The following is a 111,318-nucleotide window of genomic DNA, read 5'->3' as shown; positions in this document are numbered from 1 at the left end:
TGCGGGCATAGAGATCCAGATAGCCGCGCGCCGCTTTTTGGATGGGAAATCTCGTCGCGGCCGATTCGCGGCATTGCTGAGGCGTAAGGTCGGCGACGGCCTCGAAAGCGGCCGCAAATTCTTCATCGGTCTCAAAGAAGCGCCCGCTGTCGGCATCGACCGTCTCGGGCAATGCGCCTCGCGTCGTCGTCAGCACCGGAGTGCCGCACAACATGGCTTCGACCGGTGCGTTGCCGAACGGCTCCTCCCAGGCGATGGGGTTGAGGAAGGCTCGCGCTTCGCCGAGAAGGCGAAGCTTCGGCTCGCCGTCAACGATTCCGTGGAAACGGTATCGCCTGCCAAGGCTCTTGAAAAACAACCCTTCGCGGCGGGTCTGACTTCGGCCCAGCAGTTTCCAACGCGAGCCACCGGCGATATCGAGACCGAAATCGAATTTTTTGGCGAGATCGACGGCGCGGTTGAGGCCTTTGCTTGATCGTGCAATGCCGGCGAGAAATAGCAGGCGGTCGCCCTTTGCAGCCGACAAACGATAGGCGTCCACCGGAAAGCCATTGTAGACGAATGTCTCGCGCCCATGCTGGCGGGCATGATTGGCGCTGATAAAGCTCCAGTTCGCAACTGGCATGGGCTGGTCCGGCATAAAGCCGCGCTGCGTATTCAGCGTTGGAAATGGCACCTCGACGGGCCAACTATGGGTGTGGACGATTTGCGTGTCCCGCGGAATGGCTGCCCGGCATTCGGCATCGGTCGAAGCGTGCCGGACTTCGAAGAGCGGGTGGCTGGAGCCAGGGCCAGCGATCACCACGACTTCGTGTCCGAGACGAACCATCTCCGTGGCCAGCCATTCGACCTGACGCTGAATCCCACCGTAACCTCGGCAGGGTATTACGCCCTTCAAAACGAGCGTCACCCGCATTGACCTTGCCTCACAATGCTCTCAAAGACGGCCCAGTTGCGTCACGGGCTGGGCATTGTCAAGGTCGCGCCAGAAACGCAAAAAGCCGCGGCGGCCTCGATCGGGTTACGGAATCGTTAATCAGCGCTTGCTACTATACCGGATGACCAAGAATCTCGGCAATGCACCCAGGACCATCTCCAGGCAACAGCCAAAGACCTCCGCTCTTGGTGGGCTGACGCCCGCCCTGTTTCCCCTTGTGGTCGTCGCGCTCGGATACATGATCGGTCGGCAATTCTTCGGCTTCTAGGGCGACTCGTCTAGGCGCGCACGGTAAAGGCTCGCGCCACGCGGGGGACGCCGTCAATGTCCACCCAACCTCCAAAACCAACCGGCGGCACCGTACGCCGCTACCCACTGCCCCGCACGTAAGCAAATTTTGTGCAATCACGGGAACGTGATATTCACTGATCACCAGACAAGGGGGCGCTGATGAGGTGTCTGGTGATCAATCTTGATCGTTCTCGCGATCGGCTGGCGCATGTCGCGTCCGAGTTCGGCCGGATCGGAGTACCATTTGAGCGTGTCTCCGCCATCGATTGCCCCGATTGCTGCTCTGTCGCCAAAAGCCCGCTAAGCGCTGCTGAGGTTTGCTGTTTCCTGAGCCACCGCTCGTGTTGGGAGATCGTTGCGAACGGCGCGGATCAATATGGCGCGGTTTTCGAGGACGACGTCGTTTTCGGCGCGGGCGCCGGCTCGCTGCTTGCTTCCGATCGATGGGTGCCGCGCGATGCCGATGTGATCAAGCTGGAAACGCATTTTGCCAAAGTGAGGGTCGGACGCAAGGAAGTCGCTCTCGATGATGGGTTTTCGCTTGCCAGACTTTATGGCCTGCACGCGGGCGCCGCAGGCTATGTCATCTCCAGATCGGCAGCGCAAAGATTGCTGCGCAGGACCATGCATCTGAGAGGAGAGGTCGACTTCGTTCTTTTTCACCCAGGATTCATGACCTGCTCGCTCAACCGAATCTATCAGATCATGCCGGCGCTTTGCGCACAGCACCATTTTGTTTCGGGACGAGAGCGCTTTCCAAGCCTCGTGCGACGGCCCGGGAGGCGGCCAAAACCGTTTCTCGATCGAATTGTCGGAGAAGCGGTGCGAACCTTCGCCTATCTTCGAAACCAGAGCCTGACCGGAACAAAGAAGATCGAGGCCGTCGCGTTCTCAGGCTCTGAGGTCGACGGCAAACCCGCCCACGGCGCGTTCATCTATGGGCAGCCCGAGCACGGCCACCTCAACAAGGCGGCCGGCATACCGATCGCGCGGAAGAATAGTTCGACCGCCAGATAAGCAGACGATAGCGGCTGCGTTACGAAACAGCCTTTTCGCGGACCGGAAGCTTCCAGCCCGGCCTGACAAAGTGGCAGGTATAGCCGTTGGGGTATTTCTCGAGATAGTCCTGATGCTCTGGCTCCGCCTCCCAGAAATCGCCCACCGGCGCAAGCTCGGTGATGACCTTGCCCGGCCACAGTCCAGAGGCATCGACATCGGCGATGGTGTCTTCGGCGACGCGCTTCTGCTCGTCGCTGGTGTAGAAGATCGCAGAGCGATAGCTCATTCCGACATCGTTGCCCTGGCGGTTCCTGGTGGTCGGATCGTGGATCTGGAAAAAGGATTCGAGCAATGTGCGAAAGCTAATCCTGGCCGGATCGAAAACGATCTCGATGGCTTCGGCATGGCTGCCGTGGTTGCGATACGTGGCGTTGGGCACATCGCCACCGCTATAGCCGACGCGGGTAGAGATCACGCCGGGATAGCGCCGGATCAAATCCTGCATGCCCCAGAAACAGCCGCCGGCAAGGACTGCACGTTCGGTGGACGTCGCCATATCATACCTCCATTGGATTGCTCCTTAGGTAGGCATTGTCGCTGGCTTCTTCCAGCATCTCAAGTGCATCACTCGTTGCCGGCCGAGCCGAACCGCCGCACGATGACCTCGAAGACGATGTCGGAAATCCACATGGCCGAGACGCCGATCAAAAAGGCGGCGGCGAGCGTCGTAGTGTCGTCGGCCGGATCGGGGATAGGCATGCCGGTTGCCCTGAACCAGGCGACGGCAGGCAGCGTCAGATACGCAGCCGCCAGCGCCCCGCAGATCGGCGAGGCAATCATCTCGCGCAGCTTGTAGCGATGGCGCGACAGTGCTCGCAGCACGCCGCCAGCTAGCCCGGCGGCGACGACCGGCCCCTTGATGCCGAGCATGTCGAAGAGGTCGTGCATCGGCTAAGGCCTCCATCCGCAGAGCTTTTGTCCCTTGCGGTTGTGCGCCAAGAGCGCTCTCGCCTCGGCGTCCGACAGGACGTCGACGGCTTCGGCCGACAGGCGCAGCGGGCTCGAAATCGCGCAGAAGCCGCCCGAAGCAGTCGTGCACCCGGCAAGCGCCACAAGCAGCGCAAGCATCAGTCCCTTGCCCATGATTTCAGCTCCTTTCGAACAGCGTCCGCCGGCAGTGCGCCGACGTCGTTCTGCACCTGCTCAGCGACCGCGCGCGCCGCGGCCTCAGCGGCCGCCAGTTTGCCGCGCTCGGCCCAGGCGCCGGCCAGCCGCTGGTGAGCGCCCCAGCAAAGGGCGGCGATGGCCGATGCCAGGAAGCCCAGCAGCACTTTGTTGCCAAGCAGGACGGCGAGGAGCGCGCTCACAGCAGCCACCCGGCGACAAGCCCGGCGGCAAAGCCGATAGCATAGGGTTGCGCGGCTTCGAGATAGGCGATGATCAGTTGTTGAAACCCTTCCATGTCAGTGCTCCCAGCCGGATTTGCGGGCCAGCCAGTGCCAGGTCTCGGTGACCGAGGCGATGGCGAGACCGGCGGCGATCTCCAGACCAGCTTGAGTGTCGGGGTCGGAAGAAAATGCCGCCGCGTCGTCGGCGCCGAGCAGGCCACGCGCGACCAGAACACCGGCGCCGTAACGCAAGCCGATGCGGATGAAGACGGCGATCATGTCGAACTCCTTGCGAAAATCGATTTCAGGATTTGAAGCAGCGCACGCCAGAACGGCAGGCGTTCGACGGGGCTGACGCGCCCGCCGGTAGACACCGGCGGCATCGCACTGCCGGGCTTCGGCGAGAGCGCTGATGGCTGGGTCGGGGAGCCCGGCAAAGGTGCCGGAGCGGGCTGTAGTGCCGACATCAACAGCGCCTGGGAACGGACAGACCGGATGCGATCGCTCCAACCCTTGCCGAAAACCGGCCAGGTCGGCAGCCGCCGCAGGAATGCCAGGCGGGCATCGCAAAGATCGTCGATGACTGCGCCCGGTGGCCTGGCGCCGACAGCTTTGAGCGTGGCCGGGCCGATCCTGCCGTCCTGTGCGGTGCCAACTGCCGCCTGCAGATATTTAGCCGCCCTGCCCGGCCCACTGTTCACGGCGAAGTCGAAGACGGCATAGTCGACACCGCCGGGAAGCTCGGCGCCCGCAGCGGCATCCCAATAGAAGCGGCGATAGACCGTCGCCACCTGAGCATCCGTGATATGGCGAAGGTCGTCCTTCGTCGCATCCGCCTTCACGTAGCGGCGGAAATTGGCCAGCGTCACGCCCTTCATGGTAGCGCCGCCCGGATCGGCCGGATTGTCGGACCAGCCGCCTTCCGATTTGAGGACGAGCGCAAGCGCCCGCGCGAAGTTGCGGTTCATTTTGCCTCTTTTGGGGTTGTGGGTTAGGGGGCGAGGATTACCGCCGGATCGATCCCGAGCGCTCGGACCAAGTTCACAGCATCAGGATCGTCGCTGTAGAGAGAGGGATGGTCCGGAGCGAACCAGCGGGCGAAATAGATCGGGTTGCCGGTGAACATGCCATAGGCCTGCGGCGTCTTGCCGCCGTCGATGATGCGCTTGCACTACGAATTTCAGCACAATGCGGCGGACTGCCGGGGCAGCACTCCAAGCCTAGCCATCCCATATTTGACGCGCATCTTCTGGGGCTTCAGGCACTTCGATGCCATTTTCAGGAAGCTCGAGGTCTTCACCATCAAAGCCGCCGAGATAGGCGCCATTGCCATCAACGAAGTATTTTGTCATGGTGTCGCCTCAAAATTGGAAAGGGCTTTTAGATGTGGCTTTTGTACCGGTATCAGTCCCTGCAAATTGGACTGGCGGCACTTGTCGCGATCGTGTCCCGCGGCGTGGTGTAGCTGGCGGCATTAGTCGCCGTGCTCTCCGGCATGGGGCCGGGCTGATCAGCGCGCCACGGCTGGCAAGGCTGATCAGGGGATCATCGCTCATCTGGCTGATCGTTTCCAGAGTCATATATCTGGCCCGCTGCACTGCCCATTCATCGTTCTGTTCGAGCAGGATTGCGCCGACGAGGCGCACGATCGCATCGTCGTTCGGTAAGATACCGACGACCTCGGTGCGCCGCTTGATCTCGCCGTTGAGAGTTTCGATCGGATTCGTCGAGTGGAGCTTGGCGCGATGTTCCTTGGGGAAGGTCATGTAGGCCAGCACGTCGGGCTCGGCGTCGTCCATGATTGTCGCCAGCTTCGGCACCTTCGGCCGGATCTGGTCGGCGACGGCGCGCCATTGTACGGACGCGGCCTCGGGCGTTTCCTGGGCGAAAGCGGTGGGGATGAAGGCTGAGACGACCCTGCGGCCGCTCTTGACGGCATGGGCCAGCACGTTCCTCATGAAGTGGACGCGGCACCTCTGTCATGTGCGCGCACAGCACCTTGGTGACGGCCGCCTTGAGGCCTTCGTGAGCATCGGAGACGACGAGATTGACGCCGCGCATGCCGCGACGTGTCAGCTTGCGCAGGAACTCTGTCCAGATCGGCTCGGCCTCCGAGGTGCCAATCTCCATGCCCAGTACCTCGCGCCGGCCGTCCGCGTTGACGCCGACGGCGATGATAACGGCGACCGAGACGATCCGCCCACCGCGGCGGACCTTCAGGTAAGTGGCGTCGATCCACAGGTATGGCCAATCGCCCTCGATCGGCCGATCGAGGAAGGCCTTCACCTCCCCGTCGATCTCCTCGCACAGCCGCGAGACTTGGCTCTTGGATATGCCGCTCATACCCATGGCCTTGACCAGGTCGTCAACCGACCGGGTCGAGATGCCTTGCACATAAGCTTCCTGGATGACGGCGGTTAGCGCCTTCTCGGCCATGCGGCGCGGTTCGAGGAAACCTGGGAAGTAGCTACCCTTCCTGAGCTTCGGGATGCGCAGCTCGACCGTGCCGGCCCGCGTATCCCAGTCCCGGTCGCGGTAGCCATTGCGCTGGGCGAGCCGCAGCGGGTTCTTCTCGCCATAGCTGGCGCCGGTGGCCGCGCCCACCTCCATTTGCATCAGTCGCTCGGCGGCAAAGCCGATCATCTCCCGCAGCAGATCGGCATCCGGGGACTTCTCCAACAACCAAACCCTACCGGAAAGCGCCGATGACCACCCACACGCCGCTCGCTCGCTACAGCGCTACTAACGGCGCGCTCGTGAGCGACTTCGCTACCGCCGAGCTACACCACCTGATGGGACACGACCCTTGTCGCTCTTGGCGCCTATGTTGCGGTGCCGGATGGCTGCTATCGACAGGCGGCTTCTTTTTGGCTGTTTGCCCGTATCGGTAAGCGTAGACATATACATTTCGCGGTATACGGGGTCGCCTTACGAGAAATACTGCGCTCAGCAGGATCTGCTGCAGGCCAGGAGAGAAGCCGCTAATAATTAGGCCCACGCTCTCACGACGAGCCTCCAGCTACTGTTGGTAATTGTGGTGCCTGCGCCGGTGCCTTTGGCGGTGATATCAACAGCGGTGGACGAAAACCGCACATTGATGTTGGTGGCGTCCGGGACCAGCGATAGACCTTTGTTGCCTGTACCGCCGCCCGGATTAGCCAGTACTTCGTCTCCAATGGAATACCCGGCATCTGCCGTAGTGCATTGCAGCACGGCAAAGTAGTTTTTTGGCTTGACGCCGAGTCCATGCGCTAGCGTCAGTGATCCGGCATTCGTGATGGTCTGTTGCGGGCTTTCATAACACTTCTGAAGCAACGCCGCGGACGACTGGACATAGCGTGCATCCTGTTCGGCCTGCGACCATTGCAGCTTGATCCATCCTCCCCAGGCACCGCCAGCCTGCCTGCGCCGCCATAGCTTTTGGTCTGCCGCCGTAGTGTCGTTGACGAAATCATGCACCGTCTGCGTCCGGTAGCCAGTGCTTCCGTGCGCTTCCACAAACCCCAGGAACCAGTTTACGCCGTCTGGCGCATTAGCCGCCGCCGAGGCCACATACCAGCCATTGTCCAGGGCGTTGTTCCAATCGGTGATCGTCTGCGCGACGACACCAAGGTTGGGTCGGCTATCAAGTTTCAGATCAAACCCAGCCTTGACGAACCCCGTTGTAGCCAATTGCGTGGTATTCGTTCCAGGCGCTGCGGTCGGCCCCGTTGGCGTTCCGGTAAATGTCGGGCTGGCCTTCGGCGCCAGGCTGGACACCGCGATCCCACTATCCTTCCCCACCTTGCCCGTCGTGCCCGCGAAAGTGACAATATTGTCGGTTGCCGAAGACGCAGGCCCCAAAAAATCTCCTACTCCCGTCCCGTCGGCGCCTCTGTCGCCGGCCCGGTCGAACATCAGCCAGATGCCGTTGGCCGTCGTCGGCAAAGTGCCGGCGCCACTGACATAGGCGAGCGTCAGCTTGCGGTAGCGGGTCGCGGCCATCAGATCGTCGCGCAGTTTGACCACCTGGCCGTCCTTGCGGTGGTAGAGGCGGAATTCCTCGAACCAGGACAGCAGCGTCGAGAACACCTTGAAGCGGCCGGATTGCATGCGGTCGAGCATTTCCATCAGCCCGGCCTCGACAGAGACCGAGCCGTCGGCGAAGCGGGCGTGGCTCGAAAGCATGTTCAGCCCGTGCGCGGCATATTGTCTGGCAAGCGCGGTGCCCGCGCCTTCCAGCGTCTCGCGGCGGCCGTCGCGCGGCCATGCCCATGGCAGCCATTCGCCCCAAGGCTTCAGCGCCAGCACCTGCATGGCCGGCGTCTGCTGCGAGGCTCGGGCCGCCTTGGAGATATAGACGACGTCGGCCTCCGTATCCCAGGCAAGCTCGACCGCGGCCGACGGATGGTCCCAGCCGAAATTGAGCGCGCCGATCCGCGGCCAGTAGCGCGGCAGCCGGAACGGCTCGCAGGCGATCAGCTCTTCGGGAAGCGGAAAGATGCGGCCGGAGCCCAGCACCGGAATGCCCTTGGCCCTCGCTTCGCGCTCATGTTCGGGATAGGCGGCGATGATCGCGGCACGCTCGTCCGGCGAATAGTGTTCGACGTCGTCTATGGTCATGAAGGTGACGTGACGGGTCATGGGGCCTGCCGGATTGATTCGGGATGCCGTGATATGGCTTTGTTCGCGCACGATATTTTTGGGCCGGAGCGCGGCGGGTCTTCCCTTCTCCCCTTGTGGGAGAAGGTGTCGCCGAAGGTGACGGATGAGGGGTGTTCCAGGGAACGCCGACGCCTCACTCCGCTGGAACACCCCTCATCCGTCTCGGCGCTATCGCGCCGATCCACCTTCTCCCACAAGGGGGGAAGGAAGAGCGCGCACCTCACCCGTCAAAAACCGCAGCACCACATCGCTCATGCCAAGCAGCGGCGTGAACGTCACGATGGTGATGCCGCCCGTCGCGTTGGTGCGGGTCAGGCCTTCGGAATAGATATCGAGCGGCGGCTCCTCGTCGAACCAGACGCCGTGCAGGGTTTCGCCCTGCCACTTTTCGCGGCCCTTCTCATAGCTCTTGAACGAAAGCACCGATTCATCGGCCTGCACGTCGCCGCCGCCGCCCCAGCGCACCACGATGCTGTCGAGCGCGCCCGGGGCGCCGCGGCCCATGGTCGTGTGCAAAATGGCGTTGGCCGGGATCATGCCGGTGCCCCATGCCGCCTGCTGCTGCGGCGGGCCGACCAGCACGCGCTGCGGGTTGTCGCGCGTGCCCTCGCCCGTCACGCCGGCAGCCCATAGCCTGACGGGGGTGTCGAAGGTCTTGCCCTGCCACCACGCGGGGTAGCGGCCGGTGAGATGCATGGCCCATTCGGCGCCGCCGGCCCTGGTCTTGCCGAGCTGGTTGCCGGCCATGAACAGACGTTCCCGGTTCTGCGCGCCGGCGGCGTGAAACTCCGCCTGCCTGGGATAAGGCCGGTAGGCGGCAAGCTGGTTAGTCCTGCGCCTGCGGTCCAGCTCCTGCAGCAGCGCCAGATAGTGACGGCGCGCCTTCAGGCTGGTCGCCAAACGGCCCGAGGACGGCTTCGAGGCCGCGGATGCGGCGGCGGATCTCGTCATCGCTCAGGGCTTCCAGGTCAGATGAAACATGCAAATCCTTGGCCAGATCCTTGGGCAGCACCGATTGCACGATCTTCAGATACTGGTCGGGCTTGTCGGCCCGGACCGCGGCAATGACGCCGGCGCCATGGGCGCGGAAGTCGGCGCGCACCGCGTCGAGGAAATCATCGCCAAGCGTCTTCTTCGTCCGCTTCGGCTTGGCAGCGGCGGCAGTCGCCTTGCGGCCAGGACGAGAACGCGGCGCCGTCCGGTCAGCCATGATCCGAGATCCCTGCGGGCTCGGCGGTCGCTGCCTGCTTCGCCTGCTTTGCCGGCCTTGCCCGCTTGATCTTGCCGGACTTGATCTTGCCGGACTTGCGCCGAGCCGATTTTGCCCTTGACCGTTTTGGAGGGGCCTTGCGGGCCGCATCAGCGGCCGGCGCGTGGCGTTTTCCGGCGGGCGCGGCTTTCAGGGTTGCCCTGGCAAGGGCGATCGCCCGGCCGTCGTGCGTGCCGCGCGGAAAACCGAAGCCGCCGACTGCATCGACAGGGCCACCGCGAACCATGCCGATCAGCACGCCCGGCACGACCGGCTCGACGCGGCCGATGCGCGCTTGCGAGGCGGTGCCCTCGAACACGCCAATGGCGCTGACGACCTCGCGGCCGTCATCGTCGGTGATGATGGTGGCATAGCGGTTGGACAAGGGAGGCCTCGCGGATAAGGCAGAATGAACCGAAGATAGCGTTCCCCCCTCTGTCCTGCCGGACATCTCCCCCTCTAGGGGGGAGATTGGCAGCTCCAGGTCGCGACCAATATGCAGCGCTGACGATTGGCGAAAGCAAAGCGGCAGTCCGATCTCCCCCCGTGTGGGGGTTGAGGAGTGGTCCGCGCAGCGGACGGAAAGCCAATTGCTTGGCTTTCCGAACGACGAACGTCCGGCAGGCCAGAGGGGGGTGCTGTCCCGCCGACATCCGATATCCGCACGTTGTGGGCATCAGGAAAACAAAACCCGCCTTGTGGGCGGGTCGCTGGCGCAAATCAGCACCATGGGTAAATAATAGCAAAGCTGCCCTCACCCGTCAATACAAAAAAGGAAATAATTCCTAATTCGGTCAAAGCCGCGTCTTGGCGCGGCCGCGCATTGCGCAAGGGCAGCATCGATGGGATGCTGCGTCTCGTCGGAGAGCGCAATGAGCAATGTGACCAGTCACTATGGCAGCGGCGGCATCGTCGAGCGCATCCTGTCGGCTGTGCCGGACGCCAGGGCCGGCAGCCTCGCAGCCAAACAACTCTATCCGTTCGATCAGCTTCATGGCCGCGAGCTGATCGCCACGCAGGAGCATGCCGCGCGTCTTGCGCCCTCCGCTGGCGATCGGGTTCTGGACATCGGCAGCGGCATTGGCGGCCCGGCCCGGTTCCTTGCCGAGACCTATGGGTGCAGCGTCGACGGCGTCGACCTGACGCAGGCGTTCGTCGAGGCATCCCGCCGATTGACCGAGCTCTGCGGCCTAAGTGACAAAGTCCGTTTTCATGAGGCCGATGCGACAAGGCTGCCTTTTGCGGACGACACATTCGACGCGGCGATCTGCTTCTATGTCGGCATGAATATCGCCGACAAGGCGGCGGTCATCGGGCAAGCTTGGCGCGTACTGAAGCCGAAGGCCAGGCTTGTCTGGACCGAGGCGGTGCTGGCGGACGGCGAGCCTCACTATCCCTTGCCTTGGGCGGTGTCGCCTGTGGCCAGCCATCTCGTCGACCGCGAAACCCTGAAGGCCCTGTTTGCTTCAGCCGGATTCCGGGTCGACGATGTCATCGACGAAACCGGCGATCATGTCGAGCTGGCGTTGAAACGGGCAAATTCCGGCATCGTGCCCTCGCCGGCCCAGCAGCAGGCCAATGAGATCGTGCTCGGCGCCGAGTTCGTGCATCGGCGAAAAAACTACATAAGCAGCCTGAGCGAGGGAAAACTCGCGTCACTGGCCGTTATTGTTTCCAAGCCGGCATGAAACAAAAACCCGCCTCGGCGGCGGGTTGCTGGCGCAAATCAGCACCATGAACAAATCATAGCATAGCTGCCCTCACCGGTCAAGATATGTCAGGAAAGAATTCCTACATCGACATCGATCGGAGACTCGGCGATGCTAGCGCTACCACATCCGGCGTCAAGTCATATGCATATGTTCTAAAGTGCCATGCCGTCGGCGGATGTTGTCTGATAATTTGCCCTTTGGCATCAAGGGGGCAAAAGAAGCCATGTCTGAGGACAAAATCCGAAATATAAATCTGACCGCCGACATCGTCGCGGCATTCGTGCGCAACAATTCTGTGCCGCCGGATAGCCTGCCGGCGTTGATCGAGAGCGTCAATGCAGCGCTCGCGGCCGTGGACAATCCCGTCGCTCCCCCGCAACCTGCGCCTGAGCCCGCGGTCAACCGCAAGCGCTCGGTGACTCCGAATTTCATTTACTGCCTCGAGGATGGCAAGAAGTTCAGGTCGCTGCGGCGCCATCTCGGCTCCGCCCATGGCATGACGCCGGAAGCCTATCGCGCCAAATGGGACCTGCCCGGTGACTATCCGATGACGGCGCCCAGCTACGCCGCCAAACGATCGGAGCTGGCAAAGGAGTTCGGGCTCGGCATCAGGACACCCGAGGCCCCGGCCGCCAAGGCACCGGCCAAGAGCAAGACCAAGGCGTAAACGCACGCCCCCTCCGTGCCGTACGCCTGCTGGAGGACGATCGTGGTGGCCGGAGAGCCCAATGACGTTCGCGTGGAACGTGTCGACCGCCGCCAATGGGCGGTGCTGGTTGCCGAGAATGGCACGGTGACCCAGCATCTGTTCATGGCCCAGGAAGCGGCCGAGGAGTTTGCCGACGGCGAGCGGACAAGGCTCGGCCTTCCCGCCAGGCCGCCGGCGGCGGATCCGCTGGCCTGAACAGTCCTTCAACCGGCTGCAGGATACAAGACGCAGCCTTCGACAGGCCGTCTAGCGACTGGTCATTAGCTGGCTCTTATGGAATCATTCCACTCCAACTCGGGGGAGAGCGGGATGGACAAACCAGCCATGGCATCCGTGTTCAGGATGCGGCAAGCGCCAGCCACTGTTTCGGGCGTTCGCAGCGTCGGCCAAGGCCAGGCCGATCCGGTCATCGGCAGAAGGCCGCTCGGCGAGGCGATCCGCTTCGTCATCGACGCCCATCCCCATTACGACATCAGCGGCGTTTCGATCGCCTATGGCGACGGCTCGGCCCCGCGCCTCGGCAGCCGGGAGGTCAAGGCGCTGTGGGCCGAATATGGCCGCCGCTGGATGGAAGAGTAGCGCAGGCCATCGGCCGACGCCTATCGCTTGCATCCCCGTCCGGATCGTAACAGCGGCTCATGCGTTGAGCGTGAGCCAAATGGGAGCAACAGCAATGAACGTCGCCAATCTGCAACTCGAAGGCCTGCTGATGGCCGTCGCTTCGATCAATCAGGTGCTGGTGCGCAAGGGCCTGCTCACGGTCGAGGATATCGACATCGCGCTGCGCAAGGCCGAGGCCATCGAAACCGGCGAGGAGCGGTCCGACGGCATGTCGGAGTCCAACCGCGACGCCGTCAACTTTCCGATCAGACTGCTGGAACTGGCCAATCAATGCCAGCCGGAGGCGGACATGCCGTCCTTCTCGAAACTGGCCCGCATGGTCGGCCAGATGAAGGAACCCTACAACGACCAGATGTGAGGCGGTCTGCCGACGCGGGGCCTCACCCTCGGCCAAGTTTCGAGGCAAGCACGCTGCCCGGTCCATGCACGGCGGCAAACAGCAGGCCGGCGGCGAACGGGAAATGGGACATGAAGGCGCCGAACTCGGCCTGGTTGCCGGCCCAGTGCGACGGACCGTGGAAGGCAAAGCCTAGGAAGACCACGTAGACGGCGGCGACCACGCCGGCCGGCGTGAAGAACGCTCCGGTCAGCAAGGCGATCACCAGCAGCGTTTCGAGGATCGCGGCGCACCAGGCCAGAAACAGCGGGAACGGGAAGCCGGCGGCGGCGATGTAGCCGGCGGTCATGTTCATATCCATGAACTTGAACGCTGCCCCCATCGCGAACATGGCGGCCAGGGTCAGGCGGGCGATGAGAATGGCCGCGGTCTGCCACGGCGATTGAACGGCTTCCATGATGTTCTCCAAAGGTTTGCAACGGGTTCGTCCCAAGGACGGGCGCCACGCCTCCGATCCTACACCAGCCCGCGAAATTCTTTCCCGGCAAAGCCGGACCTCGCAAAAGGAGGCGCTTGCAATCCTCTTGCCGCGCGTGGCCGCTCAGAGCTTCGCCATCAGTTCCCGCCCCAGCCGCTTCGGCGGCTCGGCCCGAAGCACCACATTGGTCGTCACCGCGCCGTAGCGGCCGATGGCGTCGACGATGCTTTCGAGGTCGGGCGGCGACGGGACGACCACCTTGACCAGAAAACAATCCTCGCCGGTCACCCGCAGCACCTCAACCACTTCCGGCATGGCCGCGAATTTCTTCAGGCAGGTCTGGATGTGCTCATGCGTGGTGCGCAGGCGGATCATGGCCATGGTGCCGAGACCAAGGGCGGTGGGATCGATCGCGGCCCGGTAGCCGGCGATGATGCCGCGCTCCTCCAGCCGCTTCACCCGCTCCGACGTCGCGGGCTGGGACAGGCCGACGCGGCGGCCGAGTTCGGAAATGCCGATGCGGCCGTCCTCCTGCATGATCTCGATGATCGCCATGTCGGTCGGGTCGAGCCGTGGCCGGTAATCGCCGTTTGCCATGAACACCTTCAATCCATCGGAATTCTTCGTCGCTTTCCGATGATCTCTCATTCCGCGAACAAGGAGAAGCCCTAGGATTGGGACATCATCTGCGGCGAAGAAACAGGATTTTCCATGACCGACTTCATCATTCTGCCGGGCAGCGGCGGATCGGGCGAGGCCCACTGGCAGACACGCTGGCAACAGGCCGACCCCGCGATGCGCCGCTTCAGCCCGGCAAGCTGGGAGCTGCCGGATTTCGACGACTGGGTGGCGGCGCTGGACGTCGCGGTGTCACAGGCACAGACCCCGCCGGTGCTCGTCGCCCACAGTCTCAGCTGCCTGCTGGTCGCGCATTGGCAGGCGGTGTCGAGCCGTCGGATCGGCGGGGCGTTTCTGGTTGCGGTTCCCGACCCGGCCTCGCCGGTCTATCCCGCTTACGGAATTCCCTTCGCCGATACGCCGCGCGGGCCGCTTCGCTTCCCCTCGCTGATCGTGGCCAGCACCGACGATCCCTATGATCCGAACGGCTATGCCGGTGAGAAAGCCACACAATGGGGCAGCGAACTGCACATCGCCGGGCCGCTTGGTCACATCAACAGCAATAGCGGGCTGGGCGACTGGCCGGCGGGAATGGAGCTGCTGACGGCCTTCGTGAGAGACAGACAGGCCGACCACGCAATCGCACCGTAGGCGCCCGAAGCGTGCGCGCGGGCTTGCCCCGACTTGTCCCGCCAGCTATCTCTCGGGAGGGGCGTTTGTGAGGGAGCCTGCGAATGGTGTCCGTCCGATATCTGGTCCGCGATGTCGATCTGTCCATCGCGTTTTATACGAGCTATCTGGGCTTCGCGCTGAAGCAGCAATTCGGTCCGGCGATGGCCATCCTGACGCGCGGCGACCTCTCGCTCTGGCTCGCCGGTCCCTTGGCGTCGGCAGCCAGGCCGATGCCGGACGGCCGGACACCCGAGCCGGGCGGATGGAACCGCTTCGTGCTCGAGGTCGAGCAATTGCCGTCAATCGTGACTAAGATGGTCGAGGCCGGCGTGCGGTTCCGCAACCAGATCGTCGAAGGTCCGGGCGGGCGACAGATTCTTTGTGAAGACCCGTCCGGCAACGTGATCGAGCTGTTCGAGCCCAGCTAGACTTCGGCCGTCGCCTCGGATTCGGCGCCGGGCTTTGCCTGGCCTTCCCACTGCCGCTCCGCCTCTGCTTTACGCTTCGGACAATCCTCGTAGTCATGCTCTCGCGAACCGCAATAGGAGCAGCATTTTGCCGGCGTGTCGGTTCGAAGCATTGTGGCCATGCACAAGAATGCACGAAAATTCATCCGGTTGCAGCAGCGTCCGCGACGTCGCTGCTGGGATGCGTGACCGCCAGCCTGGCACCGCCCTCAATAGCCGCCGCCGAGGATCGGCAGAATCTCGGCGGCAGACATTGCGCGCGGCGCGTATTCGTCCGGCCTATATCAAAGTTAAATGCGGATGCTGGGCGTGAGGTGGTAGGTGATCGCGATGGGGGGACTCTCAACGCGCTCGAGGTGTCCCATGGACGTTCGAAATCTGATTGCCAAATTGTCAGCCGCGGTATTGCACCGCCGCGCCGCGTCTTCGCCGATACTGTTCAGGCCGATCCGCAACTCGCTCGCCGACATCCCGTTGAAGCCGGCGCCGCGGCCGCCTTATCGTCCGCATCGGCCGATCTGGCCGGCAAGCAACATGTAGCTCGCCGGGCTGCAACCAGTTTGTGATTTCCTCGTTTATGGCGATCCCGTTTTCAAGGAGGCAAGTGATGAGATCGATCCGGGCGAGGCGCGAATGGTTTGGATGGTGAGCGCATGAGCCGTTTTCTGCCCCTGACGATCAGATTCGTGGACGGCAGCGCGATGACGGTGTCGTCGATCGCCGACGCCAGGAGGGCGCTAGGCGGAACATGGAAGAACAAGCAGACGGCGGCCTACAAGGCGGCCGACAGGCTGGTGGATGACGCGTTGAACGGCATTTGCCGCCCGGACATCGCCTTTGCCGCTTTCCAGAATGCCGCCGCCCAACAGGGCTTGCTGAAGCCGGCGAAGCCAAGTGCCGCCCTTGCCATGCTCGACGAATTGGCGTCGCTGGATGGGCATCGTTGAAAGACCGGCTGACGGATTGCCTGCGATGTCATGGCGAACGCCGGATAGCCTATCTCGGCTCGCGGTTCATGCTGAGATAAGTCGGGTCGAACTCGGCGATTTCCACCAGCTGCTGCCAGTCCAGAATGGTCACCATGTAATTTGCCCAGCCGATCACACCGATCTTGCGCAGCGCGCCGATGACCCGGTTCATGTGGACGACCGAAAGCCCAAGCACATCGGCCAGTTCCGCCTGCGACAGGGGAAGCCGGAAACTCATGCCGTTGGTCTGCTTGACGACCTGGAGCCGCACGAACAGCTCGCACACAAGATGCGCCAGATGCGAAGTCTTGGACCGCCGGCCCATGGCCACGATCCATTCCCGATGGATGGCGCCATCGACGAGCGTGTCCAGCCAAAGCAAGCGGCTGAGATGAGGCGCCTGTTCGGTGATCGTCCTTAGCCGACTGTGGTCGGCGGCGATCACCCGGCATGGCGACAAAGCTATAATGCCATGGTCCATTGTCTTGAGCAGGAAGGCGTGCAAATCGACAAAATCGCCTGGCACCTGCAACGAGGTGAACTGGCGGCCGCCATCCTCCAGCACCTTGTAGCGCGCCGCCAGACCCTCGATGATGAGCGTGCTGTAGCCTGGCCTCGATCCCTCTGAAACGATGTCCTGACCGGTGGCAAAATCCATCTCGATGGTCATGGCGGCGGCCAGCAGCCCCTTTTCCTGCTCGGACAAAGCGTCATGCTGGCCAAGGTTGAGATAAAGCGGTTCTAGCATCGAGGATCCAGTTCGAGATTTCGTGGACATTCGTGGCCTAGCCAAACGCCGGAGATCGGGTGCGGTTGCAATCGGCCGGCACGGCGACGGCTCCTGGCAGGAAATCTGCTCAGGGCACAGTCGCATGGAACCATGGGTGCGGGTTGGGATTTAATCCATGTCGCTCAAAAATGGCCCCGATTTTGAGACAACGACATGCATAAAAACACAGACCTGAAGCGCGTCGCCTGCGTCCTTCAACCGCGATGCGCCTTAGCGTTCTCACGCAGGGATCCTTGCACACATGGAACGGTTCTACTTCGACTTGTACAACGCCGAGACCCAGATTGATGAAGAGGGGCAGCTTTTTCCCAGCCGGGAGCGTGCGGGAGCCGAAGCGCTGCGCATATTGCACGATGTGGCGCGCGACGAGATACCGGAGGGCGACCACCGGCGGATCACCGTCAAGATGCTGAACGAGAACAGGGAGCAGATATTCGAAGCGTCGCTGACCATGGCGTCGCTGTGGAGTTGAACTCGTCGACCCTGTCGAGGACTGTATGGAACCTCTTGCCCTCCCCTCTGTTTCCTAAGGAGGGGCCAGCGGCAGAAGCTGCACGGCTGATTGACTGGAGGCATCTATGTCCTTGCAAAAGCTTCATCCCGAGCAGGTCGACGACACACGCAGGCTTGCCTATTCGACCTTTGCCCCGGCGCTGATCGGTTCGCTCACCAAGCGTCTGGCGCGGTGTCAGGGCGTCAAGGAACTGGGCGCCCTGGAAAAGTCGCTCATCCGCCTGATCGAAGACTCTGATGTCGATGGGCCGCAAGCCGAGGCGATGAAAGAGTTCGCCATCGAGCTGGTGGTGTCGACGATATCGGAAGCCCGCGCTCACCCCGACACCAAGAGCGATGTCGAAGCCGTTGGCGAGCGCCGCGCCGAAGGCCGCTCCGAGAACCCGCAGACGCTCGAGGAGCAGTTGCAATCAGGCCTCGAAGACAGTTTTCCGGCCAGCGATCCGCCCGCCGTCCTCTCGACCGCCATTTCCGGCGGCTCGAAGGACCTTGTCGGCACCGACGAGGTGTTGCGCCGCAAGAAGGAGGCGGCGCAGCGAAAGCAGGAGAAGGCCGACGCCGGTTAGCCGGACAAGTCGCGCCAGCTCGGGCGATGAGAAGCCGTCAGCCGAAGCGCTTTTCCGGTGACTGTCCGCTGGATGGTGACTGTTCGCCGGCCCGCGCGACGATCGCCTCGAGCGGCTCCGGCCGGTGCAGCAGAAAACCCTGGCCATAGGCCACGCCCATGCCGCGCAGAATGTCGAGCGCTTCCTGCTGCTCGATCTTTTCGGCCACCACCGCGCAGCCGAGACTTTTGGCGATGCCCGCTATGGCCGAGACGATCTCGCGGTCGAAACGGCTTTCCGCGATATTCTCGATGAACGAGCCGTCGATCTTGATCTGATCGACCGGAAAGCGCCGCAAATATTCGAACGAGCTCATGCCGGCGCCGAAATCGTCGAGGCTGACACGGCATTGCCGCTCGCGCGCCTTGCGCACGAACTGCTCGGCGGCGTCGAAATTGGTGACGGCCGCGGTCTCGGTGATCTCGAAGCCGATGCCGGAATGCGGCGCCCCGGTCTCGGCGATGACGGCGTCGACGAAATCCCATAGCAGCGGATCGCTCAGCGTCTGCGCCGACAGGTTGAAGCCGAGCATGATGGCGCCTGACCGCATCGCCGCGCCATGCTGCGAAAGCGCTGTCCTGATGATCCAGCGGTCCAGCCGCGAGGCAATGCCGAAGCGCTCGGCGACCGGAATGAATTCGTTGGGCGGGATCAGCTTGCCATTGCGCCCGGCAAGCCGCGCCAGCACCTCGACGTGGCGGCTCTCCTGCCAGGGCTGGCCGAGCAGATGGATTTCCTGGCCGAACAGTTTCAGCCGCCCGTCATCCATGGCGTCGACCGTGTCGGCGGCGACACGCGCCGCGTTGAGGCCGCCGGAGCCCGACGCCGCATCGGCCGAAAACACCGCGAAGCGATTGCGCCCGGCCGCCTTGGCGGCATAGCAGGCGTCGTCGGCGCAGGCCAACGCATCGGCAACTGTGGTGGTGGTGTCCTCGACGAAGGCGATGCCGATGCTGGCCGCGAGTTTTCGCGAGGTCGCCGGCAGTCCGAGGTCGGCGTCACGGACCGCCGCAAGAATCGCGCCGGCCAGCGCCTCGGCCTTGGCCGATTGGCAATTGGGCACCAGCAGCGCGAACTCGTCGCCGCCGAGGCGCGCGGCACGCGCCGATGCCGGCAGGCAACCCAGAATACCGGCGGCGACACCCCTCAGCGCCAGGTCGCCGGCGGCGTGGCCGGCAAAGTCGTTGAGCGCCTTGAAGTAGTCGAGATCGACATAGAACACCGCCAGCGGCAAAGCCCGCTCGGTGGCGATATGCACGGCCAGCAGCCGGTCGAAGGCGGCACGGTTCAACAGGCCGGTCAGCGCATCGTGGTGAGCGGCGTAGGCGAGTTCCCGCTCGCGCTTCTTGTCCTCGGTGATGTCGCGCACGGTGCCGAGAATCTGGCCCGCCGTCTCGGGCGCCGCGATGAAGCGCACCAGCGATTCGACATGGCGGATTTCGCCGTCGCGCCTGACGATGCGGTATTGCGCGGCGACGACGCCGTCGGTCGAAAGCGGCGCCAGATGGGCGCGCTCTGCGGCATCCTTGTCGTCGGGATGCAGATAGGAATGCCAAAGGTCGGCAGCCACCTCGTCGGTGTCGGCGACCAGGCCGAATATCTCCCTGGTGCGGGCGTCCCAATAGCTCTTGTTGGCGTCGATGTCGTGATGCCAGATGCCGGTGCCGCTGGCCGCCAGCGCCAGGCGAAAGCGCACATTGACCCGCTCGAGTTCGGCTTCCGCCTCTTTCTGCCGGCTGATGTCGGTCTGCACGCCCATCAGCCTGACCGGCTTGCCCGTCTCGTCACGCTCGACAATGCCGCCGCGGTCCAGCACCCAGATCCAGTGGCCGTCCTTGTGCTTGAGGCGCAGCTCGGTCTCGATCGAGGCGGTCAGGCCGGAAATGTGCCGCTCGCCGCTGGCCAGCGCCCGCTGGCGGTCGTCGGGATGCGTCAGCTTCAGCCAGAGGTCGTCGCTGTTGGCAAGCTCGCCATCCTCATAACCCAGCATGTGCGACCAGGTTGGCGAATAGAAACAGTCGCCGCTCAAAATATCCCAGTCCCATACGCCGAGATGAGCGCGTTCGAGCGCAAGCGCCCAGAATTCGCCGTTGCGTATTTTCTCTTCAGCCATGCCCTGGTTTCGCTCACTCCGTCGCCGCCACTATGCACGCAAGCAGAGAAGAAAGCGTTACCGGGTGCGCCGCGCCCACAGTGCGGACAAGGCCTGCAATCGTGCCGGACCATGCCGTAAGGCGTCATCATGCCATTGGGGCTCGTCATGCCATTGGCGCCCTGATTGGAACCGCCCTGCCCGGGCCTGGCTCGACGATCCTTATCGCGCGGCGGCGCGCATTGTCCTCAAGCAGGCCGCGCAGTTCCTCACGGCCGCGCGCGATGCGCGACATCAGGGTGCCGGCCGGCACGCCGAGCATCTCGGCGGCCTCGGCATAGGAGAAGCCCTCGATGGCGACCATGGTCAGCGCGGCACGGCGGTCCGGGCTGATCGCCTGCAGCGCGGTGATGATCTCGCGCGCGGCTACGTTCTCCAGCTGGTCGGCGGGAGAGGCCTGCACCTCGCCGGCCTCCAGCGGCAGCATCGAGGCCTCGCCTCGCCGGTTCACCTTGCGCATCTGGTCGATGAACAGATGATGCATGGTCGTGAACAGCCATTTTCGCGGGCTCTCTCCCGTCTGCCAGTTGTCCAGCCGCAGCAGCGCCCGCTCCAGGCAGTCCTGGACGAGATCGTCGGCGGAATCGCGGTCGCGCAGCAGCGAGCGCGCATAGCGGCGCAGGCGCGGGATTTCGTCGAGAATTGCTCTCTGCTTTTCGTCCATGACCTTTTGTCTTCGTTTCGGCATGCCGTTGCCGCAAAACCGCTGCGCCCCCGGGTGAGGACAGCTTTGGCTGATCTGAAAAATTCCTCTGTTCATGCCTGTCGTCGGCTCCAAAAACGCTGGCCACTTTTGGGCGACAGGCATGACGCGCTAGCGCGGCGTGGCGTCGATGGCGACCCGGTCGGGATAGAAGGCGCCGTGGGCGCGAATCTCGGCCATCTCGTCGAAGGGCTGCTCATAGGCCCACATCGCATCGTTGCCGGTTTCACCCGCCGGCAGCACGTTCCAGTAGCTGGCGTCACCCTTGTAGGGGCACAGCGTCGACCGCTCCGTCTTCTTGAGCTTGCGGAAGTCGATGTCCTCGAACGGGATGTAGAAGGAGAAGGGATGGGGCGGCTCGGTCACCATTTTGGCTTTTGCCGAGGAAGCGATGATGTTGCCGCTTGCAAACACGACGACACGCCCGTTGAAGGGCTCGACGGTGATCACCTTGCCGGGATTGCGCCTGAAGCCGGGTGACGGGTTCGCATGCTGATCCATGACTGCTCTCCTTGTCCGCTGGTGGTTCGATGCCGGTCGACGGCGTCAGCTCTCACTGGTCACTGATGGGCGGCGACAGCCGTCACGCGCGACAGCTTCTGGCGCTTTTCGAGCTTTGGCTTTTCATAGGTCTTCTTCATCGTTCTTCCTTTTCTGACGTCTGGCAGCCGGTCCGCGCGGCTACCGGCCGTACGATCATGGCTCCAAGGGACAACAGGCGCATCTCCCGTCCGGCCGATGCGCCGCCGAAGAAATCGGGGTCAGCGTGGCAAGAATGATTCGCATCGCCGCGATCCGACGGCGGTGGATTTATCTCAGCCGGGACGGCCATGCTTGGGCCGGGCGGAACACGGTTTTGGCGAATGCGGCCCTGTCAGCATGATCGCAAGGCTTGGACAGGCTGGAACAGCCACCCGCGCGGCTATATGGCGATGGCTGCTTGGCGCCGGTGCACGCCGCGAAATATCGATAATAAAGGACGGCAGGTGAGACTCTACAAAATCAAGATGATTTGCCAGATATTTTCGCCTTTTCCGCACGAGAACTAAAATAAATTATCGACAGACGAACTTTCACTTTGGAAAAATGTCCATTTTATCTCTGTTAACCAAATATTAACCAAAATTATCCGATACATACCGAAGTTATTCGCTGTCGCAATCCGAATCTAAGTTGTAATAATAATTGCACAGTTCGCTTGTGACATTACTGTACCGTTGATGTCTTGCGAAGCATGCAGCGGAGGAGCTGTAGGGGTGAAATCCGGGTCAAGACCGTTTTGCGAAGAACGATCTGCCCCGACGGAGGGCCATCGCATGAGATTGCTAAAATACGCGCTGCTGCTGGGTGGGTCGCTGCTTGCAACCCTTCCCGCGACCTCCACCGTCTTGACCACCAACTTTAACGTGAAGATCACGATCACAAACGAATGCAAGATCCTGACGGCTAGCGATCTTATTTTCGGTTCGCACGGTATCATTGATACCAATGTGGACCAGACCAGCACCATTGGCGTGCAATGCACCGCCGGACAGACCTACGTCGTGGGTCTGGGTCTCGGAAATGGCGCGGGCACAACCGTCGGGAGTCGCAAGATGACCGGGCCGGGCGCAGCGGTGGTCAACTATAGTCTTTACCAGGATGGCGGCCATGCGCAGGTCTGGGGCATCACATCCGGCACCGACACGCAAGCGGGAACCGGCAATGGCAGCGTCCAGAGCCTCACGGTCTACGGGCGCGTTCCGATCCAGCCGACACCGGTGGCGGGCGACTATGCGGACATCGTTCAGGTCACCCTAACCTACTGATTATCGGCACCAATTACGAGGAAGACCATGCGATCCATGCTTTCATGCATTGGCGCCACGGCTCTTTTATTGCTCTGCGCCGGGACGTCACACGCTGCCTCGCTGAGAGTAGCGCCGACAGGCCTCGAACTGATCGCTCCCGACAGCGCGGCGGTTCTCAACCTCGCCAACGATGACGCCAAGCGGCCGATCAATGTGCAGATCCGGGTCTTCGCATGGAGCCAGGCCGGCGGCATCGAAACGCTGACGCCGACCACGGACGTGGTCGCCAGCCCACCATCGACCAAACTCGGACCCAATGCCCAATACGTGGTTCGCGTCGTGCGCGTGTCGAAGGCGCCGGTGCGGGCCGAGGAAAGCTACCGCGTCATCGTCGACGAACTGCCGGACCCCTCACGCAAGAAGGCCGGTACGGTCGCGCTCGCGCTTCGCTATTCGGTGCCGGTGTTTTTCCGCAATGCCGATGCAGCGGCGCCGGCAGTTGCGTGGAGCATTTCGCGCAAGGGCGGCGGCCTTGTGCTGACCGCCAGCAACAGCGGCGAAAGTCGCCTCCGCCTGTCCAACCTATCCCTGACCCAGAACGGCAAGAAGCTTGGCAGCCGAAACGGACTCGTCGGTTATGTCCTGGGCGGCGCCACCATGCAGTGGCCGATCGGCAGCAGCAAATCACTGTCCGCGGGCTCGGTGCTTTTGAAGGCACAGAGCGATCTTGGACCTTTCGATGCCAAAGTTGCCGTCAAGGGCCGCTAGCACCGCGATTGTCGTCGCGCTCGCGACTTTCACACCTTGCCCGGCAGTGAACTCGCAAGAGCTGCCGGCCGTGACGAACCCTGAAGAGCCTGAATCCGTTTTGCCAGCCGGCCGCAGCCTCTATCTGGAGGTGTTCATCAACGACGCCTCGACGAAACTGATCGGCAATTTCACCGAAATGCCGGGCGGCGGCCTGGCGGCGACTCCGGAAGAGCTGAAAGGGGTCGGCCTGAAGCCGCCGGAGGGCGTAGCCGACGCCGGCGGCCTGGTCAGGCTCGACCAGCTGGCGGACGTGTCGTTTCAGGTCGACGAGGCCACGCAGCGCCTCTATGTCACGGCGGCCGATGACAGCCGAGAGGCGCGCATCGTCGATCTCGGCTTACGCTTGCAGGAGGACCGGCCGGCGCCGCAGTCGGGCTTGGGCGCGGTTCTCAACTATTCGCTGTTTGCCAGCTCCAACTCATTGTTCGACAAGGACGTCGAGCTGTTCCAGGGCGTTTCCGGCGGTTTCGATGCGCGCGTGTTCAGCCCCTACGGGACGCTCAGCCAATCCTTCATCGCCGGCTATTCCGACGGCAGGCTGGGTGGCTTCACCCGGCTCAATACGACCTGGAGCTATTCCGACCCCGACCGGCTGATGACCTACCGAGCCGGCGACTTCATCTCCGGCGGATTGTCGTGGACGCGTCCGGTCTATCTCGGCGGTATCCAGGCGCAACGCAACTTCCACCTGCGATCGGACCTGGTGACGCTGCCCCTGCCCTCCTTCGCCGGCACCGCGGCGGTGCCGTCGACGCTGGAGGTCTATACGCAGAACGTGCGCACCTATTCCGGCGACATCCAGCCCGGGCCGTTCCAGGTCACCAACCTGCCGGTGTTCACCGGCGCCGGACAGGCGCAGGTGGTGTTGCGCGACAGCCTCGGCCGCGAGACCACGGCCACCTTGCCATTCTATGCCTCCAGCATGCTGCTGCGCCAGGGACTGCTCGACTTTTCCGTGGAGGCAGGGATGGCGCGGCGCAATTTCGGCATCTCCTCCGACGATTACGACGGCCGCGTCATGGGGGTCGCCACGGCGCGTTACGGCGTGACCGACCGGCTGACATTGGAAGCCCATGCCGAGGGCGGCGCCGACCTGATCAATGGCGGCATAGGCGCTGCCTTCCCGCTCGGGGCATATGGCGCGGCTTCGCTGGCAGTCGCCGGCAGCCATCATGACGGGCGCACCGGTTCGCTGGTCGATGCCAGGGCCGAGTTCGGTTATGACGGCTGGGCGGTCAATGCCCGCATGCAGCGGGCGTTCGGCGGCTATGATGACATCGCTTCGGTGACGGCACAGCCGGTCATACTCGATCCAGATGATTTCACCCGTTTCAGCGCCGGTGTGCCGCGGGCGGTCGACCAGGTGACGCTCAGCGTGCCGATGCCGATCGATTTCTCCAGCCTCAACTTCTCCTATACCCACCTCAAGGATGCCGAAGGCGAGACCAGCCAGATCGTCGGCCTCTCCTATAGTCAGGCGATCTTCAAGCGCAGCACGCTCTATGCCACGGCCTTCGCCGATCTCGACGACGGCGACAGTTATGGCATCTTTGCGGGGATTTCGATCCCGTTCAATGACGACGTCATGGCGTCGACGGGTGTCGAGCATGGGCCTGACGGCCTCAATATCGTGGCCGACCTCGCCAAATCGGAGCGGGCCGAGGACGGCAGCATCGGCTGGCGGCTGCGCACCTCGGAGGGCGAGGTCCCCAATCGTTCGGCAGCGGTCAGCTACCGCGCGCCGTTTGCGCGTTTCGAGGCCGGCGCCCAGCAATTCGACAAGGACTTTCGCGTGACCGGACAGATGGACGGCGCCATTGCGGTCGCAGGCGGCGGTGTGTTCGCCACCAACCGCATCGACGATGCCTTTGCCGTCGTCGATGTCGGCACGCCGGACGTCGAGGTCCTGCATCAGAACCGGCCGGTGGGGAAGACCGACAGCAAAGGCCGCATCCTGGTCACCGGGCTGAATTCCTATGAGCCCAACACGGTGTCGATAGACCCGAAGAACCTGCCCGTCGACGCCGATATTCCGACCACCAAGGAGACTGTCGTTCCGGCCGACCGCAACGGCGTCGTGCTGAAGTTCGGCGTGTCGGAGGCGGCGCAGGCCGCGCTGGTGACGCTGGTCGACCCGAGCGGCACGCCGCTCGAAGCCGGGCTTGCCGGCCGCGTCGACGGCGGCACGGAAGATTTCGTCGTCGGCTATGATGGGCAGGCCTACATCAAGGGCCTCGGCAAGCAGAATGCGGTGGTGGTCGGTCTGGCGGACGGCAGCTCGTGCCGAGCGGATTTCCCGTTCGAAGCGGTGCGAGGCCGGCAAGTGACGATCAAGGATGTGGTGTGCCAATGAAAATCCCAGGCCAAATGATGCGCGCTGCAGTCGTTATAATCCTCGTACTGCTGCCGTCGCTGGCCCGGGCGCAGAGCTGCACCGGTACCGTCACCGACATGAATTTCGGTCTCATCGACACGCTGTCGGCCACCGCAGCCACCGCGACGGCGACACTCAACATGAATTGCACCGGCGGCGTGGTGCGCATCCTGTTCTGTCCGCATATCGGCGCCGGCAGTGGGGGTGCTACCTCGGCGGCAGCCAGGCAGATGGCGAGCGGCGCCAACAGCCTTAACTACCAGCTCTATTCAGACCCCGGAATGAGCGTCGTGTGGGGTTCCTATACCTGGGCCTATGCATCGCGCCCGCCGCCGCAGGTGCTGGTGCCCATTCTCATCGGCAATGCATCCGGCAGCGCCACGATCTACGCTCGGGTGACCGGCGGCCAGTCAGCGGTTCCGCCGGGCACCTATCAGTCGATATTTTCGGGCATCCACGTCGAGTTTCGCTACCAGAACGACCTGCTCGGCAACAGCTGCAACACCGGCTTCGGTCTGACGGCGCCCGATCCGACCTTCACCATCAACGCGACGGTTGCGGCCAATTGCCTGGTCACCACCCAGAACATCGATTTCGGCTCCAAGGGCGTGCTCACCGCCAATGCCGACGCCACCGGCCAGGTCTCGGTCACCTGCACGCCGTCGACCGCCTATACGGTGTCGCTGAATGGCGGCACGACAGGCGGCACGCCGACCAACCGAAAGATGTCAAAGGGGGCTGAGCGGGTGACCTACGGCCTCTACAAGGACGCCGCGCGCTCGCAGCCCTGGGGTGACGCCGGAACGCCGGGAAGCACGGTGGCCGGCACCGGAACCGGTACGGCCCAGGCGCTCACCGTCTATGGCCGCGTGCCGCCGCAGACGACGCCCTCGGCCGGCGTCTACACCGACACGGTGGTGGTGACCATCACCTATTGATCGCGGCCCGCCTCGCCGTTGGCCGGCGCCAGCCAGCGCGCGTAAATCTCGCCGACGATGCCGCGGCGAAAGACCAGCACGCAGATCATGAAGATCAGGCCGGTGGCGATGGTCACCGGGAAGCCGGAGGTGGCGAGCGTGTTTTCCAGCCCGACGACGAGGCCGGCGCCGACGACAGGACCGACCATGGTGCCGATGCCGCCGAGCAGCGTCATCAGGATCACCTCGCCCGACATCTGCCAGGTGACGTCGGTCAGCGTCGCGAACTGGAAGACGATCGCCTTGGTCGCGCCGGCAAGCCCGGCAAGGGCTGCCGACATGACGAAGGCGACGAGCTTGTAGCGGCCGACCGAATAGCCCAGCGAGATGGCGCGGTTCTCGTTCTCGCGGATCGAACGCAGGATCATGCCGAACGGCGAGTTGACGATGCGCCAGACGGCGAAGACGCCGATGAGGAAGACGGCAAGCACGACGAAATACATGTTGAGCGTGACGTTGAGATCGACGATGCCGAACAGATGCCCGCGCGGCACGCCCTGTATGCCGTCCTCGCCTTCGGTGAACGGCGCCTGGACACAGAAGAAATAAAACATCTGCGCCAGCGCCAGCGTGATCATCGAGAAATAGATGCCTTGCCGGCGGATGGCGAGGAAGCCCATGACCAGGCCGAGCACGGCCGCTCCGGCGGTGCCGAGCAGGATGCCGGCCTCGGGCGGCCAGCCCCATGCCTTGACGGCGTAGGCGCAGAAATAGGCGGCGGCGCCGTAGAAGGTGGCGTGGCCGAACGACAACAGCCCGGTGTAGCCGAGCAGCAGGTTGAAGGCGCAGGCAAACAGCGCGAAGCACAGCATCTTCATCAGGAAGATCGGATAGACGAAGAAGGGCGCGGCTATCAGCGCCAGTATGGCCAATGCCAGCAATACCCGCTCCAGCCGCACGGAGGCGGCGGTGCGCTGTTGGTGAAGGGTTGCCTCGCTCATCTCAGGCGTCCCTTCCGAACAGGCCGGCGGGGCGCAGGAGCAGCACGACCGCCATGATGACGAAGACGACGAGGTTCGACGCCTCGGGATAGAACACCTTGGTCAGGCCCTCGGCGAGGCCGAGCATATAGCCGGTGACGATGGCCCCGAGGATCGAACCCATGCCGCCGACCACGACGACGGCAAAGACGACGATGATGATATCGGAGCCCATCAGCGGACTGACCTGGTAGACGGGCGCGGCGAGAATACCGGCAAGGCCGGCGAGCGCCGCGCCGAGCCCATAGGTGAGCGTCAGCAGCAGCGGCACGTTGACGCCGAAGGCCTGCACCAGCTCCGGATTCTCGGTCGCGGCGCGCAGATAGGAGCCGAGCCTGGTCTTTTCGATCAGGAGCCAGGTGCCGATGCAGATAATGAGCGAGGCCACCACCACCCAGCCGCGATAGTTGGGCAGGAACATGAAGCCGAGATTGGTGCCGCCGGCAAGCTGCGCCGGAACGGCATATGGGTTGCCTGACACACCGTAGTAGAAACGGAACACGCCTTCGATGACCAGCGCCAGTCCGAAGGTGAACAGCAGCCCGTAGAGCGGATCCAGGCGGTAGAGCCGCGACAGCGCCACGCGCTCGACCGCCATGCCGAAGACGCCGACGATGAGCGGCACCAGGAGCAGCGCCGGCCAGTAGCCGATGCCGAGATGGACGAGCAGCAGGTAACCGATGAAGGCGCCGAGCATATAGAGTGCGCCATGGGCGAAATTGATGATCCGCAGCAGGCCGAAGATGACGGCCAGGCCGAGGCTCAGCATGGCGTAGAAGGAGCCGTTGATCAGCCCGACCAGCATCTGGCCGAGCAAGGCCTGGACGGGGATGCCGAAGATCATGGTCATGGCGTCACCGATGGTGTTGCAAGGGGGATGCGTCTGTGCGGCACGTACCCCCACCCGGACCTTCGGTCCGACCTCCCCACAAGGGGGAGGTAGGGCGGTGGCCCTCCACCCTCCCCCTTATGGGGAGGGTCGCTGCGCAGCAGCGGGGTGGGGGTACTGCCGTGGGCTGTCGTCATCATACCCCCAACACCTCGTGCAGCTGTTGCGTGTGAGCGGCAAGCTCGCTTACGGCAAAACCCTCCACCACCTTGCCGTGCTCCATCAGGTAGAAGCGGTCGGCGATGCGGGCGGCGAAGCGGAAATTCTGCTCGACGAGCAGGATGGTCATGCCGCGCTTTTTCAAGGTCGCCAGCAGTTCGCCGATGCGCTGGACGATGACCGGCGCCAGGCCCTCGGTCGGCTCGTCGAGCAGCAGCATCTGCACGCCCGTCCGCAGGATGCGGGCGATGGCCAGCATCTGCTGTTCGCCGCCGGAGAGTTTGGTGCCGGGGCTGTTGCGGCGCTCCTTGAGGTTGGGAAAGAGATCGAAGATCTCGTCGACGCTCATGCCGCCCTTGGCCACCACCGGCGGCAGGATCAGGTTCTCGTCGACGGTGAGCGTGGCGAAGATGCCGCGTTCCTCCGGCACGAAGCCGATGCCGCGATGGGCAACACGATGCAGCGGCAGGCGCATCAGGTCGCTGCCATCGAAGGCGACGCTGCCGCTGCGCTTGCGAACCAGCCCCATGATGGCGCGCAGCGTTGTGGTCTTGCCGACGCCGTTGCGGCCGAGCAGCGTCACGGTCTCACCGCGAAAAACGTCGAGGTTGACGCCATGCAGCGCATGGCCCTCGCCATACCAGGCATGGAGATCGCGCACGGCAAGCAGCGGCTCACTCATGCTCGGTCCCCCTGCTCGGTCCCCATGTAGGCGACCCTGACGCGCTCATCGTTGCTCACCGTCGCGTAGTCGCCGGCGGCGAGCACCTGGCCGCGCTGCATGACGGTGATCCAGTCGCAGAGGTCGGCGACGACGGTGAGATTGTGCTCGACCATCAGCACGGCGCGGTCCGTTGCCAGCGAGCGGATGATGCCGGAAATGACGCCGACATCCTCGTGCCCCATGCCGGCCATCGGCTCGTCGAGCAGCAGCACTTTCGGGTCGAGCGCCAGCGTGGTGGCGATCTCGAGCACGCGCTTTCGGCCATAGGAGAGATCGCCGGCCGGACGATGCGCGACATCGTCGAGACCGACGACGGCAAGCAGTTCGCGCGCCCGTGGAGTCAGTTGGTCAAGCGCGGCCAGCGAGCGCCAGAACTGGAAGCCGAGCCCGCTCGGCCGCTGCAAGGCGACGCGGACATTGTCGAGCACGCTCAGATGCGGAAAGATCGCCGATATCTGGAACGAGCGGACGAGACCCATGCGCGCCACCCTGGCCGGCGCGGTGCGGGTGATGTCGTTGCCCAACAGTTCGATCCTGCCGCTGCTCGGCTGCAGGAACTTGGTCAAGAGGTTGAAGATCGTCGTCTTGCCGGCGCCGTTCGGCCCGATCAGTGCATGGATCTGGCCGTGATGGACGTCGAGGTCGACATTGTTGACGGCGACGAAACCGGCAAAATCGCGCCGCAGGCCGCGGGCGGAGAGCACCACCCGCGGCTTGATTTCGGCACCGTCCGGCTGGACGGCCACGGCTTGCGCCAGCGTCACTTGGTGACGAGCGGGCAGCCGCTGTCTTCAGCCTTGATGAAGGCCTTGTCGCCCGGAATGGTCGCAAGGTAGGTGTAGTAGTCCCAGTCCTTCTTCGACTCCTCGGGCTTTTTGACCTGATAGAGATACATGTCGTGCACCATCGAGCCGTCGGCCTGTACCTTGCCGTTGGCGTTGATGATGTCGTCGACGGGCATTTCATGGAGTTGCTTGGCGACCGCCTCGGTCTCGTCGGTGCCGGCCTTGTCGATGGCCTTGAGATATTGCAGCACCGCCGAATAGGTGCCGGCCTGGATCATGTTGGGCATGCGGTTGGTGCGCTTGAAGAAGCGCCCGGCGAAGTCGCGGCTCTTGTCGTCGCGGTCCCAGTAAAACCCTTCGGTGAGCACCACGCCCTGCGCCGCCTGCAGTCCGAGGCCGTGCACCTCGGCAAGCGTGAACAGAAGTGCTGCCAGCCGCTGGCCGCCGGCGACGATGCCGAACTCGGCCGCCTGCTTGATGGTATTGGAGGTGTCGAGGCCGGCATTGGCAAGGCCGATAACCTTGGCGCCGGAGGACTGCGCCTGCAGCAGGAAGGAGGAATAATCCGTCGATCCCAAGGGGTAACGCACCTCGCCCAGCACTTTGCCGCCGCTTGCCTCAACAACCTTTGAGGTCTGCTCCTTCAGCGAATAGCCGAAGGCATAGTCGACGGTGATGAAATACCAGCTGTCGCCGCCCTGCTGCACAAGCGCGCCGCCGGTGCCGACCGCCTGCGAGTGGGTATCGTAAGCCCAGTGGAAACCGTAGGGCGAGCATTGCTTGCCGGTCAGGTCGGCCGATGCCGCTCCGGTAACGATGTCGATCTTCTTCTTTTCCTTGGACAACCCCTGGACGGCGAGCGCCACCGAGGATGTCGTCAGTTCCATGATCGCGTCGACCTGCTCGGTGTCGTACCACTGGCGCGCAATGTTGGAGGCAATGTCGGGCTTGTTCTGGTGATCGGCGTTGACGATCTCGATTGGCGCGCCCTGCACCTTGCCGCCAAAATCCTCGACCGCCATCCTGGCGGCCTCGACCGACCATTTGCCGCCGAAATCGGCATAGACGCCCGACTGGTCGTTGAGGATGCCGATCTTGACCTTGCCGTCGGAAATTTCGCCGGCCGCCGCCGGCATCGCAGTCGCCGCAAGCAGCGCGGCTGAGACGAGATAGGATGCTTTCACAGGTGGTTCCTCCCTTGTGGCCGACGCTGGAAAACGCGGCGGCCTTGCAATGGTTCAACAGCTCCGTCCGGTTCTCGCTGAAATCCGGGCCAGCGCCCGCCACTTCTCCTCTTGGCAACCCCTCCGCCCTGGGTGCGCCGGGAACCGTAGCATCACATTTCGCGAGGCGAGAATGCTATTTTCGTAGCATGGCGTGCTAGCGCGGCCGCTACCAGTCGGGCTCAATTGGAGAGTCTTCGGAAAAGCCGCTCGGGCCAGGCAGAGAGAGCGTTGCGGCCGCAGCGTCCAGCAGTGCCCCCGGAAGCCCTTTGAGATGCTCGCTGTCCAGCGGAAGCGCAAGATAGCCCGTGGCAATGCGTGCAGCCGCTTCCGCCTGTTCACGATCTCTCATTGCCTTGACCGCAGACCGATCAGGCCGCGTGGCCAGCCAAGCCTTGTGCAGAGCGAACATTCGAGGGTCGACCGTCGGCATGCTTACGGGATAGCCACGCTCATCGATCGCCACAGCCTCCACCTTTGGAGCGTTGATGAGCCATTGCAGCCCCTCCATGGGTGCGCTGTCGAGATCGTCGGCAAGCTGTGTAATCGAGGTAGTGGCGTTGTCCTTGAGGACATGTCTTGCCTGCGGACGGATCAGGTCGACCAGATAGCCATCACGGTTCGCTGCCCTCAAGGCCCGGGGCTGGAGCGGCTTGAAGGACCTGTCCACTTTACGCAACACGCCTATCAGGCCGGACTGGCTTACCCTCTCGCCGGTCACGAAGCTGATGCGGCGTCGGGAATCGAAGAGCAGGTCGATGTCGCCGGTTGCCGTGAGACCGCTGGTGATCTGGACGCCCGCCAGAGCCTCGTAAGCGAACAGCGCATTCGTGCCGACGACCAGCAACTGCTTGCCCAGCAGGTCTGTTTCGGCGCACCGCCGCAATATCCGTGCGGCGATGGCCGGTACCCTGCCCAACCCCATTGCCACATTGACTTTCGCCAGGCCGTTCAGGCGATCGGCCAGACCTGCCAGCAGATCCTTGTTCTGCACCCTGCCCTCGGAAAACGCAGCGAACGCCTTCTCCGTCTGGCTGCTTTTTGGCCCGAGTGAATTCTCGACCTGCCGGATCTTCCGCAGCAGGTATTCAGCACCGTTGCGCTCAACCCAGCGCATGCTGCCTGCAAAGCGCCTTTGGCGCTGGTCATCAGCATGCTGCCAGGCCTCGTAGACCTGTTGCGTATCTATGAGTTGGCGCCGCTGCTCGCCGGTCAACTCTCTCAGCATCGGTTTCCACTCTTAAGTCAGGATCAAGTCAACATAGTGGAAAACTCTTAATTAACAATATGTTGTTATGTTTTTTCCACTATCGCAGCTATCACCAGAACGACGAGTGGAAAATACCGTAAAAACAATAGGTTATTTCCGAGCAAGGGAGGCCAGAACCTCACAAGCGGGTTTTTAGCTGCGCGCACCATGGCAGCCGCTTGCCGTCGCCTCACCGCTTCTGCGGATAGATCGTCTCGCCGCGCTTCAGCATCGCGACGAAAGCCTCGATCTTCTTCTTGCGCCCCGCCTCCGTCTTCATGTTGTGGGTGCGGAAGGCGAGCGCGAAGCGGTTTTGGGCGGAAAGCTTCGCCAGCATCTCTTTTGCCGCGGGTTCGGCATCGATGGCGGCCCGGAGATCGTCGGGAATTTTCATGGCTGAGGCATAGGCGCGGTCCCAGCGGCCGTCGGCCTTGGCCGCCTCGACCTGTTTCAGCCCGTGTTCAGTCATGCGGCCCTCCTCGACCAGGCGGGCGACATTGTCGATGTTAATCTTGCTCCAGATGCTCTTCTTGCCGCGCGGCGTGTAGCGCTGCAGAAAGCTCTTGTCGTCGAGCGGCTTGCGTATGGCGTCGATCCAGCCGAAGCACAGCGCCACGTCGATGGCCTGCTTCGGCGTGATCGAGGCGAGGCCCGAGCCGACCTTGTGGACCTTGATCCAGACCTCGCTCTCGCCGGCATGATTTTCGCGCAGCCAGGCGTAAAAACTGTCGGGATCGGGGAATTCATGAACCTTGTCGGGATCGACCTTGAACGGCGCCATCATCACCTCGTTGTTGCCGGGCCGGCTGTATCGGCTGTCGATGCCAGTTTCCGTCAGCGGCGTCGATACCCCCTAGCCTATTGCGAGCCGGCTTGCGCCCAAGCCGGCGCTCATGGCAGTTTCCCGGCTGGTCGTGCCGGGCAAGGCAGACTGCAATTCGGGGGAAATGCCATGCGATCGATGTTACTCGGCCTCATCATTCTTCTGCCGGCCTCTGCGCTCGCCGAACCCATCGAAACCCAGAAGATCATCACCGCGCTGACCGGCGACTTCAATGGCGACGGCGCCGCCGATCTGGCGATGATCGTCGAGAGCGAGCCCGAAGACGATACCATGGACATGCATTTCTTCCTGAGGGACAAAAAGTACAATTTTCTGAAACCCGCCGGCGTCGTGCATGAGCAGGTCTACGGCGAATGGAACGACTACGACCAGCCGCATTATGAGGGCTCCGGCATCGAACCGGAGTTGACCTTGCTGCCCAACGGCTCGATCAAGATCTATCTGCCGGGGCTGATCGGCCCCGGCGAGCGGACCGACATGACGCTGACCATCGCCTGGCGCAACGAGGCCTTCGTCGTCGCCGGCGTTGCCTATGACCATTACAAATACCAGTCCGTTGTCGTCTACAGCAGCTGCGACTACGACGTGCTGACCGGCAAGGGCAAAAGTATGCAGACGCAGGATGATGACAGCAAGGTGAACAGTATCGTGTCTGTCGAAGGCCAGGTCGTGCCCTTCGCGGAGTGGGACACGGGGACGCCTTTTAGGGTATGCGGGGATTGAGGGGGCAGCCAATCTCCCCCCTCGTGGGGGAGATGGCCGGCAGGGGGGCCGCTGTCCCGCCAACGCACCGGCCAGTGTCAGCCACGTTTATCCCGCGATTCTTGTCAGAAAACAGATCGAGAGGCCGCGATCCTTCGCGCCCCCCTCTGCCCTGCCGGGCATCTCCCCCACTTGGGGGGAGATTGGCCTTCACTGCAGATGCGGTTTCTTCAAAAAGCTGTTTCGGTCGGCGGATTTCACTCGCAGCCAAGTCTCACGACCGTCACGCACGACCCTGAGAGGAATCTCCGAACCCGCCGGATTCTGCCATAGCTTGCGGTAGAAATCGGCGAGACCGTCGACCTCGCCATCGCGCACGTCGGAGATGATGTCGCCCTGGCGCAGGCCGGCCTTGGCGGCGGGGCCGCCTTCGGCGACGCTCATCACCACGACCGCACCGTTCGACTCGGCCGAGAAGGCGCCGAGCCATGGGCGCGGCGGCTTCGCCACCTGGCCGCGCGTCAGCAGATCGTCGAGGATCGGGGTCAGAAGGTTGATCGGCACGACCATGTTGATGTCGGCGACCTCGCCGTTGCGGCTCATCTGCAAAAGCAGCGAACCGATGCCGAGCAGGCTGCCATCCTGGCCGATGAGTGCCGCGCCGCCCCAGGACGGGTGCGCCGGGGCAATGAAGATCGCCTCGTCAAGCAGATATTCCCAATAGCCGGCGAATTCCTGCTTGGTGACGATGTGTGCCTTGACCGAGCGGCCGGTTCCGTCGGCAAACACCACGGGGTCGCCGATCTTGGCCTTCGAGGCGTCGCCCAGCGCCACCGCCGGCAGGCCGAGCGGCGCCAGCGCCTGCACCAGTCCGAAGCCTGTCTCCTGGTCATAGGCCAGCGCATGTGCCGGCACGACGCGGCCGTCCTGGTCGGTCAGCCAGACCTCCTCGGCCTCGGTGATGAGATAGCCTATGGTGAGCACCAGCCCGTCGCCGCGGATGACGACGCCGCTGCCTTCCCGGCGCGTGCCCAGGGCATTGGCCGTGAAGGCATCGTCGGGAACCATGGCGCGCACGCCAACGACGGAGCGCAAGAGCGGGGAAACGGGATCGATCGGCATGCTTTCATCCTGGCAGATATGCGTGGGCAGTATCCTCTATAGGTATGCCGCGCTGCACAGGGCGCAAGGGCTTAGGCAACAAGGCAATCATTTCAGAGGCTGGCGCTGCTCCTCGTCCGCCTGCCGGCACCTTCTCCCCCGTATAGCGACGGGGAGAAGGGAGATGGCCGCAACATCGGCGCTCTTGGCAACGCTGGCAATTGGGGAAATCAGTAGGCGACAGCGTCCTTCTCCCCGTCACTATACGGGGAGAAGTGCCCGGCAGGGCGATGAGGGGCGGCGCCGACATCGATAATAGTTCAACACAAGTTGAACCTTTCTGAATTGCACCTATGTGTTCCCGTATCTAGGTTCCGCCGACTTTTCCGCCATCAGTCTCGCGCCGTCGCGCAAGTCGTTTTCGCCCCGCAAACCCAAGGAATTTCCCGCATGACCGAATACACCCCGCCGAAAGTCTGGAGCTGGAAGAAAGCCAATGGCGGCACGTTCGCCAGCATCAACCGGCCTATTGCCGGTCCGACGCATGACAAGGTGCTGCCGGTCGGCAAGCATCCGCTGCAGCTCTATTCGCTGGCGACGCCGAATGGGGTCAAAGTGACTGTCATGCTGGAGGAGCTTCTGGCGCTCGGCCACAAGGGCGCCGAATACGACGCCTGGCTGATCCGCATCAACGATGGCGACCAGTTCGGCTCGGGCTTTGTCGAGGTCAACCCCAACTCCAAGATCCCGGCGCTGCTCGACCGCAGCGGCAAGACGCCTGTCCGCGTCTTCGAGTCCGGCTCGATCCTGCTTTATCTCGCGGAAAAGTTCGGCGAGTTCCTGCCGACCGAACAGCCGGCGCGCGCGGAAACCTTGTCCTGGCTGTTCTGGCAGATGGGTTCGGCGCCCTATCTCGGCGGCGGCTTCGGCCATTTCTACGCCTATGCGCCCGAAAAAATCGAATACGCCATCGACCGCTTCGCCATGGAGACCAAGCGCCAGCTCGACGTGCTCGACCGGCGGCTGGCCGAGACCGAATATCTCGGCGGCGCCTTCTATTCGATCGCCGACATGGCGGTATGGCCCTGGTATGGCGGCCTTGCGCTCGGCCGCATGTACAATGATTCCGCCGAGTTCCTGTCGGTGCAGGACTACGAGCACGTACAACGCTGGGCCAAGGCGATCGACGCCCGCCCGACCGTGCAACGCGGCCGCATGGTCAACCGCGCCTTCGGCGACCCCGCCATGCAACTGCACGAGCGCCACGACGCCAGCGATTTCGATACGAAGACGCAGGATAAATTGGTTGTGGCGGAGTGACTTTTTTACCCTCCCCCTTGTGGGGAGGGTCGATCCGCAAAGCGGATCGGGGTGGGGGTCGGCGCCAAGCACCCCCACCCGACCTTCGGTCGACCTCCCCACAAGGGGGAGGTAGGGCGCCTAGCCCTTCATCAATTTCGCCAGCCTCGGCACGCCTTCACCCACGGCGCGTTCATCAGCCAGCGTAAAGCTCATCCGCATCGTGTTGCGTCCCGAACCGTCGGCATAAAATGCGTTGCCCGGCACGAAGGCGACGCGGGCTTCCTTGACCGAGCGGGCGAGCAGCGCGGTGGCATCCGAACCCTCAGGCAATGTCAGCCAGACGAACATGCCGCCTTCCGGTCGGCTCCAGCTGACGCCATCCGGCATTTCCGCTTCGAGTGCCGCAAGCAAGCCGTCGCGGCGCTGGCGATAGGCGCCGATCAGCTTTTCCACCTGGCCGTCATACACGGCCTCGGAGACGCGGTGCATGACCAGCTGGTTGATCGACGGGCTGTGCAGGTCCGACGCCTGCTTCATCAGCACCAGCCGCTCGACGACGCGGCGCGGCGCGCAGACCCAGCCGACGCGCATGCCCGGTGACAGGATTTTCGAGAACGAGCCGCAATAGAGCGTGCGGGCGTTTTCGATGCCGCCTGAGCGTTCGCAGTCGAGCGCCAGCATCGGCGGCTGGCCCTCGCCGTCATAGCGCAGCGCGCGATACGCGGCGTCCTCGATGACGGCAATGTCGAGCTCGTCGGCGAGGTCAAGCACCGCCTCGCGCTGCTGGCGGTTCAGCGTCTCGCCGGTCGGGTTGGCGAAATCGGGCACCAGATAGGCGAATTTCACCTTGCCGCCTGCAGCAGCGGCCTGGTAGGCGGCAGGCGTCATGTTGCCGCCGTCCGGCGTCAGCCGGTCGTAGCGCGGTTCGTAGGCGTTGAAGGCCTGCAGCGCGCCGAGATAGGTCGGCCATGTTACCAGTGCTGTGTCGCCGGGCGACAGGAAAAGCTTGCCGAGATAATCCAGCGCCTGCTGCGAGCCGGAGGTGATGAAGATGTTGTGCTCGTCGCAGGCAATGCCGAGCTTGCCCATCTGGCCGGCCAGCCATTTTCTGAGCGGCAGATAGCCTTCGGAGACCTGATACTGAAGTGCTGCGCTCGCCTCCGCACCGCCCAGCACCGAGGCATAGGCATCGGCGATCGCCTGGGCCGGAAACAAGGCCGGATCGGGGATGCCGCCGGCAAAGGAGATGATATCGGGCTGGTCGAGCAGTTTGAGCAGCTCGCGGATTTCCGACGCCTTCATGCGCGAGGCGCGCGACGCCAACAGGTCCATCAAACTCACGAGCCCACCTCCCGGGATACGGCATCTGGTCCAGCATGACCGTTCCGGCCCATGCGATTTAGGTCAATCTGACTGACCTATTATCAGGCTCCCTCACCCGCGGGAATAGCCAGACCCTCATTCCGCGTGGCCCAGACGAAAAAGCAAACACATTTCTGCTCTGGACAGGGAAAATTGTTGCGCGCCGAGGGGCGCGGATGCAACCTCATTCCGAGCGGACCGGCATAAAAAGAAAAGCGGTCTCAACAAGGGGGGTTAAAATGACGCTTGAGCTCATCGGGGCCGGATTCGGCCGCACCGGCACATGGTCGACCTTTGCCGCGCTGAACAGGCTGGGCCTTCCCAGCTACCACATGCAGGAAGTCATCCTCAACAAGGCCAACAAGGGCCATCTCGACTTCTGGCGCAAGGTGGCCAACAGCCCGCCCGGCAGCCAGCACGACTGGACCAGAGTCTTTGCCAATTACAAGGCGACGGTCGACAATCCGGGATGCTGCGTGTGGCGCGAATTGATGGCCGCCTATCCCGACGCCAAGGTGCTGCTCACCCTGCATCCGCGCGGCGCCGAGGCCTGGTACGACAGCACCATCGACACCATCCACTTCACCGAGACATTGTGGCAGTTCAAGGTGCTGGAATGGCTGACGCCGTTCGGCCGCAAATTCGGCGACATGTCGCACAGACTGATCTGGGGCCGCACGCTTGCCGGCGTGATGGACGACCGCGCCAAGGCGGTGGCGCGCTACAACGCCTATACCGAGGAGGTGATAGCGGCCGTGCCGCCGGAGAAGCTCCTGGTGTTCAAGGTCAGCGATGGCTGGGCGCCGCTTTGCGGCTTCCTCGGCGTGGCGCTGCCCAACGAGCCCTTCCCGAACCTCAACGACCGCGAAAGCGTGAAGAAGATCATCCGCGACATCATCAAGGGCAGCTACATCATGCTGGGGCTGTCGGTGGCGGCGGTGCTTGCGGCGATCGCGGCGCTGTGGTGGTGGCTGGGGTAGCCGCCGGACCGTCAGAATATTGCTACTTGCGCGTGATCCAGCCGAGCAGATCCGGCTCGACGTCTTCGTGGTCGGTCAGGTCGCGAACCAGGGAAGCGGCGAGCGCGCGCCAGCGCTTTTCCGGGACATTGTCTTCCATCACCGATTTGATGAAGGCGGCGCGCAGGATGGCGCAATCGAAGGCGGATACATCGAAAAGCAGTTCTGCCATTTCGGTTTTCCCCGTTCACATCGGGCGCGCGAGCCTGTCGAAGCCTCAGGCGCCAGCGCCCCTATACATGGTCACGACAGCGGATTCATACTCTTGCCGAACCAAGGTTCAACACAATTCGATTGTACGGTTTTTACCAAGCGATTGCGGTTCGTTGCCCGCTTTTGCGCCGATGATAGATTTGCCGGGCGGCCTCTCCCCAGATGGCCGCAAATGGCCGGCGCGGCTCTGGCAACATGCTTTCACCGGCATTCGCGTCGGCCATTTCCAGCCCGTGCCAGGCTCAGCCCAGCAGGCGTTCGTATTCGGCCTCGGCCTGGCCGTAGAAGCCGTCGGCAACGGCGATCAGGCCATCCCGGTCGCGAATGACGATCTCGCCGCGCCGCGACCGGATCAGGCCGCGCCCTTCCAGGATCTGCAGGCCGATGGTGACGCCCGGACGCCTGACGCCGAGCATGACGGACAGGAACTCATGCGTGATCTGGATCTGGTGGCCGACCACCCTGTCGTCACACATCAGGAGCCATCGGGCCAGCCGATCCTCGAGCTTGGCGCGGGCATTGCTCAGCGCCGTGGATTTGGTCTGGCCGTGCAGATAATGGGCATAGCGCAGCAGGAAGGCGCGAAGCGTCGGGCTTTTCTGCAACGCTGCCTTGAACGGCTCGGAATCGATGCACACCGCCTCGCCCGGCATCTGCATGTAGCAGTCATGGGGCGCCCAGTCGGCGCCCATCACCAAGGCGGAGCCCGACATGCCTTCGTGGCCGATGATGCCGACCTCGGTGTCGAGGCCCGGCCGGTTCCTCGCCACCACCGAGGCCAGGCCGCTTTCCAGGAAGCAGACCGAGGCGACCGGCTCGCCCGCCATTTCGAGCGGGGCTTTGAGATCGAGCACACGATGGTGCAAATGCGGCGCAAGCAGTGCGAAGTCGGCCGGGTTCATGCGGCGCAAGAGGCCGCTTTTCTCCTTGCTGACCGACTGGTCCATCGCTCTCTCCCGTCAAGGGCAAGAGCACATGTCATCTCCCAGCCGTCGGCGCCCTGCCCAAATGCAAACGGTCATTGGACGATAGCTGACTCGGATTCAGCCATTGTACTTCGTACAAAACCGACAAATCAGGGGCGACGCCCCATCAATCAATCCAGCAGCTTTTTCCTGGATCAGCGCTTCGGGCGGTCAGCCGCAACCATGCGCGCTTCGCGCACGATGGACGAGCGATCGTTGCCGATCAGCGATGCGATCTCTTGTATCTGCTGCTCGGAGGCCCCGGTTTCCCGCGCCAAGGCCGCGAGCGCCTCGGCGCTCAGACCGGACTGTCTCGGTTGCTCCGCCATGGCTCCAATGCCTCCTGTCGGGGCAGGAGTGCGATGGTCGCTCCCAAGCGTCGGCGCCCGTTGATGTGGCCGACGATGCTGCACTGTACGCTTCCGAACAATCGATGGCGAGCGATATATTAGCGACGCTGGATGCGGCGCTAGAACGGCAGCCTTATCTCATCGATCGACCTCGACTCCGTCCAGCCAATGTCCTTCTGGATCTCCGTCGGCAGCGCGTTCAGTGCGCGCACGGTCTTCCTGTGCTTGCTGGCGCGCGCCAGGGCAGCACGAATTCTGCTGAGACTTTCAAACATCGGTTACCTCCATGCAGCAGCAGAGCGCTGCCTTAGGCCCGCTCTTGCGCCGCCTCTGTAACCGATCGATTGCGCGGCAACGGTGAAGCGCTTCACAAACCGATGCCGCCCAGAAACATTTGTATACAAATTAGTTGCGTTCCCGCGGTGGCGTGATCCGACCTATGGCAGGGCGATCGCATATGGCGCTCCCTCGGGTTCGGCGACCCACCTTCCCTTCGTCGGCGCAAGGCGATCACATATGAGTTCTTACGAAGAGGACCCCCACCCTAACCCTCCCCACAAGGGGGAGGGAACGCTGCCGCAAGCCACCCTTTCTGGCGTGGAACCCAGGCGATTTGCGGCGATCAGCGCCTACCAAGTCTCCCTCCCCCTTGTGGGGAGGGATTAAGGGTGAGGGTATTCGTAGAGCGCAAACCTGTCATATTCGATTGCCCCGCTCCGCGGACGGAGAGGAAATGCCAATCACCGAGGTCGCGGCCTTGATGGGCCTGGGTTTCCTCTCCCCATGGACATGGGGGAGGTGGCCGCGGCGGACGGAGTGGGGCTGGCGCCGCCTTATGCGATTGCCCTGCCCTCCTCCGCGCCATCGCCGGCATCCTCGTCCGCCGCCTCGGCTATGGACGAATCCCATCATGCGCAATAAGGATGGGGTCTGCCGTGGCGCTTTCGCGCCGAGGCAGGCGACGTTCGATCAATGACGCTGCGCCGGGCGCCTTTGACGCCGCCCAGCAAAAGTGTCGATACCGGGGGATCTGGTCATGACCGACAACAAGCCGACCGTAGACGTTACCAAGGACTGGCAGGCAACGCAGGGCCAGAAGTCCGGGGCCACGCGGCTGCGCCTGTTCGCCGTGCTGTCGTGGGTCATCGCCATTGGCGGCGAGATCGCCGGGATCGTACTGCTCTACAAGCACAAGTTCGACCAGGGCAACCTGCCGCTGCTGATCGGCATTCTGGTCGGCATCGCGATCTTCGCCATCGCCGGCAGCCTGCTCTGGAAGGCGGCCAACCGGAAGGACCCGGCCCGCGAATCCGACACATTCCGGTTCTTCGTCCAGAACCAGCTCGGCGCGATCATCACCCTGATTGCCTTCCTGCCGCTGGTTCTCTTGATCCTCAACGACAAGAATATGGACCCGAAGAGCAAGAAGGTGGCCGGCGGCATCGGCGCCGTGCTGGCCGTGCTGGCGACGCTGATCGGGGTCAGCTACCAGCCGCCGTCGGTCGAGCAGTACACGCAGGACATGAACACCTGCGCGGAACAGATCAAGGCGGGGCAGCCGACCACGGCCTGTTCGCCCGAGGTCGCCGCCCAGGCGCAGGCGATCGCCACCGACTCCACCACGGTGGCCGCGGCGACGAAGGACGCGGCACACCCCAATGGCCAGGATGTCGTCTACTGGATCGCGCCGGAAAACGGCGCCGCCAAGTCCGACACCGAGCATGTCTTCCACCTCTGCGCAGCCGTCAGCCCGCTGAAGGACAAGACCGTCAACAGCGGCTCGGTAACGGAAGCCTACGCCCAGAACGCCATCCGGATCACCAAGCAGATCGACATGGAACAGAAGCAGTGCGGGTTTACGACCACGCCGTGAATCGGCCAGGGTTTGGCGCGCGCAGTGGATCACTGCCAAACCGGTCCAGTTCGTGGTGTCCGCATTAGCATGCGCGCCCAGGACTTCGATCCTACATTTCGGAGCCAGCCGGCGGGCGGCTTGCCAAATCCTGACAGGACGAGACGAAAGTTGAATGTCGCATTTTGGCCGAGAGCGACCGGACCGCTTTCGGTGTGCGGGAGCGATAGCGGACATTCACAATGCGATCGCAATGTGTCCGGCCCTCGGTGATCTTTTCTCGTTTCTGATGGCAATACGGCACCCGCATCCACGCTGGATCAGTTGCCTGGGTGTCCCTCACATCGGAAGATCCGGGTTGTTCTCCGCAAAGTATTCATGACTATCGGCATTTTCTGTGGCTTGCGGGGGGTTTTCAACCGCGAGTAGCTTGGCGGTATTTTGACCACCAGAGGAATAGTCGTCTGTGAAGACGACGACCTCAAAGTGACTAATTTCGTGTACAATCGTTCCAGATCTTGAATCCGTTCCTTTCAGAGCGGCTGACCAGAACTTTTGACAAACAAAGATATTATAAGGTTGACCACGGAACACATACGCATAAACTCCCGGTCCGCAGACGCTGCCGTGACATCCAAACGATATTGCTTTGTTTGCAAGAGCATCCGCAATCTTCGAGAAATTTCCAGTGGCCTTCGCGTACAGTCCTACGGTATGCGCCCCAAACCATGTCAGATATCGTTGGGAATTCGGTTGCTGGGCAGAAGGCGTGCCCTGCAAAACCTGCAGGGCAGCCGAGGCTATGTTGTTTGCTTCCGCCAGCGCAGCGCCAATATCGTCCTGTTGAGAGCTGTCACACTGGTCGAATTTGGGTGCCGAGAGCGGTATCCGTTCCGGAGGAATTCGACCGGATAGAAGCCTGAACGTGACGGCGTTGCTCAGAACCTGGGCGCGTCTCAGGGCACCTTGAGGGCCAACCAGCAGACCCACTCTCTCTGTATCATAGGTAACCGCATAGATCCCTGCTTCATAGATGGCGTAGTACAATGACAGATCGACGGGCACCGAAATCGATTGTCCGGGTTCGATATTGATAAAGTCAGCCTCGGTCGGTTCTGCTCGCTTCACCAAAGGGCCAATATACTGAATTGGCTGCGACCCTCTCGCTACTGAAAAAATTTCGCCCGAGACGCCGTCGATCGGCGTGGTCCACCTGAGCAGTCTGATCGGGCTGCGTGACCGGTTCGTGAGAGTAAAGTCAATAATTAGTGGGGTATCGCTTCCAAAAGAAGTCAGGCGCGATTGCAGAACTATCTCAATTTCCTGATTCTGCTGCGCAAACGCCAAAGGAACTATACTAAAAATGGCTGAAATTAGAAACACCATATTTCGAACAATGTTCGGCATTTTTTGCTCCTGTGTAACCACGATTAGAATCTATTGTTTCGACTACGCGAGATTTTATTTTGCTAACACATGCCAGATCACCCACAGCTGATCTGGCAATCAGGAATAAAATGCTGCAGACAGGGGAGTACAACTTACCACAAATTCACAAATTCAGGAATACGACATCCCCGGCCTCCAATGACATCGATTTTCACTGGCGCCTTTTTTGGCGTGGTATAAGATGAACCGCTACTTTCCCATCAAGCTCCATCCGAGGGGGCCATTATGAGCGAGCGTTGGAAAGGCGTAATAACAGTCTGCGCGATTTTGAGGTATTTTGCCCTGGCGTATGGGTTCTGTTTTGCTTTCAGCGGCGCTGCTTTGGCTGATTCATGTGGAACAGAGGCTATTCATGGCTGGAACGTCAATAATAATCCTCCGGCCGAAGACCGTCAGGCAATCCAAGATCTTTTGTCCCGCTACGCCTGGACGATCGACGAAAAAAATGCAGCCGCGTTCGCCACCCTCTTTGCGGAACCTAAATCGTCTTACTATGAGATTTGCGATGCAGGCAGCAGTGTCCTCGAGCTGACACTCGACCTTGGCCCAGAGTCGGCACATGATCTTCTCGTGCAAATGAAAATAATAGTTAAGAAACTGGAAACCGATAAACTCCAGACCCGGCATCTCGTGACCAACACCTTGTTCGACGTGGTTGACGACAAGACGGTGAACACCAAATCGATAGTCCTTGTGACAATGCAGGACTCCCACTCTTCGGCACCGAGTCTTGACTATTCGGCGGATGCCCGCGCGTCTGTTGTAAAGGGCGATGACGGCATGTGGCGATTTCAATCGCTTACTGTCCACGCTGACTATGACGCTGGCTCTGTCGCAGCGAAGAAGCGATGACGCCCAGAGATCGGCCATGGGTTCACTGGCACGCTCCAGTGGGCTGAGATGCGTGCTGTTGCGCTGATCGCTGCTGTCCTCGGCGTTGCGTTTCTCCTGTTGTCCGGGACGATCGGACATGAAGCTTTCGTGTCGACGCCGCGAGCCGGCGAGAGGCAAGGCTCCAATCAGGCCGACATGATTTGCAGCAAGGCGGGCAACTGCGCGGCGTCACCATTGCCACGCAGTTCCGCTTTCGAGCCGCTGCGCCCTCGCAGCGTCGCTTTCGCTCCCGCTGAACTCGATGGGAAGGCGTTCGCCGAAGCCGTTACGCGATGGAACCCTGACATCTTTTGGGCGCCAGCCTCAAAGAGCACCGACGTCATAACGAGGTCTGGCGATGAAGCGCGGGCGGTGTTCGGTCCTATTCCAGAGGGCGATTGCGGCAGCCCACAGATGAAGGTCATCCCACTGGAAGTTGATGGCAATGTCGTCGACCTCAAGCCCAATCCGACAAAACCGGGCTCTCCGCTGGAGTTCGAGCACAGCAATGAGAACGGAGAGGTGGTGAAATGGACGGCGACATTGCCCAGATGCGACAAGCCTTCGCTAACTGGCAGCTCAACCTACTGTGGGCTGAACTCACGTGCAGTAAGGGTCGTGCGCGGCAACGTGGAATGGCTGTTCCTCTGCAGAAAGTCCAATATCAGCCAGGAGGTCAGCACCGATCCCTACTGGACACGGTCGGATCCGAGATTTTCCGTCTTCGGCACCATCGGGTTCAATCGGAAATCCGGAGAAATCATCTTCTTCGACGGCCGCAAGGACCGGAGCGAGTTCGATTGGTCAAAGCCCTTCGTTCCGCCAGGCGGGCGCAACTATTCCGATGACATCGGAAGGGTTGCGGCGGAGAAAATCTATGACCCGACGTTCCAGATCTCGTGCCATGCATGCCATGACAACAAAAGCCCCTATGTGATAGATCCGCACATTGAACAGAGCAGGGTCGGTTTCCGTTCAGCCCGCGATTCCAAACCGACCGCCTTCAGCCTGGGAGATTTTTTACCGCGCCGACCGCGGTTGCCGGGCGCGCCGTTCCGCGTGGTCGGCTCCGGTTACACCGGCACCTATCCCAATGAACTTAGCCAAGCCAGGACGGTCGAAGATCCGACCGGAAACTGCACAAGCTGCCACACGCTTACCACACAAATCACCGGCCGCCGTTTTGCCGCGGACGCAGTCGGGTACGAACCGGCGGTCACATCGCCAACCTGGGTCCAATTGCTCGAGCTGCACGAGGAACAGACCGTCTACGCCGGCATAGAAGCACATCGCACGGACTGGGCGATCGGCAGCAGCGGCATCCATCCCTGGATGGTGCCGGGGTCCGGCAATGACCTGTCCTCAGGAACGCCTCGATTGAGCTTGGAAGACTGGCGCAAGCTGAGCGACTGTCTGTGGGGAGCCGGCGGTCCTGAGTGTGGCTACCGCCCACTCTACACGCGCTGCCCGGCGCCAGAAGCGCAGGATGAAGGCTCTTCGCTTGCCGATGCCGAGATTCGGGTTTTGCCTCCACCGCCCGGAGAGGACGTCAGGACGCGTGTCCTTCGCTTAAGCTGGACCTTTCGCAACAGCTACGGTGGTGTTCCCGAGCGCGACGATATCAGGATCAATGTGGCAGTCAGCGCGGGCACGATTCCGGCAAACGGGGATCCGCCGCAAAGTGGCGAATATCCAAGCATCGAGCAGGCAAAGGGCATCAGCTTCGAGGCTATCTCCGGTCCAGTCGGTTCAGCCGGCTCCAGCTTGTTGATCGAGAACGTTTCGTTTGCTGGTCACAAGAAATGGAGCGATCCGGCGCCGTCGATGTCGCCGCGCACCTTCCAGATCGATCTGCCCGGTGAATGCAACCGACGCACCTTAGTTCGTTTGGTGCCCAAACGGTTCTGCTTCGACCAGAGCCAAGCGGCATTTAGCGAGGCAGACCATTTGATCTACGCCGATGTTCAGTGTGGCGAGCTTCAATGAACCACCTGACGCGATCGAAAGCGACTGGTGAGCACCGGGATTTGCGATAACATGACTGGGTGCTACATGGTCGCCGCACTAAGGAGGGTCCCGGAGCGTGACCACGCCGGTTCCATTGGCTAGCCCCATTTTGCCCGGCAGTCCGGCGAAACCTGTTGCGGAACGGCGTTATCTCACCATCCTGTTCTGCGACATGGTGGGGTCAACCGAATATGCCGACCGCCTGGATCCCGAGGATTTCCAACACCTGATTGAGAGCTTTCTAGAGACCTGCAGCAGCGTCGTCCGGCGCCGCAAGGGTGTGACGGCTAGTTACATCGGCGATGCTATTCAGGCCTATTTCGGCTATCCAACAGCTGGTGAGGACGACAGCGAGTTCGCGGTGCTGGCCGCACTCGAGATCGTTGATGCGGTGGCCACCATCTCCGCAAATCAGGGATATCCGTTGCAAGTGAGGATGGGTATCGCGAGCGGCCAAGTCGTGGTGGGTGAGTTCGTCGGCGCACCGAGCGGTGTATCCACCGTCGCCTTCGGTCACGTCGCGCATCTAGCGGCACGGCTGCAGGTACTGGCCAAGCCGAATACGATCCTTGTCGACGCGGCGACCTTCGAGGCCGCAAGCGGCGCGGTTGATTTCACCGGGTTCGGCAAACATGAGCTGAAGGGATTCGCCGCGCCAGTCCAGGTTTGGCAGGTGCAAAGGGCGCGCATGGTGCCGACCCGCTTTGCAAAGCGGGCGCGTATGACCAAGCTGTGCGGCCGCAACGCCGAATTGCGACTGCTGATGGAGCACTGGGAGACTGTCGTGCGCGACAGGCGTGGCAATGCCGTGTTGGTCTCGGGGGAGTCGGGAATCGGCAAGTCCCGGTTGCTCAACGAAATCCAGCAGCGTCTGCGCAGCTTTCCGCAACTGACCATGCAATGTTCTCCGACCTTTGAGAACAGCACCCTTTATCCATTCCTCGCAGAGTTGCAGAGGATTGCAACGATCGAGGACGGTGACTCAACGGAAGAAAAGCTTCGAAAGCTCCGCAACGGATTGTCGATAGGCTCGGTGTCCAGCGACATCGCGCTGGCGATCTTCTCAGGCCTGCTCGGGATGCCGACGACAATGCCGGACAGGCTTGAAGGGATAAGTGCCGAACGACAGCGCAACATTGCCGAGCAAGCATTCATCGATCTGGTCAGTTATTTGGCGCGAACTACCCCGATCCTGATCTTGTTCGAGGATGAGCAATGGGCCGATGCGACCTCGCGCGACCTTCTCGACAAAGTCGTCGCCAGCCTGGCTTCGACACCTGCCCTCTTGCTTGTGTCGAGCAGGAACAACGCAAGCGTTCCATGGGTCGACGGTCCTGACGGGCACCATATCAGGCTTGAAGCGCTCAGCCGAGCGGACGCTGAAGCGATCGTCCATGACATTAGTCCGAATGCGCTCGCTGCTGACGTAGCAGCGGTGCTCGATCGCGGTGAAGGCGTCCCGCTCTATATCGAAGAGCTTACTCGAAGCGTGGTCGAAACAGGGTTGCGCCTAGACGTATCGCAGCCCAAGCGTCTGTCACTCACGAACAACATTCCAAACTCTCTGCAGTTCTCGTTGCTTGCCCGTCTCGACAGGCTGGGGACCGCCAAGGAAGTCGCGCAGGTCGCGGCGGCGATCGGCCGCGAATTCGATTTCGACATGCTGCGCGAAATTTGTGATTGGCCTGAAGCGGAGTTGCGCGCTGCGGTTGGTGAGCTGATGCGCACAGGGCTGATCGTAGCCGAGCGAGGGACGGCCGGAGCAGGCTTTTCGTTCACCCACGTGCTGCTCCAGCAGGCCGCTAGAGGCACGATGCTGCACGAACGTGCGCAACAGATTCACAAATCGATTGCCGAATGCATCGAGCTGCGCGACCCCAACGCGGGCTTTGCCTATCCCGAAGTGCTCGCTGAGCATTTCGCCGACGCCGGTCTGTTCGATCGCGCCGCTGACTACTGGCTGCAGGCAGGGCTGAAGGCCGCCAAGACTTGGGCGAAAGTTGACGCAGTGCGTATCTTCAGGAAAGGGCTTGAAGCCGCGAAACTCTTGCCTGACTCCGACGATCGTAGCCGCAGGTTGCTTCGCTTCGAACTGGAACTGGGCGACGTTCTGTACGCTGCGCTCGGCTACGTGACGGGCGAAGGCAGTGCCGCGTATCAGCGGGCCATAGCGCTGAGCGGGAAGCTTGGCGAACTGGAGGCGACGATTAGGGCACTCGACGGGCTTTTCGGTACCCATTTCAACTCGGGCCAGTTTGGTAAGGCCCTCGCGGCCAGTGATGAATTAATTCGAGTCGGCGAGGAGGGCGGCTACCTAAACGCGCTCGTTATAGGTCTGCAGTTTAAGGGCATGAGTCTGTTCTGTCAGGGTGAGTTGGCGGAGGCTCGGCAATATCTTGAGCGCGCTCTCAGCCACAAGGGCAGTGCAGACGAGGTCGGCAGCGACTTTCCGAGTATGGCCATGATCTACCTTTCGTGGACCTTGCATATTCTGGGGTATCGCCGTCAAGCGCTGAAACTCTACCTCGAGGCGGAGGCGACCGTTCGGCAGCAATCCGCCTATCGCTTGGCCGCCTGCTTGGGAAACGGGTGTGTGTTGTTCGCCTTCCGCGAAGAGAGCAGGGATATCGCTCGGCTGGCGGATGAACTTCTGCCATTAGCGCAGGAAAACGGTTTCAATCTCTGGACACGGGTGGCGCGCTTTTTTGGTGGCTTGGCTGCATCAAGCCTCGATGACAGTCTGGTGGGAAGCCATATGATGGCATTGACCGAGAGTGACCTTGAAGATCAGGAAGTCGACAAATCGTGTTATTTAGGCTTACTGGCCAAAGCTTTCATTAACTCTGGACAATTCGATATAGCGGCAGAGACCGTGGAGAAAGGTCTGCGCGAGGCCGAAAAGATTGGCGAGCATTACTTTACAGCTGCCTTGCTTCGCATTCGCGGCGAGATCGAACTTGCAAATGGAGTCGGAGACAGAGCGGCAGAGGCTTCTTTCCGCGAGGCTATTGCCTTTGCGCGGCAGCAGCGCGCTAGGAGTTGGGAGTTGCAGGCGACCAATAGTCTGGCAAAGCTATTGCGGTCACAGGGTAGATTCGAAGAGGCGCGTGCGGAATTGCGGGAGATCAACGATTGGTTCATCGCAGCAGACATTGAGTGATTAACGACGCATCACGTTCTGCCGGCAATCTCGACGAGCGCGGATTCGGCAACATCACGATCCCCGGCGCAGCCGCAACTTACGGTTTAAAGCAGACCAACGTCCGCTTACGGGTAGCGATGGCATTGATCTGAAGGCCGGCAGCGGCCATTCACCCGTAGCTCGCCGCAACGCAACAAGGCCCCTCCCGGGGCCTTGCTTTCAACCTCAGTGCTGAGCGTCGCCCCCCTCACTTCCCCATCAGCTGCTTGGCATTCTCGGCCGTGATCGCGGTGGTCTCCACCGTCACCGTCTTGTCCACCTCGGTCGCGCAATCGAGCAGGATCTTTTTCGACATCTCGATCGCTTCCTTGGCGCCCGTCGGGTAGGTGAAGGTTGCGACCCAGTCGCCCTTGGCCACCGCCTCGATGCCGCCAGCCGGGCCCGGCAGGCCGTCTGTGCCGATGATCTTGACGTCCTTGCCCGCCCCCTTGGCGGCGAGCAGCGCGCCGGCGGCCATCATGTCGTTGGAGGCGTAGAGCACCTTGATGTCGGGGTGCGCCTGCAGCATGGCGGCGAAGGCGACCTGCGCTTTGTCCGGCACCCAGTCGGCGGCCTGCTCGGCGACGATCTGGACCTTCGGGTTGCCTTTCACGCCTTCCTTGAAGCCGTTGAGGCGCTCGACGGCCGGCGTCGAGCTCGGCAGGCCTTGCAGCACCGCCGCCTCGCCGCCATCGGGCAGCAGCGTCTTGGCGGTGTATTTGCCGGCTTCCTCGGCGATCTTGAAATTGTCGCCGCCGATGAAGGCGGTGTAGTCCTTGCCGGGGTCGCCGACCGTCTTGCGGTCAAGCTCGATGACCGGGATGCCGGCATCCATGGCGCGCTTCACCGCCGGCGTCAGCGGCGCGGCCTCGAAGGGCGAGATCAGCAGGATGTCGACCTTCTGGGTGATGAAATTGTCGACCTGCGAGGTCTGCGTGTTGACGTTGCCGGCGCCGTCGGCGATCTGCAGCGTGAAGCCGGGCACTTCCTTGGCCGCCGCCTCCAGCTCGTCATTGACGTGCTGGCGGTAGGGCTCGGCATTGTTGGCCTGCGAAAAGCCGATGACGAACTGGCCGTCCTTGGCGCAGGCTTTCACCAGCGGCTCGGCGGCGTAAGCGGAGCCTGCAATGCACAGGCCAGCGCCTGCCAGCAGCACAGCCTTGAGGGTCGATCCTCTTAGTGTCGTTTTCATAACTCACTCTCCTCCTCGTCCGGCCGGGGGGCCAGACCTTGGTTTGACGTTCACGTGTTGCCGTCTCCTCCTTGTTTGTTTGTGCATGTCGTCATCGCAAACCGATGTCACTTTTGCGCGACATGCACTAACGACCCAACCCCTCGCGGCGGCGAACGAGGGATTGAAGCACTGCCGCCAAAACGATGATCGCGGCGGTCGCGAGCAGTTGCATGGCGGGCGTGATGTTGTTGAGCTGCAGGATGTTGGCGAGTGCGCCCAGCATGATGGTGCCGGCAACGGTGCCGACCATCGAGCCGGCGCCGCCGAACAGGCTGGTGCCGCCGATGACCACGGCGGCGATGGCCGTCAGCTCATAGCCCATGCCGTCATTGGCGCTGCCGAAATTGAACTGACCGGCATGCACGATGCCGGCAAGGGCGGCGGCAAAGCCGGTGATGGCGTAGACCGAGATTTTCACCATCGACACCGGCACGCCGGATATGCGCGCGGCGCGCTCATTGCCGCCGACGGCAAAAACATAGCGGCCGAAGCGCGTGGTGTTGAGCACGATGGTGGCGATCGCGGCAAAGACGACGAACACAAGCGTCGCCACCGGCACGGTGTTGTTGAACAGCCGCTCGCCCAGCACGGCGAACACCGGCGGCGCCAGGCCCGGCCCTTCGCCATAGGAAATGTTGATGTACTGGTTGCCGGAGACGACCAGCGCCAGGCCGCGCGCGGCCTGCAGGCCGGCCAGCGTGACGATGAACGGCTCCAGCCTGAAACGCGTCGAGATGGTGCCCTGGATGGCGCCGAAAACGATGCCCAAAGCGAGCACGGCGAGGATGGTGGGGATCAGGCCGAAGCCGCCGGAGATCATCATCGATGCGGTGACGACGCTGGACAGGCCAAGCACCGCGCCGACCGACAGGTCGATGCCGGCGGTGATGATGACGAAGGTCATGCCGATGGCGATGATGCCCGTCTCCGACACGGCGCGCACGATGTTGGCGATGTTGTCGGGGTTGAGGAACAGGATTTCGCCGTGGCGGCGCGGCGAGAAGATGATGCCGCCGATCGCCACCAGCACCAGGCCGATCAGGCTCTGGAAGCGCACGATGAGCGCCAGCGGGTCGCGATGCTTTTGAGGCGCCGCCATCACCGGGCTCGCTGCCACTGGATTGTTGTCCTGAGACATCAGGCCTCCCTGCCGTTAGCCGCGGCCAGCACCGTGTGCTCGTTGACGCCGCCCAAGAATTCCGCCACATTGCGCCCCTGGCGCAGCACCACGATGCGGTCGCACAGACCGATCAGCTCCGGCATCTCGCTGGACGCCACCAGAATGCCCAGCCCCTGCGCGGCGAGTGCCCTGAGCCGCTGGTAGATCTCGCCCTTGGCGCCGACATCGACGCCGCGTGTCGGCTCGTCGAGAAGCAACAGGCGCGGATTGCCGAGGATCTCTTTCGCCAGCACCACCTTCTGCTGGTTGCCGCCGGACAGCGCGCCGACGGCGATATCAGGGTTCTTCGGCCGGATGTCGAACTGACCGAACGATTCCTTCACCGCCTCGGCCTGGCGGCGCGGCGAGACCAGCCAGTTCGGCGAGATTCTGGATATGACCGACATCACCAGATTGAGGCCGACCGCCATGCGCAGCATCAGGCCCGAGCCCCTGCGATCGTCGGTGACGAAGGCGATGCCGGCGTGGCGGGCGGCACTGATCGAATCCAGTTTCACCGGCTTGCCCGAAATGGCGACCTCGCCCTCCCAGCGGCCGGACAGGCCGGTGCCGTAGAGCGCGGACAACAGTTCGGTGCGCCCGGCCCCCATAATGCCGGCCAGGCCGACGATCTCGCCTTCGTGGACATCGAGCGAAACGCCTTGCGGCGCCTGCCAGCCGGCGCTGTCGCGGGCGAGTTTGAAGCTGGCGTTCCTCAGGCTGAGCAGCGGCTTGCCCGCCGCTTTGGCGCGTTGGGGATAGAGCTCGTCGAGCGGACGCCCGACCAGCAGCCGCACCAGCTCCGCCTGCGGCGCGTGCGGCTCGGTGATGCCAGCAACGCGGCCGTCGCGCATCACCGTCACCCGGTCGGCAATGCCGGGCACTTCCTCCAGCCGGTGCGAGATGTAGACGATGCCGACGCCGGTGGCGGCGAGCTTGCGCATGATGTCGAACAGCCGCTCGACTTCGCCGACGGTAAGTGCTGCCGTCGGCTCGTCCATGATCAGCACGCGGGAGGCATAGGACAGCGCCTTGACGATCGCCACCACCTGGCGCTGGCCGATCGACAGGTCCGCCACCATGGCGGACGGATCGATGGCGATCTCGATGGCTTCCAGCCGCTTCTTGGCCTCGCGGCGCATTGCCGGCACGTCGAGGAAGCCGCCCGGACGCATCAATTCGCGGCCGAGGAACAGGTTGGCCGCGACATCCAGCGACGGCACCAGGTCGAGCTCCTGGAAGATGGTGGCGATGCCGGCCGCTTGCGCCTCACGCGGGTTGTTGAAACGCACGGGTTTGCCGTCGATCTCGATGGTGCCTTCGTCCGGCGTGTAGACGCCCGACAAAAGGTTCATCAGCGTCGACTTGCCGGCGCCGTTTTCGCCGAGCAGCGCATGGATTTCGCCGGCCTTGAGATCGAAGTCGACACCGCGCAGCGCCTGCACGCCGCCGAAGCGTTTGACGGCGCCGGTCATTACCAGCAGCGGCGCGCTCATGTTAGCCTCGTGTGGGTCGGCCTCCCGCAGGAGGCGCGCGCCCGCAGCGTCGCCTGCAGCCGCACCGAACGTGGCTCTGAACCGGTCGCCGCGATGCGGGCGCTGAGCAGGGCTGCCGCCTGCCTGCCTATCTCGGTGCAGGGCTGGGCAACCAGCGTCAGGCGCGGTTCGAAACAATCGGCCCATTCGAAATCGTCGAAGCCGGCCAGCGACAGATCGCCCGGAATGGTGAGGCCCTTTTCGCGGATGGCGCGGACGGCTCCGATCGTCGTCATGTTGTTGCCGGTGACCAATGCGGTTGGTGGCGACGGCAGCGACAGGATGGCGTGGGTGGATGCGGTCGCCGCCGCCGTGTCGACATTCTCGGCCGAGAGATAGCGCGGCACGCACTCAAGTCCATTGGCGGCGAGCGAAGCCTGGAACGCCTCGATGCGCTCGCGCGTCGTCGTCAGGCCGGGCTGTCCGGCGATATAGCCGATGCGCTTGTGGCCGAAGGAGGCGACATGGTCGATCAGCGCGCGCATCGACGTTTCGTTCTCGACGCCGATCTGGTCGAAGCGCTGGTCGGCGAAACGGTCGATCAGAACGCATGGCATCTTCTTGTCGGCGAGGTAATCGATGGCGCGCTGCGGCGAGCCCGACGGGGCCAGGATGACGCCGTCGACGCGGCGCTGATGGAAAGCGCGCACCACCTGCAGTTCGCGGTCGGGATCCTCCTGGGTATCCGACAGGAAGACCATCAGCCCGAGCCGTGCGCATTCGGCCTCGACCGCGCAGATGATGTCGGTGAAATAAGGGTTGGAGATCGCCGAGATCGCCAGGCCGACGCTGTTGGTGGTTGAGGCCTTCAGCGAGCGCGCCAGCTCGTTGGGCTGGTAGCCCATGGCGGCAATGGCGTCGTTGATCAGCCTCGCCTTTTCCAGCGAAACGAAGCGCGTGTTGTTGACGACATGCGAGACGGTCGACACCGACACGCCGGCGCGCCGCGCCACTTCAGCCATTGTCGGCAAGACATATCAGCGCCTGCAAGCGCTCCTCCCTTTTGCGTTTCCCGTCCGCTCTGATGGCGGATTTTAAGGGAGCTTAGGGCCATCGAAACGTTTGCGCAATCGATTCGATGCAAATTTTTAGCGGGGCTTATCTCACCCCTCGAGGGGGAGAATGTCGCCGAAGGCGACAGAGGGGGTCGCCGCGCGTGGAGCGCCAACCTTCCATCTGCAGCAAGGACGTCGAGCCCAGTCGCACCGACCCCCTCTGGCCTGCTGGCCATCTCCCCCTCAAGGGGGGAGATTCGCAGTTTCAGCAAACTCGGCCACCAGCCCCTCATACGCCTCGAAGGCCGGCAGCGCCTCGTAACTATGCAGCGCCGGCGTCGTCGCCCAGGGCAGTTTCTCGCTGGTCCATGTCTCGATGAACGGCGTGAACCAGCCGGGCTCGTCAAGCATGGTGGGGCGCAGATTGACGAACCAGTCGAGCCCTTCGGGGCGCGTGAACATCCAGCTCATGCAATAAGGGCAGAAGTAATGACGCGAGGCGCCGTGCAGCCCGCCGATCACCGGCTCGCCTTGCATGATTTCGAAGCCGTCCGAGGGAATGGCGGCGCTCAGTGAATAGGCGCTGGCCGACATGCGCTGGCAGCCGATGCAATGGCAAGCCATGGTCAAAAGCGGTTTTGCGGAAATCTTTAGCCGCACACGTCCGCAGCGGCATCCGCCTTCGGCCGGCAATTTCAGGGTTGGCACGGCAGTCTCCCACTCTTCGAAGCGCGGTGCTTCAGTCGCCGGTCAGCGCCTTCGTCGTCACCAGCGTGACGCCGGCATCGGTGAAGTCCGCATTGTACCGGGCGATGATCTCGGTCGCGGTTTCGCCTTCAGTGTCCAGCGTCGAGTGCGCATCGGAAACGACAGTGACGCCGAAGCCTTCGGCCAGGGCGCCCTCAACGGTGCCGGCGATGCAGAAATCGGTTTGCGCTCCGGCAAGCACGACTTCGCCGACCCCTTGCCCGGCCACCCAGGCGCCAAGCTCGGCATTCGAGAAGGCGTTGCGGACGGTCTTGGAGAATGTCGGCTCGTCCTTGGCCTGGCCGAGTTCCGGCCATACCGGCCAACCCGGCTCGCCGGGCGCCAGCGGATCGCCGGCCGGCCCGTCATGCCTGACGAAAGCAACCTTGCGCCCCTCGCGCCGCGCCCAGTCGATCAGCGAGCAGGTACGCTCGGCTATGCCAGGCGCATCGTGGATCGGCGGCTCGACGCGGCCGTCGAACATGTTGGTCTGGAGGTCGATGACGATGAGGGGAGCGAGGTTTGGCATGGCGCGAAGATAACGCGGGCGATGGGAGGGTCAAGACGGCGAAGCTGCTGATCTCCCCCTTGGGGAGATTACATGTACCTCACCCGATTCCACCCGCGACCACGTAAGCACCAGCCGTGCGTCCATCCTCCAGCCGGATGACGGCCGTAACGATCGAGCCGTAAGCGCCTCGCCACACACTGTGCATTCTTTCGTGCTCGCCGGCGGGCACCAGGATGCGACCGTGAAAGCTTGTGCCGCTGCGCCGCAGAGCGACCGGTTCGCCATTGACGTGAACCTTGACGCCAGCGGTCTCCGCATCGAGTTCAACCGTCACGGCGATCTCGGCCTGGTCTCCTCGCCGCGTCGTCTCGGCAACAAGCGTAAGTCTCGGCGCCGGCGCATCGCTGGCCCGCAATCCACCAGGCCGCCCCGCAAACGCATCGTCCGGCAATTCCGGCGTGCGCGGCGGGCTGGTGCGGCGTTGGGTGGCGCGCTCGTAATCGCCGGCGAGCCGCAGCAACTCCGCATCATCATAGGCCTTGCCCGCAAAGGTCAGCCCGACCGGCATGCCGATATCGGCCATCGTTCCCATAGGCACGGTGACGGTCGGAATGCCGAGATGACGCCACACCAGATTGCCATTGGCGACCCAGGTGCCGTTGCGCCAGGCGATTTCTGCAGAGGTCTGGTTGACGTCGGCGCTGGCCGGCCCGACATCGGCGACCGCCGGCAGCACGACGGCGTCGAGCCTGTGCTCGTCCAGCCAGTCCTCGAAGTCGATGCGCCGCGTCGCCTCCAATCCCTTCAGACCTTCCGCCAGCGCTGGAATGTCCAGCAATGGCATCACGCCCTGCTTGGCGCTCGTGACGTAGTCGGCCAGATCGAAACCGTCGTCGCCATAGCGGTCCGGCAGCGCGCCCGGCGGCTGCGGGAAAATCTTTGGGCCGTCGACCGCAGCCAGATCGGGGATCGCCGGATCGGCATTGGCGCGCAGGAAATCGTCCCAGCCCCAGATGCAGAGATCCCAGATTTCGCGCTCGGCGAAGGCTTCCGGCACCAGCCCGCGTTCGACCATGGTTTTTGTGCCCGGACGGTCGCGCTCATAGTTCGAGACGACGGGGAAATCGACCTCGACCACCTCCGCGCCGAGCTTTTCCAGGTCACGCGCTGCCTGCCGCCAGAGGTCGAGCACCGAGGCGCGGGTCTCGATCGGGCGTTCAGCGCCGCTATCCCTGCCGATATACATTTTCGGCACGCCGAGGCGTTTGCCTTGTAATGAGCCCTCCCAACGCGAGTGTAGTGTAGCTTGGCGGCCTGAGATCAGCGCTTTTCGCGATCGACACCCAAGGCTGCACACGCCAGAAATCGCCGCGCGTCTCCGCATCGTCGGCGACGATCACATCCAGCATCTCCAGCATGTCGGCATGCCGCGGGTGTGCGGCACCACCACATCCATGGTCGGCACCAGCGGCCAGTTGCCCCTGACCGAAATGACGCCGCGCGACGGCGTGTAGGCGACAAGTGCATTGTTGGACGCCGGCGCGCGGCCGGAAGACCATGTTTCCTCGCCCAGCCCGAAGGCGGCGAAGCTGGCGGCGGTGGCCGTGCCCGAGCCGTTGGACGAGCCGGAAGCGAAGGCGGCGGTCAAATAGTCGGCATTGTAGGGGCTCTCGGCGCGGCCATAGACGCCGCGCTGCATGCCGCCATTCGCCATTGGCGGCATGTTGGTCAGCCCGATCAGCACAGCACCACCGGCCCTCAGCCTGGCAATGGTGAAAGCGTCCTCATTGGCGACGAGATGCTCGAAGGCGGGCGAGCCAGCAGCCACCGTCAGGCCCTTCACCTTATAGCTGTCCTTGGCGGTGTAGGGGATGCCGTCGAGGGGCCCGAGGGTGGCGCCATTGCGCCGCCGCAGGTCGGACGCCGCCGCCTCCTCGAACATTGCCGGGTTAAGCACCGGCACGGCATTGAGCGCGATGCCATGGCGGTCGTAGTGCGCGATGCGCCTGAGATAAGCGCCCACCAGCTCGACGCTGGTGACGGTGCCGTCTTCGAGGGCATGCCGCAGATCGGCAATCGAGGCTTCGACGATGTGGAGGTTGGGCATGGGATGCTCGAGATGCAGCGGCAAATGAGTCTTCGCATCGTGCGATGCGAGTGTCACGCCTCAAACGGAAGGCGTGACGGCGACGCTTATGCACTCGGCTCACAGCATCTTGCTGTCGAGCTGGCCGTTTTCCTTCATCAGGTCGAGATAGGTCTTGGCGCCGGAACTGCCGTGGCCTGCCGCCTTGAAGAACCATTTGGCGGCTTCCTTGTAGTTTGGTTTCCCATCGACGCCGCGGTAGTAGAGCGAGCCCAGACTGAACTCGGCATCGACGCTGCCGGCCTTTGCGGCTTCCAGCCACCAGGACTGGGCAGCCTTGTCGTCTCTGGCAATGCCCATGCCGTTGGCCGAGGCATACGCTAAGGCGAGCTGGGCATCGACATTTCCCTGCCGCGCCGCCTTGAGCCACCAGCCCGCCGCATCCGCACTGCTTTGCGCAACGCCAACACCCTCGGAATAGGCTGTGCCGAGCGCTTTCTGCGCGAATGCATTGCTCTGGTCGGCGGCTTTGCGCCAGAGCCTTGCCGCCTGAACGGGGTCCTTCGTTACTCCTAGACCATCCCAATACAGTCCACCGAGAGCGAACTGCGCAAGGTCATTGTCCTTGTCGGCAGCCTTGCTCAGCCACTCGAACGCCTGCCTTTCATCCTTCCCGACGCCCTGCCCGTCCCGATACACGACCCCGACATTATACTGCGCTACCACGTGGCCTTGGACAGCAGCCTTCATCCACCATCGGAAGGCCAGATCATTATCTTGCGCAACGCCGCGGCCCTGGCTGTAGAGGATACCAAGCAGATATTGAGCGTCGGCGTTTCGCCCGTCGGACGCCTTTTGCGCCCAAGTCGCGGCCAACGCATCGTCCCGTCCCACGCCTTCGCCGAGCGAATACGCCCGGGCCAGATTGGCACCGGCTTCGGCATTCCCCGCTTCCGCGGCCTTGCGCCACCAATAGACCGCCTGCTCGGCGCTCTTCTCGACGCCTTGGCCCATCGAATAATATCCGCCCAGATTCGACTGGGCGAACACAAAGGCCTGATTGGCGGCTTTGCTCATCCACGCAAACGCCTGGCCGTCGTCCCTAGGGGTACCTTTTCCCTGGCCATAAGCGGCCGCCACCGCGTATTGCGCTTCTGTCAGACCGGTGGTTGCGGCCTTCATCCACCACCCGAACGCAAGGCGGTCATCCTGCTCAACGCCGTGGCCCCGCGAGTACAAAGTGCCCAGCAAAGCCTGGGCATTCGGCTCACCCAGATCGGCTGCCTTTTTCACCCACACTATGGCGGCTTGATCATCCTTCTTGACGCCTTGGTTAAGATAGTAGGCGCGTCCGAGACAGAAAGCGGCCTCCAGGCTTCCTTGGTCAGCCGCCTTGCGCCACCATGAGGCAGCCTGCTCGAAGCTTTGCGCAACACCCCGACCCTGCGCATACAGGACGCCGAGGGCGTACTGAGCGTTCGTATTGCCCTTGTCGGCTGACTGCCTGGAAAACTTCAACGCCAGTTGATCGTTTCTTTCGACCCCTTGGCCATTTAAATAGACTTGGCCGAGAGAATATTCAGCCTCGCCGCTCCCCTGATCGGCCGCCTTGCGCCACCAATAGAGCGCCTGCTCATAATTTTGCGCGACCCCTTGGCCCTGCCAGTACAACACGCCGAGCTGGTACTGCCCATTCATGTTGTCTTTATCGGCGGCCTTTCGTGAGAAACTCTCGGCAAGCCGACTGTCCTTTTCAACGCCCCTGCCCATAAGGTAGGCCTGACCAGTGCTGCTATGGCTTCCGCATTGCCGCCATCGGCGGATTTCTTCCACCAATACACCGCCTGGCTGTCGTTCTGAGCCACGCCCTCCCCGCGCCAGTACAGCGCACCAAGCTGCCCTTTTGCGTCAACATTGCCAGCGTCCGCCATGATCTTCATTTGACGGAATACCTCGGCATAATCCCTTGCCTGGAGAGCCGCTGCACCCTTTTGTGCCGCCGACCACTGCACATAGTAATTTCGGCCAGGACCGAGCAGCACAAAAGCCGCCAGCAACACCAGAACGACGGTAAGGACCCCTCGGCGACGCGACTTGGGCGGGCTGTAGACAGGTGTATCCACTTTGGGCGCCCAGTCGTTGTTGCTCACCGTCCCCAATCCATTTGCAGCCACCAGTAATCCATAGCGCAAGCCAGGCTGTTCTGGAATATCCAAAGCATTTGATGTCGCTACTGCGGTGCGCCGGCGAACAGGATTTCGCCATCGCCGCCAGCCGCCGGCCAATCCCTGATGGTGCGATCGTCGCCGCCGGTGACCAGTGTGCCGTCGGTGGCGAAGGCAACGGCGTAGATCGGGCCGGTGCGGCTGTCGAACATGGCGGTCTGGCCGCCGGTGCCGAGATCCCACAGCCGCGCCGTGCCGTCGAGCGAGCCGGAGGCCAGGCGCTTGCCGTCGGCCGACAGCGCCAGCGTATAGACGGTGCCTTCGTGGCCCTCGAAGCGGCGCAATTCCCTAAACGTGTCGAGGTCCCAGAGCTTGATCGTGTAGTCGCCGCTGCCGGTGACGACATGATGGCCGTCGGCGGTGAAGACGGCGCCGTAGGTGCCCTGCTCGTGGCCGTGCCAGCTTCGCAATTGCTTGCCGCTTTCGACGTCCCAGAATTTCAGCGTGCCGTCGATGGAGCCGCTCAGCGCGCGCGTGCCGTCGGGCGAGATTGCGACCGTGCTGATCGGCCAGTCATGTCCGGTCATCACATGCAGCACCGACTTGTTGACGAGATCCCAGATGATGACGTTGCCGGTGTCGTGGCCACTGACGGCGCGCTTGCCGTCCGGGCTGATCGCCAGCTTGCGCACGCCGCCATTCGCGCCCGACGAGAAGACATGCAGCACCGCGCCGTCGGCAAGCTTTCGCAGCACGATGTCGCCATCGTCGCCGGCGGTCAGCGCGGTGGCGCCGTCGGGCATGAACAGCGCCGTGCGCGCCATGTCCTTGTGTTCACCAAGGTTGCGGATCAGCCGCTTGCCGGCGACGTCCCAGAGCTTGATCATATGGTCGGTGCTGGCGCTCATGATGTCGCGGCCATCGGCCGAGACGGCGAGCCAGACGACGGCGTCGCGGTGGCCGTCGGGCTCGGTCTGCAGCGCCGGCGGAGGCGGCGGCAACGGCGCAACGGTTTGCGGTGGCGTGGCCGGAGCCGGCGGTGGAGCAGTCTCCGGTGGCGGTGTCGCCGGAGCGAGTGCGACTTGTGGCGGCCGAGGGGGAGCACCCGGAGGCGTAGGCTGCGCCGGCTCGGGCGGTTTGGCTGCCTGCACCGGCGGAGTTGGCTCGGGCGGCATGGTGACCTGCGGCGAACTCGGCGGGGCCGGTGGCGTCGTCAGGTCCGGCGGGACACCGTCGATGCCCTGGTCCTTCGGCTCGGCTTTGGGTTCGTTCGGGGCGGCCACCTCAGCGCCCGGGCCGGCGTCACGCGCCCAAGGGAAGTGGTCGGCCAGCAGCGCCAACACGGCGAGCACCGGCAACATGAGGAAGGCGCGCCGCAGACCGGGGCGGCCCTTTGGGTCGATCTCGGCGTCGCGGCCAAAAAGCGGCGTTCCAGCAGGCTGGCTTCGCCGACCCGGCAGCAGTCCGGCCCAGAACAACAGGGCGCCAAGCAGGCAAAGCCCGCCGACGGTCAGGAACACCACCGGTCGCAGCGTGGCTGGGCCGTGCAGCATGTGATCGATCCCGCTCCAGCTGAAATCTCTGTCGCCGAGCAGCAGATACGCCCGCACCAGACAAGCCAAAGCGGCCGCCAGCAGCGGAAGCGCAAACAGCCTTTCGGCCAACCTGTCCATCGGACTCCCCCTCCGGTGCCGCACCTTGCTCATCATGCGGCCGCCGCAGCGAAACAAATAGTGCAAAACTGCGCCCACGAAAGTGGGCGCGATCACGCAGCCAAATTCACTTCAATTCGACCCATACCGGCGCGTGGTCGCTGGCGCCGTCCTCACCTCTGACATCGCGGTCGATGCCGGCAGCGGTGAGGCGGCGCGCCAGTTTCTTCGACAGCAAGATGTGGTCGAGCCGCAGCCCGGCATCGCGCGGCCAGCGGTTGCGGCGGTAGTCCCAGAATGTGTAGAGCGTTTCCTTCGGATGCTTCTTGCGCAGCGCATCGGTCCAGCCCTGCTCGAGCAGACGCTGGAACGACGCCCGGCTTTCCGGCTGCACCAGCGCGTTGTCGTCATAGGAGCGGGTGGCGTAGATGTCGCGTGGCTCGGGCACGATGTTGTAGTCGCCGACCAGCGCCACCGGCAGGCCGGTGTCGAACAGTTCTGCGGCATGCGCCTCCAGCCGCGCGTGCCACGCCAGCTTGTACTGGAATTTCGGCCCCGGCTGCGGGTTACCGTTGGGCGCGTAGAGACAGGCGATGACGACGCCCGACACCGCCGCCTCGATGTAGCGGCTCTGCTTGTCGGCGGTATCGCCGGGCAGTTCGTCACGGGTCAGCACCGGCTCGGCTCCTCGCGCCAGTATGGCTACGCCGTTCCAGGTCGGCTCGCCCTTCCACACCGCGCCATAACCGGCGTCGGCCAGTGCCGTGCGCGGAAACTGCAGGTCGCGCGCCTTCAGCTCCTGCAGGCAGACGACATCGGGCTTGGCTGCCGTCAGCCACGCCAGCAGGTTTTGCAGCCGGCTGTTGACGTTGTTGATATTGAAGGTGGCGATTTTCATTTGGCGATCAGGAAACGATCCGCCCTGTCCACGCCTTCACCGTCCCGGCCAGCGTCTTCAAATGATCGGCGGTCGAAAACCCCGACACGCTCTTGCGCGGCTTCAGGTCGTGGTCGCCATCCTCCAGCCAGATCACCTCGATGGCTTTGGAAAGGCCGTAGGTCGCGACCTCTTCTTTCGTGCCGAACTCGTCGCGGGTGCCCTGGAAGATCAGCGTCGGCGTCTTGAGGTCGGCGAGATGTTTTGTCCTGAGTTGCTCGGGCTTGGCCGGCGGATGAAAGGGATAGCCGAGGCAGATGAGGCCCGAAATCTCGCCCTTGGCGAACATCTCGTCGGCGACCATCGAGGCGACGCGCCCGCCCATCGACTTGCCGCCGATGATGAGCGGACCAGCGACGCCCCTCGCCCTCAGATCGGCGATGGCCTTTATGTATTCCGGGTTGACCGTCTCGGCGCGCGGCGGCGGCTTGCGCTGGCCATAGCGTCGCGCCGCCATATAGTGGAATTCGAAGCGCGCGACCTGGAAGCCGGCGGTGGCGAGCGCCTTGGCGGTGGCGGTCATCGAGGGGGAATCCATCGATGCGCCGGCGCCGTGGGCAAGCAGGATCGTGACGGGGGCGGTGTAATTGCCGTCGAAGAGGAAGGTGGTCATGGGGTGCGCTGCCGGTAAAGGCCGAGTTCCTTCGCGCCCCCCTCTGTCCTGCCGGACATCTCCCCCTCAAGGGGGGAGATTGGCAGTTTCAGCGCCTCACGGACCTCGCGACGATAGTGATTGGCGAAAGCGATGGCGACATCCAATCTCCCCCCTTGAGGGGGAGATGGCCGGCAGGCCAGAGGGGGGTGCTCAAGCGCTGCCATTGCGCCCTACCCCGCCGTCCGCGTCATCTGCAAATCGACGAACTGTATCCCCCGGGCCGCCATGCGAGCCCATTCGCTATCCGCATCAAGTTCGAGATAGCGCATCCAGTTCCGCCGCGCCTCCAGTAGATTCCCGGCGTCGAATTCCAGTCGGGCGAGGTTGAACACTGGATCGGCATAAGTCCTGTCGAGCGTGATCGCCTTTTGCAGATGGCGGCGCGCAGAAGGCACTTTGCCCTGCTCACTCATCAGGCCGGCGAGGTTGAACCACGCCTCGACGAATGCGGGATCGAGCTTGATCGCGCGGGCATAGTCGTGCGCGGCCTCGGCTGCACGGCCGGCGCCGCGCAGGCAGTTGGCGCGGTTGAAGGCGGCGATGGCGTCGCTCGGATCGATGGCAAGGCAGCGCTGGTAAAGAGCCGCCGCCTGCTCGTGATCGCCCTGCTCTTCCGCGCTTTCCGCCTCGGCGAACAGGTCCTCCAGCGTGTCGTCGCCGGCTGCACTGCCGAGATCGAACAGCAGCTGGCCGTCGAGTTCGCTCTGGCCGCCTTCGAGATAGATCGCATCGGGCCTGCCATGCTGCGAGCCGACATTGAGCGATTTGGCGGTGAGCGAGGCGACCGGGCCGGAACGGTGGACCGAGCGCGCGATGGCGCTCCAGGATGCGCCGCCGGCGACCAGCCCGGCATATTTGCGGGCAAGGATCAGATCGCGGAACGAGTAGGGTTCGCCATCATGCTCGAACGCATCGAACAGGCTGAGCAGGTCGAGGTCGGCGCCCGGCAGTTTTGACTGGTCGATGAGCGACTGCCTGGACAGCGAAGACGCCTCGGGCGCCTTCATCAGACCGAGCAGGCGCAGGAAGCCATTTTCGCTAAGGAGCGTGCGGCCGGCGGCTCGCTCGGCCGCGACACGGCGTTCGATCTCGGCATCACCGGCTTTCGCCAAGCCGGCCTTGGCAACAAGCGTGCGCCCGAACACGACGTGCGTCGTGCGTCGGGTAACGCCGCGCCGCAGCTGGCCGTGCTGACGCTCCACCTCACGGGCCGCGAGCCGCAGCGGAAATGCCGCCAGCGCGCCGATGGCGCCGAAGACGGCGCCCGGGATTATACCGGTCGGCGCCGTCACCCCTTGCTCTTGCCGACGGCCTTGAGCAGATTGGCCTTCAACGGGTTTTCCTTGGCCGCACCCGCCTTACCCTTGGCGGCAGGTTTTTCAGCGTCGTCGGCCTTGCTCTTCGACTTGGCCGGCGGCTTGGCTGATTGCGACAGGCTCGCCTTCAACGCGTCCATGAGGTTGATGACATTGCCACGCTCGGGCGCCGCCGCAATGATCGGCTTATGGCCCTTCAGTTTCTCGCGGATCATCGTCATCAGCGCGATCTCGTAGCGGTCCTCATAATTCTTCGGATCGAAGGTGGTTTCCTTCTGCTTGATCAGCGCTTCGGCCAATTGCAGCATTTCGGGATCCGGCTTGCCAGCCGGGATGTTGCCGAAATATTCAGCCGTGCCGCGCACTTCGTTCGGGTTCCTCAACGTACACACGAACATGCCGTTCTCGCGCGCGCCGATCGTCACCACGCGCTCGCGGCTGGACAGGACAAGGCGGGCAATGGCCAGCTTGCCGGATTTGCGCATTGCCTCGCGCAGCACGGCGAAGGTTTCCTCCGCCATGGCGCCATCCGGCGCCATGTAGTACGGCGCATCCTGATAAATGACGTCGACCTCGTCTTCGTCGACGAAGGCCTCGATGTTCATCGTGTGATTGGATTCGATGCGCACTGCTTCGAGGTCGGCCTCATCGATGATGATGTACTGCTTGTCCTCGTATTCGTAACCCTTGACCAAGTCCGCGCGCTCGACGAGGCCGAGTTCAGGGTCGACCGGCTTCATGTTGATGCGGTTGTGGGTCTTCTTGTGCAATTGGTTGAACGATATGCGCTCGCTGGTCGTCGTTGCCGGATAGAGCCGGACCGGACAGCTGACGAGGCTGAGCTTGAGGTAACCTTTCCAACTTGCCCTGGGCGCCATGATACTCTCCTACGCGGCCACGCACTGACATTTCAGACTGAGCATGATCTTATCCGAAAACCGGTTCCCACGTTTCGGGATCATGCTTACTGCAGCGCTTCGTTCCGAGGACGATTGGCACTGCGCAAATCCTACACCGGCCCCAAACATACCGGCAAATTCCTGACGAAACCTTCCAGGTGAGCTGGAGGGCACCGACGGAGGATAATTCAAATTGTCCGCATGGTCGATGGACTTGGGGAAGTAAGTCATGCCGGAGGGACAGCACCCCCCTCTGTCCTGCCGGACATCTCCCCCGCAAGTGGGGAGATTGGCAGCTTCAACCTTATCGCTCCTCTTGCAAGGTTTGCGATTGGCGAAAGCAGAGGCGACATCCGATCTCCCCCCTTGCGGGGGAGATATCCGGCAGGACAGAGGGGGGGTGTGCCGGATCGCCAACACCTCCCGATCTACTTCCCCGAAAACAACGGCAAATCTCTTGCGAAATCCTCCATGTCCGCCCACGGATCGCCCGACGTCGCCAACAGCCCCGGCAAGGACGAATAGTTCAGATCCGGCGGCGCATCGATCGTCTCAAGGTCTGCCCAACTCACCGGCGTCGACGCCGGCAGGTTGGTGCGGGCGCGCAGCGAATAAGGCGCCGCGGAGGTGTGGCCGCGCGCGTTGCGGTGATAGTCGATGAAGATGCGGCGCTTGCGGTTTTCCTTGCCCATTGTGGTGGTGAAAGTGTCGGGCGCGGTGGCCGCCAGGTGCGTGGAGATGGCGCTGGTCGCCTGGTGCAGCTTCTTCCAGTTCTGCTTTTGCGTCACCGGCACGGTTATGTGGATGCCGCTGCCGCCGGATGTCTTGGCGAACGGCACCAGGCCGAACCGCTCCAATTCGCCCTTGATGTGGACGGCGGCCTCGACCACCTCGCGCCAGGCGATGCCCTCACCCGGATCGAGATCGAAAACGATCTGGTCGGGCTTGTCGAGGCTCAAGCGATGCGTGCCCCAGGTGTGGAACTCAACGACGCCGAACTGCGCGAGTGCCAGATAGCCTTTTGCTCCCTCGACCGACAGATAGGATTTGGTTTCACCTTCGAAGTTGGTGGCGTCAAAAGTGACCACCGACGGCGGCATGCCGGTGAAGGCGTGGCGCTGGAAGAAACAGTCCTTCGGCAGGCCCGTCGGGCAGCGCACCAGCGACACCGGGCGGCCCATAATGTGCGGCAGCATGAAATCGCCGACCAGCGCGTAATAGACGGCGATGTCGAGTTTGGTCGGTCCGGTCTTGCCGAACAGCCGCCGCTCCGGATTGGTCACCCAGATGGTTGCGAGATCGGCTTCGGCGATCAGCCGCTTGCGCTTCGGCGACACCGGCGTCGACAGGCCGACATCGCGCAAGCCCCGAAACACACCGTGGCGCAGCGAATTGTCCGCGGTGCGGTTGGCGTAGTGGATGCGGGCCGACAGCATCGGCCGCACCCATTTCATCTCGCGCATGATCTCGCGCGGCACACCCTCGGGTGCTGTCGCGCCGTCGCGCAGCGGCTGCAGCCGGGCCAGCAAGTCGCCCGCCGTCGCGGCATCGAAGCCGGTGCCAACCTTGCCGCGATAGTGCAGTTCACCATCCGCGAATTCAGCCATGCCGATTGCCGCCAGTCCTTCGGCCGCGTCGGAAACGGTGTAGCCGGCGATGATGAAATCGCCGGTCTCAAGCGCTTTGACCTTGGTCCAGCTCTTCGTGCGGCCGCTCTGGTAGATGGCGTTGGCGCGCTTGGAGACGACGCCTTCCAGTCCAAGGATCGAGGCCTGATCGTACAGCCCCTGTCCGTCGCCTTCGACATGGTCGCTCAGCTGGATGGCGGAGGTAGCGCCCTGCCCGGCTAGCAGTTCGGCGAGCAGGGCCTTGCGGTTTGCGAGCGGCGCCTTGCGGAGGTCCCAGCCGTCGAGATGCAGCAGGTCGAAGGCATAGAAATGGAGCTTGCTGCCCGCACCCGCCGACAGCGCATCCTGCAGCAGCGCGAAACGCGAGATGCCCTTCTCGTCCAGCACCATGATCTCGCCGTCGATGATCGCCTGGCTGAGCGGTAGCCGGGAAAAGGCTTGCGGCAGGTCGCCGTAACGCTTCGTCCAGTCGATGCCGCCGCGGGTGATCAACCTGACCTCGCCATCTCCGACATGCGCCATGGTACGATAGCCGTCGAATTTTATTTCATGCAGCCAGAGTTCACCTGTGTCTTCCACCGGCCCGCCCGGCGGTTTCGGCACCTGCGTGGCGAGCTGCGGCTCGATGCGCGACGGCGGATCGCCCCTGACCGCACCGGACAACGCGCCGGGTTTCAGCGCGCCGGGCTTGGGCGGCAGGCGGGCCGGCTTCCTCGGCGGCGCCACCAGCTCCTCGATCCGCTTGCCGGACTTCACGCTTTCCGGCCGCGCTTCCAGGATGTCGAGGCCGGTATCGGCGGCGAGATCGCGCTCCTTGAACAGCAGCCAGTTTTTCTTCTCGCTGTCTTCGCCGGGCTTGGGCTTCAGACGGGTCAGCATCCAGCCGCCATTCAACTTGTCGCCGGCCAGCCGGAACTTGAAGGCGCCGTTGCGCAGGCTCTTGTCGACATCGTCCATCGGTGCCCAGGTGCCGGTGTCCCAGACGATCATCGGCCCGCCGCCATATTCGCCTTCGGGAATGACGCCCTCGAAGTCGATATATTCGAGCGGATGGTCCTCGGTCTCGACTGCGAGCCGCTTGTCGGCCGGGTTGAGCGAGGGCCCGCGCGGGACCGCCCAGCTTTTCAGCACGCCGCCGACCTGCAGGCGCAAATCGTAATGGTCGGCGGTGGCGTGATGCTTGTGGACGACGAAGCGGTTGCCGTCGCCTGAAATGAGCCCGCCCGCCGGTTCCGGCGTCTTCGTAAATTCGCGCTTGGCGCGATAGGCCTTGAGTGTTGGCGGGGTTGGCATGGGTCAGGCGGGAGCGGCGCTTTCCCAGCGCCGCATTCCGTCACACCCCCCTCTGTCCTGCCGGACATCTCCCCCGCAAGGAGGGAGATCGGATGTCGCTGATGCTTTCGCCAATCCCCACCGTCGCAAGAGAGGCGCCGTCGATGAAGCTGCCAATCTCCCCCCTTGCGGGGGAGATGTCCGGCAGGACAGAGGGGGGTGCTGTCCCGCCAACATTTCAGATTTCCCAGCACGGTGCGAAGGAACGAAGATCACGCTCAATCGTCAGCAGCCGGCATCAACTCAAGCTCGGCCGGCGACAGCCCCTGCTGCAGCTGGCTCAGCCGGAATTCGTCGACCCAGTAGGCCTCGCCGTCGACCAGCACGCGGGCCGAGTAGACGCCGCCGGAAAAGCTTTGCGCGGTGACGTAGACCTTGTGGCGGTCGAGCGCCTTGCGCACCGCGGCGCGCTTGGAATTCTGGCTGGTGACGGAACTGGCCATGGCTCACTCATACACAAGACCGCAAGACATGGCGGCGGCATAAGGATGCTGGAGATCGGCTGCTCTGTCAATTTTGACCGCCTGCTTCTGGCAGCGCTACGATCCGGCGGCAGCAAAAAACCGCTGCGCCTCGGCAGTGGGCTTTGCTTGGCGACGACAATATTCGGTTAGTGGTCCGAAGGAATTATGAGCACGGTGACGCGCGAGAGCTGCTGACGCCGGTTCAGCGTCGGCTTCTCGTAGATCTTCTTCATTGGTATCCCATGGCCCCCAATGGCCGCCGGCAAGGGCGCTTGCGGCTGGGTTTTGTCAAGGGAAGCGCTGTTCTTCCGCCGAACAGCTATGGAAACTGGAGGAGCGGCCGCTATAGTTTTCCTCAGCCCCAAGGAGAACGGCAATGACCCTCAGCACCCGCAAACTCGGCAGCCAGGGGCTGCAGGTCTCGGTGATCGGCCTCGGCTGCATGGGCATGAGCCAGTCCTACGGCCCTGCCGACGAGGCGGAATCGATCGCCACCCTGCACCGAGCCATCGAACTCGGCTGTACCTTCCTCGACACGGCGGAAGTCTACGGCGCCTATGCCAATGAAGAACTGCTCGGGCGGGCGCTGAAGGGCCGGCGCGATGAGGTGACCCTTGCCACCAAATTCGGCTTCCGCATCGAAAACGGCAGACAGGTCGGCACGGGGCGTGACAGCCGGCCCGACCATATCCGCGAGGCGCTGGAGGGCTCGCTGAAGCGGCTCGGCACCGACCATATCGACCTTTACTACCAGCATCGCGTCGATCCGGCGGTGCCGATGGAAGACGTCGCCGGCACGGTCGGCCGGCTGGTTGCCGATGGCAAGGTGCGCTTCTTCGGCCTGTCGGAAGCGGGCGCGGCGAATATCGGCCGTGCGCATGCCGTGCACCCTGTCTCGGCGCTGCAGAGCGAGTATTCGCTTTGGGAGCGCAATCTGGAGCCGGAGATCATCCCGCTGCTCAAAAAGCTCGGCATCGGCCTGGTGCCGTTCGCGCCGCTCGGCCGCGGTTTCCTCGCCGGCGACGTCAAGCGCGCCGAGGATTATCCGGAAGGCGATTTCCGCCGCGGCGACCCCCGCTACCAGGGCGCCAACTACGACGCTAATGTCGCGGCTGCGGCTGCGGTGCAGGAGGTGGCCGCGGCCAAAGGGGCAAAGCCCGCACAGATCGCGCTGGCCTGGGTGCTCGGCAAGGGCGACGGTTTCGGCATTGACATCGTGCCGATCCCGGGGACAAAGCGGCGCAAGTATCTCGAAGAAAATGTTGCTGCGGCCGCGATCACGCTCGACGCGGCCGAGATAGCTGCGCTCGACGCGGCCCTTGCGCCGGGCAAGGTCTCAGGGCCGCGCTACAATGAGCGGGTGATGACGACGATCGATCGGTAGAGGCGTCTAAGCTGCCAATCTCCCCCCTCGTGGGGGAGATGCCTGGCAAGGCAGAGGGGGGCGCGAAGGATCGCCCGCATCAAGTATTCTGCGTAGAGGTTAGCTCAAAGATGTAAGTGAAATTGGCCAATGTCGGCGGGACAGCGCCCCCCTCTGTCCTGCCGGACATCTCCCCCGCAGGGGGGAGATTAGCAGTTTCAGCCCCTCGCCTCACCTTGCGTAATCGATTTTCCTTGGCTAGCATCTCTGGGTCGGCGCCGAGCGGAGGAGACGTTGCGGTGGACCGGCTGGAGCGCCGTCGCGTCCCTTCGGGCGCTCACAGGACACTCCATTTTTGAATCGACGCAGGAAAATCCCGAGCCGCTAACGGTTTCGGGCTCCTGCATCCATGTGGAGGATATCTGATGAACAGACGCGAATTCCTGTTGTCGACCGTGGCGACCGGCGCCATGGCGCTGGCCGCGCCCATGGCCTTTGCCGCCGACAAACTGACCATATTGGGCTCGGTGCCCAATCTCGGCTTTCCGTTCTTTGTGCACATGCTGAACGAGATCAAGGCCGAGGCGCAGGCGCAAGGCGTCAACCTGACCGAGAGCGACGGCCAGAACTCGGCGCCGAAGCAGACCGCCGACATCGAGGCCGCGCTCGTGCAGAAGGTCAACGCCATCGTGATTTCGCCGCTTGACGTCAACGCGCTGGCGCCGGCGATCGAGGAAGCGGTCAAGGCCGGCGTTCCGGTGGTGACGATCGACCGCCGCGTCGACGGCGTCGAGGGCATTCTCGCCCATGTCGGCGCCGACAACGTCAAGGGTGGCGAGGCCGAGGCGCAGGCCATGGTGGCGGCGTTCCCGAACGGCGCCAAGCTGTTCCATTTGCAGGGCCAGCCGGGTGCCGGGCCCGCGATCGACCGCAACAAAGGCGTCCACAATGTGCTCGATCCGCTCAAGGACAAGTACCAGATCATCTTCGAGCAGACCGCTAATTTCGCCCGCGCCGAAGCGCTGTCGGTGACCGAGGCCGGGCTTGCCGCCAACGGCAAGCCGGACGCCATCATCTGCGCCAATGACGACATGGCGCTCGGCGCGCTCGAAGCCTGTGCCGCGCGCAACTTCACCGACGTCAAGATCTACGGCTTCGACGCGCTGCCGGAAGCGCTGGTCGCCGTGCGCGACGGCAAGCTCGCCGGCACGGTCGAGCAGTTCCCCGGCGAACAGTCGCGCAAGGCGGTGCAGATCGCGGTCGCCTTCGCCAGGGACAAGACCGAGCCGAAGGAGAAGCTGGTGCTGTTGACGCCGATCGTCATCGGCAAGGACAATCTCGACAAGGCGGAGAGGTTGAACGAGACGAAGTGAGAGTAGGGCCCATGACGGGTGGAGGTCGCGCTCTGTCGCGCCCCCCTCTGTCCTGCCGGACATCGCCCCCACTTGGGGGGAGATTGGCCGTCACGTCTGCTTTCGCCAATCGCCAACGTTATAGAAATAGTGCTGCCGGCAAAACTGCTGATCTCCCCCCGTGTGGGGGAGATGTCCGGCAGGACAGAGGGGGGCGCTGTCCCGCTGCCTATCGCAATCCGGGAGCAATGCTTGTCCGCCGTTGAACCCACCGCATCATCGCCCCCGCTCCTTTCCGTCGAAGGCGTGACCAAGCATTTTTCCGGCGTCACCGCGCTCATCGACGTTTCGCTCGAGGTGCGGCCCAGTGAGATCCTTGGCCTGCTCGGCGAGAACGGCGCCGGCAAGTCGACGCTGTTGAAAATCCTGTCCGGCGTGATGCCGCCGTCAAGCGGCCGCATCGTCTTCGACGGCGCCGACTACGCGCCGTCCAGTCCGCAGGATGCGAAGCGGCATGGCATCGTCACCATCTATCAGGAACTGAGCCTGATCCCGACGCTGACGGTTGCGGAAAACATTTTCATCGGCCGCGCGCCGCTCGGGCCGCTCGGGCTGGTCAGCTGGCGCAGGATGGAGGACGCCTCGCGCGCGATCATCGCCCGCGTCGGTCTCGACATCGATCCGGCGACGCCGGTGTCCTCGCTGTCGGTAGCCGAACAGCAGCTGGTCGAAATCGCCCGCGCTCTGTCGCTGGAAAGCCGCCTGATCATCATGGACGAGCCGACCTCGGCGCTGACCGAGACCGAGGTGCAGAAACTGATGTCGATCATGGACAGGCTGCGCAAGGACGGTGTCGCCATCATGTTCGTCACCCACCGGCTGGAAGAAGCGTCCGCCATTTGCGACCGCATGACCGTGCTGCGGGACGGCAGGCTGGCCGGTCATCTCGACCGCGACGGCCGGCCGATCCAGATTCCGAAGATCATCGAGAAGATGGTCGGCCGCGCCGCCTCCGAACTCTACGCGCGGCCGACGCAGCGCGACGTCGCCGGCGAGGTCCGGCTCTCGGTGCGAGGCTTGCGAACGGTGCGCGATCCGCTGGCGCCGCACGCCATCGTGCTCGAAGGTGTCAACCTCGATCTGAAGGCCGGCGAAATCCTCGGCGTTGCCGGTCTCGTCGGTTCCGGCCGCACCGAGCTTGCCCGCGCCATTTTCGGCGCCGACCGCATCGCGGCCGGCACGATTGCGCTCGACGGCAAGCCGATCGCCCCGGCCTCCCCCGCAGACGCCATCAAACTCGGCATCGGGCTGGTGCCGGAAGACCGCAAGCACCAGGCGATTTTTGCAGCACTTGGCATTCTCAACAATTTCTCCATCGCCTCGCTCGGCCGCTACAGCAATGGGGCCGGCTTCATGGCCGAACGGCGCGAGCGCGAGGCGCTGGCCGGCTATCGCAAGGCACTGTCGATCCGCATGGCCTCGCCCGAGCAGGCGATCGAGGGCCTGTCCGGCGGCAATCAGCAAAAGGTGATCCTGGCCCGCTGGCTGGCGCGCGACCCGAAAGTACTTATCGTCGACGAGCCGACGCGCGGCGTCGATGTCGGCGCCAAGGCCGAAGTGCACCAGATCCTGGTGCAGCTTGCCGCACGCGGCATCGCCATCATGATGATCTCGTCGGAGCTGCCGGAAGTGCTGGCGGTGTCGGATCGCATCGTCACCATGCGGCGCGGCCGTATCACCGGCGAAATGCCGGGCATCGAAGCGACCGAGGAAAAACTGATGGAACTGATGGCGCTCGACCGCAAGCAGGACGCAATGCAATGACCAGCACCACCGAACAGACCCAGCGCAGCGGCATCAACATCGCGCGGCTTCTGATGAGTTTTGGGCCGCTGATGTTCCTGGCGGTGTTGATCGTCATCTTCACCGTGCTGAAGCCGAGCTTCATCGATCCAATCAACCTGTTCAACATTTTGAGGCAGATCTCGATCACCGGGCTGATCGCGCTTGGCATGACTTTCGTCATCCTCACTGCCGGCATCGACCTGTCGGTCGGCTCGCTGCTCGCCTTCTGCGGCATGGTGGCGGCGGTGGTGGCCAAGGGCGGCACCGCCAACACGCTGTCGCTGTCGACCACGGGCACGCAAGGATATGGCTGGTTCGCCGCCTTGCTTGCCGCCGTCATCGTCGGGGCGCTGGCCGGCGGCGTCCAGGGCTTTGCCATCACCCGGCTGAAAGTGCCGCCCTTCGTCGTCACGCTGGGTGGGCTCACCGTGTTTCGCGGCCTGACGCTGACCATCTCCAATGGCGGACCGATCTCCGGCTTCGACGCCTCGATGCGCTGGTTCGGCACCGGGCTCATCGGACCGGTGCCGGTGCCGGCGATCATCTTCGCGGTGGCGGCCATCCTGTGCCACATCGTGCTGCGCTATACGCGCTATGGCCGCGCCGTCTATGCCGTCGGCGGCAATGCCGAGGCCGCGCGCCTTTCGGGCCTGCGCGTCGACCGCATTCTGATCTCGGTCTATGTCATCGTCGGCTTCTTCGCCGGGCTGGCCGCCTTCGTTTTGTCAGCACGGCTCAACTCCTCCGAAGCCGTAGCCGGCATCGGCTACGAACTTACGGTGATTTCCGCCGTGGTCATCGGCGGTACCTCGCTATTCGGCGGCATCGGCTCGGTCGGCGGCACGGTGGTGGGCGCAGCGCTGATCGGCGTGCTGCAAAACGGGCTGCAGTTCAACAATGTCTCGTCCTACACACAAAGCATCGTCATCGGCCTGATCCTGATCCTGGCCGTGGCCTTCGATCGTTGGCTGAAGTCGCGGGTAAGGCGGTAAGGGATCGGCCATGGTTCAGATCAGGGCGATGACAGAGAACGATGTAGCGTCGGTATCGCGGCTGCTGGGAGAGTCTTGGCGGCGCACCTATTCGTCGATCCTGGGACCTGAAAATACCGCGCGGCTCTCGGACGACAAGCATGCGCCCGAGCGGCTGGCAGAGGAACTTGGGGACGACAACAAGATGTCGTTCGTGGCCGAACGGCCGGACGGTTCGATCGCCGGCTACGCGATGGCGGCGATGGACGATCGTGGCGATGTCCTGCTCGACCGGCTGCACATCGACAAGTCAGAGTTCGGCAGCGGGCTCGCCACCGACCTGCTGCACGCGGTGCTTGTCGCGCATGCCGGCATCCCCAGCATTGCGCTGGAAGTGATCGAGGGCAACGACCGGGCGATCGCCTTCTATCGCAAGCACGGTTTCGAAGTAGTCGAGCGCCACACGGCCGCGCACGGCGTTGGCGGTCACGCCTCGCTGATCATGTGCCGGCTGCTGTCGAGGGCATGACGTGAATGGGAAACCGCGGTAGTCCGGACCTACTGCCCTAATCCCTGCGCCGCCACCGCCTGGGGGCCGTCCTCGTCGTCCGGCATATCGAGGAGTTCGATCAGCCGCGCCACCTTCGTTCCCGGCAAGGGGCGACCCTCGTTGACTAGGGCCTCGTCGGCACCGAGCCAGGCGAACGCCTCGCGCAGTTCTTCAAGGGTGGCGCCGGTCAGCGCGATGTCGGCTATGACCGCCTCGTCTACCGGCCCCAACACCGAAATGATGTCGTCGCGTGTCATGGTCACCTCCATGCTAAGTGCCGGCAGGTCGTCGAGTTGACGCCGGGATCCGGCCATCCAGTCAACGGATTGCGAGCGAAAGCCGCCGACAAAGCAGAATCTGGGTCTTCTTTTCGACTAAGCAAGGTGAACCCGCGCCTTTTGCCGTCAAGCAGTCGAGTGCGGATCGATGCTGTAGAGATGCACGGGATAGCCGGGACCGATGGCGTCGCGCACCCGGTCCGTCCAGGCGAGGATCGCCGGGTAAGCCGCCAGCGCAAAGCCGCAATCTTCGGCACGGTGGCCGTAGGCATAGACAGCAATGTCGGCGATGGTGAGCGTGTCGCCGACAAGGAAGGGCTTGTCGTTGAGGCTGCGCTCCAGCGCTGCCAGCGTGCGGGCGCCGGATTCGCGCTTGGCCGGAACCATCGCCTGGTTGCGCTCCAGCCTTCCGGCCAGCGTCCAGAAGCGCAGGGAGCCGATGACCGGCTCGACATGGTACTGTTCGAAGAACAGCCATTGCATAATTTTCGCGCTGACATAGCGATCCGCCTGCAGCAAGGGCGTGCCTTCGGCGAGATAAATGAGGATCGCATTCGATTCGGCGATCGCAGGGCCATCCTCGAGTTCGAGCACAGGAACGGCGCCGGCCGGGTTGAGCTTCAGGAAGGCGTCGGTGTGGCTCTCGCCCTCGAAAATCGACACCAGGCGGCTTTCATAGGGAATGTTAAGCAGGCCGAGCACGACCCTCGCCTTCCAACCGTTTTGCGACGGCAAATAATCATGAAGCGTGAGCATGGCTGTCCTTTCGCTGCGGTCGACGCCTGATTTGCACGGTGCCACGATACCAGCCACCCGAATCCTGCAATGTGTACGCGCGGAAACAGATAAACTATACACATGTAGAGTTTTATTGACTTCGCTGAATGTGCGATTTACCCGATAAACACTTGCGTCGGATAACTGCGCGGGCAAGCAATCAGTTTGCGTGTGAGAGGAATCGCAAGCATGAGCCTTTCGCGCCGAAGCGAGATCGCCGCCGAGGCCGTGGGGCCAACGATTGTCGCCGGCGAAATCCTGGTCGAGATCATGGCGACGGAACGGGGTTTCGGCTTCCTCGAGCCGCAATCGCTTGTCGGGCCATTCCCCAGCGGTGCGCCGGCGATCTTCATCGATCAGGTCGCCCGGCTGGGAGGCGGCGCCGGCATTATCGGCTGCGTCGGCCGCGACGATTTCGGCACGCTCAACCTGGACAGGCTGGAGCTCGACGGCGTCGACGTCTCAGCCGTCGATATCAGCGACCGCTTCCCGACGGGATGCGCCTTCGTGCGCTACCGGCCCGATGGTATCAGGGACTTCGTCTACAACATCGCCGAATCCGCCGCCGGGCAGATCCACCTGACCACTGCTGCGCGCCTGCTGGCGGACAGGGCCGGCCATCTGCATATCATGGGATCGACGCTGTCGGTGGCAGGGCTGAAGGAGATCGTCAGCTACGCAGTGCAGGCGGTTCGTGCCCGCGGCGGCTCGACCTCATTCGACCCGAATGTGCGCAAGGAGCTGATCGACGGCTCCGACGGCGCACTGTTTTCCGCCCTCATCGACGATGCCGACCTGCTGCTGCCGTCCGGCGACGAATTGCTCGCTACGGCGGGCGTCGATGACGAGCATCAGGCGGTGGCGGCGCTGTTTGCCAGGGGCGTCGGCGAGATCGTGCTGAAGCGCGGTGCTGACGGCTCTTCCTGGTTCGGCGCCGACGGCGCCAGGATCGACTGCGCCGGTTTTCAAGTCGAGGAAGTCGACCCGACGGGCGCCGGCGACTGCTTTGGCGCCACCTACCTGACTTGCCGCCGCCAGGGGATGGAGCCCGGCAAGGCGCTGCTTTATGCCAATGCCGCCGGCGCCCGCAACATCACCCGGCGCGGCCCGATGGAAGGCACCGCCGGCTTCGATGCGCTTGACCAATTCATCAAGGGAACAGCGAGACGGACATGAGCGCCAACCCGCTTGCGGGCCTCGCCAGCGCGCGCAAAAACGGCTCGCCCTACGGCATCACCTCGATCTGCTCCGCGCATCCGCTGGTGATCCAGACGGCGATCAGGCGCGCCGTTGCCGACAGGGAGAAAAACCTGCTGATTGAGGCAACCTGCAATCAGGTCAACCAGTTCGGCGGCTATACCGGAATGACCCCGGCGCTGTTCGTCGCCTTCGTGCTGGAGATCGCCTGCCGCGAGGGGCTGGAAGCCTCGCGCATCATCTTCGGCGGCGACCATCTGGGACCGAACCCGTGGCGCGCAGAGCCGGCGGCGCAGGCGATGGACAAGGCCGAGGCCATGGTCGGCGCCTATATCGCGGCCGGCTTCACCAAGATCCATCTCGACGCATCGATGGGCTGCGCCGGCGAGCCGGCGGCGCTTGACGACGAGACCATCGCCACCCGGGCGGCGCGGCTGGCAAAGGCGGCCGAAACGGGCGCGCACGCCGCAGGCAGCACCTTGCCGGTCTACATCATCGGCACCGAAGTCCCCGCCCCCGGCGGAGTCGACCATGCGATCAGCGAGTTGAAGCCGACTGAGGCGGCGGCGGCGCGGCGCACGATCGAGGTTCACCGGGAGATCTTTGCCCGCGAAGGCCTGTCCGAGGCCTTCGGCCGCGTCATCGCCGTGGTCGTGCAGCCGGGCGTGGAATTCGGCAGCCAGAACGTCGTCGCCTACGCGCCCGAGAAATCCAAGGGCCTGACCGGCTTGCTCGATGAGCAGCCGTCGCTCGTCTACGAGGCGCATTCGACCGACTACCAGAGCCGTGCGGCTTTGACCGCGCTGGTCGCAAACGGCTTTCCTATCCTCAAGGTCGGCCCCGGCCTGACCTTCGCCTTGCGCGAGGCGCTTTACGGGCTCGACCTGATCGCCTCCGAAATGGCCAGGGACTATGGCGACCGGTCGCTCGCCCGGACCATGGAAAGCGCGATGCTGGCAGCCCCCGGCCATTGGCACAGCCACTATCATGGCAATGAAGCAGAGCTCTATGTGCAGCGGCATTACAGCTACAGCGACCGCATCCGCTATTATTGGAGCAACCCCACCGCTGTCGCGGCCGTCGAGCGCCTGCGCAAGGCGCTGGACGACGTTGCCATTCCCGAAACGCTGATGCGGCAATTCCTGCCGGCGCTGCCGGCCGAACTCGGGCCGGCGGGCAATCCCGAGGCTATCCTTCTCGAAGCTGTCGATCAGGTGCTGGCCGACTATGACGCGGCCTGCCGTGGGACCTGAGTGCATTGCGCCGGGTTGATCTTTGCCTCAGCCCAGTGTCTCTGACGTTTCCATGAAACCAGCCATGTTCTTTCTCCTGTTCGCGGCCTCCCTGCTGGCGTCGCCGGCACGCGCCGACTGGAAGCCGGTCGAAAAGGTCGAGACCTACGCCATCGCAGGGCGGACCGGCCCGGAACTCTATGCCGCGATCGGCGAAGCCGGCCCCTTGCTCGGCAAGGGTCGGGTCATTGCGCACACCAATTTCAAGCTGACCTGGACCAGGGACTACAGGCCGAAAGGCGACGCCTGCGTGCTCAAATCGGCGCGCCCGAAACTGATCATCACCTACACCTTGCCGAAGCCGGCCGAACCGTTGCCGGCTTCCGTCCAGAAGAACTGGACGGTGTTCATCGCCGGGCTCGCCGCCCACGAGAGAGTGCATGGCGCAGCCATCGCCGAGATGGTGCGCAAGATCGAGGCGGTGAGCGTCGGCCTGACCGTTACTGATGACCCCGCCTGCAGCAAGATCAGAACCGAGCTGACGAGGCAACTCGCCCAGATCTCGCTGGCTCAGCGGCAGGCGAGCCGCGACTTCGACCGGGTCGAATTCGGCCCCGGCGGAAACCTGCAAAAGCTGGTGCTGGCTTTTGTGAATGGGGGGTAGTTTGCCGGTGTGCCGTTCATTGCGCCGGGTGTTTCGAACGACAAGAAAACCGTCCGCATGGCCGCTTTACAGGCAGGCTTGGTAGCGCTACCGTCTGATCGTCGCGCGACCTGTTGGGGGAATGGGAGACGGTCGCCAGGCGGGAGAGGAGCGGTTTCCTTCGGGGCGTCGCAAGAAGCATTCGGGAGGAGATCGATGGCGTCTGTCGCGATCGGCGACGTTTACAAATCGTTCGGGACCGTCGAGGTCCTGCACGGCGTCAGTGTGGATATCGACGACGGCGAGTTCGTCACGCTTGTCGGCCCGTCGGGTTGCGGAAAATCGACCCTTCTCAGGATGATCGCCGGCCTGGAAAAGATTTCTCGGGGCGAGATCGCGATCGGGGATCGGGTCGTCAACAACGTTGCGCCGAAAGAGCGCGACGTTGCCATGGTGTTCCAGAACTACGCGCTCTACCCGCACATGACGGTCGCCGAGAACATGGCGTTCTCGCTCATGCTCAAAGGTGTTTCGAAGGCCGATTGCGCTACCAGCATTCAGCGCGCCGCCGAAATCCTCGGGCTGGTGCCATTGCTGACGCGATATCCGCGCCAGCTTTCCGGCGGCCAGCGCCAGCGCGTCGCCATGGGCCGGGCGATCGTGCGCGATCCACAGGTTTTCCTGTTCGACGAACCGCTCTCCAATCTCGACGCCAAGCTCAGGGTGCAGATGCGCGCCGAGATCAAGGAACTGCACCAGCGGCTCAAGACGACGACAGTCTATGTCACCCACGACCAGATCGAGGCCATGACCATGGCCGACAAGATCGTGGTCATGCATGACGGCATCGTCGAACAGATCGGACCGCCGCTGGAGCTCTACGACAGGCCCAACAATCTCTTCGTCGCCAGTTTCATCGGCTCGCCCGCCATGAACCTGATCAAGGGCGAGATCGTCACCGACGGGTCTCCGTCCTTTCGCGGCGCGGGGGGAATTTCCGTGCCGCTGGCCGGCGCGCCGGCCGTTGGCAACGGTCATCCGGTGGTGCTGGGAATACGGCCCGAGCATTTGCGGCTATCGTCCGACCACGGCATTCCAGTCACCGTCGCGGTCGTCGAGCCGACCGGGTCGGAAGTGCAGCTCATCGGCCGCACCGCCGGCGGGGACGAGATCGTCGCCAATTTCCGCGAACGCCATGCCTTCACACCGGGCGAAACCATACGGCTCACTGCCGCGCCTGGCCTGATTCATCTCTTTGACGGCAAGACCGGAACACGATTTGAAACGCGTAACGGATGGTAAGGACCGCATAGCGAGGAAGATAAACCGGAGGAGACGACCATGAAATTCACGAGACGCGATGTAATCCGCACGACCGCAGGTGCTGCGGCGGGAGCCCTGGGAAGCCGCTTCGTCGGCTCGCCGGCTTTTGCCCAGGAGGGCTTGAAATACAAGCCCGAGGAAGGCGCAAAGCTGCGGCTGCTGCGCTGGTCGCCCTTCGTCAAGGGCGATGAGGATCAATGGCTGGCCAACACCAAGCGCTTCACCGAGGCGACAGGTGTCGAGGTTCGTGTCGACAAGGAAAGCTGGGAGGACATTCGCCCCAAGGCAGCGGTCGCCGCCAATGTCGGTTCCGGCCCGGACCTCATGTTCGTCTGGTTCGACGACCCGCATCAATATCCCGACAAGCTGCACGACGTGACCGAGCTCGGCGAGTATCTGGGCTCGAAATATGGCGGCTGGCACGACGGACCAAAGCAATATGCGACGCGGGACGGCAAGTTCGTCGGCCTGCCGCTGGCCACGATCGGCAATGCCATCGTCTATCGCGAAAGCTGGGTGAAGGAGGCCGGCTTCTCCGAATTTCCGAAGGATACGGCAGGCTTCCTCGAGCTTTGCAAGGCGTTGCAGGCGAAGGGACATCCGGCCGGCTTCACGCACGGCCACGGCGTCGGCGACGGCAACAATTACGCGCACTGGCTGCTGTGGAGCCATGGCGGCCAGATGGTCGACGAGAGCGGCAAGGTGGCGATCAACAGCCCCGAGACGCTAAAGGCGATCGGTTACGCGCAGGAACTCTACAAGACCTTCATTCCCGGGACCGAAAGCTGGCTCGACGTCAATAACAACCGCGCCTTCCTGGCCGGCGAACTCGGTGTCATCGCCAACGGAATTTCGGCCTACAACACGGCCAAGATCAACAAGGACAACGATCCGAAACTGGCTGAGATCGCCAAGGACATCCGCACCACCAACCTGCCGATCGGTCCCGTCGGGAAATCGGTCGAACTGTTCCAGGTGACCACGGCCGTCATCTTCAACTACACGCCCTACCCCAATGCGGCCAAGGCCTATCTGCAGTTCATGTTCGAGGATCCGCAGATGACCGACTGGATCACTTCCTCGGCGGGCTATTGCTGCCAGACGCTGAAGGCCTTCGACAACAATCCGGTGTGGACGGCCGACCCGAACAACGCCGCCTACGCCAAGGCCTCGGCGACGCTGCGTCCCAACGGCTATGCCGGGCCGCTCGGCTATGCCTCGGCGGCGACCATGGCCGACTATGTCCTGGTCGACATGTTCGCCAAGGCGGTGACCGGCCAGGCGACGCCGCAGGAGGCGATGGAAGAGGCGGAGAAGCGCGCCAACCGTTACTACCGCGTTTAAGAGCACAGCTGAGCCGGGCAGCCGCCATTGCACTGCCCGGCCCGGTTCCCGAAATCGCTTGCCCGCAATAGCTTGGCGGTCGCCCGCACCGACCAAGGAGACCTCCTGAGGAAGCTGTCCATGGCCGTGCCGTCCGTTGCCGCCCAGCCGCGTCCGTCGATGCTTTCGCGGATCTCCGAAAGCCGCAACGCGCTGGGCTTCGGCTTCATGCTGCCGGCGGCGGCGCTGCTGCTGGTCTTCCTGACCTATCCGCTCGGGCTGGGCGTCTGGCTCGGTTTCACCGATGCCCGGATCGGCCGCCCCGGCATCTTCATCGGCGTCGAGAATTATCAGTACCTTTGGAATGACAACGTCTTCTGGCTCTCCGTCTTCAACACGCTGCTCTACACGGTCAGCGCCTCGATCCTGAAGTTCGTGCTCGGCCTCTGGCTGGCGCTCATCCTCAACGAAAACCTGCCGTTCAAATCGTTCTTCCGCGCGATAGTCCTGCTGCCTTGGGTGGTGCCCACCGTACTTTCGGCCATCGCCTTCTGGTGGATCTACGATTCGCAGTTCTCGATCCTGTCCTGGGCGCTGCAGCAAATCGGCCTGATCGACCACCGCATCAATTTCCTCGGCGATCCGGAGAATGCGCGCGCTTCGGTCATCGCCGCCAACGTCTGGCGCGGCATTCCTTTCGTCGCCATCACGCTGCTCGCCGGCCTGCAGACCATTCCGCAGTCGCTCTACGAGGCGGCCACGCTCGACGGCGCCAGTCGCTGGCAGTTGTTTCGTTATGTGACTCTGCCGCTGCTGACGCCGATCATCGCCATCACCATGACCTTCTCGGTGCTGTTCACTTTCACCGATTTCCAGCTGATCTACGTGCTGACCCGGGGCGGACCGGTGAATGCCACGCATCTGATGGCGACATTGTCTTTCCAGCGCGGCATTTCCGGCGGCCAGCTTGGCGAGGGCGCGGCCATCGCGGTGGCCATGATCCCGTTCCTGCTGGCGGCGATCCTGTTCAGCTATTTCGGCCTGCAACGCCGCAAATGGCAACAAGGCGGCGGAGACTGACATGGTCAAGACGGCCGCGACAAGGAAGGCGAAACGTGGGGATATCGACGAAGGCGGCATGGGCTACCTGCAGAGCCTGCCGCGCCGCGTGGTGACGGTCTATCTGCCGCTGCTGGTGTTCGTCTTCGTGCTGTTGTTTCCGTTTTACTGGATGACGATCACGGCGGTTAAGCCCAATCTCGAGATGACCGACTATGCGCAGTTCAATCCGTTCTGGGTGGTGCATCCGACATTGGAGCATATCCGCTACCTCCTGTTCGAGACCTCCTATCCGGGCTGGCTGCTCAACACGATCATCATCTCGACCGCCGCTACTTTCCTGTCGCTGCTGGCGTCGGTGTTCGCCGCCTATGCGATCGAGCGGCTGCGGTTTTCCGGGGCGCGGCAGGTCGGCCTCGGCATCTTCCTCGCCTATCTGGTGCCGCCCTCGATCCTGTTCATTCCGCTGTCGGTGATGGTGTTCAACCTCGGGCTCTACGACACGCCCTTCGCGCTCATCCTTACCTATCCGACCTTCCTGGTGCCGTTCTGCACGTGGCTGTTGATGGGTTACTTCCGCTCCATTCCGTTCGAACTGGAAGAATGCGCGCTGATAGACGGAGCGAGCCGGTGGCAGATCCTCACCAAGATCGTGCTGCCGCTGTCGGTGCCCGGCCTGATCTCCGCCGGCATATTCGCCTTCACCCTGTCATGGAACGAGTTCATCTACGCGCTGACATTCATCCAGTCCTCGGAAAACAAGACCGTGCCGGTGGGTGTGCTGACCGAGTTGGTGCGCTCCGACGTCTACGAATGGGGGGCGCTGATGGCGGGAGCGCTGATCGGCTCGCTGCCGGTGGTGGTGCTCTATTCGTTCTTCGTCGAGCACTATGTCTCGTCGATGACCGGCGCGGTGAAGGAGTGACGCGCCGGCTCACGCAAGGCGACCGGCGCGGTCAGATCGCGCCGATGATGCCGCCGTCGACGCGGATGTTCTGGCCGGTGATGTAGCCCGCACCTTCGGAAGCGAGGAAGGCGATGGTCGCGGCGATCTCCTCCGACGTGCCGTAGCGCTGCATCGGCACGCTGTCGCGGCGCTCCTCGGTGGCCGGCAGGCTGTCGATCCAGCCGGGCAGCACATTGTTCATGCGCACATTGTCGGCGGCGTAGGTGTTGGCGAAGATCTTGGTGTAGGCGGCAAGCCCGGCGCGGAACACGGCGGATGTCGGGAACATCGGGCTCGGCTCGACCACCCAGGCGGTCGAGATGTTGATGATGGCGCCACCCCCCTGCTTGACCATCTGCGGCGCCACGATGCGCACCGGCCGGATGACGTTCATCAGATAGACGTCGAGACCGGTGTGCCACTGCTCGTCGGTGATTTCGAGGATCGGCGCGCGTGGCCCGTGGCCGCCGCTGTTGACCAGCACGTCGATGCGGCCGAAGCGCTCGAGCGTCAGATCGGCGAGCCGCTGCAGATCGTCATTCGACTGGTTGGAGCCGGTGACGCCGAGGCCGCCAAGCTCCTTGGCCAGAGCCTCGCCCTTACCGGAGGACGACAGGATCGCGACCTTGAACCCGTCCGCCGCCAGCCGCTTGGCCGCCGCCGCGCCCATACCGCTGCCACCGGCGACGACGACTGCTACTTTTTCTACACTCATCTCGATTTTCCTTCGCACGGGTTGGCGGGACTCTGAAGCCCATGTTTCCGGCCTTCGAGCAATGCTATAAACGGTGTTGCCATCTGGTTCGAACCAGAAAGCCTGAAATCAAGCTGTAGAAAAACTCCTGCATGCCTGAAGCCTTCCTGAGCCTGCCACCATTGAATGCGCTGCGTGCCTTCGAAGCCGCCGCGCGTCATCTCAACTTCCGCATCGCCGCCGAAGAGCTGAACGTGACGCAAGGGGCGGTGGCGCAGCATATACGCGGGCTGGAGGCCGATCTCGGCACAAAACTCTTCGACCGGCTGCCGCGCGGCTTGGCGCTGACCGATGAGGGCCGCGCCTATATGCCCAACATCCGCCGCGCCTTCGAGCTGATCTCGGAGGCCACCTTGCTGCTGCGGCCCGAACCGGCGCGGCTGACGATCAGCGTCACGCCGAGCTTTGCCACCAAATGGCTGATCCCCAAACTGCCGGAGTTCGTCGCGCACAACCCGCTGGTCGATTTGCGAATCCTGGCCAGCGAAAGCCTGTCGAGTTTTCAGGCCGATGGCGTCGACATTGCGGTCAGGCAAGGCCGCCTGCCCTCCGGCGCCGGCCTGATGGTGGATCTTTTGTTTCCACAGCAGATCATCGCCATCTGCAGCCCTGCCCTGCTGCCGACCGGCGCGAACGAGATCGCGGCGGCCGATATCCAGCATCACGTCCTGCTGCACGACGCGCACAATCTGTGGCCGGAATTCATGGAGAGAGTACTCGGCCTGAGGATGGCCACCGAGGCCAAACGCATGCGCTTCAACCAGACAGGCCTCGCGATCGACGCCGCCATTGCCGGCCAGGGCATCGCGCTGGCCAGCCGGTTTCTCGTCGCTGCCGACATTGCCGCCGGCCGGCTGGTGCAGCCGATCAACGCAGAGATGCGTGGGACGCACGATTTCTATGTCGTGATGCCGCGCAAGCAACGGCACCCAGAACCGACGCAAGCCGTGCGGCAATGGCTGCTCGATGAGGGCGACGCGGCGGGGCTGTGATGGATAGCCGATCTCCCCGCAAGGCGGGAGATCCGCAGCTTGGCCGACGCCGCCCCTTTCAGCCTCGCCGAGCAATGTCGGCCGCCACTGCCTTCGCCTCGCGTCCAATTTCCCTGAGCAGACCGGTGACCGGATTGTAGAAGCCGACGAGGTAGAGGCCGAGTTGCGAGGCGCGGGCGTTGACGCCACTGCGCTCCGGCTGCAATTCCACGGGCAGAAACTTTTCGTAGCCCGGGCGATAGCCGGTGGCGAGGATGACGGCGTCGAAATTTTCCTGCCTGCCGTCGGTGAACGCAGCGCCGCGCTCGGTGAAGCCCGCTATGTCGGGCGCGATCTTGATGGCGCCTTTGGTGATGGCGTCGACCGTGCCGACGTCGATGACCGGGATGCGGCCGACTTCGTCGATCTGTTGCAGGATGCCCTGCTTCGGCCTGACGATGCCGTATTTCTCGAGCTTGCCCAGCGCGAAATCGAGGATGATCGGAAACATCCAGTCGTTCAGCGCCTGCGGCATTGGCCGGCTGGCGATGCCGACCATCTGGATCGGCACGCCAAACAGCTGGCGCGGCACGATGTGGACGCCCTTGCGCACCGAAATGGTCGGACGCGCGCCACTTTCCGCCAAGTCGAGCGCGATCTCGGCGCCGGTGTTGCCCATGCCGACGATCAGCACCGAGCGGCCGGCAAAGGGCGCCGCTTGCGTATAGTCGGCGCTGTGCAGCACCTCGCCCTTGAAAGCCTCGATGGCAGGGAGCCGGGGGATGATCGGCTCGGCATTGTTACCGCTGGCGATAACGACATGGCGCGCCTTGAGGTTGTCCGATCCTGTCTCGACCAGAAAACCGCCGTCCCCGTGGCGAATGGCTTTCACCGTCACCCGGAAGCGCGGGCGCAGATCGAATTTTTCCGCGTAGTCGTCGAGATAGCGGACCACCATTTCGCGCGGCACGTAGCGCGGATAATTTTTGGGAAAGGGCAGGAACGGCAGCGACGAGAACGACTTGACCGTATGCAGATGCAGCCGCCGATAGTGCCGCCGCCAGGCGGGCGCGATCTCCTGCGATTTTTCGAGCAGGATGAAATCCACTCCTGCCCGCTTCAGGCAGGCACCGACCGCAAGGCCGGCGGGCCCGGCGCCGACAATAACGACAGTGGTGTCCAAGCGATTCTCCTCCCGCTAGCTCCTTAGGCTACGCGTAGAAGCGCAGGCGGGACAAGGCGCGCCTCACCTTCTCCCCTTGTTGGAGAAGGTGGATCGGCGCGCTAGCGCCGAGACGCCTTCGCATCTCGGCGCGCACGCTGCGCATCCTGTCCGGTCTCGGCTCACCCCCGGTGACGAATGTCTATCCCGGCAATCGCCCATGCTGTCGGACGGGCTGCCTGTCGCCGGCCGCACCGCGGTCGAAGAGCTCTACGTGCATGGCGGCATGGACCCAATCGGCATGCATGCCGCCCCCGCCACCGCGCGCTGGCTGGAAAAGGCCGTGGTTCGGGCGATGGCTCCGAAGCAGACATGGCTCCGGCCACAGCGATTTGCGGGATGGGAGGGTGAGGCTGCGCGACGTCGTGTCGATCTAGCCCGCCATCGGCCCGAAGGGAGGCTAGCGTTGCTCCCTAGCCTATATGCTCGGCGCGCAGCTTCTTCTTTATCTGCTGCAGGCCCGCCTCGCCGCCCGCGGCCAGTTCGTCGGCGATCCTTGCCAGCTTGTCATCGGCGTTGCGGTATTTGCTGCCCCAGGCGCCGAGCGTCGCCAGCACCGGCAACAGGTCGATGCCCGCCTCCGTCAGCTTGTAGATCGCCTTGAGCTTGTGCGTGGGGTCGTCGCTTCTGGTGACAATGCCCTCATCCTGCAAGGTCTGCAGCCGCTCGGCCAGCGTGCGCGACGAGATGCCTTCGCCTGATAGCAGAAACTCCCGGAAGTGCCTTTTTCCCGCGAAAATCATGTCGCGGATGATCAGCAGCGTCCAGCGGTCACCGAGCAATTCGAGCGACAGGCTGATGGGGCAGCCGGATCTTTCCCTGGTCGACATTCCAATGCTTCCATTTCTAAATCAATTTACTATTGACATCATTTTTCTCTCGTGTCAATGGTTCCGAAAGTAAAGCAATAACCAACGCCGCCTGACCTGGCGCTGGTGACACCAGAGCTCAATCAGGAGAACGACGATGAGAAAGCTGATCCTGCAGATGCAGATATCGGTCGACGGTTTTGTCGGCGCGGCCGGCGATGAGCACTGGCAGCTCTGGGAATGGGGCGCCAACTGCCCGTGGGACGACGACTTGAAGCAGGATTTCAACACGGTGTTCGCTGGCATCGATACCATTCTGCTCAGCCGCAAGATGGCCGAAGAAGGCTATCTAACCCATTGGGGCAATGCCGCAAAAAGCTATCCGCGTGATCCCTTCTACGCCTTTGCGCAGCGCATCGTCGAGGCGCGCAAGGTGGTGCTGAGCGACAAGCTCGCGGCATCGCGGTGGGAGCGCACGACGGTTGCCAGCGGCGACCTGCCGCGCGAGGTCAAGGCGCTGAAAGCTGAAGGTGAAGGCGACATGGCGGTGTTCGGCGGCGCCGGCTTTGCCTCGGCGCTGATTGCAGCGGGGTTGGTCGATGAGTTCCAGCTGTTCATCAATCCGGCCGCGCTGGGCGACGGCGAGCGGATTTTCGACCGTGGCGGCTTCCGGAAATTGCGCCTGCTCGGCTCTAAAGCCTATGCCTGCGGAATGGTGGTGAACCGCTACGCGCCGGCAATGTGAAGTAGTTCAGCGATTGAATCCGTGGACCGCTTCAACTCTTTGTTTTTACGAGAACTCCGGACGGATCACCGCAACCCGCTCCTCGTGAACCTGCGCTAAAAATTGATCTCGACCGAAGCGGCACTTCGCTTTGCCGGCCCGTGAAACACCACCTCGATGTTGTTGCCGTCGGGGTCGAGCAGGAAGGCGGCGTAGTAGCCGGGGTGGTAGGGCCGCTCACCCGGCGCGCCATTGTCGGCCCCGCCGGCATTGAGGCCGGCCCTGTAGAAGGCATCGACCATGGCGTTGTCCCTGGCCTGGAAGGCCAGATGATGGCGCCCGGTCAGTTGTCCTCTCGCCGCCCGGCTGTCGAGGCTTGAGATGAACAGTTCGTCGGCCCAGAAATAGTCCTCGGCCTCGCCGCCGATCGGAATGCCGAGCACCTTGAAGACGGCTTCATAGAAGCGCCGGCTCGCCTTGAGGTCCCTGACCACCAGCTGGACGTGGTCGATGAGGCGGCCGCGATGCAGTTCCATGAGCGATATCTCCCGTCGCGAGACCACAAAGCTAGTGCCGCGGAGCGGCTCGTCAATTCGGCAGTCTATCTTGTCGGCGCGCTTGGCAGCCTTACACCCTGCTTTTGTCATATCGGATGGACTTCCACGCAGACCGGATAAAAAATGCAACCGGATTGTCGGATTCGAAATCCCGCCAACGTCCTTCGGACGCAAGCGGCGCAACGGAGCTGGAGCGAGTGGCGCCGCATCGAAACCGATCTCGGGAGAAGAGCATGAACAATTCCTACCGTTGGGTGATCGTCGCGTGCGGCGCGCTGATGACCTGTGTGGCGCTCGGCGCGATGTTTTCGCTGGCGATCTTTCTCGAGCCGATGGCGCTCGACACCAACTGGTCGCGAACCGGCATTTCCAGCGCCATGACGCTGAATTTCTTGGTGATGGGTGCAGGCGGTTTCGCCTGGGGCGCCATCTATGACCGTGTCGGCGCTCGCCCGGTGGTTTTTGCCGGCGCGGTGCTACTCGGCCTGTCGCTGGTGGTGGCGAGCCGAGCCCAATCGCTGCTGGTCTTCCAGCTGAGCTATGGCGTCATCGTCGGGATGGCGGCCAGCGCCTTCTTCGCGCCGATGATCGCGCTGACCACCGCCTGGTTCGAGACCCATCGCAGCCTGGCCGTGTCGCTGGTCTCGGCCGGCATGGGCGTGGCGCCGATGACCATTTCGCCCTTCGCGCGCTGGCTGATCACGGCCTATGACTGGCGTACCGCCATGTTCGACATCGGGATCATGGCCTGGGTGCTGTTGCTGCCGGCCGTCTTCCTGGTGCGCCAGCCGTCGGCGGCGGTCGCGGCAGCGGATGGCAGCGCGCCCGCGCCTGCCGCGGCCCCCGGCATGTCAGTCGGCCAGGCGCTGCGCTCGCCGCAATTCCTGGTGCTGGGCATGACCTTCTTCGCCTGTTGCGCGGCGCATTCGGGGCCGATCTTCCACATGGTGAGCTATGCCATGTCGTGCGGCGTGGCGCCGATGGCAGCCGTGTCGATCTACAGCGTCGAGGGCCTTGCCGGCCTTGGCGGGCGCGTGCTCTACGGCGTGCTCGGCGACAGGTTGGGCGCCAAGCCGGTGCTGATCGTGGGCCTTGCCATCCAGGCGGTGGTGATCGCCGCCTATCTCGCCGTCGGCAATCTCGAGCAGTTCTATCTCCTGGCGATCATCTTCGGCGCCACATATGGCGGCGTCATGCCGCTCTATGCGGTTCTGGCGCGCGACTATTTCGGGCCACGCATCATCGGCACGATACTTGGCGCCGCGACCCTGTTGTCCAGCCTCGGCATGTCGTTCGGCCCGCTCGCCGGCGGCATGATCTTCGACGCCTATGCCAGCTATTCCTGGCTGTTCATCGGCTCGGCGCTGATCGGCCTCGGTGCTGCCGGCATCGCCATCGCCTTCCCGCCGCAGCCCGGCCGAGAGAGGCTGCAGGCGGCATGAGCGAAATTTCCCCTCGAGGGGAAATACTCATCACCCTGTCCCCGTTCCCGAGCGCAGCTCTTCCCTGCCCTCGTCGTCGCGGCCGAGCCTGGCGTCCGAGATCAGCACCACCGGGCATTGGCAGCGCTGCAGCACGCCGGTGGTCGTCTCGCCAAAGAAGAGTTCCTCGCCAGGGCGCCGCGCCACGCCCATGACGATCAGCGCCGCCCCCCTGCCGGCCTGGCGGGCAATGGCATCGGCGGCGGCGGCCCGGCTGCGGATGGCCGTCTCGATCTCGACGCCATAGCGGTCGGCTAGTGCGACGGTATCCTTCAGCACCGCCTCCCTGCGGCGATGCGAGACAGTGTCGCGCGGTTCGTCGCGGCCGACGCGCGCGACATAAAGTATCTTGACCCGCGCACCCGTGACCGCTGGAATCGCCAGCGCCATTTCGGCACCCCGGCGGGCGATCGCGGTGCCGTTGACCGGAACCAGAATCTTCCCGCCTTCAGGTCCTAGCCTTGGCATCTGGCGGCCGGCGCCGGTCGCCTTCAGCACCAGGCATAGCGGGCCCTCGAAGGCGCCGGCGATCTCGTTGATGCGGCGGGCAAACCCACCTTTCGAGGTGACCGCGCGGCCGAGCCCGATCAGCAGCAGCCCATAGCCTTTGCGCGCCTCCTTGGCAACCGTTTCGGCCGAAAGCTCGGCCTCGTGGCGCCGCGTGACAGGCGCCGCGCGGGCCAGCTCCTCGTCCGAACTCCTGGCGGCCTCGCGGCTGTCCTCGGCACCCTTTTCGATCGGCTCGAGCTTCGCATCCGTGCCGGGCTCGGCCTCCTCCCCCTCGCCTCGGGCATGCAGCACCGTCGTCGGCCTGCCGGCGCCCACGACTCCTGCGAGGTAAGCGGCAAAGCGGCCGACAACGCCCTCATCGGTCACCACCAGCAGTCGTTCCAGATTGGCGATGAAGCCGCGTTGGTCGATCTCCTCGCGCTCCAGACGCTTCTTCTCGTTCTCGCCCATCGGCAAGCGGCCGAGTGCCCAACGCAAGGTCGGCGGCATGGCGAGCGTGGTGATGACGGCCATGGTCACGATCATGGTGAAAAGATTGTGCGACAGAACGCCGATCGACAGGCCAATAGAGGCGACGATGACTTCGGTCGAGCCGCGCGCGTTCATGCCGCAACCGACGGCGATGCCTTCCTTGCGGCTCATGCCGGCAAGCTCGGCGCCGATGAAGGCGCCGGCGAATTTGCCGAAGCTGGCGATCAGCACCAAAGCGGCCGTGAGTAGCGCAAGCTCGTGGTCGACAAGCACGGTGAGATCCGCCGAAAGGCCGGCGACGCCGAAGAAAACCGGCATGAACAGCGCCATGATGACGCCGCGCAATTGCCCTTCGATATGACGCGACAGGATCGGCGATTCCCCAACCAGTATGCCGGCGACGAAGGCGCCGAGCACGGTGTGGACGCCGACCAGATCGGTGATCAGCGCCATTGCGCCCATGATGGCGAGAATGACGGTGACGACGGCGTATTCGCTGCGGAACGTATCGTTGGTCCAGCGGATGGCGTCGAAGACGATGCGGCGGCCAATCGTGAAGGAAAACCCCATGAAGGCGGCGACGCCGACAATGGTGAAGGCAAGGCTGCCGAGCTCGATGCGCCCCTTGGTGGCGATGCCGATGGTGATGGCGATGATTACCCAGCCGATCGTGTCCTCGATGATGGCCGACGAGACGATGATCTGACCGAGATCGCGGCGCATGAAGTTCATCTCGCGCACCACCATGGCGACGATCTTGACCGAGGAGATCGACAGCGCCGTGCCGAGGAAGAGACCGGCGACAATGCGCTCGGTTCCGTCGGCCAGCAGCGAGGCCGGCATGAACTGTGCGGCGGTGAAGCCGAGCGCGAAAGGCACGGCGACGCCCGCGGCGGAGATGGAAAAGCACGCACGGCCGACCCTGCGCACCAGCCGCAGATCCGTCTCCATCCCGGTGAGCAACAGAAGCATCAACACGCCGAGCTGGGCGATGGCGCTGATCATGCTCTTTTGGGTGGCGTCGCCTGAAAAGATCACGCGTTCTGCTTCCGGCAATAGCCAGCCGAGCAGCGATGGCCCGAGCAGGATGCCGCCGATGAGCTGACCCATCACCGCCGGGTGGCCGAGACGCTCCAGCAATTCGCCGATGCCGCGGCCGACGAGAAGCAGAAGGAGGATTTCGAGAACGAAAATGCCCTCGCTGGACATGCCGGTCTTTTCGGCTGCCAACGATGCGGCCGGCATGAATGCGAAAGCTGCCGCGGCAAGCGCGACCGGCCGGCGCCGGTTGACCACGAAGGACATGCACCCCCTCATCGTGCCGGTATAACGTTTGCGGGCGAGATCGGTTGCACGCCACGCTCCCTTGGCGCGCCGCAGGTTCCTCATTACCTGAATCGCATAACGGGCCTATCTGACTGCGGATAAACCGCCGAGACCCGGGCCGGCGACGGAACATTTTCAACCGATTGCGCGTTGCGCGGATGGGGATGACCGGCGTCGTTTCGGCCGGCCATGGCGTTGGGAGGCGCGTGGCAAGGGATGTCCCAGGTCAAGACCGTGAAAACCGACGAAGCGGCTGCAGCGCCGCGGGCCTCTGATGCGTTCGCGCTGAAGCTCACCTCATCGGAATTCGTGGCCACCATGTCGCATTTCCACCGCGCCGAAATCGCCCGCATGGCCGGCTGGCGCGACCGGCTGGACCGTACCAGCAACTGGGCGATTACTGTCGTCGCCGCCATGCTCTCAGTCTCACTCTCGACGCCCAGCGCCCATCACGGGGTGCTGCTCTTTGCCATGCTGCTGACCACGCTGCTGCTATGGATCGAGGCGCGGCGCTATCGTTTCTTCGACGTCTACCGGGCCAGGGTGCGCCAGTTCGAGCGCTATTATTTCGCGCAGATTTTCTCGCCGCAGCCCGACTACGCCTCCAACTGGCTGGCCATCGTCGGCGAAGGCCTGCGTTCGCCGCGCTTCCTGATCTCGCAACGCGCGGCGTTGGTGCGCCGGCTGCGCCGCAACTACATTTTCATGTACACGATCCTGATGCTGGCGTGGGTGCTGAAGATCACGACGCCCAGTCTGCAGCGCGAAGGGTCGCCGATAGGCTTGGGCGCGTCATTTCTCGACGCCGCGCGCGTGGCGCAGCTCGGCCCGGTTCCAGGCATCTATGTCGTGTGCATGGTCGGGCTGTTCTATGTCGGCCTACTCGCAGCCGCTTTCCTCATCTCAAGCGACGAGGGCGAGCTTTCGCATGGCACCGTGCATGTCTGAGAGCGGCCTCGAAAAGCGCAGTCTGCCGCGGTGATCTTCAGCAGACATTGTCGACCATCAGAGCGGTCGCTTCCGACCGGCTTGCGGCTTCCTCAACCGGAAGCCGTGCGCGATGGCGCTTGTAGGCGGTGAGCGTGATGACCAGCACGCAGCATACGGCGTTCAGCCAGTTGATCGCCGCCAGCGCGGGATCGTTCAGATTGATGTGAGCGTAGAGTCCCGTCGTGGCGTTGGCGCCTGTCCACAACAGCCAGGTCGCGTAGGAAATCGCCGACGCCCCGTGCCTATCCCGGGCCACCCGCACGATCTGCGGCAGGTAGGACACCACGCGCAAGCCATTGAAAATAGTGAAGAGATAAAAAGACAGATCTGCAAGTGTCATCCGAAACCCCTGTCATGGCCGGACGTCCCATAGCGTTCCTTGCAGTGGCGGCATGTGAGCCCGTTCACATGCCGGCTTCGATTTTCCTGTTGCGGCCCGGCACCCGGATTCTTTCGCCATGTGGGCGTTCGCCGTGAGCCAGCCCGACGAGGTCGACATGAACCAGATCCTGTTTCGGCCGACGGCGCGGGAGTACTAAACAGATCTCGTGCTTGGGCAAAGTTCGGGTTGACCGCTGCCAAGAGCGCGGCGACTATCCCTGCAACGTGCAGGAGGACATGAGAATGGACGAACCCGATCGCTGGCGGCACATGGCGAGCGCGCCCAAGGACGGCAGCCGCATCCTGGTCACGGTCAGGCCATCGGAACAGGGGCCGGCCGAGGTCGACCTCGCTTACTGGTCGCGCGCCGACCAGTTCGGCACGGAGGGCTGGCGCTCTTCCGATTCGTCGCCAGGACGGGTGATCGAATACCCCGAACCGGAGTTGAAATGCTGGATGCCGCTGCCGACGGCCAATCTGAGCCGGGCTTCAATGCCAAGTCCGTGGCAAGGCGAAGACGTCCCGCTGCTCGACGGCTCCGGGATATGATCTCGGCGGGATGACCGTAGGAAACACGCTGCCGGCCCAATACTTGACGGCCTTACTTCGGCCGACGCACTGATCGCACCATGCCGCCGGGGCCGCTGCCGCAGAAGAAGCGGTCGCCGCCGTCGGATTCGAGCCCGGAAACGCCCACCCCTGCCGGCATGTCGAGCCGTTCCAGCACCTTTCCGCTTTGCGGATCGACGCGCCGGACATCGCTCTGGTCGCCTTCCCAGGTGCCGTGCCAGAGCTCGCCGTCGACCCAGGTCACTCCGGTGACGAAGCGGTTGGAGTCGATGGTGCGCAGGATTTTCCCGGTCTCGGGATCGATCTGGTGGATCTTGCGCTCCCGGTTCTGCCCCACCCAGAGCGTGCCCTCGGCCCAGGTCATGCCGGAATCGCGGCCGCCGCCGGGCGCCGGTATGGTGGAGAGTACCTTGCCGGTATCCGGGTCGATCTTCTGGATGCGGTCCCCGGCGAGCTGGAACAGATGCCGGCCGTCATAGGCGGTGCCGGCATGTGCCGCGACATCGATCGAGCGCAGCATCTCGCCGCTTGCCGGATCGAAGGCGGTCAGCCGCTCGCCCGCGGCAAACCAGACATTCTGCCCGTCGAAGCTCACGCCATGCACGGTGTCGACATCAGGAAAGGGCCCGTATTGGCGCAGGATTTCCGCTGCTGAATGTTTCATGTCCTGATCCTCGATCATGGTCACCTTTCCTAACCGTTCGGCAGCGGTGACGGGAGTAACAAGGTGGTCGTGAAACCAGCGACCGGGGGCGTCATCCAGCGCCGCGCCCGGCCGTGGCCGAAGGACTGCACCTTGCCGGTCTCGGCCAACTGCTCGAGCGCCCGCTGTACGCTGCGCTGTCCGGCGCCTAGCGCCAGCGCCAACGCCGAGCTGGCCCAGGATTCACCATCGGCCAGGAAGGCCAGCACCGCGGCGTGCCGCTCCTCGATCGGCCGCGCCAGCACCGCCACGGAGCCTGCTTCGCGCGGCTTCAGCGCAAAGCCCTGGCTGGTCGCGCCGATGCCCGCCAGCGGCCGCAATTCGGCGCGCAGCCGGCCGATCTCGACCCGCAGCCTGGCGCGATGCGATTCATCGGCATGCCGGCCGCCAAAGGCGCGGGCAATCAGCGTCGCCCTCGGCACATCCGCCGGCCAGGCTTCGGCAAGCGCGCGCGCCAGCGCAAACAGCACCGGCCGCGTTGCCAGCGAGATCGTTGTTTCCTGCTTGTGCACGATATAGCGGAACGTATCGACGACCAGCGCGCGCGACGCCTGCAGCGCCTCGACCTCTTCGAGCAACAGCGGATGCTCCTCGCCGCCTGCGATCAGCCGCGCCGCCGGCGTCTCCAGCGCCAGGAAGGCGCTGTCGACCTCCGCCATGAGACCCGGAATGCCGGCCCGGCGGGCGGCATGGCGCGCCCACTCAAGGGCTGCGCGCGCGGCCTTCGTCTTCAGGCGCCGCATGGCGATGCCGGCAACCGCGAGTTCATGCGCGGCGCGGGAGGCCGGCGGAAGCGGCGACGGATCGAGCCCAGCCAGCACGTCTTCAGCTTCGTCGAGGCGGCCGATCAGCAGCAGGCGGCGCACTTTGAGATGCCCGGCATGCGCCGCGTTCAGCCGGTCGCCATGCTTTTCCAATGTCGACCGCGCCGCGTCGAGCGCCTTGGACGGCCAGCCGAGATCACGCGAAACAAGCGCGATCTCGGCTTCGGCGACAACGCACCTGGCGCGCGCCACCGCCTCCTTTGGACCGAAGGCACGGCCGGCCCTACGCAACAGTACTTTGGCGCGATCGAAATCGCCGAGCTGCGCCATGGCAATGCCGCGCAACGCCAGCGCCGGGGCATCCTCGCGCAAGGCGACGCGGTCGAGTGCCGCCAGCGGATTGCCCGCCGCCAGCGCCAGCCCTGCCGCGGTGATCAGCGAGTCCATGCAAATCCCGTCACATTTGTAACTCCCACCGCTCCCCTTACCGGCGTAACTTAAGTCACCACCGCCAAGCAGCAAGCCGCGGACGGCGACCTAGCCATCTGGACTGGTTGAAGACGCCCAGGCCTGCGTTGACGGCAATATTTGCATTCGCTAGCCTGAGCATCTCAGACAGTCGCGTTAAGCTTCTCAATAAAGGAAAAACCGACCATGCCTGCTTCCGAGGACTTCGAGCCCACCGTGCGGCCTCGCCACCCCTGCTGCGGTGGCCCGCCTGCAAATGCCGTCACATTTGTAACTCCGCCCTCGCCGCCTCGCGGCCCTAGCCTTCCTCACGATCAACAGGCAACGACAAGCCACAACGGCTCAACAACTGGCAAAGGAAACAAGCAATGACCAAGCACGTGGCAATGAAGACCCCACCGGTGGTTTCAAGGCAGGAATGGGAAGCCGAGCGCGAAAAGATGCTGGTGAAGGAAAAGGCAACGATGCGCGCCAGGGACGCGCTGTCGGCCGAGCGCCGGCGCATGCCATGGATGGAAGTGGACAAGGCCTATGTGTTTGAAGGTCCCAACGGCAAAGCGAGCCTGCTCGATTTGTTCGAGGGCCGGCGCCAGTTGATCGTCTACCGCGCCTTCTACGAACCCGGCGTCCACGGCTGGCCCGAACATGCCTGCCGCGGCTGTTCGCTCGGCGCCGACCAGGTCGGCCATCTCGCCCATCTCAACGCCCGCAACACCACGCTTGCCTATGCCTCCCGCGCGCCGCAGGCCGACATTGCCAGCTTGAAGCAGCGGATGGGTTGGGAGATGCCCTGGTACACAATCACCGACAGTTTCGACAAGGATTTCGGCGTCGACGAATGGCACGGCCACAACGTGTTCATCCAGGACGGCAAGAAAGTGTATCGCACCTACTTCATCAACAACCGCGGCGACGAGCAGATGGGCACGGTCTGGAGCTACCTCGACGCAACGCCGCTCGGCCGCCAGGAAATCTGGGAGGATTCGCCCGAAGGATATCCGCAGACCGAGCTCTACAGCTGGTGGAACTGGCACGACAATTACGACGCCGCACCCGACAAGACGTGGGAGGAAGTGTCGGCGGCCGGCGAAGCCGCGTTCCGCAACAAGGACGGCAAGTAAGGACCTGGAGCGGCGCCCATCCAGCTTGGTTTCCTGTCCCTCACGGGACAGGAAACCCGGGCATTGATCATCAAGGGATTACGACCATGAGCGATATCGGCACAGGCACCGGCAGTGAGGTCCCTCAACGCTCCGATGCAGTTTCTCTCCGCACCGCCGACTGGCTGTGCCTCGCCGCGGCCCCTGTTTTCGCCGTGATGGCGCTGCTTACCTGCATTCACGCTGGCGACGGCGTCATGTCGTGCCTGGGGGCCGATGCCTCCCCGCTCACCGGCATGCCGCTGATGTATCTCTTGATGAGCGCCGTCCATCTGGCGCCTTGGCTGCGCGTGATTTCCGGCCGGCCGGTCCGGCGATAGGCTGGACCGCCGCCGCCATGCTAACGCTCTTTATGTCGGAGAGAGACTATGAAGCTGGTCAGGCTGAGAGCGCCGGGCGGGTTGGACAAGCTAGACCTGGTCGAGGAGGATCAGCCCCGGCCTGGGCCGGGCGAAATGCTGGTCAGGATTCGCGCCTGCGCGCTGAACATGCGCGACGATTTCGCCGTACAAGGCAAGGTGCCGCTCGCCGACGGCCGGGTGCCGCTGTCGGATGGCGCCGGCGAGGTGATCGCGATCGGTGACGGCGTCGACACGTTCAAGCCGGGCGACAGCGTCGTCAGTGTTTTCTACCCCTGGTGGCTGGCCGGCGACATGAGATCCGATACAAGCCGCGACATTCCCGGAGACAGTTTCGACGGCTTCGCCAGCGAGTATGTGTGCATGCCGGCGCAGGCCTTCACCAAGGCGCCGGCGGGCTATACGCATCTCGAGGCGGCAACGCTGACCTGCACGGGCGTCACCGCCTGGCGCGGCCTGGTGACATGCGGCAAGGTAAAGCCCGGCGACACGGTGCTGATCCTTGGCACCGGCAGCGTGTCATTGTTTGCGCTGCAATTTGCCAAGGCCGCCGGCGCAAGGGTCATCGCCACGTCGTCCGATGAAGAGAAGCTGGAGAAGCTCAGACGACTCGGGGCCGACAGCGTCATCAACTACAAGGCGGTGCCGGAGTGGGGCGGCAGGGCCAAGGAACTGACGGACGGACGCGGCGTCGATCATGTGATCGAGGTCGGCGGACCGGCGACGCTGGCGCAGTCGATAACGGCCTGCCGGACAGGCGGGCATATCGCACTCATCGGCGTCCTGACCGGCTTTGCAGCAGAAGTTTCGATCCCGGCGCTGTTTTCGAACCAGATCCGCATCAGCGGAATTTCCATCGGCAGCAAAGCCGACCAGCAGGACATGATCCGTGCCATAGAGGTCAACCGCCTGAAGCCAGTCATCGACAGCAGCTTTCCACTGCAGGATATCGCCGCCGCCTTCAGGCATTACGAAGCGCAAAGGCATTTCGGCAAGATCTGCCTCGAGCTTTAGACCCTGCGATCGGCATTCCTACCCAGCGGCCGGCGCCAGCGTCCCGCTTGCCATCAGGCCCCAGAGTTGATCGGCCGTCAGCTGTCTGGCCGAGCCGTCGTAGGCCACCCGGCCGAGGCTGAGCACCACGATCCTGTCGGCCAGCGCCCTGACCGTCGACAGGTCGTGCGTGACCAGGATGACGCCGGTGCCGCTGACGGCGATCGAACGGATCAGTTTGACGACCTGCGCGGTCTGCTTGACGCCAAGCGCGGCGGTGGGCTCGTCGAGGCAAATCAGCTTGACGTGATCGGCAAGCGCGCGGGCAATGGCGATGGACTGCCGCTGGCCGCCCGACAGCGAGCGCACCAGAACGTTTTCGTCGCGAAGCGTGACGCCCAGCGCGGCAAGCCGGGCACGACACTGCTCGGCGGCCTTTCGGTCGTCGCGAACCGGGAAGACACCGAGCCAACGCCGCGTTTCCTCACGCCCGAGGATCATGTTGTGGGCGACGCTGAGGTTTGGGCAGAGCGCCAAATCCTGATAGACCGTCTCCAGGCCGGCGCCGCGTGCATCCTGCGGGCTCCTGAAGGAAATCGGCTGGCCCTCGAGGGTCATCGCGCCGGCATCGGGCTGGATGGCGCCCGAAATAATCTTCACCAGCGTCGACTTGCCGGCGCCATTGTCGCCGAGCAGACAGACGATCTCGCCTTTGCCGACCGTGAAGCTCGCCTCTTCCAGGGCCGTCAGCGCGCCGTAGGATTTGCGGGCGCCGGCAATCGAGAATGCCGGACCTTGCGGGGCTTCTCCATTGCCCGCCGTCACGGCAGGGCCGGCCGATGCGACGGCACCATTGTCCGCCACCGTGAAGTTGGTCGCGGCCACCAGGGCGCGCCGGCCGCGAAAACCGATCGCAGCCTGGTCGGCCACCAGCGCCAGCAACAGCATGCTTCCCACCGAAATGGATTGCCACCATGATTGCAGGCCGACGAAGATCAGTCCTGCATTGAGGATGCCGATGGTGGCAACGCCGATGGCGATGCCGAGCGGCCGGCCGGAGCCGCCGGAAAACGCAACGCCGCCGAGGATCGCGGCGGTGAGCACGTCGAGCTCGAAGCGAACGCCGATGGTCGGCGTGATGCTGCCGAGACGACCGGCGATCAGAACCGAGACCAGGCCGATCAGCAAGCCATTGGCGGCGTAGAGGCCAACCACCGTGCGCCGCACCGGAATGCCGCAGAGTTCGGCCGCGCGCGGGTCGCCGCCTATGGCGTAGAGCCTCAAGCCGGTGACCGTGCTGGTCAAGACAAAGGCTCCGATCACAAAGACCAACGCGGCGATGATCACGGTGTACTGGATGCCGAAGATCTTGCCCCGCCCCAATTCGAGCAGAGCCTCGGGAAAACCATAGACCGCGGTGCTGGAGACGACGAAGGCAAGGCCGCCATAGAGCGCCAGCATCGCCAGCGTGACGATCAACGGCGAGATGCTCAGCCTGCGCACCAGCAGACCGTTGAGCAGACCGAGCAAAAGGCCCAGACCCAGGCCGACGCAGATCGCCAGCAGCGCGCTCTGCGTCGCCACTGCAACCTTGGCAGTGATGATGCCGATCAAGGCGACCATGCTGCCGATGGAGAGGTCGACATAGCCGGCGATCAGCAGCGCGGAGGTGCCGAGCACGGCGATCAGGATCGAGGTCGAGTTGACGCCAATGACGACGAAATTGTCGAGGCCGAAGAACGATTTGTTCAACAGCGAGAAGGCGATGATCAAGCCCAGCGCGACCAGCGCCAGCCCGATGCGGCCAGAGGCTTCGCCCGGTGCCTTGACGCCCGGCAGCAAGGATGAAAACCGGCCCGTTTGCAGCGGTGTCGTCCCCGTTCGAAAGCTGTCTGTGCTCATGCTTGCCTCTCACTGAAGCGGGCGGTTTCAGGTCAGGCTGAACCCGCCCGTATCGCGTGGGAAAAACAGGCGCTACTTTGCCTCGGATGACCAGGGGAAATTCACATACTGGTCGCGCGTATCGTAGCAGATGTTGCCGTACATCCTGAGATAGATATCGCGGCGCTTCGGGTCCTTGTAGACCGCGGCCGGGTCGGCGACATCGGCCTCGTACTGGGCCATGTAGTCGCTGGTCAGCGCCACGGGCAGGATATCCATCGCCTGCGGGATGCTCTTGCCCTCCAGCCAGTCGGCCGCGTGCTGGCCCATGGCATAAGCGAAGACCGGCGACGCCAGGCTGATGCTTGCCTTGTAGGGACCGCCGCCTTTCTTGATCGCGGCGACTGCCTCCGGTTCGCCGTCGATGCCGCCAAGGAACTGGTCCGGCCGCGCCTTGCCCGCCGCTTCCAGGGCAGCCAGCGCGCCGAGCACGACGGTGTCGGCGCCGAGCACGACATCGACGTCGGGATGGGCCTGGAGAATGGTGCTCATCGTGGCAAAGCCGCCTTCCTTGTTGACGGGATTGGGCGAGATGTCGGCGACGATGGTGACGCCTGGCATGGCCTTGAAGATGTCGCGCATGGCGGCAAAGCGCGGCGCCAGGAATTCCATGCTGTCATGCGACAGGATGACGACATTGGCCTTGCCGCCGAGCTTGTCCTTTATGTAGGCCGCGGCCGCTTCGGCCAGCACCTTGCCAGTCTCATATTGCGGCGCATTGAGCAGCGACGTGGCCGGCGGCGGCACGATGGTGCCGACATAGGCGCCCGACCAGATAAGCTCCTGCAGGCTGCGGCTCATGGAGGCCGGGTCCACGGGGGCTGCGACCAGACCGCCGATCTTGGAGGCGAGAAACAATTGCACCTGCTCGACGCCCTTGGCGGCGTCATTGTTGGCAAGCGCGCGGCGATATTCCAGGCCGCGATCCTTGGCGGCGGCGGCCAGGCCGCGGTCGACACCCTGCATAAATTCACGCTCGTTATCCTGCGCGAAGGCCAGCACCTTGTTCAGGCCGGGCGGTGGGCTGCAGGCCGGCGCCTTCGGATCGAACGGCGCAAATACCGCCGGCTTGGTGAGCCCAGCCGGACCGTCCTGCGCGCTTGCCAGGACGGTACCGCCCGCGAGCACAGCGGCAACGCCGAGCAGCGTCGCCAGCATCATGTTCCAGTCAGATCGCATTTTACTTCCTCCCTGTCGTTGATTGTTGCCGCGCTTCGCAAGCCTCGCGGTCGCTACTCTTCCCAGTCTCCCCAGATACCCACCTTCCCGCTTGCAAGTCAAAAGTTTTTCCAGTGGAATTAATTAATCAGAGATAGTCGGGTGGCTCGCCCACGCGATCACGCCTTGGCGATCAGCGACTGGACGGCTTTGGCCAATTCCGTGCCGAGCACGCGATGCGCGTCGCTGTCGAGGTGAATGCCGTCTACCGCGCTCGATTCGACGACGTCGCCGGCGTTGAAGAAGGCGGCGCCGGCGCGCCGGGCCGCATCGCGGAACAGGCCGGCAAAGTGCATCGACTTTGCGGCGCCGCCCAGGAACATCTGGCCGAACCAGTCGACCTCCAGCATCGGCGGCGGCGCTACTATCAGGACCGCGGGCGCCACGCCCGCGGCGCCAGCTTCGCTGCGCAGGACAATTCTGGCCAAAATCTCAATGGAATCAGCGACGTCGTTGGGCGTTACCGAGAACCTATGCTTGAGATCGTTGGTGCCGAGCATCAGGATGACGAGGTCGAGCGGCATATGCGTTTCCAGGCACACCGGGAGCGATTTGAGCCCGTTCTTGTGGAGACCTTCGATCGGATCGTCGTGCACGGTGGTGCGCCCGCCCTGCCCTTCTTCGATCACATCCCATCCGCTGCCGAGCTGGCGGCGCATGATGCCCGGCCAGCGCCGGTCGGGCGTGAAGCGGCGCCGTCCGACGCGGGCCAGGGTGGGAATGGCGCCATAGGTATTGGAATCGCCAAAGCACATGATTGTCCGGGTCTGCGTCACGGCATTGCTCCTCCAGGCTTGCATACTTTGAACGACAGCAGGCCGGCCGGCGTCAACTACATTTTTCCATCGGGTCGATTTAAGTGTTGCCTTGCCGTTCCCGCATTGCTACGTCAGCGCTTTGATCGGCTCGCCTTGCGGCCAACCTCCTTGCGCAGGGGAAAGCGTGACCGGCACCAGCTTCTTCAGTCTCGAAAAGATCGCCGAGGGCCGCAGCGGCGGAACCACGCAGGCCGAGAGCCGCATCTACAACGAACGCCTGATCGTCTCGCTGATCCGCCGGCACGGCCAGCTGGCCAAGACCGATTTGACGCGGCTGACCGGGCTGGCCGCGCAAACCATCACCACCATCGTCAACCGCGCCGCCGACAACAAGCTGCTGCTGCGCCTGGAGCCTTTGCGCGGACGGCTGGGGCAACCCTCGGTTCCCTATGCGTTGAACCCGAAAGCCGCGTACGCCTTCGGCCTCAAGGTCGACCATCGCAGCGCCGATGTCGCCCTGGTCAATTTCGTCGGCGACGTGATGGCGTGCGAACGCACGCTGTTCGACTATCCGACGCCCGTCGAGGTGATGAAATTCGCCAAGGGCGCCATCGCGCGCATGTGCCGCAAGCACAGATCGATAGAGCAAGACCGCATCGCGGGTCTTGGCATCGCCTCGCCATTCCATCAGTGGAACCTGAGCGAAGAGGGCGCGGTGCCGGCGAGCAGGCTGGATGCCTGGAGGGAAATCGACATTCGCGCCGAACTGGACCGGGCGTTCGACTGGCCGGTGTTCCTCTACAACGACGCCACGGTGTCGGCCGCGGCCGAACTGATGTTTGGCGCCGGCGGATCGCGCGCCGACTTTCTCTATGCCTATGTCGGGCACTTCATCGGCGGCGGCCTGGTGCTCGATCATCACTTGTTCCCCGGCCGCAACAAGCTGGCCGGGGCGCTGGGCGACATGCCGGTGCCCGCGCCGGGGCGCAAGGGCGACCGGATGACCCCGTTGCTGCGCGTCGCTTCGCTGCATTCGCTGGCCGGCAAGCTCAACGACCAGGACAATGGGGACGAGGGCGCCGGCCGCATCTGGTCGTCGCCCGACGACTGGGGCGACCTTGGAGAGCCGCTCACCGCGTGGATCGATGAGGTTTCGGACGGGCTTGCCTATGCCGCCCGCAGTGCCGTTGCCTTGCTCGACATCGACAATGTGGTGATCGACGGCGCCATACCGAATGGCGTGCGCAAGGAGATCGCCAAGGCCATGCGCAGAAAGCTGGCACGGATCCTTGTCGATCGCCCCGAGCCGTTCTCCGTCATCGAGGGGACGTTTGGCCATCTCGGCCCCGTTATCGGCGGCGCCAGCATTCCGTTGCTGGTGAAATATTCGAACGACAAGGAACTGCTCTTCAAGGAATAGGCGCGCAGCCGCCCGGCACCAGGCATTCCCCAAACAGCGAACTGTGAGACTTGTCACATACCTGCTCGTGAAGCGCGTGCTACTTGCACCCTGCGGTCGGTCGACGCCGAAAGAAATCGCCTGCCATGGTCTGGCGGTGACGGGCCTTTCACTTTATGCTGTGGCAGGTTGCATACTCTCAACGGACCTTGATGCCGCAAGCGGTGTTCTCGTCGGCGTCAGGCCGCGACCAGGAGTTTTGTCATGCTCCGACTTTGCGGATTCATCGCGGCCTTCATCCTTGCCGGCTTCACAAGCTTCGAGGCCTGCGCCGATCGAAGGGTCGCGCTCGTCATCGGCAATTCCGATTATCGCGACATCCCGGCGCTGAAGAACCCGGCCAAGGATGCCCAGGACGTATCGGCCACGTTCCGGCTGGCCGGCTTCGAGGTTTTCGTCGCCGAGAACCTCACCAAGCAGCAGTTCGAAGGCCAGTTCCGGGACTATCTGGCCGCCGCCGACGGCGCCGATCTCGCCGTCGTCTACTATTCCGGGCACGGCTTTCAGATCGGCGGCGAGAATTTCCTGATACCCGTCGACGCCTCGTTGAAGAAGGCGGCCGACATCGAGGTCCAGGCCATCAAGCTCAACGACGTGCTGGAGCAGCTGCGCTCGAAGTCGAAGATCCAGGTGATCATCCTCGATGCCTGCCGCAACAACCCCTTCCCGCGCAACAATTACTGGCTGCGCGACCAGCTTGTCACCGCCGGCAATACCGGGCTGGCGCAGGTGCGAAGCTCGCTCAACACGCTGATTGCCTTCGCCACCGAACCAGGCGCGGTCGCCTATGACGGCAGCGGCGACCTCAGCCCGTTTTCATCGGCCTTTTCGCGGCGCGCGCTGGCGCCGAACCAGGAGATCCGCACGGTCATGTCGGCGGTGCGCCGCGATGTCGTGCAGGCCACCAACGGCATGCAGGTGCCCTGGGAAAATTCCTCGCTGATCGATGACGTGGTGCTGGTGCGCCGCAACAACCGGCCTTCGCTGCCGCCAGTGCTGGAGAAGGTAGTGCTCTCGGGGGTCGGTCCTGTCGCTCTCGGCCTGCCGGAGCCGGTCGATGTCGATGGCGGCGCTATCAGCGTCAGCATCGAACGTCCGCCGGCAATGGGCCGTCTGGTGCTGGACGGCAAAGACGTCGCGGTGGGCGAACCGATCGCCGGCAAGGACCTGCCGCGCCTGCAAATGGATGTCCCCAAAGGCGCCGCCACGCAGGACGAGGTGGATATGCTGGCCTATGCCACGCATGACAATTGGGGCGGCGGGAGCCAGGGCATACTCGTGTTCCGCGTCAAGAGCGGCGAAGGTGCGGCGGGTCAGCAGATCATGGCTTCGCTCGAGGCCGAGCTGAAGCAGCAGGTGCTGGATCGCGGCATCCACATCACCGGCGCTGCCGAAGCGATCGAGAACCGCAAGCTTGATATTCCCGTCGGCGTCGGCCCGGTCGCGCTCAATCTGGATTTCCCCACCGACGATCCGGCGGTCAGCCTGAAGGTCACGGGGTATCCGGCAACGGGAACGCTGTCATTGCCTGATCGAACCTTGTCGCCGCAATCCAGCCTTCTGGCCGGTGAAGTCGACCATCTCCGTTACGAGCCGCAGATCGGCGCCGGCGCGCCGGTCGAGGTCGGCTTCGAAATCCGGGCCGACAGCAGCTCGGCTAAGCCCGCGACAATGAAGCTGTCGCCGACGGTCGATGCCTGCGATACCGCCGCCGGCGAGCCTCTCGACCTGCAAGGGGTGGTGCCCGGCCTGCTGCCGAACGAGATCGGCGCCGGTGCGGTGGCAGCCTGCGAGGCGGCCGTGAAAACCTATCCAGACGTCGCCCGCTTCCACTACGAGCTCGGCCGCGCCCTGCTTGCGGCAGGCAGGGTCGGCGAGGCCAGGTCAGCCATCGAGGACGCCGCCAAGAAAGGCCATGTGCGCGCCGTCTTCGAACTCGGCTATCTCAACGCAACCGGAACCGGAACGACCATAGACCGCACCCAGGCCAACGCTCTCTACAAGGCTGCCGCCGACAAGGGTGATCCTTACGGTATGACCTCGTGGGGACGCGCGCTGTTCAATGGCTATGGCGTCAACCGCGATACGGCCAAGGGCCTCGACCTGCTGCTCAAGGCGGCGGCCATGGGGCACACCTATGCCATGAACGATCTTGCCGCCATCTTCACCGAGGGCCGCAATGGCGTGCCTGCCGATCCGGCCCGCGCCGTCGCCTTCCTGCAAGCGGGGGTGCAGCGCCAAGACATGTATTCGATGAACCTGCTCGGCCGCAATTACCTCGCCGGCCAGGGCATCGACAAGGATCCGAAGACGGCGCAGGCCCTGTTCCAGCAGGCCACCGATCTTGGCCAGCCCTACGCGCCCGGCAGCCTCGCCCGCATGTACAGGGATGGCGCCGGTGTGCGCCAGGACCCGGCGGAAGCGCAAAGGCTGTTCGAACTGGCGACCACGCGCGGCGATCCGTCGAGCGCCTATGATCGCGCGGCGCTTGAAATGGCGAAAGGCGACAAGGCCGATCAGGCTGTCGCGGTGCGCTTCCTGGCATTCGCCGTCGCGCTTGATCTGCGCAAGGAGTTGCCGGACGCCAAAAAGGGCCTGGCGCAGTTCGGCACCAAGCCGAAAACGGCAGCTTTGGACGCGCTGCGTCAGGAGCTCAAGTCGAAGATCCCCACGTCCGGTTCGCTGGACATGCAACTGGTCAATGCGGCCCGGGGGGTCTGGGAAGAAGCCAATCCGCGTCGGGATTTGTTCTGAACAATAAGGAGGCCATGGTGGGCAAGGCATTCAAGCAGACATTCATCGGGCAGGCATTCATCGGGATAATTCTATCCGGCGTTCTGGCCGGGCTCATGGGCTGCACCTCGGTGTCGCCGATGTTTGAGCCGGCACCGCCGGTGAAACATCGCAAGGTGGTTCGCGTAGCACCTCAGCCAAAGGTGGTCAGATACAAGAAGGCGACCACCGGCAAAGTGATCAAGCCGGCCGAGGAGATCCCGCAAAAACCGCCCGTGATTCCTTCTCTCGGCGGCAGCGGAGGCGGCGGTGGGGCTGGCGGCGGCGGCGGCGGTTGGGGATGAGATCGTCGACCAAGGGCGCTGCACTCAGCGGCCCCAAAGGGTCTTGCTAAGATCCGCATGAGCCTTGGACAACGTCAAGCCGAAATCGTCCATCCCTGTCGCGGCATCGGTTGGCCAGCGGACAATTCGGCGCAGCGCTGCACGGAAAAGGCAGCGGACGAACGCTGCCAGTGCAGAGGCCACGACCGCCGCCGGATCGAGTCTGCGAGCCGCCAATGCCCGATGGGCCTGTTGTGTTTCGAGATAGCGGGCCAGCGCAATATCGTGACGCGATGGTGCGCCAAGCTCCTGCCGGTCGCGCCCGGGGTCGTCATGCCAGATGGGCCACTCGGTCGGGCCAGGGTGATGCACGGTATCCTCCTGCGAAAAGAGATCCAGTGCGAACAATCTCCTCAAGCGCCGTGAGCAACGCGTGGGAACCTGCGTGATGGAATCGTGAAAAGCGCCTCGGCGGCGGAATAAGTGTTGAAATGGACCGAGCTTGAGCGGATCGTCGTCGCGCTGTGACCGTGGCGGATCCGATGACCGGACCTTATCTTCACCTGCTGGGTGGTTTCGACTTTGCTGGCGTCGGGGCCACGGTTCCAGCCATCAGCCGCAAGGCGCGTGCGATGGTCGCCTATCTCGCGCTGCAGTCGGGGCATTCGCAGTCGCGCGAGAAGCTGGCGACCCTGCTCTGGGGCATCAACAGCGAGGCGCAGGCGCGAATGAGCCTGCGGCAAGCGGTATCGTCTGTCAGGAAGGCCATGCAGACGTGCGGCGGCGGCCGCTTCCTCACCGATGGCAACAGCGTCGCTCTGCATCTCGACGGCCTTGATTTCGACGTCGCGCGGTTCGAGGCGCTGGTCGCCAGCCCGGCACCCGAAGACCTCGAACTGGCGCTCAATGTCTACCGCGGCGACCTGCTCGACGGCTTCGGCCTGAAGGAGGAGCCATTCGAGGACTGGCTGAGGATCGAACGCGAGCGGCTGCGGGCACTGGCCGTCGCGGCGCTCGACAGGCTCGTCGCGCATTATGCAGCGACGAACGATCCTGCCGCATGCGTGCGCGCGGCGGCGCGCCTGCTGGCCATGGACCCGTTGAGGGAGGATGTCCACCGTGCCCTGATGCGCGCCTATGCGGCGCAAGGCAGGACCAATCTCGCGCTGAAGCAATATGAGCACTGCCGCACCGCGCTTCTACGCGATCTCAAGCTGCAGCCGGAGCCGGAGACGCGGCAATTGTTCGAGACGCTGCGCACACGCCGCACAATGGCGCCGGCACGGCCACCCACGACTGATGCGGATGACGCTACCGGCTTCAGCCACGAACTCGCAGCCCCCCCGACCCACTATGTCAAATCGGCCGGGATCAACATCGCGTATCAGGTGACCGGCGACGGTCCGGTCGACCTGATCCATGTGCCGGGATGGGTCTCCAACCTCGACCACGCCTGGGGCTCGCCGCGGCTTTCGCATGTGCACCGGCGGCTCGGCACTTTCTCGCGCCTAATCCGCATGGACAAGCGCGGCACCGGGCTCTCGGACCGCAATGTCGGTCTGCCGACCCTGGAAGAGCGGATGGAAGATGTGCGGGCAGTGCTGGATGCGGTTGGCTCGAAGCGCACGGTGCTTTTCGGCAGCTCCGAGGGCGGCCCGATGTGCATGCTGTTCGCGGCGACCTATCCCGAGCGCACAGCGGCACTCGTGCTCAATGGGGCCTACGCCCGCGGCAGGTGGTCACAAGACTATCCGTGGGCGAAGACAAGCGAGCAGGTGGAAGAGGATCTGGCGATCGTCGAGAAAGAATGGGGAGCGGCGGCGGATATGAGCAACGCGGCGCCCAGTCTGATGAGCGACACGTTCGAGACAGAATGGTTCGCCGCCTATCTCAGGAATTCTGCCTCGCCCGCCGACGCGATCGCCCTGTGGCGCTGGGGAGCCGAAATCGATGTTCGCGACATTCTGCCTGCTGTCCATGTTCCGACACTGATCATGCAGACGACTGGCGACGGCTGGGTGAAGCGGGAAGAAGGACGTTACCTGGCGACGCACATCGAGGGCGCCCGATACATTGAGTTCGCCGGCCGCGACCACGTCATCTGGGGCGAGAATTCCGATCGGATCGTCGACGAGATCCAGGCTTTCGTCACCGGCGCCTTGCCGGCGGCCCCAGGCGAACGGCTGCTTGTGTCGGTGCTGTCCCTCGATATGACGGGCTCGCCTTTCGGCATCGACCCGGCCGAGCGGCACGCCGAAGCGCTCCGTGGCGAACTCCTCGCGGCCGAAGGCAGAGAGATCAGCCGATCGGACGGCAAGGTGCTCGCGGTGTTCCAGCGGCCAACGCGGTCGATCCAGTGCGCGATCGCCATCCGCGATCGCTTGCGGCAATCCGGTGTCGAGGTCCGCTCGGCGGTGCATATCGGCGAGTGCGAGCAGCGGGGCCATCAATTTTCAGGCGCGGCGATCGAACTGTCATCGCGTCTGCTTGACCATGCGCGGCCGGGCGAAATCATCGCATCAAGGACGGTGCGCGATCTCGTGGTCGGCTCCGGCCTGCGGTTCGAGGAGCGTGGCGAAATGGCGGCAAGCGGGCTGCCCGGCGCGTTTCGGTTCTATGCGGTCGATGGTTCGGCTTGAGCCGCTAGGTCACCTCTTCCCTGCCCCGAACCGCAGCCCGTCCATCAGCAGCTTGACCAGCCGGCGCGAGCGGTCGCGCCAGTCCTTGGTGTCGGGGGCCGAGTAGATGCCGCCGAGTGCGTGCAGCACATCGGAGGCGTCGACGTCGCTGCGGATCGAGCCTTCGGCCACCGCCGCCTCGACCAGTTGCCGCAAGGCCAGCGACACCCGGCCCGACATGTCGGAGAACACGGCGGAATTGGTGTTGAACAGGATGCGCAGGCTGGCCGCCAGGCCGCGCTTGGTGGCGATGTAGTCGACGAAGCGCTGCATCCACTGTTCCAGCGCCATGTCGGCCGAATGGTGGCTGGCGAGGTCATCGGCCGCCGCACAGAGCGCCTCGACTTCACGCCGGTAGACCACTTCGACCAGATGCTCGCGGGTTGGGAAATGCCGGTAGAGCGTGCCGATGCCGACGCCGGCCTGGCGCGCGATCTCCTCCAGCGAGGCATCGACACCGTGCTCGGCAAAGGCCGCTGCCGCAACCTCGACCAGCCGGTCGCGGTTGCGCTGCGCATCGGCGCGCAGCGGCCTTGGCGCTGCGGCTTCGCGCTTCTCGTCGGCAATTGCTTGCGACTGCTCGGTCAATTTTTTCTCCACTGTCGATATATGGGGGCTTGAACCCAAAGGGGTAAGTCCCCAACTAGATAAACGGAGGCGCCTCCGTTTTAGTGGAGCAGTCTTATCATATAATCAGGGGAGCCGGTATGTCACGTGTTGAGATTGTGAAGACTGAAGCATCCCCTGCCCGCTGGAGAGTCGGGGCGGCAGAGCTGTCAATCTCCCCC

At 63.6% G+C, this 111,318-nt stretch carries 110 protein-coding genes and 3 pseudogenes (1 of these 113 only partly in view); 48 read left to right on the top strand and 65 right to left on the bottom strand.

The features are described 5' to 3' along the window. Positions 1 to 916, bottom strand: the 5' portion of a protein-coding gene (locus NKJ76_RS12765; protein ID WP_023808296.1) for a glycosyltransferase. Its footprint begins 26 nt before the window's first position; 916 of the gene's 942 nt are visible here — the first part of the coding sequence; the start codon lies at positions 914 to 916; its stop codon lies off the left edge, out of view. 483 nt (positions 917 to 1,399) lie between these two features. On the opposite strand from NKJ76_RS12765, the gene NKJ76_RS12760 reads away from it, so the two are divergent. After that, positions 1,400 to 2,245: a glycosyltransferase family 25 protein gene (locus NKJ76_RS12760; protein ID WP_352537569.1), complete on the top strand. Its 846-nt coding sequence runs from the start codon at positions 1,400 to 1,402 to the stop codon at positions 2,243 to 2,245. Positions 2,246 to 2,264: 19 nt separating this feature from the next. Here the strand turns inward: NKJ76_RS12760 and msrA are convergent, their stop codons facing one another. From msrA to NKJ76_RS12695, 13 genes and pseudogenes are all read right to left on the bottom strand, one after another. Further along, positions 2,265 to 2,783, bottom strand: coding sequence for a peptide-methionine (S)-S-oxide reductase MsrA (gene msrA, locus NKJ76_RS12755; RefSeq protein WP_352537568.1), 519 nt, complete (start codon positions 2,781 to 2,783; stop codon positions 2,265 to 2,267). A 68-nt stretch (positions 2,784 to 2,851) separates the two neighbouring features. Further along, a complete protein-coding gene (locus NKJ76_RS12750) occupies positions 2,852 to 3,175 on the bottom strand; it encodes a hypothetical protein (RefSeq protein ID WP_023689880.1) in 324 nt (107 codons plus the stop codon). Positions 3,176 to 3,178: 3 nt separating this feature from the next. Beyond that, positions 3,179 to 3,370, bottom strand: coding sequence for a hypothetical protein (locus NKJ76_RS12745; RefSeq protein WP_023671459.1), 192 nt, complete (start codon positions 3,368 to 3,370; stop codon positions 3,179 to 3,181). Further along, positions 3,355 to 3,594 carry a hypothetical protein gene (locus NKJ76_RS12740; RefSeq protein ID WP_023705680.1) on the bottom strand — a complete coding sequence of 80 codons (240 nt, stop codon included), beginning with the start codon at positions 3,592 to 3,594 and terminating at the stop codon, positions 3,355 to 3,357. The genes NKJ76_RS12745 and NKJ76_RS12740 overlap by 16 nt, the downstream gene beginning before the upstream one ends. Before the next feature lie 96 nt (positions 3,595 to 3,690). Beyond that, positions 3,691 to 3,894, bottom strand: coding sequence for a Pam3-gp28 family putative phage holin (locus tag NKJ76_RS12735; RefSeq protein WP_023705678.1), 204 nt, complete (start codon positions 3,892 to 3,894; stop codon positions 3,691 to 3,693). After that, complete coding sequence (locus tag NKJ76_RS12730) at positions 3,891 to 4,583, bottom strand: glycoside hydrolase family 108 protein (RefSeq protein ID WP_023705677.1); 693 nt, start codon at positions 4,581 to 4,583, stop codon at positions 3,891 to 3,893. Before NKJ76_RS12730 ends, NKJ76_RS12735 begins: the two co-directional genes overlap by 4 nt. Positions 4,584 to 4,606: 23 nt before the next feature. Next, positions 4,607 to 4,741 (bottom strand): hypothetical protein, encoded by a 135-nt coding sequence (locus NKJ76_RS12725; protein ID WP_023705676.1) that lies wholly within the window; start codon positions 4,739 to 4,741, stop codon positions 4,607 to 4,609. A 94-nt stretch (positions 4,742 to 4,835) separates the two neighbouring features. Continuing rightward, positions 4,836 to 4,967 carry a hypothetical protein gene (locus NKJ76_RS12720; protein WP_280790706.1) on the bottom strand — a complete coding sequence of 44 codons (132 nt, stop codon included), beginning with the start codon at positions 4,965 to 4,967 and terminating at the stop codon, positions 4,836 to 4,838. Between the two features lie 171 nt (positions 4,968 to 5,138). After that, positions 5,139 to 6,258, bottom strand: a pseudogene (locus NKJ76_RS12715) (IS256 family transposase); the annotation flags it as partial. Positions 6,259 to 6,603: 345 nt separating this feature from the next. Continuing rightward, on the bottom strand, positions 6,604 to 8,238 hold the full coding sequence (locus NKJ76_RS12710; RefSeq protein ID WP_352537567.1) for a phage terminase large subunit family protein: 1,635 nt from the start codon (positions 8,236 to 8,238) through the stop codon (positions 6,604 to 6,606). Positions 8,239 to 8,487: 249 nt separating this feature from the next. Continuing rightward, positions 8,488 to 9,159 (bottom strand): annotated as a pseudogene (locus tag NKJ76_RS12705) (terminase large subunit domain-containing protein); the annotation flags it as partial. Continuing rightward, positions 9,086 to 9,469 carry a hypothetical protein gene (locus NKJ76_RS12700; protein WP_352537565.1) on the bottom strand — a complete coding sequence of 128 codons (384 nt, stop codon included), beginning with the start codon at positions 9,467 to 9,469 and terminating at the stop codon, positions 9,086 to 9,088. The gene NKJ76_RS12700 and the pseudogene NKJ76_RS12705, both read right to left, overlap by 74 nt. Then, entirely contained in the window at positions 9,462 to 9,893 is a 432-nt protein-coding gene (locus NKJ76_RS12695; protein WP_352537564.1) for a hypothetical protein, read from the bottom strand. Before NKJ76_RS12695 ends, NKJ76_RS12700 begins: the two co-directional genes overlap by 8 nt. A gap of 487 nt (positions 9,894 to 10,380) precedes the next feature. Here NKJ76_RS12695 and NKJ76_RS12690 point away from each other — a divergent pair, with 487 nt between their 5' ends. From NKJ76_RS12690 to NKJ76_RS12670, 5 genes are all read left to right on the top strand, one after another. Next, the gene (locus NKJ76_RS12690) at positions 10,381 to 11,196 is read left to right on the top strand and encodes a class I SAM-dependent methyltransferase (protein ID WP_023727105.1); all 816 of its coding nucleotides are present in this window, start codon (positions 10,381 to 10,383) and stop codon (positions 11,194 to 11,196) included. A gap of 247 nt (positions 11,197 to 11,443) precedes the next feature. Beyond that, positions 11,444 to 11,887 (top strand): Ros/MucR family transcriptional regulator, encoded by a 444-nt coding sequence (locus NKJ76_RS12685; RefSeq protein WP_023671447.1) that lies wholly within the window; start codon positions 11,444 to 11,446, stop codon positions 11,885 to 11,887. A gap of 42 nt (positions 11,888 to 11,929) precedes the next feature. Beyond that, entirely contained in the window at positions 11,930 to 12,124 is a 195-nt protein-coding gene (locus NKJ76_RS12680; RefSeq protein ID WP_023689866.1) for a hypothetical protein, read from the top strand. A 114-nt stretch (positions 12,125 to 12,238) separates the two neighbouring features. Further along, positions 12,239 to 12,508: a hypothetical protein gene (locus NKJ76_RS12675; protein ID WP_023697755.1), complete on the top strand. Its 270-nt coding sequence runs from the start codon at positions 12,239 to 12,241 to the stop codon at positions 12,506 to 12,508. A gap of 94 nt (positions 12,509 to 12,602) precedes the next feature. After that, the gene (locus NKJ76_RS12670) at positions 12,603 to 12,908 is read left to right on the top strand and encodes a hypothetical protein (protein ID WP_023671444.1); all 306 of its coding nucleotides are present in this window, start codon (positions 12,603 to 12,605) and stop codon (positions 12,906 to 12,908) included. A 22-nt stretch (positions 12,909 to 12,930) separates the two neighbouring features. Here NKJ76_RS12670 and NKJ76_RS12665 read toward each other — a convergent pair whose 3' ends face one another. Both NKJ76_RS12665 and NKJ76_RS12660 read right to left on the bottom strand, forming a co-directional pair. Further along, positions 12,931 to 13,344: a DoxX family protein gene (locus tag NKJ76_RS12665; protein ID WP_352537563.1), complete on the bottom strand. Its 414-nt coding sequence runs from the start codon at positions 13,342 to 13,344 to the stop codon at positions 12,931 to 12,933. Positions 13,345 to 13,488: 144 nt separating this feature from the next. After that, positions 13,489 to 13,962 carry an Lrp/AsnC family transcriptional regulator gene (locus NKJ76_RS12660; RefSeq protein WP_023693744.1) on the bottom strand — a complete coding sequence of 158 codons (474 nt, stop codon included), beginning with the start codon at positions 13,960 to 13,962 and terminating at the stop codon, positions 13,489 to 13,491. Positions 13,963 to 14,076: 114 nt separating this feature from the next. Between NKJ76_RS12660 and NKJ76_RS12655 the strand changes: the two genes are divergently transcribed. The 4 genes from NKJ76_RS12655 (at position 14,077) to NKJ76_RS12640 (ending at position 16,069) form a co-directional block, all read left to right on the top strand. Beyond that, positions 14,077 to 14,634 (top strand): RBBP9/YdeN family alpha/beta hydrolase, encoded by a 558-nt coding sequence (locus NKJ76_RS12655; RefSeq protein ID WP_023697757.1) that lies wholly within the window; start codon positions 14,077 to 14,079, stop codon positions 14,632 to 14,634. An 83-nt stretch (positions 14,635 to 14,717) separates the two neighbouring features. Next, on the top strand, positions 14,718 to 15,083 hold the full coding sequence (locus NKJ76_RS12650; RefSeq protein ID WP_023697758.1) for a VOC family protein: 366 nt from the start codon (positions 14,718 to 14,720) through the stop codon (positions 15,081 to 15,083). A 402-nt stretch (positions 15,084 to 15,485) separates the two neighbouring features. Further along, positions 15,486 to 15,662, top strand: a complete 177-nt coding sequence (locus NKJ76_RS12645; RefSeq protein WP_023671438.1) for a hypothetical protein — start codon at positions 15,486 to 15,488, stop codon at positions 15,660 to 15,662. A gap of 113 nt (positions 15,663 to 15,775) precedes the next feature. Then, positions 15,776 to 16,069 carry a DUF982 domain-containing protein gene (locus NKJ76_RS12640; RefSeq protein WP_023685943.1) on the top strand — a complete coding sequence of 98 codons (294 nt, stop codon included), beginning with the start codon at positions 15,776 to 15,778 and terminating at the stop codon, positions 16,067 to 16,069. Between the two features lie 49 nt (positions 16,070 to 16,118). Here the strand turns inward: NKJ76_RS12640 and NKJ76_RS12635 are convergent, their stop codons facing one another. Beyond that, positions 16,119 to 16,838: a Crp/Fnr family transcriptional regulator gene (locus NKJ76_RS12635; protein WP_023671436.1), complete on the bottom strand. Its 720-nt coding sequence runs from the start codon at positions 16,836 to 16,838 to the stop codon at positions 16,119 to 16,121. A 283-nt stretch (positions 16,839 to 17,121) separates the two neighbouring features. Here NKJ76_RS12635 and NKJ76_RS12630 point away from each other — a divergent pair, with 283 nt between their 5' ends. Continuing rightward, positions 17,122 to 17,352: a DUF6894 family protein gene (locus NKJ76_RS12630; protein WP_023671435.1), complete on the top strand. Its 231-nt coding sequence runs from the start codon at positions 17,122 to 17,124 to the stop codon at positions 17,350 to 17,352. A 106-nt stretch (positions 17,353 to 17,458) separates the two neighbouring features. Beyond that, entirely contained in the window at positions 17,459 to 17,959 is a 501-nt protein-coding gene (locus tag NKJ76_RS12625) for a hypothetical protein (protein WP_023671434.1), read from the top strand. A gap of 37 nt (positions 17,960 to 17,996) precedes the next feature. Here NKJ76_RS12625 and NKJ76_RS12620 read toward each other — a convergent pair whose 3' ends face one another. The 3 genes from NKJ76_RS12620 to NKJ76_RS12610 form a co-directional block, all read right to left on the bottom strand. Then, positions 17,997 to 20,111, bottom strand: a complete 2,115-nt coding sequence (locus NKJ76_RS12620; protein ID WP_023697759.1) for an EAL domain-containing protein — start codon at positions 20,109 to 20,111, stop codon at positions 17,997 to 17,999. A gap of 145 nt (positions 20,112 to 20,256) precedes the next feature. Continuing rightward, a complete protein-coding gene (locus NKJ76_RS12615; protein WP_352537562.1) occupies positions 20,257 to 20,814 on the bottom strand; it encodes an RNA polymerase sigma factor in 558 nt (185 codons plus the stop codon). Positions 20,815 to 20,964: 150 nt separating this feature from the next. Beyond that, positions 20,965 to 21,354, bottom strand: coding sequence for a DUF427 domain-containing protein (locus NKJ76_RS12610; protein ID WP_023671430.1), 390 nt, complete (start codon positions 21,352 to 21,354; stop codon positions 20,965 to 20,967). A gap of 815 nt (positions 21,355 to 22,169) precedes the next feature. Between NKJ76_RS12610 and NKJ76_RS12605 the strand changes: the two genes are divergently transcribed. Genes NKJ76_RS12605 through NKJ76_RS12590 form a run of 4 tightly spaced genes read left to right on the top strand, consistent with a single transcriptional unit; the run spans position 22,170 to position 26,765 of the window. Then, entirely contained in the window at positions 22,170 to 22,661 is a 492-nt protein-coding gene (locus NKJ76_RS12605; protein ID WP_023671429.1) for a Csu type fimbrial protein, read from the top strand. A 27-nt stretch (positions 22,662 to 22,688) separates the two neighbouring features. After that, positions 22,689 to 23,411 carry a fimbrial biogenesis chaperone gene (locus NKJ76_RS12600; RefSeq protein WP_031215130.1) on the top strand — a complete coding sequence of 241 codons (723 nt, stop codon included), beginning with the start codon at positions 22,689 to 22,691 and terminating at the stop codon, positions 23,409 to 23,411. Beyond that, positions 23,383 to 25,806 carry a fimbria/pilus outer membrane usher protein gene (locus tag NKJ76_RS12595; RefSeq protein ID WP_352460556.1) on the top strand — a complete coding sequence of 808 codons (2,424 nt, stop codon included), beginning with the start codon at positions 23,383 to 23,385 and terminating at the stop codon, positions 25,804 to 25,806. Before NKJ76_RS12600 ends, NKJ76_RS12595 begins: the two co-directional genes overlap by 29 nt. Positions 25,807 to 25,820: 14 nt before the next feature. Further along, positions 25,821 to 26,765 carry a Csu type fimbrial protein gene (locus tag NKJ76_RS12590; protein ID WP_023671425.1) on the top strand — a complete coding sequence of 315 codons (945 nt, stop codon included), beginning with the start codon at positions 25,821 to 25,823 and terminating at the stop codon, positions 26,763 to 26,765. Here NKJ76_RS12590 and NKJ76_RS12585 read toward each other — a convergent pair. From NKJ76_RS12585 to NKJ76_RS12555, 7 genes are all read right to left on the bottom strand, one after another. Then, a complete protein-coding gene (locus tag NKJ76_RS12585; RefSeq protein WP_023671424.1) occupies positions 26,759 to 27,745 on the bottom strand; it encodes a branched-chain amino acid ABC transporter permease in 987 nt (328 codons plus the stop codon). The genes NKJ76_RS12590 and NKJ76_RS12585 overlap by 7 nt on opposite strands. A 1-nt stretch (position 27,746) precedes the next feature. Then, a complete protein-coding gene (locus NKJ76_RS12580; RefSeq protein ID WP_023671423.1) occupies positions 27,747 to 28,634 on the bottom strand; it encodes a branched-chain amino acid ABC transporter permease in 888 nt (295 codons plus the stop codon). Between the two features lie 175 nt (positions 28,635 to 28,809). Next, complete coding sequence (locus NKJ76_RS12575; protein ID WP_023671422.1) at positions 28,810 to 29,514, bottom strand: ABC transporter ATP-binding protein; 705 nt, start codon at positions 29,512 to 29,514, stop codon at positions 28,810 to 28,812. Next, the gene (locus NKJ76_RS12570) at positions 29,511 to 30,302 is read right to left on the bottom strand and encodes an ABC transporter ATP-binding protein (RefSeq protein ID WP_352460554.1); all 792 of its coding nucleotides are present in this window, start codon (positions 30,300 to 30,302) and stop codon (positions 29,511 to 29,513) included. Before NKJ76_RS12570 ends, NKJ76_RS12575 begins: the two co-directional genes overlap by 4 nt. A 14-nt stretch (positions 30,303 to 30,316) precedes the next feature. After that, the gene (locus NKJ76_RS12565) at positions 30,317 to 31,525 is read right to left on the bottom strand and encodes an ABC transporter substrate-binding protein (protein WP_023689847.1); all 1,209 of its coding nucleotides are present in this window, start codon (positions 31,523 to 31,525) and stop codon (positions 30,317 to 30,319) included. Positions 31,526 to 31,733: 208 nt separating this feature from the next. Then, positions 31,734 to 32,792, bottom strand: coding sequence for a GSU2403 family nucleotidyltransferase fold protein (locus NKJ76_RS12560; RefSeq protein WP_352537561.1), 1,059 nt, complete (start codon positions 32,790 to 32,792; stop codon positions 31,734 to 31,736). Positions 32,793 to 33,003: 211 nt separating this feature from the next. Then, positions 33,004 to 33,594, bottom strand: a complete 591-nt coding sequence (locus tag NKJ76_RS12555; RefSeq protein WP_352537560.1) for a YdeI/OmpD-associated family protein — start codon at positions 33,592 to 33,594, stop codon at positions 33,004 to 33,006. A 171-nt stretch (positions 33,595 to 33,765) separates the two neighbouring features. Between NKJ76_RS12555 and NKJ76_RS12550 the strand changes: the two genes are divergently transcribed. Then, positions 33,766 to 34,380 carry a hypothetical protein gene (locus NKJ76_RS12550; protein ID WP_352537559.1) on the top strand — a complete coding sequence of 205 codons (615 nt, stop codon included), beginning with the start codon at positions 33,766 to 33,768 and terminating at the stop codon, positions 34,378 to 34,380. 189 nt (positions 34,381 to 34,569) lie between these two features. Here NKJ76_RS12550 and NKJ76_RS12545 read toward each other — a convergent pair whose 3' ends face one another. Continuing rightward, positions 34,570 to 35,481: a S1C family serine protease gene (locus NKJ76_RS12545; RefSeq protein WP_023671416.1), complete on the bottom strand. Its 912-nt coding sequence runs from the start codon at positions 35,479 to 35,481 to the stop codon at positions 34,570 to 34,572. Between the two features lie 429 nt (positions 35,482 to 35,910). On the opposite strand from NKJ76_RS12545, the gene yghU reads away from it, so the two are divergent. Then, positions 35,911 to 36,780 (top strand): glutathione-dependent disulfide-bond oxidoreductase, encoded by an 870-nt coding sequence (yghU, locus tag NKJ76_RS12540; protein ID WP_502902301.1) that lies wholly within the window; start codon positions 35,911 to 35,913, stop codon positions 36,778 to 36,780. 120 nt (positions 36,781 to 36,900) lie between these two features. Here the strand turns inward: yghU and NKJ76_RS12535 are convergent, their stop codons facing one another. Beyond that, complete coding sequence (locus NKJ76_RS12535) at positions 36,901 to 38,094, bottom strand: aminotransferase-like domain-containing protein (RefSeq protein WP_352537659.1); 1,194 nt, start codon at positions 38,092 to 38,094, stop codon at positions 36,901 to 36,903. A gap of 269 nt (positions 38,095 to 38,363) precedes the next feature. Between NKJ76_RS12535 and NKJ76_RS12530 the strand changes: the two genes are divergently transcribed. Further along, positions 38,364 to 39,104 carry a sulfotransferase family protein gene (locus NKJ76_RS12530; RefSeq protein WP_023693766.1) on the top strand — a complete coding sequence of 247 codons (741 nt, stop codon included), beginning with the start codon at positions 38,364 to 38,366 and terminating at the stop codon, positions 39,102 to 39,104. Between the two features lie 22 nt (positions 39,105 to 39,126). Here NKJ76_RS12530 and NKJ76_RS12525 read toward each other — a convergent pair whose 3' ends face one another. The 4 genes from NKJ76_RS12525 to NKJ76_RS12510 form a co-directional block, all read right to left on the bottom strand. Beyond that, complete coding sequence (locus NKJ76_RS12525; protein WP_023671412.1) at positions 39,127 to 39,315, bottom strand: hypothetical protein; 189 nt, start codon at positions 39,313 to 39,315, stop codon at positions 39,127 to 39,129. Between the two features lie 283 nt (positions 39,316 to 39,598). Further along, positions 39,599 to 40,303 carry a Crp/Fnr family transcriptional regulator gene (locus NKJ76_RS12520; RefSeq protein ID WP_023685922.1) on the bottom strand — a complete coding sequence of 235 codons (705 nt, stop codon included), beginning with the start codon at positions 40,301 to 40,303 and terminating at the stop codon, positions 39,599 to 39,601. Positions 40,304 to 40,476: 173 nt separating this feature from the next. Beyond that, positions 40,477 to 40,650, bottom strand: a complete 174-nt coding sequence (locus NKJ76_RS12515; protein WP_023689840.1) for a hypothetical protein — start codon at positions 40,648 to 40,650, stop codon at positions 40,477 to 40,479. Between the two features lie 140 nt (positions 40,651 to 40,790). Beyond that, positions 40,791 to 40,946 carry a DUF1127 domain-containing protein gene (locus NKJ76_RS12510; RefSeq protein WP_023671409.1) on the bottom strand — a complete coding sequence of 52 codons (156 nt, stop codon included), beginning with the start codon at positions 40,944 to 40,946 and terminating at the stop codon, positions 40,791 to 40,793. Positions 40,947 to 41,707: 761 nt separating this feature from the next. Between NKJ76_RS12510 and NKJ76_RS12505 the strand changes: the two genes are divergently transcribed. Next, positions 41,708 to 42,544, top strand: a complete 837-nt coding sequence (locus NKJ76_RS12505; protein WP_352537558.1) for an SLC5/6 family protein — start codon at positions 41,708 to 41,710, stop codon at positions 42,542 to 42,544. A gap of 318 nt (positions 42,545 to 42,862) precedes the next feature. Here the strand turns inward: NKJ76_RS12505 and NKJ76_RS12500 are convergent, their stop codons facing one another. Next, on the bottom strand, positions 42,863 to 43,930 hold the full coding sequence (locus NKJ76_RS12500) for a M35 family metallo-endopeptidase (RefSeq protein WP_352537557.1): 1,068 nt from the start codon (positions 43,928 to 43,930) through the stop codon (positions 42,863 to 42,865). A gap of 267 nt (positions 43,931 to 44,197) precedes the next feature. Between NKJ76_RS12500 and NKJ76_RS12495 the strand changes: the two genes are divergently transcribed. The 4 genes from NKJ76_RS12495 (at position 44,198) to NKJ76_RS12480 (ending at position 50,146) form a co-directional block, all read left to right on the top strand. Further along, positions 44,198 to 44,824, top strand: a complete 627-nt coding sequence (locus NKJ76_RS12495) for a nuclear transport factor 2 family protein (RefSeq protein ID WP_352537556.1) — start codon at positions 44,198 to 44,200, stop codon at positions 44,822 to 44,824. Between the two features lie 48 nt (positions 44,825 to 44,872). Then, entirely contained in the window at positions 44,873 to 46,831 is a 1,959-nt protein-coding gene (locus NKJ76_RS12490; protein ID WP_352537555.1) for a hypothetical protein, read from the top strand. Positions 46,832 to 46,928: 97 nt separating this feature from the next. Beyond that, positions 46,929 to 50,012 (top strand): ATP-binding protein, encoded by a 3,084-nt coding sequence (locus tag NKJ76_RS12485; protein WP_156932412.1) that lies wholly within the window; start codon positions 46,929 to 46,931, stop codon positions 50,010 to 50,012. Next, a complete protein-coding gene (locus NKJ76_RS12480; protein ID WP_155921578.1) occupies positions 50,009 to 50,146 on the top strand; it encodes a hypothetical protein in 138 nt (45 codons plus the stop codon). Before NKJ76_RS12485 ends, NKJ76_RS12480 begins: the two co-directional genes overlap by 4 nt. A gap of 95 nt (positions 50,147 to 50,241) precedes the next feature. Here NKJ76_RS12480 and NKJ76_RS12475 read toward each other — a convergent pair whose 3' ends face one another. From NKJ76_RS12475 to NKJ76_RS12395, 16 genes and pseudogenes are all read right to left on the bottom strand, one after another. Beyond that, a complete protein-coding gene (locus tag NKJ76_RS12475) occupies positions 50,242 to 51,225 on the bottom strand; it encodes a substrate-binding domain-containing protein (RefSeq protein ID WP_023689831.1) in 984 nt (327 codons plus the stop codon). 127 nt (positions 51,226 to 51,352) lie between these two features. After that, complete coding sequence (locus NKJ76_RS12470) at positions 51,353 to 52,405, bottom strand: ABC transporter permease (protein ID WP_023705098.1); 1,053 nt, start codon at positions 52,403 to 52,405, stop codon at positions 51,353 to 51,355. After that, positions 52,405 to 53,922, bottom strand: a complete 1,518-nt coding sequence (locus NKJ76_RS12465; RefSeq protein ID WP_023747807.1) for a sugar ABC transporter ATP-binding protein — start codon at positions 53,920 to 53,922, stop codon at positions 52,405 to 52,407. The genes NKJ76_RS12470 and NKJ76_RS12465 overlap by 1 nt, the downstream gene beginning before the upstream one ends. Further along, complete coding sequence (locus NKJ76_RS12460) at positions 53,919 to 54,932, bottom strand: LacI family DNA-binding transcriptional regulator (protein WP_023814831.1); 1,014 nt, start codon at positions 54,930 to 54,932, stop codon at positions 53,919 to 53,921. The genes NKJ76_RS12465 and NKJ76_RS12460 overlap by 4 nt, the downstream gene beginning before the upstream one ends. A 267-nt stretch (positions 54,933 to 55,199) precedes the next feature. Beyond that, positions 55,200 to 55,664, bottom strand: coding sequence for a GFA family protein (locus NKJ76_RS12455; protein ID WP_352537554.1), 465 nt, complete (start codon positions 55,662 to 55,664; stop codon positions 55,200 to 55,202). Between the two features lie 31 nt (positions 55,665 to 55,695). After that, positions 55,696 to 56,232: a cysteine hydrolase family protein gene (locus NKJ76_RS12450; protein ID WP_023747809.1), complete on the bottom strand. Its 537-nt coding sequence runs from the start codon at positions 56,230 to 56,232 to the stop codon at positions 55,696 to 55,698. Between the two features lie 79 nt (positions 56,233 to 56,311). Continuing rightward, positions 56,312 to 58,321, bottom strand: a pseudogene (locus tag NKJ76_RS32395) (amidase). A 99-nt stretch (positions 58,322 to 58,420) separates the two neighbouring features. Continuing rightward, entirely contained in the window at positions 58,421 to 60,070 is a 1,650-nt protein-coding gene (locus NKJ76_RS12435; RefSeq protein WP_352537551.1) for an SEL1-like repeat protein, read from the bottom strand. Further along, positions 59,995 to 60,450 carry a tetratricopeptide repeat protein gene (locus NKJ76_RS12430; protein WP_352537550.1) on the bottom strand — a complete coding sequence of 152 codons (456 nt, stop codon included), beginning with the start codon at positions 60,448 to 60,450 and terminating at the stop codon, positions 59,995 to 59,997. The genes NKJ76_RS12435 and NKJ76_RS12430 overlap by 76 nt, the downstream gene beginning before the upstream one ends. 80 nt (positions 60,451 to 60,530) lie before the next feature. Next, positions 60,531 to 62,138 carry a WD40 repeat domain-containing protein gene (locus NKJ76_RS12425; RefSeq protein ID WP_352537549.1) on the bottom strand — a complete coding sequence of 536 codons (1,608 nt, stop codon included), beginning with the start codon at positions 62,136 to 62,138 and terminating at the stop codon, positions 60,531 to 60,533. Between the two features lie 106 nt (positions 62,139 to 62,244). Beyond that, a complete protein-coding gene (locus NKJ76_RS12420) occupies positions 62,245 to 63,015 on the bottom strand; it encodes an exodeoxyribonuclease III (RefSeq protein ID WP_352537548.1) in 771 nt (256 codons plus the stop codon). 7 nt (positions 63,016 to 63,022) lie between these two features. Next, positions 63,023 to 63,667, bottom strand: coding sequence for an alpha/beta hydrolase family protein (locus NKJ76_RS12415; protein WP_352515046.1), 645 nt, complete (start codon positions 63,665 to 63,667; stop codon positions 63,023 to 63,025). 212 nt (positions 63,668 to 63,879) lie between these two features. After that, positions 63,880 to 65,001: a tetratricopeptide repeat protein gene (locus tag NKJ76_RS12410; protein ID WP_352537547.1), complete on the bottom strand. Its 1,122-nt coding sequence runs from the start codon at positions 64,999 to 65,001 to the stop codon at positions 63,880 to 63,882. After that, complete coding sequence (gene ku / locus NKJ76_RS12405; RefSeq protein ID WP_023685883.1) at positions 64,998 to 65,903, bottom strand: non-homologous end joining protein Ku; 906 nt, start codon at positions 65,901 to 65,903, stop codon at positions 64,998 to 65,000. Before ku ends, NKJ76_RS12410 begins: the two co-directional genes overlap by 4 nt. A 449-nt stretch (positions 65,904 to 66,352) precedes the next feature. Next, a complete protein-coding gene (gene ligD, locus NKJ76_RS12400; RefSeq protein ID WP_352537546.1) occupies positions 66,353 to 68,845 on the bottom strand; it encodes a DNA ligase D in 2,493 nt (830 codons plus the stop codon). Between the two features lie 257 nt (positions 68,846 to 69,102). Next, on the bottom strand, positions 69,103 to 69,327 hold the full coding sequence (locus NKJ76_RS12395) for a hypothetical protein (RefSeq protein ID WP_023689819.1): 225 nt from the start codon (positions 69,325 to 69,327) through the stop codon (positions 69,103 to 69,105). A 397-nt stretch (positions 69,328 to 69,724) separates the two neighbouring features. On the opposite strand from NKJ76_RS12395, the gene NKJ76_RS12390 reads away from it, so the two are divergent. The 5 genes from NKJ76_RS12390 to NKJ76_RS12370 all read left to right on the top strand — a co-directional run bounded on the left by NKJ76_RS12390 (position 69,725) and on the right by NKJ76_RS12370 (position 75,408). Further along, a complete protein-coding gene (locus tag NKJ76_RS12390) occupies positions 69,725 to 70,732 on the top strand; it encodes an aldo/keto reductase (RefSeq protein ID WP_352537545.1) in 1,008 nt (335 codons plus the stop codon). Between the two features lie 404 nt (positions 70,733 to 71,136). Continuing rightward, entirely contained in the window at positions 71,137 to 72,084 is a 948-nt protein-coding gene (locus tag NKJ76_RS12385; protein WP_023673481.1) for a substrate-binding domain-containing protein, read from the top strand. Positions 72,085 to 72,255: 171 nt separating this feature from the next. Beyond that, positions 72,256 to 73,887, top strand: a complete 1,632-nt coding sequence (locus NKJ76_RS12380) for a sugar ABC transporter ATP-binding protein (protein WP_502902299.1) — start codon at positions 72,256 to 72,258, stop codon at positions 73,885 to 73,887. Beyond that, positions 73,884 to 74,900: an ABC transporter permease gene (locus tag NKJ76_RS12375; protein ID WP_023673479.1), complete on the top strand. Its 1,017-nt coding sequence runs from the start codon at positions 73,884 to 73,886 to the stop codon at positions 74,898 to 74,900. The genes NKJ76_RS12380 and NKJ76_RS12375 overlap by 4 nt, the downstream gene beginning before the upstream one ends. A 10-nt stretch (positions 74,901 to 74,910) precedes the next feature. Continuing rightward, positions 74,911 to 75,408 carry a GNAT family N-acetyltransferase gene (locus NKJ76_RS12370; RefSeq protein ID WP_352537543.1) on the top strand — a complete coding sequence of 166 codons (498 nt, stop codon included), beginning with the start codon at positions 74,911 to 74,913 and terminating at the stop codon, positions 75,406 to 75,408. A 29-nt stretch (positions 75,409 to 75,437) separates the two neighbouring features. Here NKJ76_RS12370 and NKJ76_RS12365 read toward each other — a convergent pair whose 3' ends face one another. Both NKJ76_RS12365 and NKJ76_RS12360 read right to left on the bottom strand, forming a co-directional pair. Beyond that, positions 75,438 to 75,686, bottom strand: a complete 249-nt coding sequence (locus NKJ76_RS12365; RefSeq protein ID WP_352537542.1) for a hypothetical protein — start codon at positions 75,684 to 75,686, stop codon at positions 75,438 to 75,440. 147 nt (positions 75,687 to 75,833) lie between these two features. Then, complete coding sequence (locus NKJ76_RS12360; RefSeq protein ID WP_352537541.1) at positions 75,834 to 76,463, bottom strand: glutathione S-transferase family protein; 630 nt, start codon at positions 76,461 to 76,463, stop codon at positions 75,834 to 75,836. Between the two features lie 210 nt (positions 76,464 to 76,673). On the opposite strand from NKJ76_RS12360, the gene NKJ76_RS12355 reads away from it, so the two are divergent. The 7 genes from NKJ76_RS12355 (at position 76,674) to NKJ76_RS12325 (ending at position 84,186) form a co-directional block, all read left to right on the top strand. Continuing rightward, a complete protein-coding gene (locus tag NKJ76_RS12355; protein ID WP_352537540.1) occupies positions 76,674 to 77,660 on the top strand; it encodes a tagatose kinase in 987 nt (328 codons plus the stop codon). Next, positions 77,657 to 78,934, top strand: a complete 1,278-nt coding sequence (locus NKJ76_RS12350; RefSeq protein WP_023827252.1) for a D-tagatose-bisphosphate aldolase, class II, non-catalytic subunit — start codon at positions 77,657 to 77,659, stop codon at positions 78,932 to 78,934. Before NKJ76_RS12355 ends, NKJ76_RS12350 begins: the two co-directional genes overlap by 4 nt. A 52-nt stretch (positions 78,935 to 78,986) precedes the next feature. Next, positions 78,987 to 79,577 carry a DUF922 domain-containing Zn-dependent protease gene (locus tag NKJ76_RS12345; protein WP_023705115.1) on the top strand — a complete coding sequence of 197 codons (591 nt, stop codon included), beginning with the start codon at positions 78,987 to 78,989 and terminating at the stop codon, positions 79,575 to 79,577. A 195-nt stretch (positions 79,578 to 79,772) separates the two neighbouring features. Beyond that, positions 79,773 to 80,858, top strand: coding sequence for an ABC transporter ATP-binding protein (locus NKJ76_RS12340; RefSeq protein WP_352537539.1), 1,086 nt, complete (start codon positions 79,773 to 79,775; stop codon positions 80,856 to 80,858). A 39-nt stretch (positions 80,859 to 80,897) separates the two neighbouring features. Continuing rightward, positions 80,898 to 82,223, top strand: coding sequence for an ABC transporter substrate-binding protein (locus NKJ76_RS12335; protein ID WP_023693796.1), 1,326 nt, complete (start codon positions 80,898 to 80,900; stop codon positions 82,221 to 82,223). A 159-nt stretch (positions 82,224 to 82,382) separates the two neighbouring features. Further along, positions 82,383 to 83,282, top strand: a complete 900-nt coding sequence (locus NKJ76_RS12330) for a carbohydrate ABC transporter permease (RefSeq protein WP_502902302.1) — start codon at positions 82,383 to 82,385, stop codon at positions 83,280 to 83,282. 1 nt (position 83,283) lies between these two features. After that, positions 83,284 to 84,186, top strand: coding sequence for a carbohydrate ABC transporter permease (locus NKJ76_RS12325; protein WP_023673469.1), 903 nt, complete (start codon positions 83,284 to 83,286; stop codon positions 84,184 to 84,186). 31 nt (positions 84,187 to 84,217) lie between these two features. On the opposite strand, the gene NKJ76_RS12320 is transcribed toward NKJ76_RS12325, so the two are convergent. After that, complete coding sequence (locus tag NKJ76_RS12320) at positions 84,218 to 84,922, bottom strand: SDR family oxidoreductase (protein WP_352537537.1); 705 nt, start codon at positions 84,920 to 84,922, stop codon at positions 84,218 to 84,220. A 131-nt stretch (positions 84,923 to 85,053) separates the two neighbouring features. On the opposite strand from NKJ76_RS12320, the gene gcvA reads away from it, so the two are divergent. Further along, on the top strand, positions 85,054 to 85,953 hold the full coding sequence (gcvA, locus tag NKJ76_RS12315) for a transcriptional regulator GcvA (protein WP_352537536.1): 900 nt from the start codon (positions 85,054 to 85,056) through the stop codon (positions 85,951 to 85,953). A 58-nt stretch (positions 85,954 to 86,011) separates the two neighbouring features. Here gcvA and NKJ76_RS12310 read toward each other — a convergent pair whose 3' ends face one another. Both NKJ76_RS12310 and NKJ76_RS12305 read right to left on the bottom strand, forming a co-directional pair. Then, on the bottom strand, positions 86,012 to 87,115 hold the full coding sequence (locus NKJ76_RS12310) for a flavin-containing monooxygenase (RefSeq protein WP_352537535.1): 1,104 nt from the start codon (positions 87,113 to 87,115) through the stop codon (positions 86,012 to 86,014). A gap of 452 nt (positions 87,116 to 87,567) precedes the next feature. Further along, positions 87,568 to 87,984, bottom strand: a complete 417-nt coding sequence (locus NKJ76_RS12305) for a winged helix-turn-helix transcriptional regulator (RefSeq protein ID WP_352537534.1) — start codon at positions 87,982 to 87,984, stop codon at positions 87,568 to 87,570. 136 nt (positions 87,985 to 88,120) lie between these two features. Here NKJ76_RS12305 and NKJ76_RS12300 point away from each other — a divergent pair, with 136 nt between their 5' ends. Continuing rightward, positions 88,121 to 88,708, top strand: coding sequence for a dihydrofolate reductase family protein (locus NKJ76_RS12300; RefSeq protein ID WP_023740061.1), 588 nt, complete (start codon positions 88,121 to 88,123; stop codon positions 88,706 to 88,708). A 95-nt stretch (positions 88,709 to 88,803) separates the two neighbouring features. On the opposite strand, the gene NKJ76_RS12295 is transcribed toward NKJ76_RS12300, so the two are convergent. Next, complete coding sequence (locus tag NKJ76_RS12295; RefSeq protein ID WP_155921584.1) at positions 88,804 to 89,232, bottom strand: VOC family protein; 429 nt, start codon at positions 89,230 to 89,232, stop codon at positions 88,804 to 88,806. A 245-nt stretch (positions 89,233 to 89,477) separates the two neighbouring features. Here NKJ76_RS12295 and NKJ76_RS12290 point away from each other — a divergent pair, with 245 nt between their 5' ends. Continuing rightward, a complete protein-coding gene (locus NKJ76_RS12290) occupies positions 89,478 to 90,686 on the top strand; it encodes an MFS transporter (protein WP_352537533.1) in 1,209 nt (402 codons plus the stop codon). Positions 90,687 to 90,716: 30 nt separating this feature from the next. On the opposite strand, the gene NKJ76_RS12285 is transcribed toward NKJ76_RS12290, so the two are convergent. Beyond that, a complete protein-coding gene (locus NKJ76_RS12285) occupies positions 90,717 to 93,011 on the bottom strand; it encodes a cation:proton antiporter domain-containing protein (protein WP_352537532.1) in 2,295 nt (764 codons plus the stop codon). Between the two features lie 237 nt (positions 93,012 to 93,248). On the opposite strand from NKJ76_RS12285, the gene NKJ76_RS12280 reads away from it, so the two are divergent. Then, positions 93,249 to 93,980 carry a DUF2270 domain-containing protein gene (locus NKJ76_RS12280; RefSeq protein WP_023673885.1) on the top strand — a complete coding sequence of 244 codons (732 nt, stop codon included), beginning with the start codon at positions 93,249 to 93,251 and terminating at the stop codon, positions 93,978 to 93,980. A gap of 37 nt (positions 93,981 to 94,017) precedes the next feature. Here the strand turns inward: NKJ76_RS12280 and NKJ76_RS12275 are convergent, their stop codons facing one another. Then, positions 94,018 to 94,362, bottom strand: a complete 345-nt coding sequence (locus NKJ76_RS12275) for a hypothetical protein (protein WP_352537531.1) — start codon at positions 94,360 to 94,362, stop codon at positions 94,018 to 94,020. 284 nt (positions 94,363 to 94,646) lie between these two features. On the opposite strand from NKJ76_RS12275, the gene NKJ76_RS12265 reads away from it, so the two are divergent. Further along, positions 94,647 to 94,952, top strand: a complete 306-nt coding sequence (locus NKJ76_RS12265) for a hypothetical protein (RefSeq protein WP_023689804.1) — start codon at positions 94,647 to 94,649, stop codon at positions 94,950 to 94,952. 52 nt (positions 94,953 to 95,004) lie between these two features. On the opposite strand, the gene NKJ76_RS12260 is transcribed toward NKJ76_RS12265, so the two are convergent. Further along, entirely contained in the window at positions 95,005 to 95,637 is a 633-nt protein-coding gene (locus NKJ76_RS12260) for a Vgb family protein (protein WP_352537530.1), read from the bottom strand. A 29-nt stretch (positions 95,638 to 95,666) separates the two neighbouring features. After that, positions 95,667 to 96,887 carry a hypothetical protein gene (locus tag NKJ76_RS12255; RefSeq protein ID WP_023685490.1) on the bottom strand — a complete coding sequence of 407 codons (1,221 nt, stop codon included), beginning with the start codon at positions 96,885 to 96,887 and terminating at the stop codon, positions 95,667 to 95,669. Positions 96,888 to 97,276: 389 nt separating this feature from the next. On the opposite strand from NKJ76_RS12255, the gene NKJ76_RS12250 reads away from it, so the two are divergent. The 3 genes from NKJ76_RS12250 to NKJ76_RS12240 all read left to right on the top strand — a co-directional run bounded on the left by NKJ76_RS12250 (position 97,277) and on the right by NKJ76_RS12240 (position 99,441). Next, positions 97,277 to 98,029, top strand: a complete 753-nt coding sequence (locus tag NKJ76_RS12250; RefSeq protein WP_023695474.1) for a DUF899 domain-containing protein — start codon at positions 97,277 to 97,279, stop codon at positions 98,027 to 98,029. 86 nt (positions 98,030 to 98,115) lie between these two features. Continuing rightward, positions 98,116 to 98,388, top strand: coding sequence for a hypothetical protein (locus NKJ76_RS12245; protein ID WP_023685488.1), 273 nt, complete (start codon positions 98,116 to 98,118; stop codon positions 98,386 to 98,388). A gap of 48 nt (positions 98,389 to 98,436) precedes the next feature. Further along, positions 98,437 to 99,441, top strand: coding sequence for a zinc-dependent alcohol dehydrogenase family protein (locus NKJ76_RS12240; RefSeq protein WP_352537529.1), 1,005 nt, complete (start codon positions 98,437 to 98,439; stop codon positions 99,439 to 99,441). Positions 99,442 to 99,459: 18 nt separating this feature from the next. Here NKJ76_RS12240 and NKJ76_RS12235 read toward each other — a convergent pair whose 3' ends face one another. From NKJ76_RS12235 to NKJ76_RS12225, 3 genes are all read right to left on the bottom strand, one after another. After that, complete coding sequence (locus tag NKJ76_RS12235; protein WP_352537528.1) at positions 99,460 to 101,322, bottom strand: ATP-binding cassette domain-containing protein; 1,863 nt, start codon at positions 101,320 to 101,322, stop codon at positions 99,460 to 99,462. Between the two features lie 72 nt (positions 101,323 to 101,394). Beyond that, positions 101,395 to 102,540, bottom strand: a complete 1,146-nt coding sequence (locus NKJ76_RS12230) for a sugar ABC transporter substrate-binding protein (RefSeq protein WP_352537527.1) — start codon at positions 102,538 to 102,540, stop codon at positions 101,395 to 101,397. Positions 102,541 to 102,698: 158 nt separating this feature from the next. Then, on the bottom strand, positions 102,699 to 103,355 hold the full coding sequence (locus NKJ76_RS12225) for an SGNH/GDSL hydrolase family protein (RefSeq protein ID WP_023733972.1): 657 nt from the start codon (positions 103,353 to 103,355) through the stop codon (positions 102,699 to 102,701). A 166-nt stretch (positions 103,356 to 103,521) separates the two neighbouring features. On the opposite strand from NKJ76_RS12225, the gene NKJ76_RS12220 reads away from it, so the two are divergent. The 3 genes from NKJ76_RS12220 to NKJ76_RS12210 all read left to right on the top strand — a co-directional run bounded on the left by NKJ76_RS12220 (position 103,522) and on the right by NKJ76_RS12210 (position 107,873). After that, positions 103,522 to 104,757: an ROK family protein gene (locus NKJ76_RS12220; RefSeq protein ID WP_352537526.1), complete on the top strand. Its 1,236-nt coding sequence runs from the start codon at positions 103,522 to 103,524 to the stop codon at positions 104,755 to 104,757. Positions 104,758 to 105,000: 243 nt separating this feature from the next. After that, a complete protein-coding gene (locus NKJ76_RS12215) occupies positions 105,001 to 107,550 on the top strand; it encodes a caspase family protein (RefSeq protein WP_352537525.1) in 2,550 nt (849 codons plus the stop codon). 14 nt (positions 107,551 to 107,564) lie between these two features. Beyond that, a complete protein-coding gene (locus NKJ76_RS12210) occupies positions 107,565 to 107,873 on the top strand; it encodes a hypothetical protein (RefSeq protein ID WP_352537524.1) in 309 nt (102 codons plus the stop codon). A gap of 24 nt (positions 107,874 to 107,897) precedes the next feature. Here NKJ76_RS12210 and NKJ76_RS12205 read toward each other — a convergent pair whose 3' ends face one another. After that, the gene (locus NKJ76_RS12205) at positions 107,898 to 108,260 is read right to left on the bottom strand and encodes a hypothetical protein (protein WP_023685480.1); all 363 of its coding nucleotides are present in this window, start codon (positions 108,258 to 108,260) and stop codon (positions 107,898 to 107,900) included. 134 nt (positions 108,261 to 108,394) lie between these two features. On the opposite strand from NKJ76_RS12205, the gene NKJ76_RS12200 reads away from it, so the two are divergent. Further along, positions 108,395 to 110,491, top strand: coding sequence for an alpha/beta fold hydrolase (locus NKJ76_RS12200; protein ID WP_031195131.1), 2,097 nt, complete (start codon positions 108,395 to 108,397; stop codon positions 110,489 to 110,491). Between the two features lie 9 nt (positions 110,492 to 110,500). Here the strand turns inward: NKJ76_RS12200 and NKJ76_RS12195 are convergent, their stop codons facing one another. Beyond that, complete coding sequence (locus NKJ76_RS12195; protein ID WP_023709407.1) at positions 110,501 to 111,118, bottom strand: TetR/AcrR family transcriptional regulator; 618 nt, start codon at positions 111,116 to 111,118, stop codon at positions 110,501 to 110,503. Positions 111,119 to 111,318: the final 200 nt, after the last annotated feature.

Source organism: Mesorhizobium sp. M0029, assembly GCF_040323735.1.
In the GTDB taxonomy this organism is placed as follows: domain Bacteria; phylum Pseudomonadota; class Alphaproteobacteria; order Rhizobiales; family Rhizobiaceae; genus Mesorhizobium.
The sequence above is the reverse complement of the archived record's forward strand: the minus strand, read 5'-3'. Positions and strand labels throughout refer to the sequence as shown.

Coding starts and splice junctions, on each gene's coding strand:
- NKJ76_RS12635 (WP_023671436.1), bottom strand. CDS start 16,838: ATGCTAGAACCGCTTTATCTCAACCTTGGCCAGCATGACGCTTTGTCC.
- NKJ76_RS12625 (WP_023671434.1), top strand. CDS start 17,459: ATGTCCTTGCAAAAGCTTCATCCCGAGCAGGTCGACGACACACGCAGG.
- NKJ76_RS12470 (WP_023705098.1), bottom strand. CDS start 52,405: ATGTCTCAGGACAACAATCCAGTGGCAGCGAGCCCGGTGATGGCGGCG.
- NKJ76_RS12655 (WP_023697757.1), top strand. CDS start 14,077: ATGACCGACTTCATCATTCTGCCGGGCAGCGGCGGATCGGGCGAGGCC.
- NKJ76_RS12350 (WP_023827252.1), top strand. CDS start 77,657: ATGAGCGCCAACCCGCTTGCGGGCCTCGCCAGCGCGCGCAAAAACGGC.
- NKJ76_RS12200 (WP_031195131.1), top strand. CDS start 108,395: ATGACCGGACCTTATCTTCACCTGCTGGGTGGTTTCGACTTTGCTGGC.
- NKJ76_RS12325 (WP_023673469.1), top strand. CDS start 83,284: ATGGTCAAGACGGCCGCGACAAGGAAGGCGAAACGTGGGGATATCGAC.
- NKJ76_RS12335 (WP_023693796.1), top strand. CDS start 80,898: ATGAAATTCACGAGACGCGATGTAATCCGCACGACCGCAGGTGCTGCG.
- NKJ76_RS12300 (WP_023740061.1), top strand. CDS start 88,121: ATGAGAAAGCTGATCCTGCAGATGCAGATATCGGTCGACGGTTTTGTC.
- NKJ76_RS12505 (WP_352537558.1), top strand. CDS start 41,708: ATGACCGACAACAAGCCGACCGTAGACGTTACCAAGGACTGGCAGGCA.
- NKJ76_RS12385 (WP_023673481.1), top strand. CDS start 71,137: ATGAACAGACGCGAATTCCTGTTGTCGACCGTGGCGACCGGCGCCATG.
- NKJ76_RS12690 (WP_023727105.1), top strand. CDS start 10,381: ATGAGCAATGTGACCAGTCACTATGGCAGCGGCGGCATCGTCGAGCGC.
- NKJ76_RS12340 (WP_352537539.1), top strand. CDS start 79,773: ATGGCGTCTGTCGCGATCGGCGACGTTTACAAATCGTTCGGGACCGTC.
- NKJ76_RS12250 (WP_023695474.1), top strand. CDS start 97,277: ATGACCAAGCACGTGGCAATGAAGACCCCACCGGTGGTTTCAAGGCAG.
- NKJ76_RS12435 (WP_352537551.1), bottom strand. CDS start 60,070: ATGGGCAGGGGCGTTGAAAAGGACAGTCGGCTTGCCGAGAGTTTCTCA.
- NKJ76_RS12750 (WP_023689880.1), bottom strand. CDS start 3,175: ATGCACGACCTCTTCGACATGCTCGGCATCAAGGGGCCGGTCGTCGCC.
- NKJ76_RS12255 (WP_023685490.1), bottom strand. CDS start 96,887: ATGGACTCGCTGATCACCGCGGCAGGGCTGGCGCTGGCGGCGGGCAAT.
- NKJ76_RS12730 (WP_023705677.1), bottom strand. CDS start 4,583: ATGAACCGCAACTTCGCGCGGGCGCTTGCGCTCGTCCTCAAATCGGAA.
- NKJ76_RS12600 (WP_031215130.1), top strand. CDS start 22,689: ATGCGATCCATGCTTTCATGCATTGGCGCCACGGCTCTTTTATTGCTC.
- NKJ76_RS12660 (WP_023693744.1), bottom strand. CDS start 13,962: ATGGCAAACGGCGATTACCGGCCACGGCTCGACCCGACCGACATGGCG.
- NKJ76_RS12545 (WP_023671416.1), bottom strand. CDS start 35,481: ATGCCGATCGATCCCGTTTCCCCGCTCTTGCGCTCCGTCGTTGGCGTG.
- NKJ76_RS12330 (WP_502902302.1), top strand. CDS start 82,383: ATGCTTTCGCGGATCTCCGAAAGCCGCAACGCGCTGGGCTTCGGCTTC.
- NKJ76_RS12500 (WP_352537557.1), bottom strand. CDS start 43,930: ATGCCGAACATTGTTCGAAATATGGTGTTTCTAATTTCAGCCATTTTT.
- NKJ76_RS12380 (WP_502902299.1), top strand. CDS start 72,256: ATGTCCGGCAGGACAGAGGGGGGCGCTGTCCCGCTGCCTATCGCAATC.
- NKJ76_RS12725 (WP_023705676.1), bottom strand. CDS start 4,741: ATGTTCACCGGCAACCCGATCTATTTCGCCCGCTGGTTCGCTCCGGAC.
- NKJ76_RS12645 (WP_023671438.1), top strand. CDS start 15,486: ATGGACGTTCGAAATCTGATTGCCAAATTGTCAGCCGCGGTATTGCAC.
- NKJ76_RS12375 (WP_023673479.1), top strand. CDS start 73,884: ATGACCAGCACCACCGAACAGACCCAGCGCAGCGGCATCAACATCGCG.
- NKJ76_RS12425 (WP_352537549.1), bottom strand. CDS start 62,138: ATGGACAGGTTGGCCGAAAGGCTGTTTGCGCTTCCGCTGCTGGCGGCC.
- NKJ76_RS12595 (WP_352460556.1), top strand. CDS start 23,383: ATGCCAAAGTTGCCGTCAAGGGCCGCTAGCACCGCGATTGTCGTCGCG.
- NKJ76_RS12290 (WP_352537533.1), top strand. CDS start 89,478: ATGAACAATTCCTACCGTTGGGTGATCGTCGCGTGCGGCGCGCTGATG.
- NKJ76_RS12365 (WP_352537542.1), bottom strand. CDS start 75,686: ATGACACGCGACGACATCATTTCGGTGTTGGGGCCGGTAGACGAGGCG.
- NKJ76_RS12265 (WP_023689804.1), top strand. CDS start 94,647: ATGGACGAACCCGATCGCTGGCGGCACATGGCGAGCGCGCCCAAGGAC.
- NKJ76_RS12245 (WP_023685488.1), top strand. CDS start 98,116: ATGAGCGATATCGGCACAGGCACCGGCAGTGAGGTCCCTCAACGCTCC.
- NKJ76_RS12475 (WP_023689831.1), bottom strand. CDS start 51,225: ATGAAAACGACACTAAGAGGATCGACCCTCAAGGCTGTGCTGCTGGCA.
- NKJ76_RS12555 (WP_352537560.1), bottom strand. CDS start 33,594: ATGGCGCCGTTCAAGGTCGATCCCGACAAGGTTCATGAATTCCCCGAT.
- NKJ76_RS12490 (WP_352537555.1), top strand. CDS start 44,873: ATGCGTGCTGTTGCGCTGATCGCTGCTGTCCTCGGCGTTGCGTTTCTC.
- NKJ76_RS12700 (WP_352537565.1), bottom strand. CDS start 9,469: ATGGCTGACCGGACGGCGCCGCGTTCTCGTCCTGGCCGCAAGGCGACT.
- NKJ76_RS12735 (WP_023705678.1), bottom strand. CDS start 3,894: ATGATCGCCGTCTTCATCCGCATCGGCTTGCGTTACGGCGCCGGTGTT.
- NKJ76_RS12640 (WP_023685943.1), top strand. CDS start 15,776: ATGAGCCGTTTTCTGCCCCTGACGATCAGATTCGTGGACGGCAGCGCG.
- NKJ76_RS12665 (WP_352537563.1), bottom strand. CDS start 13,344: ATGGAAGCCGTTCAATCGCCGTGGCAGACCGCGGCCATTCTCATCGCC.
- NKJ76_RS12370 (WP_352537543.1), top strand. CDS start 74,911: ATGGTTCAGATCAGGGCGATGACAGAGAACGATGTAGCGTCGGTATCG.
- NKJ76_RS12650 (WP_023697758.1), top strand. CDS start 14,718: ATGGTGTCCGTCCGATATCTGGTCCGCGATGTCGATCTGTCCATCGCG.
- NKJ76_RS12720 (WP_280790706.1), bottom strand. CDS start 4,967: ATGACAAAATACTTCGTTGATGGCAATGGCGCCTATCTCGGCGGCTTT.
- gcvA (WP_352537536.1), top strand. CDS start 85,054: ATGCCTGAAGCCTTCCTGAGCCTGCCACCATTGAATGCGCTGCGTGCC.
- NKJ76_RS12580 (WP_023671423.1), bottom strand. CDS start 28,634: ATGACCATGATCTTCGGCATCCCCGTCCAGGCCTTGCTCGGCCAGATG.
- NKJ76_RS12530 (WP_023693766.1), top strand. CDS start 38,364: ATGACGCTTGAGCTCATCGGGGCCGGATTCGGCCGCACCGGCACATGG.
- NKJ76_RS12745 (WP_023671459.1), bottom strand. CDS start 3,370: ATGGGCAAGGGACTGATGCTTGCGCTGCTTGTGGCGCTTGCCGGGTGC.
- NKJ76_RS12230 (WP_352537527.1), bottom strand. CDS start 102,540: ATGCGATCTGACTGGAACATGATGCTGGCGACGCTGCTCGGCGTTGCC.
- NKJ76_RS12275 (WP_352537531.1), bottom strand. CDS start 94,362: ATGACACTTGCAGATCTGTCTTTTTATCTCTTCACTATTTTCAATGGC.
- NKJ76_RS12520 (WP_023685922.1), bottom strand. CDS start 40,303: ATGGACCAGTCGGTCAGCAAGGAGAAAAGCGGCCTCTTGCGCCGCATG.
- NKJ76_RS12240 (WP_352537529.1), top strand. CDS start 98,437: ATGAAGCTGGTCAGGCTGAGAGCGCCGGGCGGGTTGGACAAGCTAGAC.
- NKJ76_RS12620 (WP_023697759.1), bottom strand. CDS start 20,111: ATGGCTGAAGAGAAAATACGCAACGGCGAATTCTGGGCGCTTGCGCTC.
- NKJ76_RS12575 (WP_023671422.1), bottom strand. CDS start 29,514: ATGAGTGAGCCGCTGCTTGCCGTGCGCGATCTCCATGCCTGGTATGGC.
- NKJ76_RS12215 (WP_352537525.1), top strand. CDS start 105,001: ATGCTCCGACTTTGCGGATTCATCGCGGCCTTCATCCTTGCCGGCTTC.
- NKJ76_RS12465 (WP_023747807.1), bottom strand. CDS start 53,922: ATGAGCGCGCCGCTGCTGGTAATGACCGGCGCCGTCAAACGCTTCGGC.
- msrA (WP_352537568.1), bottom strand. CDS start 2,783: ATGGCGACGTCCACCGAACGTGCAGTCCTTGCCGGCGGCTGTTTCTGG.
- NKJ76_RS12605 (WP_023671429.1), top strand. CDS start 22,170: ATGAGATTGCTAAAATACGCGCTGCTGCTGGGTGGGTCGCTGCTTGCA.
- NKJ76_RS12235 (WP_352537528.1), bottom strand. CDS start 101,322: ATGAGCACAGACAGCTTTCGAACGGGGACGACACCGCTGCAAACGGGC.
- NKJ76_RS12420 (WP_352537548.1), bottom strand. CDS start 63,015: ATGAAAATCGCCACCTTCAATATCAACAACGTCAACAGCCGGCTGCAA.
- yghU (WP_502902301.1), top strand. CDS start 35,911: ATGACCGAATACACCCCGCCGAAAGTCTGGAGCTGGAAGAAAGCCAAT.
- NKJ76_RS12360 (WP_352537541.1), bottom strand. CDS start 76,463: ATGCTCACGCTTCATGATTATTTGCCGTCGCAAAACGGTTGGAAGGCG.
- NKJ76_RS12260 (WP_352537530.1), bottom strand. CDS start 95,637: ATGAAACATTCAGCAGCGGAAATCCTGCGCCAATACGGGCCCTTTCCT.
- NKJ76_RS12355 (WP_352537540.1), top strand. CDS start 76,674: ATGAGCCTTTCGCGCCGAAGCGAGATCGCCGCCGAGGCCGTGGGGCCA.
- NKJ76_RS12510 (WP_023671409.1), bottom strand. CDS start 40,946: ATGTTTGAAAGTCTCAGCAGAATTCGTGCTGCCCTGGCGCGCGCCAGC.
- NKJ76_RS12210 (WP_352537524.1), top strand. CDS start 107,565: ATGGTGGGCAAGGCATTCAAGCAGACATTCATCGGGCAGGCATTCATC.
- NKJ76_RS12525 (WP_023671412.1), bottom strand. CDS start 39,315: ATGGCAGAACTGCTTTTCGATGTATCCGCCTTCGATTGCGCCATCCTG.
- NKJ76_RS12345 (WP_023705115.1), top strand. CDS start 78,987: ATGAAACCAGCCATGTTCTTTCTCCTGTTCGCGGCCTCCCTGCTGGCG.
- NKJ76_RS12675 (WP_023697755.1), top strand. CDS start 12,239: ATGGACAAACCAGCCATGGCATCCGTGTTCAGGATGCGGCAAGCGCCA.
- ligD (WP_352537546.1), bottom strand. CDS start 68,845: ATGCCAACCCCGCCAACACTCAAGGCCTATCGCGCCAAGCGCGAATTT.
- NKJ76_RS12515 (WP_023689840.1), bottom strand. CDS start 40,650: ATGGCGGAGCAACCGAGACAGTCCGGTCTGAGCGCCGAGGCGCTCGCG.
- NKJ76_RS12670 (WP_023671444.1), top strand. CDS start 12,603: ATGAACGTCGCCAATCTGCAACTCGAAGGCCTGCTGATGGCCGTCGCT.
- NKJ76_RS12630 (WP_023671435.1), top strand. CDS start 17,122: ATGGAACGGTTCTACTTCGACTTGTACAACGCCGAGACCCAGATTGAT.
- NKJ76_RS12535 (WP_352537659.1), bottom strand. CDS start 38,094: ATGGACCTGTTGGCGTCGCGCGCCTCGCGCATGAAGGCGTCGGAAATC.
- NKJ76_RS12280 (WP_023673885.1), top strand. CDS start 93,249: ATGTCCCAGGTCAAGACCGTGAAAACCGACGAAGCGGCTGCAGCGCCG.
- NKJ76_RS12710 (WP_352537567.1), bottom strand. CDS start 8,238: ATGACCCGTCACGTCACCTTCATGACCATAGACGACGTCGAACACTAT.
- NKJ76_RS12395 (WP_023689819.1), bottom strand. CDS start 69,327: ATGGCCAGTTCCGTCACCAGCCAGAATTCCAAGCGCGCCGCGGTGCGC.
- NKJ76_RS12320 (WP_352537537.1), bottom strand. CDS start 84,922: ATGAGTGTAGAAAAAGTAGCAGTCGTCGTCGCCGGTGGCAGCGGTATG.
- NKJ76_RS12495 (WP_352537556.1), top strand. CDS start 44,198: ATGAGCGAGCGTTGGAAAGGCGTAATAACAGTCTGCGCGATTTTGAGG.
- NKJ76_RS12615 (WP_352537562.1), bottom strand. CDS start 20,814: ATGGACGAAAAGCAGAGAGCAATTCTCGACGAAATCCCGCGCCTGCGC.
- NKJ76_RS12590 (WP_023671425.1), top strand. CDS start 25,821: ATGATGCGCGCTGCAGTCGTTATAATCCTCGTACTGCTGCCGTCGCTG.
- ku (WP_023685883.1), bottom strand. CDS start 65,903: ATGGCGCCCAGGGCAAGTTGGAAAGGTTACCTCAAGCTCAGCCTCGTC.
- NKJ76_RS12560 (WP_352537561.1), bottom strand. CDS start 32,792: ATGCTGAGAGAGTTGACCGGCGAGCAGCGGCGCCAACTCATAGATACG.
- NKJ76_RS12550 (WP_352537559.1), top strand. CDS start 33,766: ATGCGATCGATGTTACTCGGCCTCATCATTCTTCTGCCGGCCTCTGCG.
- NKJ76_RS12450 (WP_023747809.1), bottom strand. CDS start 56,232: ATGCCAAACCTCGCTCCCCTCATCGTCATCGACCTCCAGACCAACATG.
- NKJ76_RS12585 (WP_023671424.1), bottom strand. CDS start 27,745: ATGAGCGAGGCAACCCTTCACCAACAGCGCACCGCCGCCTCCGTGCGG.
- NKJ76_RS12610 (WP_023671430.1), bottom strand. CDS start 21,354: ATGGATCAGCATGCGAACCCGTCACCCGGCTTCAGGCGCAATCCCGGC.
- NKJ76_RS12390 (WP_352537545.1), top strand. CDS start 69,725: ATGACCCTCAGCACCCGCAAACTCGGCAGCCAGGGGCTGCAGGTCTCG.
- NKJ76_RS12285 (WP_352537532.1), bottom strand. CDS start 93,011: ATGTCCTTCGTGGTCAACCGGCGCCGGCCGGTCGCGCTTGCCGCGGCA.
- NKJ76_RS12685 (WP_023671447.1), top strand. CDS start 11,444: ATGTCTGAGGACAAAATCCGAAATATAAATCTGACCGCCGACATCGTC.
- NKJ76_RS12415 (WP_352515046.1), bottom strand. CDS start 63,667: ATGACCACCTTCCTCTTCGACGGCAATTACACCGCCCCCGTCACGATC.
- NKJ76_RS12305 (WP_352537534.1), bottom strand. CDS start 87,984: ATGTCGACCAGGGAAAGATCCGGCTGCCCCATCAGCCTGTCGCTCGAA.